This window comes from Mycobacterium sp. GA-2829 (assembly GCF_001499965.1).
Lineage (GTDB): Bacteria > Actinomycetota > Actinomycetes > Mycobacteriales > Mycobacteriaceae > Mycobacterium.
Map to the genome: position 1 here is coordinate 114,943 of NZ_LQIT01000012.1, position 114,447 is coordinate 229,389.

Genomic DNA, 114,447 nt, shown 5'->3' on the forward strand with positions numbered 1-114,447 from the left:
TTGGCCAGTTCCGTCGAGCTGGCCGTGACCTGCGCGATGTTCTGCGACAGCCCCATCTTGACGCGGGCCTGCACGAGCTCCTGGGTGTTGCTGAACGGCAACGCCTGGATCGCCTCGCATTCGTGCTGAGTCTCCTGCGCCATGGTGTTCACCATCGTCTTGGTCCGGACGACGGCGACCTCCATCTCGCGCAATTTGGCCGCGATCGCGGCGGCGTGGGCGGCGTTCGCCTCGTGCCCGCCGATGATCGTGCTGGCCTCACCCGCCGCGGCGAGTGCGCCGCCGCCCTCCCAGGCGTCGGAGAGCTTCATCAACTGGCCCTGCTGTTGCGGGACGACGGACCCGCTGAGTTTCGCCGCCAGCTGCTCATAGGACGCGGCGGCGGCGGCCAGGGTCTCCTCGTCGACGTTCGGCCACCCGGGACCCGTCACGGTCTGTCCACCGTACGGGCTGGTGTCGGGCATGATCCCCACGAGCACGGACCCCCTGTTCTCCGCGGTCACGACATTCGTCAGCAAACTTTACCGCGTAGCTGGAAGGTGTACCGGCGGGAATTTCAGCCGAGGATCAACCCCGAGGTCGGAACGCCCGTGCCCGCGGTGACGAGCACGTGTTCGACGCCGTCGACCTGGTTTACCGACGTCCCACGCAGCTGGCGCACCCCCTCGGCGATGCCGTTCATCCCGTGGATGTAGGCCTCCCCCAGCTGACCGCCGTGGGTGTTGATCGGCAGCTTCCCGCCGACCTCGATGGCACCACCGGCGATGAAGTCCTTCGCCTCACCCCGGCCGCAGAAGCCCAACTCCTCGAGCTGGATCAGCGTGTACGGCGTGAAGTGGTCGTAGAGCACCGCGGTCTGGATGTCGGCGGGCGACAGGCCGCTCTGCGCCCACAGCTGGCGGCCCACCAGACCCATCTCGGGCAGGCCGAGCTCCTCGCGGTAGTACGAGTACATCGTGAACTGGTCGGCGCCGGCGGCCTGCGCGGCCGCCTCGATGATCGCCGGCCGGTGCTTGAGATCCTTGGCCCGCTCGGGTGTGGTCACCACGATCGCGACGCCGCCGTCGGTCTCCTGGCAGCAGTCGAGCAGCCGCAGCGGTTCGGCGATCCACCGCGAGTTCTGGTGGTCCTCGATCGTGATGGGCTTCCCGTAGAAATGCGCCTTGGGGTTGTTCGCGGCGTGTTTGCGATCGGCCACCGAGACGACGCCGAAATCAGCACTGGTGGCGCCGAATTCGTGCATGTAGCGCTGGGCGATCATCGCGACCGACGCCGCCGGCGTGCTCAACCCGTGCGGATAGGACCAGCTGTACTCGACCCCACGCGAATCGGCGTTGACGGTCAGGCCGGTCATGACCTGGCCGAACCGGTGTTCGGAACGTTCGTTGAAGGCACGGTAGGCCACCACGACCTCAGCCACACCGGTCGCCACGGCCAGCGCCGCCTGCTGCACGGTGGCGGCCGCCGCGCCGCCGCCGTAGCCGATCTGGCTGAAGAACTTCAGGTCACCGATTCCGGTGGACCGCGCGACCGCGGTCTCCAGGTTCGAGTCCATCGTGAACGTCACCAGGCCGTCCACGTCCGACGGCGCCAGCCCGGCGTCGTCGAGCGCATCCAGCACCGCCTCGGCCGCCAGCCGCAATTCACTGCGGCCGGAGTTCTTGGAGAAGTCGGTGGCGCCGATACCGGCGATCGCGGCTTTCCCGGAGAGCATCAGTGGTCCCCCAAAGAGAGTGTCGCCGTGGCGATGACGTGGTTGCCGAGACTGTTGGCGCCCACCACCTTCACGGTGGCCACCCCGTCCTCGACAGCGGTGACCTCACCGGTGAACGTGATCGTGTCGTACGCGTACCACGGCACGCCCAGGCGCAACCCGATCGATTTGATGCGCGCCGTCGGGCCAGCCCAGTCGGTGAGATAGCGCTGCACCAGACCGGTGTCGGTCAGGATGTTGACGAAGATGTCCTTGGATCCCTTGGCCTGCGCCTTGTCCCGATCGTGGTGCACGTCCTGGTAGTCGCGGGTGGCGATGGCTGTGGACACGATGAACGTCGGGTCGCCGTGGATCTTGAGTTCGGGCAGGGTATGACCCACCTCCAGGGCCGGAGCCGCCCCGGCGGCGACATTGGACTCAGGCGCGCTCATCGGGCCGGCTCCCAGGCGTAGAGCGTCCACGCGGGACTGATCTCACTGTCGGGGAAGTCGATATACGTTGCGCGCACGGGCAATCCGATCTGCACTTCGCTGGGGTCGATGCCGCGCAGCTCGCCGAGCATGCGGACGCCTTCCTCCAGCTCGACGAGGGCGATCACGAACGGCAGGCTGCGACCGGGCACCTTCGGTGCGTGGTGGACGACGTAGCTGTAGACCGTGCCGTTCCCAGAGGCCACGACGTAGTCGATCGGAGCGTCTTTGTCCTGCCATACCGCGGGCACCGGCGGATGCTGCAGGCTGCCGTCGGGGCGGCGCTGGATGCGCAGCTCGTGGGCGTTGACGCCGTCCCAGAAGAACTGCGTGTCCTTTGACGACGCCGGCCGCATCAACTTGTCCGGGTCCAGGTCTTCCGGCACCGCCGGTTTGTCCCCGGCGCGCGGCTTGAACTTCATGATGCGCCAATTCATCTCGGCGACAGCCTCGTCGCCGTCGGCACCGTTGGCCACCGTCCACGTGATGAGCTGGTTGATGAAGTAGCCCTCGCCGAGCGCGGTCTGCTTGGGTCCCACGACGTCGGTGATCTCGGCGTGGATGGTGACCTCTTCGCCGGGCTGCAGGTACCGGTGATAGGTCTGCTCGCAGTTGGTCGCGACCACCCCGACGTAGCCGGCGTCGTCGAAGAGCTTCATCATCTTCGACAGCGGGTCGTCGTCCGAGCGGCCTGCTCCGAGCCCGCCCATCGTCCACACCTGGATCATCGCCGGCGGGGCGACGATGCCGGGATGGCCGGCGGCCTTGGCCGCCTCCTCGTCGACGTAGATCGGGTTCTTGTCCCCGATCGCGTCCACCCAGTGGTGAATCATGGCCTGATTCACCGGATCCCGGCCGGCGCGCGGTTCGCTCTTGCCGTCTGCCTTGGTCTTCTCGATGTCGGGCTGCAGGTCTGCGCTCACCTGGGAACCCTCGGCACCTTGAGGCCGGACGCGGCGATCATCTCCCGCATCACCTCGTTGACCCCACCACCGAACGTGATGACGAGGTTGCGCTTGGTCTGGCTGTCCAGCCACCGCAGCAGTTCGGCGGTGTCGGGCTCGGCGGGGTTGCCGTAGGCGCCGACGATCTCCTCGGCGAGCCGGCCGATGCGCTGAATTCGTTCTGTGGAGAACACTTTCGTGGCGGCGGCGTCAGCGACCGCGATGGTCTCCCCCGCCGCGGCGACCTGCCAGTTGAGCAGTTCGTTGATCCGCCACACCGCCCGGATCTCCCCCAGAGCGCGCCGCACATTGTCGTTCTCCAACGGGGTTACGCCGTCGGCGCCCGGCTTCGACGCCCACGCGTGCACGCGGTCGTAGATGCCGGCGACCTTGCCGGCCGGGCCGAGCATGACGCGCTCGTGGTTGAGCTGGGTGGTGATCAGCTTCCAGCCCGCGTTCTCCTCACCGACGAGCATGTCGGCGGGGACGCGGACGTCGTTGTAGTAGCTCGCGTTGGTGTGGTGCGCGCCGTCGGACAGAATGATAGGCGTCCACGAGTACCCCGGATCCTTGGTGTCGACGATCAGGATCGAGATGCCCTTGTGCTTGGCCGCTTCCGGATCGGTCCGCACTGCCAGCCAGATGTAGTCGGCGTCGTGGGCACCGGTGGTCCAGATCTTCTGGCCGTTGACGATCCACTCGTCGCCGTGCCGCACCGCCGAGGTCCGCAGCGACGCCAGGTCGGTGCCCGCCTCCGGTTCCGAGTAACCGATCGCGAAGTGCACCTCCCCGGCGAGGATCGCGGGCAGGAACTTCTTCTTCTGCTCTTCGGTGCCGTACACCTGCAGGGTCGGGCCCACCGTCTGCAGTGTCACCGCGGGCAACGGGACGTCGGCGCGGGCGGCCTCGTTGACGAAGATCGACTGCTCGACTGGACCGAAGCCCAGCCCGCCGAACTCCTTGGGCCAGCCGACACCGAGCTTGCCGTCCGAACCCATCCGCTTGATCACCGCGCGGTAGGCCTCGTTGTGCCGGTCGGTCTCCATCGCGTCACGCTCTTCGGGTGAGATGAGCGTCGAGAAGTACTGTCGCAGTTCGGCTTGCAGTTGCCGCTGCTCGGGCGTCAGGTCAATCAACACGTCAGACTCCCACCAGATCCAGGCGATGAGACGGCCCACCCAGCAACCGGGACAGGTCCTTAATCGTCGAGTAGTAGCGGTTCATCGGGTAGGTGATGTCCATACCCATACCGCCGTGCAGGTGATGGCAGGTCTGCATGACCGGCGGCGCCTGCGAGGTCAGCCAGTAACCCAGCACCTCGAGGTCCTCATCGGCATCCTTGCCCTCGGCGAGCCGCCACACCACCGATGTGGCCGCCAAATCCAGTGTCCGCGAGGCGATATAGACCTCGGCGAGCTGCGCCGCGACTGTCTGGAACGTCGACAGCGGCCGCCCGAACTGATGGCGGTTGGCGACGTAGTCCGCGGTCAGCCGCAGCGCGCCGGCCACCAGACCGGCCGCGAACGCGCCGGTGGCCGCCAGCGCCAACTCGTTGACCCGGTGGGCGGTCGCGCCGGCCAGCACGTCGACGTCCTCGACCGCGACGTCGGAGAACGTCACGGCGTACTCGTCGCCGCCGTTGGACGTCGGCGTCTCGGTCACCTGCACGCCGTCGGCCGTCGCGGAGACCACCACGACGCCGGAGTCCGCAGTGACCAGGATCCACTCCGCCGCTGCGGCATACGGGACGCCGACCTTCGTGCCGTTGAGCCGGCCACCGGACAGCGTGGTCGCGGGGCGGTCCGGCAGCGCCGCCCCCGGCTCGTTGAGCGCGGCCGTCAGGATCGCGCCCTTGGCCACACCCGCGAGGTAACGGTCCTGCTGCTCGTCGGACGCCAGGTCGAGCAGCGGGACGAGACCGAGGCCGAGGGTCGCGAGCGCCGGGCTGATGGTGCCGTGCCTGCCGATCTCGGTCAGCGCCGTGGCGAGTTCGGCCAGCCCGACCCCGTCACCGCCGAGACGCTCCGGTACGCCCAGCGCGGTCACACCACCGGAAACCAGCGCGTCCCAACTGTTGTCACGCTCGAGCACCGACGTCACCACATCGGCGACAGCCTGCTGCCCCTCGTCCGGACTGAAATCCACCCGAATCCTCCTTGATTCCAGCGAGATCCTAGTGAGCGACGGGGCATTTGCCCGTGTAATCGACCTGCCAGTGCTTGATGCCGTTGAGCCAGCCGGACTTCAGCCGCTCCGGCTCACCGATCGGCTTGAGGTCGGGCATGTTGTCGGCGACGGCGTTGAAGATCAGGTTGATCGTCATCTTGGCCAGGTTGGCGCCGATGCAGTAGTGCGCCCCGGTGCCGCCGAACCCGACGTGCGGGTTGGGGTTACGCATGATGTCGAACTGGTGCGGGTTCTCGAAGACCTCGTCGTCGAAGTTGGCCGAGCGGTAGGACATCACCACCCGCTGCCCCTTCTTGATCTGCACGCCGTTCAGTTCGGTGTCCTCGAGCGCGGTGCGCTGGAACGCCGACACCGGCGTCGCCCAGCGGACGATCTCGTCGGCGGCGGTCTCCGGCCGTTCCTTCTTGTAGAGCTCCCACTGTTCGGGGTTGTTCGAGAACGCGATCATGCCGTGGGTGATCGAGTTGCGGGTGGTCTCGTTCCCCGCCACCGCCAGCATGATCACGAAGAATCCGAACTCGTCGTCGGAGAGCTTCTCGCCGTCGATGTCGGCCTCGATCAGCTTGGTGACGATGTCGTCAGTCGGGTTCTTGGCCCGCTCCTCGGCCATCTTCATCGCGTAGCTGATGAGCTCGAACGACGACATGGCCGGATCGATGTCAGCGTATTCGGGATCCTCACCGGCGGTCATCTCGTTGGACCAGCGGAAGATCTTGTCGCGGTCGTCCTGCGGCACGCCGAGCAGTTCGGCGATGGCCTGCAGGGGCAGTTCGGCCGAGACCTGTTCGACGAAGTCGCCGGTGCCCTGGGCGGCGGCGGTCTCGGCGATCTTCTGGGCGCGGGACCGCAGTTCGTCTTCGAGCCGTCCGACGGCACGGGGCGTGAAACCGCGCGAGATGATCTTGCGCAGACGCGTGTGCTGCGGTGCGTCCATGTTCAGCAGCACGGCCTTCTGCAGGTCGATCGCATCGCGCGTCATGTCCTGCGGCCACACCGGGATGGCGCCGTCCGGGGAGCTGCCGAAGACGTCGTTGCGCTTCGACACCTCTTTGACGTCGGCGTGTTTGGTGACCAGCCAATAGCCTTTGTCACCGAAACCGCCGGTTCCGCCCGGCACGTCCACCCAGTGGATAGGCTCGGACTTGCGCAGCTCGGCCAGTTCGGCCACCGGCAGGCGCTCGAGGTTCAGAGACGCGTCGAGGAAGTCGAAGTCAGGGGCGACAGGGCACGAATTAGGGCCTGGCATAGGAAAGCACTCCTCAATTGGAACGTGTTCTAGTGTCAGTAAAACATGCCTCCACCGCAGATGAAAGGCACGGTGGCATCGCTGCTTGTCAGACGAATGAAACGTGTTCTAGCCTGACGCAATGGGCAACCCTGTCATCGTCGAAGCCACCCGCAGTCCGATCGGAAAGCGCAACGGATGGCTGTCCGGTCTCCACGCCACCGAGCTGTTGGGGGCCGTCCAGAAGGCGCTCGTCGACAGAGCCGGCGTGGACGCGAACGAGGTCGAACAGATCATCGGCGGCTGCGTCACCCAGTACGGCGAGCAGTCCAACAACATCACCCGCGTGGCGTGGCTGACGGCCGGACTGCCCGACCACGTCGGCGCCACCACCGTCGACTGCCAGTGCGGCAGCGGTCAGCAGGCCAACCACCTGATCGCCGGGCTCATCGCCGCGGGCGCCATCGACATGGGTATCGCCTGCGGCGTCGAGGCGATGAGCCGCGTCGGCCTCGGCGCCAACGCCGGGCCCGACCGGTCGAAGATCCGCGCGGAGTCGTGGGACATCGACATGCCCAACCAGTTCGAGGCCGCCGAGCGCATCGCCAAGCGCCGCGGCATCACCCGCGAGGACATCGACCAGTTCGGGTTCGCCTCGCAGGCCAAGGCCAAGCAGGCGTGGGCCGAGAACCGCTTCGAACGGGAGATCTCGCCGATCGATGCCCCGGTGCTCGACGAGAACAAGCAGCCGACCGCCGACCGCGCGCCGGTCTCCAAGGACCAGGGCCTGCGCGACACCACGCTCGAGGGGCTGTCGCAGCTCAAACCGGTGATGGAGGGCGGTATCCACACCGCGGGGACGTCGTCGCAGATCTCCGACGGGGCCGCGGCAGTGCTGTGGATGGATGAAGATGTGGCCAAGGCCCACGGACTGAAGCCGCGGGCGCGCATCGTCAGCCAGGCGCTGGTCGGGGCGGAGCCGTACTACCACCTCGACGGGCCCGTGCAGTCCACGGCCAAGGTGCTGGAGAAGGCCGGGATGAAGATCGGCGACATCGACCTCGTCGAGATCAACGAGGCGTTCGCCTCGGTCGTGCTGTCCTGGGCGCGCGTGCACGAGCCCGATATGGACCGGGTCAACGTCAACGGCGGCGCGATCGCCCTGGGCCACCCGGTCGGCAGCACCGGCAGCCGGTTGATCACCACCGCCCTGCACGAGCTCGAGCGGACCGACAAGTCGACCGCGCTGATCACGATGTGCGCGGGTGGCGCCCTGTCGACGGGGACGATCATCGAGCGGATCTGAGGTGGCCATCCGGGACGAGGACCGCATCGCAGCCGCGCAGGCGTACATCTCCGCGCTCGCCACGCACCGCGCCGACGCGGTGCCGTTCGCACCGGGCTGTACCCGTGTCGAGGTCGGCGTGAAGACCGGTTTCTCCGGAGATCATCTGCGCCGCAGCCTGAATCGCGGCCTGCAGTACCGCGTCATCAAGGCCGTCTCGACTCCGGAGTTCACCGTCGACGGGGACACTGTGCGCGCCCGGTTCGAATTGTCCACGAAGCCGACCGTGGCCGGCCGCCGTGTCGGCGCCCGCGTCGACGAGACCTTCCTGATCCCGGCCGACGATCCGTCCGGCCGGGCACAGATCCACCACATCAAGGCCGACATCCGCCCGTTCCTCACCCGGTGAAGGTGCACACATGGTCCAGACTCCACGCCCGCTGACCCCCAAGCAGGTCGAGAACCTCAACTCGAACGCCGTCGGGGTCGGTATCAAATGGATGTCGAAACTCAACACGCTCGCCTACAAGGCCACCGGCGGCCGGGTCGGCTACAACTGGCGCGTCGGTGCGAACCGGTTCTCCGCACCGCCCCCGATCGGGATCCTGACGACGATCGGCCGGAAGACCGGACAGCCGAGGGAATCTCCGCTGCTGTTCCTCCGCGAGGGCGACCGCATCGTGCTGGTGGCATCGCAAGGCGGGCGTGCCACGAATCCGATGTGGTACCTGAACCTGAAGGCCAACCCGCTGGTGACGTTCCAGATCAAGACCGAGAAGCTGCGACTGGTCGCTCGCGAGGCGACCGACGCCGAGCGCGACGAGTACTGGCCCAAACTCGACGCGATGTACCCGGATTACGTGAACTACCGGTCCTACACCGACCGCAAGATCCCGATCCTGATCTGCGACCCCGCCTGAGCGCTCAGGCGCCGTAGACGGGCACCGGCGGCCGTGCCTTCGCGAGCAGATCCTTGACCACCGGACCCAGTTCGGCCGGATCCCACCGGGCGCCCTTGTCCACCTGCGGTCCGTGCGCCCAGCCCTCGGCCACCCGGATCTTGCCACCCTCGACCTCGAACACCTTGCCGGTGACGTCACGGGATTCGACGCTGCCCAGCCAGACCACCAGCGGCGAGACATTCTCCGGGGCCATCGCGTCGAAATCCTGCCCCTGGGTGGACATCATCTCGGCGAACACCGTCTCGGTCATCCGGGTGCGGGCCGACGGCGCGATCGCATTCACGGTGACGCCGTAGCGGCCCATCTCGGCGGCGGCCACCAGCGTCATCGCGGCGATGCCGGCCTTGGCCGCACTGTAATTCGCCTGGCCGACGCTGCCCTGCAGGCCGGCGCCGGAACTGGTGTTGACGATGCGGGCGTCGACGGTGTTGCCCGCCTTGGACTGTGCGCGCCAGTACGCGGCCGCGTGCTTCATCGTGGCGAAGTGGCCCTTGAGGTGGACGGCGATGACCGCGTCGAACTCCTCTTCGCTGGTGTTGGCGAACATCCGATCGCGCACGATGCCCGCGTTGTTGACCAGAACGTCGAGGCCGCCGAAGGAGTCGACGGCGGTCTGGATCAGCCCCTCGGCCTGCGCCCAGTCGGCGACGTTGGCGCCACTGGTGACGGCTTCGCCACCGGCGGCGGTGATCTCGTCGACCACGCTCTGCGCGGCGCTGCCGCCACCGGCAGGTGAGCCGTCCAGACCCACGCCGATGTCGTTGACCACCACGCGCGCGCCTTCAGCGGCGAACGCCAGTGCGTGGGCGCGGCCGATGCCGCCACCCGCGCCCGTCACGATGACCACACGGCCGTCGAGCAGTCCCATATGTGTTGTCTCCTCTTATCTCTTGATGTCGGCGGTGGTGGTCGACAGATAGTGCGGGGGTTCGCCACCGCCGTGCACCTCCAGCGACGCGCCACTGATGTAGGAGGCGGCGTCGGAAGCGAGAAATGCTGTGGCCCAGCCGATGTCGGCGGGTTTGGCGAGCCGGCCCAACGGGACGTTGCGGGAGATCGCGGCGATCGAGTCGGCGTCGCCGTAGAAGAGTTCGGACTGTTCGGTCTCGACCATGCCGACGACGACGGCGTTGACCCGCACCTTGGGCGCCCACTCGACGGCGAGCGTGGTGGTCAGGTTCTCCATACCGGCCTTGGCCGCACCGTATGCCGCGGTGCCCGGGGTGGGCCGCCTGCCGCTGACACTGCTGATGTTGACGATCGATCCGCCCGAATCCTGTTGCTGCATGACGGCATTGGCGTGCGTGGACACCGAGAGCGCGCCGAGGAGGTTCAACTCGACGATCTTGCGCGTGAACTTCGCCGACGCCTCGGCCGCGAGCACGTACGGCGAACCGCCGGCGTTGTTGACCACCACGTCGAGGCGGCCGTGCGCAGCGACGATGCCGTCGACGAGCGCCTTGACCGAATCGTCGTCGCGGATGTCGCAGGAATGAAACTCATACGGGCTGCCCTCGACCGGCCGCCGTGCACACGTCACCACGGTGGCGCCCTGAGCTGCGAAGACGTCGCTGATTCCGGCGCCGACACCGCGCACACCGCCGGTCACCAGCACCACGCGCCCGTCGAGTCCGAGTTTGATTCCAGCGGCGTCGGTCACTGTGCTAGCGTACCAAGCAAGTGCTTGCTTAGGTAGTCACCCCCAGGAGCCAGGAATGCCGATCACGTCCAAGACCGTGGAACCGGGCATCGTCTCGGTCACCGTCGACTACCCACCCGTCAACGCGATCCCGTCGCGCGGCTGGTTCGAACTCGGCGACGCGATCACCGCCGCGGGCCGCGACCGCAGCACCCACGTGGTGATCCTGCGGGCCGAGGGCCGCGGCTTCAACGCCGGCGTCGACATCAAGGAGATGCAGAACACCGAGGGCTTCACCGCGCTCATCGACGCCAATCGCGGCTGCTTCCACGCCTTCCGCGCGGTCTACGAGTGCGAAGTCCCCGTGGTCGCCGCGGTCAACGGCTTCTGCGTGGGCGGCGGCATCGGCCTGGTCGGCAACGCCGACGTCATCGTCGCCTCCGACGACGCCAAATTCGGCCTGCCCGAGGTGGAAAGGGGTGCGCTCGGCGCGGCCACGCACCTGTCGCGGCTGGTGCCCCAGCACATGATGCGGCGGCTGTTCTTCACCGCGGCCACGGTCAGCGCCGACACCCTGCACCACTTCGGATCAGTGCACGAGGTGGTGCCGCGCGCCGAACTCGACGAGTCCGCACTGCGGGTGGCCCGCGACATCGCCGCCAAGGACACCCGGGTGATCCGTGCCGCCAAGGAGGCTCTCAACCTGATCGACGTCCAGCACGTCAACTCGAGTTACCGCATGGAACAGGGCTTCACGTTCGAGCTGAACCTCGCGGGTGTGTCGGATGAGCACCGGGACGCGTTCGCCGGGACATCGAAGGGTGACCAGAAATGAGCGACAAGACAACGAGTCTCGACGAGGCCGTCGCGTCGATCGAGAGCGGGATGACGATCGGTCTCGGCGGGTGGGGTTCGCGCCGCAAACCGATGGCGTTCATCAGGGCGCTGCTGCGCACCGATGTCACCGACCTGACCGTGGTCACCTACGGCGGACCGGACCTCGGCCTGCTGTGCTCGGCGAACAAGGTCAAGCGGGTGTACTACGGATTCGTCTCGCTGGACTCGCCGCCGTTCTACGACCCGTGGTTCGCCAAGGCGCGCACCAGCGGTGCGATCGAGGCCCGCGAGATGGACGAGGGCATGCTCCGGTGCGGTCTGCAGGCCGCCGCGCAACGGTTGCCGTTCCTGCCGACCCGCGCCGGCCTCGGCAGCGACGTCCGCCGGTTCTGGGGCGACGAGCTCAAGACCGTGACGTCGCCGTATCCGACCGACGGCGGCCACGAGGAACTGATCGCGATGCCCGCGCTGAACCTCGACGTCGCACTGGTGCACCTCAATCTCGGTGACGCGCAGGGCAATGCGGCCTACACCGGTATCGACCCCTACTTCGACGACCTGTTCCTGATGTCGGCGCAGCAGCGGCTGCTCAGCGTCGAAAAGGTGGTCTCCACCGAGGAACTCGTCAAATCCGTTCCGCCGCAGGCGCTGCTGATCAACCGGATGATGGTCGACGCCGTGGTCGAGGCGCCGGGTGGTGCGCACTTCACCACCGCCGAACCGGATTACCGCCGCGACGAGAAGTTCCAGCGGCATTACGCAGAGGCCGCGGGTTCGGAGGAGTCGTGGGCCGAGTTCGTCGCCACCTACCTGTCCGGCAGCGAGGACGACTACCAGGCCGCCGTGCGCAAGTTCAAGGAGCAGAACGCATGACCGAACCGACCCGTGCCGAGGTATGCGCCGTCGCCTGCGCCGAACTGTTCCGCGACGCCGGCGAGATCATGGTCAGCCCGATGGCGAACATGGTGTCGGTGGGTGCGCGCCTGGCCCGGCTGACCTTCTCCCCCGACATCCTGCTGACCGACGGCGAAGCCCGGCTGCTGGCCGACACCCCCGCACTCGGCGCGACCGGCGCGATCGAGGGCTGGATGCCGTTCGGACGCGTCTTCGAGACGCTCTCCTGGGGTAGGCGCCATGTCGTGATGGGCGCCAACCAGATCGACCGGTACGGCAACCAGAACCTCTCGGCGTTCGGCCCGATCCAGCACCCGAAACGGCAGATGTTCGGGGTGCGCGGCGCCCCGGGCAACACGATCAACCACGCGACCAGCTATTGGGTCGGCGGGCACAGCAAGCGCGTGTTCGGCGAATCCGTCGACATCGTCTCCGGGATCGGCTGGGACAAGGTCGACGCCGACAACCCCGCCTACCGGTTCGTCAACGTGTTCCGCGTCGTGAGCAACCTCGGCGTCTTCGACTTCAACGGCCCCGACCACCAGATGCGCGCGGTGTCACTGCATCCGGGTGTCGAGGGCGCCGAGGTCGCCGAGAACACCTCGTTCGAGGTGCACGGGCTGGACTCCGCCGAGCAGACCCGGCTGCCGTCCGACGAGGAACTGCGGCTCATCCGCGAGGTCATCGATCCGAAGTCCCTGCGGGACAAAGAGATACGAGCATGACGTCGCGCCTGCGCACCGCGCTGACGGAACTGGTCGGCATCGAACATCCCGTGGTGCAGACCGGGATGGGCTGGGTGGCCGGGGCGCGGCTGGTGTCGGCGACCTCCAATGCGGGCGGGCTGGGCATCCTGGCGTCGGCCACCATGACGCTCGAGGAACTGCGGACCGCGGTGGCCAAGGTCAAGGCCGCCACCGACAAACCGTTCGGCATCAACATCCGCGCCGACGCCGGCGACGCCGATGAACGGGTCGACCTGCTCATCCGCGAGGGCGTCAAGGTCGCGTCGTTCGCGCTGGCACCCAAACCCGATCTCATCGCCAGACTCAAGGATGCGGGCGTCGTCGTCATCCCGTCGGTCGGCCTGGCCAAACACGCCAAGAAGGTCGCCGGCTGGGGTGCGGACGCGGTGATCGTCCAGGGCGGTGAGGGCGGCGGGCACACCGGCCCGATCGCGACGACACTGCTGTTGCCGTCGGTGCTCGACGCGGTGGCCGACACCGGGATGCCGGTGATCGCCGCGGGCGGCTTCTTCGACGGGCGCGGGCTCGCGGCGGCCCTGTCGTACGGCGCCGCGGGCGTCGCCATGGGCACCCGGTTCCTGCTGACCTCGGATTCGACCGTGCCCGACGCGGTCAAACAGCGCTACCTGCAGGCCGCCCTCGACGGCACCGTCGTCTCGACCCGCGTCGACGGTATGCCGCACCGTGTGCTGCGGACCGGCCTGGTCGAGAAGCTCGAGAGCGGTTCACCGGTCCGAGGTTTCGCCGCGGCCGTCGGGAACGCCCAGAAGTTCAAGAAGATGTCCGGGATGACCTGGCGTTCGATGGTCAAGGACGGGTTGGCGATGCGGCACGGCAAAGACCTGACGTGGTCCCAGGTGCTGATGGCGGCCAACACCCCGATGCTGTTGAAGGCCGGCCTGGTCGAGGGCAACACCGATGCCGGTGTGCTGGCGTCGGGTCAGGTCGCCGGCATCCTCGACGATCTGCCGTCATGCGCGGAACTGGTCCCGTCGATCGTGGCGGACGCCGTCACCCATCTCAGGGCGGCAGCGGCACAGGTCACCTGACCGGGAGTGAAGTACATAGCTGAATTCCTCCTTGATTAAGCTATCGTCTTCATATGGCGGTAGTTAAGCCGGGGACTTCAGTGGTTGCGACGGTGATCGGTGACGTGGTCGCCTCCCGGCGCGCGCCCGACCGGCGCGCCCTGCACCGTGTTCTCGGCGATGCGCTGACCGCCGGCGGATTCGCGTTCACGGTCGGCGACGAATTCCAGGGCACCCACCCGCACGTCGGCGCCGCGATCGACGCCGCGCTGGCCGTGCGCCTCGCCGTCGCACCCGAGATCGACATCCGCTTCGGCATCGGCTGGGGAGCCGTCGACGTCCTCGACGCCGACACCGGGATCCAGGACGGTCCCGGCTGGTGGGCCGCGCGGGAGGCCATCGAGTGGACCGCATCCGCCCAGCGCCAGCCGGGTCTGGCCGCGGTGCGCACGTCGTTCCGCCGGGCCGCAGACATCCCCGGTCCCGATGTCGACGCCGTCAACGCCGCCCTGTTGTGTCGGGACCACCTGCTTGGATCGCTGGATGACCGATCCCTGCGAATCCTGAAGGGCCTGTTGAACCAGCACACGAAGAAAGACATCGCGGTTGCCGAGCAGATCAGCGCCTCGGCGGTGTCCCAGCGCGCGGGCCGCGACGGTCTCGACGTGCTCGTGTTGACGTCGACCTACCTGCGGGGTGTCCGATGAGCGCGCTGGCCGTGCTGCTCATCGCAGTCGGCGTGGCCGACGTGTGCCGGCGAATCGCGCAGCGCCCGTGGCTGCCGGTCGCCGTCGTGATCGCCACCGTGGTCGGGTGTGCGCTGCTGGCCGGGCTGTGGCACCGCGGGGACCTCCCGCTGCTGGTGATCGCGCTCGTCGCCGGAGTCGCCTGGGAAGTGCTCGGCGCCCGGGCCGAACGCACCGGGGACAGGCCGTGGGCGCCGCTGTTCGCGCTGGCCGGCGCCGCGCTCGCGCTGTCCATGCTGTCCGGGTGGGCGTCGACGGTCGGTGGACTGGTCGGCCGATGGGTGGAGTGGACGCAACTACCCGCCGTCGGCGCGGTCAGCCCCGACCGGCTGCTGATGGTCGTCGCCGTCGTGCTGCTGCAGTTGGTCACCGGTAACCAGTTGGTGCGGCTGGTGCTGGCCTCGGTCGGGGCGGTCAAACCCGCCGGGCAGCCGCAACCGTCCGACCGGCTCAAGGGCGGTCGGCTCCCGGCCCGATGGAGCGGTTGCTGATCCTCGGGCTCGGACTGGCCGGACAGCTGGCGGCCGCCACCGCGGTCGTCGCCGCCAAGAGCATCATCCGGTTCCCGGAGATCAACGCGCAGAAGGCGAATGGCAACGGCGACTTGGGGATCGGCATCGACGAGGTGACCGAGTACTTCCTGGTCGGCAGCTTCGCCAGCTGGATCATCGCGCTCGGCGGGCTGGCCTTGGCGCAATAACGGCAATCGGCCTCGTCCGCTGCGCGTCCGTTCTTACACTCCCGGCATGAAGACCAATGCGGCGATTCTGTGGGAGTTCGGCGGCGACTGGAGCATCGAGGAGATCGACCTCGACCCGCCCGGAGACGGTGAGGTCCTGGTGTCGTGGGAGGCCACCGGTCTGTGCCATTCCGACGAGCACGTCCGCACCGGCGACCTGCCCGCCCCGCTCCCGCTGATCGGCGGTCACGAGGGTGCGGGCATCGTGCGGGAGGTCGGCCCCGGCGTCGTCGGTCTGGCACCCGGCGACCACGTCGTCGCGTCGTTCCTACCCGCGTGCGGTCGGTGCCGGTTCTGCTCGACGGGCCACCAGAACCTCTGCGACCTCGGCGCGATGATCATGACCGGCACGCAACTCGACGGCAGTTACCGTCGCCGCGTCCGCGGACAGGACGTCGGCGTCATGTCACTCGTCGGCACGTTCTCCCAGTACGGGACCGTGCCCGAGGCGTCCGTCGTCAAGATCGACGACGACCTCCCGCTGTCGCGGGCATGTCTGCTCGGCTGCGGTGTCACCACCGGATGGGGTTCGGCCGTCAACACCGCCGACGTGCAGCCCGGCGACACCGTCGTCGTGATCGGTCTCGGCGGTATCGGCAGCGGTGCGGTGCAGGGTGCGCGGCTGGCCGGTGCGGAGAAGATCGTCGTCGTCGACATCGTGGAGTCCAAGCGGGACATGGCTTTCCGGTTCGGCGCCACGCACTTCGCGACCTCGCTGGCCGAGGCCACCGCGCTGGTCGGCGAGATCACCCGCGGCGTCATGGCGGATTCGGCGATCCTGACCGTCGGCCTGCTGGAGGGGTCGATGATCGAGGATGCGCTCAACATCATTCGCAAGGGCGGGTCGGTGGTGGCCACCGCGATCGCGTCGATGACCGACACCACCGCCACCCTCGGCCTGATGATGTTCACGCTGTTCCAGAAGCGGCTGCTCGGCAGTCTCTACGGTGAGGCCAATCCGCGCGCCGACATCCCCCGGCTGCTGTCGCTCTACCGCGAGGGCAAGCTACTGCTCGATGAGACCGTCACCCACGAATACAAACTCGCCGAGGTGAACGAGGGCTACGCGGATATGCGGGCGGGCCGCAACATCCGCGGCGTCATCCTGCACGACCACTGACCGAAGGCCGCGCGAGCAGACACAGATTCGCGTTGAATCAGGCGAATTCGATGCGAATCTGTGTCTGCTCGGCGAAACGTCAGAGGCGTTCGATGATCGTGACGTTGGCGGTGCCGCCACCCTCGCACATCGTCTGCAGACCGTAGCGCCCACCGGTGCGCTCGAGCTCGTTGAGCATCGTGGCGAACAGCTTGGCGCCGGTCGCTCCGAGCGGATGCCCGAGCGCGATCGCCCCACCGTTGGGGTTGACCTTCTCCGGATCGGCCTTGGTCTCCTTGAGCCACGCGATCACCACGGGCGCGAACGCCTCGTTGATCTCCACGACGTCGATGTCGTCGATCGACAGCCCGGTCTTGTCGAGTGCGTACCGGGTCGCGGGGATCGGGCCGGTCAGCATGAACACCGGGTCGGCGCCGCGGGCGCTGATGTGGTGGATGCGGGCGCGCGGCTTGAGGCCGTGGGTCTTGACGGCGTCCTCGGAGGCCAACAGCACCGCACTCGAACCGTCCGAGATCTGGCTCGCCACAGCGGCGGTCAGCCGGCCACCGTCGGACAGCGGCTTGAGCGAGGCGAGCTTCTCGAGCGTCGACTCGCGCGGACCCTCGTCCACGCCGAAGTCGCCGACGGGGATGATCTCGTTGTCGAAGTGGCCGCCGCGGATCGCGCCGAACGCCCGCTGGTGGCTGGTGTAGGCGAACCGCTCCATCTCCTCGCGGGAGATGTCCCACTTCTCGGCGATCATCTCCGCACCACGGAACTGGGAGATCTCCTGGTCGCCGTAGCGGTGGCGCCAGTTCTCCGATTCGCCGGTCGGCGAGGTGAACCCGAACTCCTTGCCGACCACCATCGCCGAGGCGATCGGGATCTGGCTCATGTTCTGCATCCCGCCGGCCAGGATGATGTCCGCGGTGCCCGACATGATCGCCTGCGCGCCGAAAGAGATCGCCTGCTGGCTGGAACCGCACTGCCGGTCGACGGTGACCCCGGGCACCTCTTCGGGGTAGCCGGCGGCCAGCCACGCATTGCGGCCGATGTTGCCCGCCTGCCCGCCGAGCGCGTCGACACAGCCGACGATCACGTCGTCGACGGCGCCGGGATCAACGTCGACGCGGTCGAAGATCCCACGGAAGGCGTGCACACCCAGATCGATGGGGTGCACGTGGGCGAGCGACCCGCCGCGCTTGCCGACCGGGGTGCGCACAGCGTCGATGACATACGCCTCAGGCATTATTCGTCTCCTTCGAGAGGCCGGCGGTGATTCCGCCGAGGACTATGGAAAGGTATTGGCGGCCAACCTCTTCGGCCGTCAGGGGTCCACCTGGCTGATACCAGCGGACCGAGACCCAGGTGGTGTCTCGGATGAAGCGGTAGATCAGGTCGACGTCGATGTCGGGTCGGAAGTACCCCTCGGCGATGCCCTGGCTGAGCACCTCGATCCACATCTGGCGTTGTTCACGGTTGCGGTCCTCGACGTAGGAGAAGCGCGGCTGCGACGACAGTCGTTTGGCCTCATCCTGATAGATGACGACCTGCGCGTGCCGCGTCGCGATCGCCTCGAACGACGCCATGAACAGACCCTTGAGCCGTTCGAGCGGATTCGGTTCGGTCGCGACGATCTGGTGGTACCGCTCGAAGAGCCAGTCGAGGAACCCGCGCAGGAGCTCGTCGATCATCTCCTCCTTGGAGGAGAAGTGGTGATACAGGCTGCCGGAGAGGATGCCCGCCGAATCGGCGATGTCGCGCACCGTGGTGGCCCGCAGCCCGCGCTCGGCGAACATCGTCGCGGCGAGCTCGAGGAGTTCGTCGCGACGGGTCGGCGGCTGGCCGGCTGCGGGGCTGCTCATGGGTGCTGGCTCGAAACGGAGATGACCTCTCCGGTCAGGTAGCTGGAGTAGTCGCTGGCGAGGAACGCGATGGTGGCCGCGACCTCCCACGGTTCGGCGGCACGGCCGAAGGCCTCGCCCTGGGAGAGCTGGTCCAGCAGCTCGGAGCTGCTGGTCTTCTCGAGGAACTTGTGCCGGGCGATGCTCGGCGAGACCGCGTTGATCCGCACGCCGTACTCGACGGCCTCGATCGCACTGCACCGGGTCAACGCCATGACGCCGGCCTTGGCGGCCGCGTAATGCGACTGGGAATGCTGTGCGCGCCAACCCAATACGCTGGCATTGTTGACGATCACGCCGCCGTGCGGCGCGTCGCGGAAGTAGCGCAGTGCGGCCCGCGTCGCACGCATCACCGAGGTCAGCGTCACGTTGAGGACGCGGTCCCATTCGTCGTCGGTCATGTCGATGACCGGCGTCTGCCCGCCGAGGCCGGCGTTGTTGACCAGCACATCGAGCCGGCCGGCCTTCTCGACGGTTTGGGTGATCAGCGCGTCGACGGCCTCGGTGGAGGTGACATCGCAGACCACCGCGTCGACCTTGCCCAGACCCAGCGCGCCCAGCTCGTCGCGGGTCTCGCCCAGCCGGCGCTCGTGGTAGTCGGAGATCACCACGTCGGCGCCTTCGAGCAGCGCCCGCCGCGCGGTCGTGGACCCGATCCCGGTACCGGCTGCGGCCGTCACCAGCACGACCTTGCCGGTCAGCAGACCGTGGCCCTCGATCTCCTTCGGCGCTTCCCTGAGGTTCACTTGCCTTTGACCTCTCGAGGTAGGCCGAGCACCCGCTCGGCGATGATGTTGCGCTGCACCTCGTTCGACCCGCCGTAGATCGTGTCCGCGCGGGAGAACAGGTACAACCGCTGCCATTCGTCGAAGTCACCCTCGGTCAACGTCAACCCGGCCATACCGGCGACGTCCATGGCGATCTCGCCGAGTTCGCGATGCCAGTTGGCCCACAACAACTTCGACACGTTGTCTTGGCCCGGCTGCTCGACGTCCATCGTCGCGAGCGCATATGACCGCATCGTCCGCAGCCCGGCCCACGAGCGGGTGAGCCGTTCGCGGATCAACGGATCGTCGGCGGCGCCGGTCTTCTTCGCCAGCTCCGCGACACCGGACAGTTCGCGGGCGTACTCGATCTGCTGGCCGAGCGTAGAGACACCGCGTTCGAAGGTCAGCGTGCCCATCGCGACGCGCCAGCCGTCCCCGGGCTCCCCCACGACCAGCGACGCATCGGTGCGGGCGTCGTCGAAGAAGACCTCGTTGAACTCCGAGTCACCGGTGAGCTGGATGATCGGCCGGATCTCGACGCCGGGCTGGTCCAACCGCACCAGCAGATAGGAGAGCCCAGCGTGCCGCTTGGAGCCCTTCTCGGTGCGGGCGACGACGAAGCACCACTGCGCCCAGTGCGCCAGCGAGGTCCAGACCTTCTGGCCGTTGATAAGCCACTCGTCGCCGTCGAGCACCGCGGTGGTCGCGACGTTCGCGAGGTCGCTGCCCGCACCGGGTTCGGAATAGCCCTGGCACCACAACTCGGTGACGTCGACGATCTTCGGCAGGAACCGCTGCTGCTGTTCGGGGGTGCCGTACGCGATCAGCGTGGGACCCAGCAGCTCCTCACCGAAGTGGTTGACCTTCGCCGGGGCGTTGGCGATCGCGTACTCCTCGTAGAACGCGACGCGGTGGGCGACCGACAGACCACGTCCGCCGTGTTCGACCGGCCAGCCCAGACACGTCAGACCCGCCGCGGCGAGATGGCGGTTCCACGCCAGCCGCTCCTCGAACGCCTCGTGCTCACGGCCGGGCCCGCCCAACCCCTTGAGCGCGGCGTATTCGCCGACGAGATTGTCGGCGAGCCACTGCCGGACCTCGGCCCGGAACTCCTGGACCTCTATCACCCCTGTAGGCTAACCTACCAAGCACTTGCTTTGTTGCCCGGTCGACGATGACCGCCGTGGAGCCTGCGGAACGGCGGTAGGAGGAGCCGGGCCAATGAATCCAGAGGGAGCATCGATGACGACCGCCCCGAGGACGATCCCGGCCGTTCTCGACCGAACCGCCGAGCAGTACGGCGACCACGAGGCGGTCGTGACCGACGACCGGCGCCTCACCTACACGCAGTTGCGCGAGGAAGTCCGACGCGCCGCCGCGGCCATGATCGATCTCGGTATCGGCGCGGGTGACCGGGTCGCGATCTGGTCGCCGAACACCTGGCACTGGGTCGTCGCCGCACTGGCCACCACCTACGCCGGCGGTGTCGTCGTCCCGCTCAACACGCGCTACACCGCCAGCGAGGCGACCGACATCCTCGCCCGGACCGCGGCGCCACTGCTGATCACCGCCGGGAAGTTTCTCGGCGCGGACCGGGCCGGCGACCTCGACCGGTCGGCGCTAGCCGCGTTGCGCGAGATCGTGCGCATCCCGATCGATGCAGGGGACGGCACGTGGGACGAATTCGTCGCGCGTGGAACAGATCTGGAGGCGGCCGACGCACGCGCGGCGGCCGTGCAACCCGACGACGTGTCCGACATCCTGTTCACCTCGGGCACCACCGGCCGCAGCAAGGGTGTGCTGTGCGCCCACCGCCAGTCCCTGGACGCCCCCGCGGCGTGGGCGGAATGCGGGCAGCTCACCAGTGCCGACCGCTACCTGTGCATCAACCCGTTCTTCCACAACTTCGGGTACAAGGCAGGCATCCTGACGTGCCTGCAGACCGGTGCGACCCTGATCCCCCAGCTCACCTTCGACGCCGAGAAGGCCATGGCCGCGGTCGCCGAACAGCGGATCACCGTGCTGCCCGGACCGCCGACGATCTACCAGACCCTCCTCGACCATCCGAAACGCGCCGACTACGACCTGGGCTCGTTGCGCTTCGCGGTCACCGGCGCCGCCGTCGTCCCCGTCGTGCTGATCGAGCGCATGCAGTCCGAACTCGACATCGACATCGTGCTGACCGCCTACGGGCTGACCGAGGCCAGCGGCTTCGGGACGATGTGCCGCGCCGATGACGACGCGGTCACCGTCGCGACCACCTGTGGACGGCCGATCGCCGATTTCGAACTGCGCCTTGGTGATTCGGGTGAGGTGCTGCTGCGCGGACCGAACGTGATGCTCGGGTACCTCGACGATCCGGAGGCCACCGCGGCCACGATCGACCCCGACGGGTGGCTGCACACCGGCGACGTCGGCACCGTCGACGAACGCGGCAACCTGACGATCACCGACCGGCTCAAGGACATGTACATCTGCGGCGGATTCAACGTCTACCCCGCCGAGATCGAGCAGGTGTTGGCCCGCCTCGACGGCGTCGCCGAATCGGCGGTGATCGGGGTGCCCGACGAACGCCTCGGCGAGGTCGGGAAGGCCTTCGTCGTCGCCAAACCGGGCGCGCAGCTCGACGAGCAGACCGTGATCGCCTATGCGCGTGAGCATCTCGCGAACTTCAAGACTCCGCGTTCGGTGGAGTTCCTCGACGTGTTGCCCCGCAATCCGGGCGGCAAGGTCGTCAAACCGCTCCTGAGGAAGAGAGCCTGAATGGACCTGACGTTCGACGACGCGAGCGAGGACTTCCGTGCCGAGGTGCGCGAATTCCTGGCCGCGCACCGCGACGACTTCCCGACGAAGTCCTACGACTGCGCCGAGGGTTTCGAACAGCACCGGCGGTGGGACAAGGTGCTGTTCGACGCCGGCCTCTCGGTGATCGCGTGGCCCGAGCGCTACGGCGGCAGGGACGCGACGCTGCTGCAGTGGATCGTGTTCGAGGAGGAGTACTTCCGCGCGGGCGCGCCGGGACGGGCCAGCGCCAACGGCACCTCCATGCTGGCGCCGACCCTGTTCGCCCACGGCACCGAGGAGCAGCTCGACCGTGTGCTGCCGAAGATGGCCAGCGGTGAGGAGATCTGGGCGCAAGCCTGGTCGGAGCCCGAGTCGGGCAGTGATCTGGCGTCGCTGCGCTCGACGGCCACCCGCACCGACGGCGGCTGGCTGCTCAACGGGCAGAAGATCTGGAGTTCGCGGGCGGTCTTCGGGGACCGGGCGTTCGGGCTGTTCCGGTCGGATCCGGAAGCGCAGCGGCACAAGGGTTTGACGTACGTCATGTTCGATCTGAAGGCCGACGGCGTGACGGTCCGCCCCATCGCCCAGCTCGGTGGTGACACCGGATTCGGGGAGATCTTCCTCGACGACGTGTTCGTCGCCGACGCCGACGTGATCGGTGAGGTCAACGACGGCTGGCGCGCGGCGATGAGCACGTCGAGCAACGAGCGCGGGATGTCGCTGCGCAGCCCGGCACGGTTCCTCGCCCCGGCCGAACGGCTTGTGGCCGAATGGAAGAAGGACCGCAGCCCGGCCTACGCCGAGCGGGTCGCCGATGCCTGGATCAAGGCGCAGGCCTACCGGCTGCACACGTTCGGCACGGTCACCCGGGTGGCCGCCGGCGGTGAACTCGGCGCGGAATCGTCGGTGACGAAGGTGTTCTGGTCCGACCTCGACGTCGCGCTGCACCAGACCGCACTCGACCTGCGCGGTGCGGACAGCGAGCTCGTCGACTCCTGGACCGACGGTCTGCTGTTCGCGCTCGGGGGCCCGATCTACGCGGGCACCAACGAGATCCAGCGCAACATCATCGCCGAGCGGCTGTTGGGCCTGCCTCGCGAGCCGAAGGGGCAGGCGAAGTGAACTTCGAACTCGACGAACAGCAGCGGGATTTCGCGGCCAGCATCGACGCCGCGCTGACCGCCGCCGACGTACCCGCCGCGGTGCGGGCGTGGGCGGACGGCGATCAGGCACCGGGCCGCAAGGTGTGGGCCACGCTGGCCGATCTCGGGGTGACTGCGCTGATGGTGGCCGAGGAACACGACGGTATCGACGCCACCCCGGTCGATCTCGTGGTGGCCGCCGAACGGCTGGGCCGGTGGTGTGTGCCGGGGCCGACGGTGGAATCGGTTGCGGTGGCGCCGGTTCTGCTGCGCGGCGACGAACGCAGCGCCGCCCTCGCCGCAGGCGAGCTCGTCGTGACCGTCGCGCTGCCTCCGCATGTGCCGCGCGCCGTGGACGCCGACACCGCGGGTCTGGTGCTGCTGGCGCAGGACGGGACGGTCAGCGAAGCGTCGGCGACGACCCCGCACGAATCGGTCGACCCCAGCCGAAAGCTGTTCGAGGTGACCGCATCCGGCGCAGGCCGCGACGCCGACGTGGACCGCGCCTTCGAATTCGGCGTGCTGGCCGCGGCGGCGCAACTGGTCGGGGCCGCCCAGGCGATGCTCGACCAGTCCGTCGACTACGCCAAACAGCGCCAGCAGTTCGGTCGCACGATCGGCAGCTACCAGGCGATCAAACACAAACTGGCCGATGTGCACATCGCGATCGAGTTGGCGCGCCCGCTGGTGTACGGCGCCGCCTTGTCGCTCGGCGACCGCTCCCCCGACACAGCCCGCGATGTGAGCGCGGCTAAGGTCGCCGCTTCCGATGCCGCGCTGCTAGCCGCGCGGTCGGCGTTGCAGACGCACGGGGCGATCGGTTTCACCCACGAACACGACCTGTCGCTGTGGCTGCTGCGCGTGCAGGCGCTGCGCTCGGCGTGGGGCGATCCCACCTGGCACCGCGGACGGGTTCTGGAGGCCTTCTGATGAGCGAAGAACGCGAACTGCTGCGCGAAACCGTTGCCGCACTGGTCGAGAAGCACGCCTCGCCCGCGGCGGTGCGGGAGGCGATGACCTCCGAACGCGGCTACGACGAATCGCTGTGGCGGCTGCTGTGTGAACAGGTCGGCGCGGCCGCGCTGGTGGTGCCCGAGGAACTCGGCGGCGCCGGTGGTGAACTGGGCGACGCCGCGGTGGTGCTGGCCGAACTGGCCCGCAACCTCGTGCCGACCCCGCTGCTCGGCACGACTCTCGCCGAGTTGGCGCTGCTGGCGGCCGACGAACCCGATGGCGAAACCCTCGAAGGGCTGGCCGAGGGCGCCCGGATCGGCGCGGTGGCCTTCGACCCCGGCTACGTCGTCAACGGCGACATCGCCGACGTGGTGATCGGAGCGGCCGACGGCCGGCTGACGCGCTGGACGTCGTTCGAGGCGCACACACTCGACGCAATGGATCTGACCCGGCGGCTCGCGCGGGTCGACGCCGGCGAGACCAGCGACATCGGGGCCGACCCCGGGCTGGCGGACTCCGCGGCGCTGCTGGTGGCCGCCGAACAGATCGGCGCCGCCACCCGCTGCCTCGAACTCACCGTCGAGTACACCAAGGACCGCGTGCAGTTCGGCCGGCCGATCGGCAGCTTCCAGGCGCTCAAGCACCGCATGGCCGACCTCTACGTGAAGGTGCAGTCCGCCAAGGCCGTCGTCGACGAAGCGCTCGCCGACCCCTCGCCGACCGGGGCGGCACTGGCCCGGTTCTCGGCCAGCGAGGCGTTCACCGCCGTCGCCGCGGAGGCGGTGCAGATGCACGGCGGGATCGCGATCACCTGGGAGCACGACATCCAGCTGTACTTCAAGCGGGCGCACGGCAGCGCACAACTCCTCGGGCCTCCCCGCGAACACCTCCGCAGGCTCGAAGCTCAAGTGCTCTGAGCCGCTTTCGCGTTGATTCTGCGGTGACGGCGGAAAAGTACGAGTGAGATGCTGCGTGGGCGCAAAGTCAACGTCAAGGACAGGTGCCGCTAGCCTCGAAACCGTGAGCGGAGCGCACGCGAAGACCCCAGAGCACCGGGAGGTGGCGCTGCGCGCTGGCATTCCGCCGTTCTACGTGATGGACGTGTGGCTGGCGGCCGCCGAGCGTCAGCGCAGCCACGGCGATCTGGTGAACCTCTCCGCGGGCCAGCCGAGCGCCGGCGCGCCGACGGCCGTCCGGGAAGCCGCCGTCGCCGCCCTGCACGACAACCAGCTGGGCTACACCGTCGCGCTCGGGATCCCCGAACTGCGCGCGGCCATCGCCGCGCGGTACGCCGACCAGTTCGGGCTGACGGTCGGGGTCGACGACGTGGTGCTCACCACCGGATCGTCCGGCGGGTTCCTGCTCGCCTTCCTCGCGTGCTTCGACCCCGGCGACCGCGTGGCGATCGCCAGCCCCGGCTACCCCTGCTACCGCAACATCCTCACCGCACTCGGCTGCGAGGTCGTCGAGATCCCCTGCGGTGCGGACACCCGGTTCCAGCCGACCGTCGGGATGCTCGCCGAACTGGATCCGCCCGTGCAGGGGGTGATCGTGGCGAGCCCGGCCAACCCGACCGGGACGGTGATCCCGCCCGAGGAACTGGCCGCGATCGCCACATGGTGCGACGACACCGGCGTCCGGTTGATCAGCGACGAGGTCTATCACGGCCTCGTCTACGAGGGCGCCCCGGCGACCAGCTGCGCATGGCAGACATCGCGAAACGCCGTGGTGGTCAACAGCTTCTCGAAGTACTTCGCGATGACGGGCTGGCGGCTGGGCTGGCTGCTGGTGCCCGAGCCGCTACTCCGTGCCGTGGACAGACTGACCGGCAACTTCACCATCTGCCCGCCCGCGCTGCCCCAGCACGCCGCGATCGCCGCGTTCACGCCCGAGTCGATCGCCGAGGCCGACGGACTGCTCGCCCACTACGCCGACAACCGCCGCCTACTGCTCGACGGGCTGCGCCGTCTCGGCATCGACCGCCTCGCCCCCACCGACGGCGCGTTCTACGTCTACGCCGACGTCTCCCACCTGACCGACGACTCGTTGTCGTTCTGCGAGCGGCTGCTCGCCGACACCGGTGTGGCCATCGCGCCGGGTATCGACTTCGACACCGTGCACGGCGACCGGTTCGTGCGGCTGTCCTTCGCCGGCCCGACCTCCGACATCACCGAGGCACTGACCCGGATCGGGGCCTGGCTGGACTGAACTTGTCGGTGGCGCAAGGTAGCGTCAGCGATATGTTCGAAACTCTGTTCGATATCGATCCCGATGCGGGTGAGGGCGAACTACGTGCGCAGGTCGAACGACTCGAGCGGGTGAAGTCGGCGGCGGCCGCGGCGCAGGCGCGTGCAACGGCGGTGTGGGCCTCGAAACGGGAGGCAGCCGAGGCGGCCGCCGGGGTGCCGAAGAAGAAGCGGGGCCGCGGTCTCACGACGGAGATCGCCCTGGCCCGCCGGGACGCGCCGGTGTGCGGTAACACCCATCTCGGGATGGCCCGGGCACTGGTCGAGGAGATGCCGCACACGCTCACCGCGTTGGCGTGCGGAGCCCTGTCGGAGTACCGCGCCACGCTGATCGTCAAGCAGTCAGCCTGCCTGTCGGTGGAACACCGCCGCGAACTCGATGCGGAGATGTGCGCCGACGTCTCTCGGCTCGACGGTTGGGGCAACAACCGGATCGACGCCGAGGCCAAGAGAATCACTACGCGCCTCGACGCGGCCGCGGTCGTCGCGAGGTCGGCCAAGGCCGCCGCGGATCGCTGCGTGACAATCCGCCCGGCGCCGGACACCATGGCGTACGTCACCGCCCTGCTCCCCGTAGCGCAGGGAGTGGCGGTCTATGCCGCCTTGAAGCGCGAGGCCGACACCACCTTCGACGACCGCTCGCGCGGCCAGGTCATGGCTGACACGTTGGTCGAACGGGTGACTGGGCGGCCGGCCGCAAAGCCGGTGCCGGTGTCGTTGAACCTCGCGCTGGCCGATACCACTTTGGTCGGTGACGACGACGAGCCCGGCTGGTGCGAGGGATACGGGCCGGTGCCGGCCGCCGTGGTGCGCGCACTGGTCAGTGACGCGGTCGCCGACGACGCGGCCAAGGCGACGTTGCGGCGCCTGTACCGCCATCCCGCCAGTGGTCAGCTGGTCGCGATGGAGTCGAAAGCTCGCGCTTTCCCCAAGGGGCTGGCGGCGTTCATCGACATCCGCGACCGCACCTGTCGAACGCCCTACTGCAACGCGCCGATTCGTCATCACGATCACGCACGGCCACACCGCGATCACGGGCCGACCAGCGCCATCAACGGCCTCGGTGAATGCGAAGCCTGCAACTACGCCAAGGAGGCCCCGGGCTGGGTGGTGACCGCCGAAGTGGTCGACGGTGAACATCGGGCCGAATTCCGGACCCCGACGGGCGCGACCTACTGGTCGACCGCACCGCCGCTCCCGGGTCCGCCGATTCTCACGCGCAGCGTGATGGAGGACGGGCTCAGCATCGACATCGTCAGGTTCGACGCTGCGTGACGTACCAGTCCAGCAGCGTCGGATCGTCGACGGCGGTGGGTTCCACCACGCGCGCCGGGTCACCGCCCTGGAGCAGCTTCTTGATCGGCACCTCGAGCTTCTTGCCGGTGCGGGTGTGCGGGATGCCCGGTGCGAGCACGATCTCGTCGGGCACGTGACGTGGCGACACCTCGGTCCGGATCGTCTGGCAGATCCGGTCTCTGAGCTCGTCGGTCAGTTCGGCGCCATCGGCCAGCGTGACGAACAGCGGCATCCAGTAGCCGCCGTCGGGTTGTTCGGCGCCGATGACCAGAGCCTCGGCGACCTCCGGCATCCGTTCGACGGCCTGGTAGATGTCCGCGCTGCCCATGCGGATACCGTGCCGGTTCAGCGTCGAATCCGACCGCCCGTGCACGATGACGCTGCCGTGGTCGGTGATCGTGATCCAGTCGCCGTGCCGCCACACCCCGGGATAGGTCTCGAAATAGGCGTCGCGATAACGGCTTCCGTCGGGGTCGTTCCAGAACTTGACCGGCATCGACGGCAGCGGCTTGGTGATGACCAGTTCGCCGACCTCGCCGTGCACGGGGTCACCGGAGGTGTCCCACGCCTCGACGGCCGCGCCGAGGTAGGGCGCCGACAACTCACCGGGCCACACCGGCACGGTCCGGACGCCACCGATGAACGCCGACACCACGTCGGTGCCGCCGCTGATCGAGGCGACCTGCACACCGACGTTGTCGCGCAACCACAGTGCCGACGCCGGCGGCAGCGACGATCCGGTGATGCCGACAGTGCGCAGGGCGGACAGGTCGTGGTCCTTGCGCGGGACGGCGCCGGCCTTCTCGCAGGCCAGCACGTAACCAGGGCTGGTGCCGAGGACCGTCGCCCCCACATCGGCCGCGATCGCCCACAGGGTGTCGGCGGCGGGATAGGTCGGGCTGCCGTCGTAGCAGACGATCGTCGCGCCGACCAGCAGACCGGCCACCTGGAAGTTCCACATCATCCAGCTCGGACTGGTGAACCAGAAGAAGGTGTCGTCGGGGCCGATGTCGGCTTGCAGCGCAACGGCTTTGAGGTGTTCGACCACCACACCGCCGTGGCCGTGCACGATGCCCTTGGGCAGCCCCGTCGTGCCCGAGGAGTACAGCACCCACAGGGGGTGGTCGAAGTCGACGGCGACCGGTTCCAGCCGTCCACCGTCGGCGGTGGCCGTCGCCCAGTCCAGCCAGTCCGAACCGGGGACGTCCGCGCCGATCCGGGACACCAGCACCGCACCGCGCACCGTGGGCAACCCGGCCCGCAGCGCGGCGACGTCGGCGGTCTTGTCGTGGGTCTTCCCGCCGAAGCGGTACCCGTCGGCGGCGATGAGCACCACCGGCTCCAACTGGCCGAGCCGGTCGAGTGCGGCCTTGGCGGTGTAGTCCTGGCCGCAGGCACTCCAGATCGCGCCGAGGCTGACCGTGGCGAGGAACGCGATGACGGCTTCGGGCACATTGGGCAGGTAGCCGACGACCCGGTCGCCGGACCCGACCCCGAGCGAGCGCAGGGTGTTCGCCAATCCCGCTGCCCGCGAGAGCATCTCGTCCCACGCCATCTCGGTGACGGCACCGCCCTCGGCGACGTACAGGATCGCGGGCCGGTCGCTGCGGGCGTGCCGGACCACCTGGTCGACGTAGTTCAGGCGCGTGCCCGGGAACCAGCGCGCACCGGGCATTGCCTCCTCGGCGAGCACCTCGGCAGGCGCGTCGCCGAGTTCGAAGTACTCCCAGAGCGCACCCCAGAAGCCGGCCAGGTCGTCGACCGACCACTGCCACAGCGCGTGATAGTCGGGCATCTCGATGCCGGTGCGCTGCTGCACGAACCGCGCGAAGTCAGTCACCCGGGCACCGGCGACGTCGGCCTCGGTGGGCACCCACTGCGGTTCGGTCACCGCGCGCTCCATCCGCCGTCCATCGTGTACGACGCCCCGGTCACCATCCCGGACTGCGGCGAGGCCAGCCAGCCCACGAGCGAACCCACCTCGGCCGGTTCGACGAGTCGTTTGACCGCGCTCTCCTTGAGCAGGATCTGAGTCACCACGTCATCTTCACCGATGCCGTGGACCTTGGCCTGATCGGCTATCTGTTTGGTCACCAACGGCGTGCGCACGTAGCCGGGATTGACGCAGTTGCTGGTGACCTGATGAGGTCCGCCTTCCAGCGCGGTCACCTTCGACAGCCCCTCGAGCGCGTGCTTGGCGGTGACGTACCCGACCTTGTACTCCGACGCGCGCAGCCCGTGCACCGACGAGATGTTGATGACGCGGCCGAACTCCTGCGCGTACATGTGCGGCAGGGCAGCGCGGACCAACAGGAACGGCGCCTCGACCATCAGCGTCATGAGCATCCGAAAGTTCTCGGGCGCGAAGTCGACGATCGGGTCGATGCGCTGGACACCGGCGTTGTTGACCAGGATGTCGGTGTCCAGGGTCAGGTCCTCGAGCGCCGCCACATCCAGCAGGTCCACCACCCAGGCGGTGCCGCCGATCTCGTCGGCCAGGGCCTTGGCGGCAGCCTCGTCGCGGTCGGCCACGGTGACGGTGGCGCCGCGGGCGGCGAGTTCACGCGCACACGCCTCACCGATCCCGCTGGCGCCGCCCGTCACCAGCGCGGTACGTCCGGCCAGATCGGTCATGCGCCACCGGTTTTCGCGGCCCTGGCTAGGTCCTCCCGGTCGGCGATGTCGAGGTCGGCGAGGTCGATGCCTTTGGTCTCACGAGTGAAGAAGACCGCGACCAACGTGATCGCACACGCGACGGCCAGATAGAGGGCGATCGGCACCGACGAGCCGTAGATGTCGAGCAGCTTCACCGCGATGAGCGGTGCCAGCGATCCGGCCACGATCGAGGTGACCTGATAGCCCAGCGACACACCGGAATACCGCATCCGCGTGGGGAACATCTCCGCCATGATCGCCGGCTGCGGGGCGTACATCAGCGCATGGATCACCAGACCGATACTCACCGCGGCCGTCACGACGACATAGCTGCCGCTGTTCATCATCGGGAACGCGAAGAAACCCCACGTCGCGCCGAGGACCGCACCGACCATGTACACCGGCCTGCGGCCGAAGCGGTCGGACAACCACCCCACGATCGGCACGACCGCGAAGTGGATCAGGTGCGCCACCAGCAGATACCAGAGGATGTCGCTGGTGTCGGCGCCGACCTGGACCTTCAGGTACGTGATCGAGAACGTGACCACCAGGTAGTACATGATGTTCTCGCCGAACCGCAGACCCATCGCGGTGAAGACGCCGCGCGGGTAGCGCTTGAGCACCTCGACGACGCCGTAGGAGGTGGCCTTGGCGCGCTCGACCTCCTGCTGGGCGGCGACGAAGATCGGGGCGTCGGTGACCTTGGTGCGGATGTAGTACCCGATCAGCACCACCACGGCCGACAGCCAGAACGCCACGCGCCAGCCCCACGACAGGAACGACGTCTCGGGCAGCGTGGTCGTCAGGACGAGCAGCACAATCGTCGCGAGCAGGTTGCCGACGGGCACACCGGCCTGCGGCCAACTGGCCCAGAAGCCGCGCTCCCGGTTGGGACTGTGCTCGGCGACCAACAGCACCGCACCACCCCACTCGCCGCCGACGGCGAAGCCCTGGATGAACCGCAGCGCCACCAGCAGCGCCGGCGCCCAGTATCCGATCTGCCCGTAGGTCGGCAGACAGCCCATCAGGAAGGTGGCGGCGCCGACGAGCACCAGGCTGAACTGCAGCAGCTTCTTACGGCCGTACTTGTCGCCGAAATGCCCGAAGACGACGCCACCGAGCGGGCGGGCGACGAAGCCGACCGCGTACGTCGCGAAGGCCAGGAAGATCGCGTTGAGCTCGCTGGTCGTCTCGGAGAAGAAGATCTTGTTGAACACCAGCGTGGCGGCGGTGCCGTAGAGGAAGAACTCGTACCACTCGACGACGGTGCCCGCCATCGAGGCGACGACGACCCGCTTGAGTCCGGTCGAGATGCTGCCCGGCGGGCTGGTGTCGGGCTGGCTGGGAACTTGTGCGCTCATCGCGGGCTCCATTCATGACGACGGACATAACGGCCGCCTCGATGTGACTGGCCACACATGACCGTGAGTATTCATGCACGGAGGCCGCCCGGCAATGGTCAACTTCGCAGCCCCGATCTGCAAAACTGCAGACGTGACCGCCATGTCGCCCCGCCGGCCGAGCGCCGACGATCTGCTCGTGCTGCTCGCGGTCGGCCGCACCGGCCGCTACACCACCGCAGCTGAGGAGTTGGGGCTCAACCACACCACGATCTCGCGGCGCATCGCCGCCCTCGAACAGTCCGTCGGAGGCAGGCTGGTGGCGCGGGTGGCCGGTGGCTGGGAGCTGACCGACCTCGGCCGCGAGGCGCTCGCGGCGGCGGAGGCCGTCGAATCGGCCGTGCGGTCACTGACCGTCGACCCGGCCGGGCGGCGGGCGCTCGAGGGCGTCGTGCGGATCTCCGCCACCGACGGCTTCAGCGCCTACATCGTCGCGCCCGCGGCGGCGAAGGTGCAGCGAGACCATCCCGGCGTCGCAGTCGAGATCGTCGCGACCACCCGCCGGGCGTCGCAACAACGGTCCGGGCTCGACATCGAGGTGGTGGTGGGCGAACCGCAGGTGCACCGCGCCGAGGCGATCCGGCTGGGCGACTACTGCCTCGGGCTGTACGGGGCCCGGGACTATCTCGCCCGGCACGGCACGCCCGCCGACGTGCGCGAGCTGACCCGGTATCCGCTCGTCTACTTCATCGACTCGATGCTGCAGGTGGACGACCTCGACTCGGCCACGGCGTTCGCGCCGGCGACGATGCGGGAGTCGGTGACGTCGACCAACGTGTTCGTCCATGTCGAGGCGACGCGCGCCGCAGCCGGGCTGGGACTGCTGCCGTGTTTCATGGCCGACCGGCACGACGATCTGGTGCGCGTGCTGCCGCGCGCGGTGTCGGTGCGGTTGACGTACTGGTTGGTGACGCGGGCGGAGACGTTGCGCAGGCCCGAGGTCGCCGCGGTCGTGGAGGCGATCCGAGACCGGGTGGAGGATCAGCGCGAGGTGTTGCTCGGGACGCCGTGACGGTTATTTCTTGAAGGCGTCCTTCACCTTCTCGCCGGCGTCCTTCAGGCTGGACTTCGACTGGTCGGCCTTGCCCTCGTTGACCGTGCTGTCGTCGCCGGTGGCCTTACCCACCGCCTCCTTGGCCTTCCCGCCGAGATCCTCGATCTTGTTGCTGGCCTTGTCGGTACCGCTCACGATGTCTTCTCCTTCAATCGGGGTCTACTTCGCATACCCCGGTGGCTGCGACACCGAAACTGCCGATCGCCTGTCAGTCGGTACGCAGATGCGGGTCGAGCATGTCCCACCAGGCCCGCGACATCCGGTCGAACTCGCCCTCACAGGAATCAGCCCGATCCTCGGGCACCAGACCCTCGTCGACGATGAACGCGTTGCCCAGCGGATCGGCGCCGTAGATCCAGCACTGGAAGTTGTACATGCGGGCGAGGTCGTATTCGTGCACATCCCAGAACGGGAAGTCCTCGGCCGCGCCGCCGTCCTGTTCGCTGTTGGCCTCGAACATGCGGGCGTACGCCACCGCGGCCCGGACGTCGTCCCGGTCGATCGTGCCGTTGTCGTCGGGTTCGAGGAGCAGCACCGCGGCCAGCTGATCGGCGACATCCTCCTCGCGTCCGGTGAACGGCAGGTCGTACAGGTCCAGCGTCGCGTGCCCGAGCTCGTGGTAGAACGTCGCCCGCTCCGCACCGAGCGTGGCGGCCAACGGATCCGGGTCACCGGCCTGCCCGAACGTGGTCATGCCGGCATCGGCGTCCTCGTAACAGATCGTCACCGACCGCTCACTGGACGTCCAGAACGCGTTGGCCTCATCGCACTGCGCCCCGATCAGTCGGACATCCTCCGGCAGCACGAGCGATTCGTTGACATCGTCGGCCAGCGCTTCGAGGAGTTCGTTGTCGCGCAGGATCTCGCGGCCGTGGACCGCCTCCGGCGACGTCGCGTCCTCGTAGACCACTGTCATCTGGCCCGCCGGTTCGGCCGCAGGGGTCGACTCTTCGGTCGGCGCGGTCTCGTCGGCACACGCCGAGCAGAACAACAGCGCGGAGACGGCGGTGGACAGCCGGAGCACGGTCGCGGTTTGCACGACCGTCAATATGTCACGAACTACAGCCAGGTGTCCGGTGTTGTGGCGGTGAGGAAGGCCTCGAGATCGTCACGCCAGTGCGCGGGCGAGTTCTTGTCGGGTTCGATGCCGGTGTACTCACCCCGGTAGAACAGCAGCGGCCGCGGTTTCTTCTTCGGCACGTCCGACAGCGAATGCACGGCCCCGAACACCACGAGGTGATCACCGCCGTCGTGCACCGAGTGCACGGTGCAGTCAATGTGCGCCAGCGTCCCGTCGATGACCGGCGACCCCAGCTTCGACGGCGTCCAGTCGATCTCGGCGAACTTGTCCGGCTCCCGGGAACCGAACCGCGCCGAGACGTCTTTCTGGTTCTCGTGCAACACATTCACGCAGAACCGACCGCTGGACTCGATCGCCTTCCAGGACCGCGACACCTTGGTCGGGCAGAACAGCACCAGCGGGGGTTCGAGTGACAGAGCGGCGAACGACTGACAGGCGAACCCGACCGGCGTGTCCTCGTGCACGGTGGTGATCACCGTGATGCCGGTGCAGAACTGGCCGAGCACATTACGGAACGTACGCGGGTCGATCGTCGATTCAGCCACCGGTGCCTTTCGGTTACTTGAAGCCGACGCTGAAGTCGTGGCCCCACAGGCTCACCGCGGTGCTCTCCCGCGCGATCCAGTTCTCGTCCTCGACTTCGAGCCCCTCGCAACCGAATTCGACGTCGAACCCGCCGGGGGTCTTCATGTAGAAGGACAGCATCTTGTCGTTGACGTGCCGGCCCAGGGTCGCCGACATCGGCACCTTGCGCCGCAAGGCCCGGTCCAGGCACAACCCGACGTCGTCGGCGTTCTCGACCTCGACCATGAGATGCACGATGCCGCTGGGGGTCTCCCCCGGCATGAACGCCAGGCTGTGGTGGCGCGGGTTGCAGCCGAGGAACCGCAACCACGCCGGCGCACCGTCGGCGGGCCGCCCGACGAGCTGCGGGGGCAGCCGCATCGAGTCCCGCAGGTGGAATCCGAGGACGTCGCGGTAGAAGTGCAGCGTCTCGGTGTCGTCACGGGTGGTGAGCACCACGTGTCCGAGACCCTGTTCCTCGGTGACGAACTTGTGGCCGTACGGGCTGACCACCCGGCGGTGTTCGAGCGCGACACCGTGGAACACCTCGAGGGTGTTGCCCGACGGATCATCGAAGGTGATCATCCCGTCGACGCGGCGGTCGGCCAGTTCGGCGGCGGTGGCCTCCTTGTAGGGCACACCCTGCACGTCGAGGCGGTTGCGGATCTCCTGCAGCCCTTCGGCGTTGGCGGTCTCCCAGCCAGACTGCATGAGGCGGTCCCGCTCACCCGGCACGATCACCAGGCGGGCGGGGAACTCATCCATCCGCAGGTACAGGGCGCCCTGGGTGGGGCCCTTACCCTCGACCATGCCGAGTACCTTGAGCCCGTACTCGCGCCATGCGGCGACGTCAGTGGACTCGATGCGCAGATAGCCCAGCGACCGGATGCTCATCGTGTGCCTCCGAGGAAGTCAATGGTCAGTTTGTTGAATTCGTCGAACTTCTCGAGCTGCGCCCAGTGTCCGCACTGGCCGAAGACGTGCAACTGCACGCGTGGAATCTGCTTGAGCGCCACCAGCGCACCGTCGAGCGGGTTCACCCGGTCCTCGCGGCCCCAGATGAGCAGCACGCGCTGGCGCAGCTTGTATACCTCGCGCCACATCATGCCGAGTTCGAAGTCGGGCCCCGCGAACGACTTCCCCATCGCCTTGGCGGCGGCCAGCGACTCGGGCTGGCTGGCGATCGCGAACCGCTCCTCGACGAGCTCCGGGGTCACCAGCTTCTGGTCGAAGACCATGATTCGCAGGAACTTCTCCATGTTCTCGCGCGTGGGTTCGGCGGTGAACTTGCCGAGCAGCTTCACACCCTCGGTGGGATCCGGTGCGAACAGGTTGACACTCAACCCGCCGGGGCCCATCAGCACCAGCCGGCCCGCACGGCCGGGATTGTCGAGCGCGAACCGCACCGCGGTCCCGCCGCCGAGCGAATTACCGACCAGATCCGCGCGTTCGATGCCGAGATGGTCGAGCAGCGCCACCAGCGCGTTGGCGCTGTAGCGGTTGTACTGCTCGTGTTCGGTGTGCTTGTCGGAGTGGCCGTAGCCGGGCTGATCCAGTGCGATGACGCGGAAGTGCTGCGCCAGCACCGCAATGTTCTTCGAGAAGTTCGACCAGCTCGAGGCACCTGGGCCACCGCCGTGCAGCAGCACCACGGTCTTGTCGTGGCTGACGCCGGCCTCGTGGTAGTGCAGCCGCATATCCCGTTCGCCGGCGCGCACGTCGGCATAGCGGCTGGTCGCCTCGAAGGTGACCTCGACCTGCGTCTCGACCTGTGCGATGTAGGAGGTCATACCTAGACCATCGTGTCCTGGGGTGGGAGCCCGAAGGCGTCGTTGCCGAAGATCAGGTAGGCCCGCTCCGGCTCGTTGGCCGCGTGCACCCGGCCGGCGTGCGCGTCGCGCCAGAACCGTTGCACGGGTTGGTCGATGCCGAGCGCCGTTGCGCCGGACGCCTCGAAGAGCAGGTCGATCGAGGCGATCGCGCGGGCGGTGGCGCGCACCTGGTCGCGGCGGGCCCGGGCGCGCAGCTCGAACGGGATCTCCTTGCCCGCGGCCAGCAGTTCGTACTCCTCGCCGACGTTACCGATCAGCTGACGCCAGCCGGCGTCGATGTCGCTGGCGGCCTCGGCGATGCGGATCTTGGCGAACGGGTCGTCCTTGGACTTCTCACCGGCGAACGCCGCGCGCACCCGCTTGCCCTGGTGTTCGACGTGGGCCTCGTAGGCGCCGTAGGCCATGCCCATGATCGGCGCGCTGATGGTCGTCGGATGCATTGTGCCCCAGGGCATCTTGTACACCGGGGCGGTGTTGTTCTCGAATCCGCCCGCGGTGCCGTCGTTCATCGCCTTGTAGGACAGGAACCGGTGCCGCGGTACGAAGACGTCCTCGACGACGACGGTGTTGCTGCCGGTTCCCTTGAGCCCGACAACATTCCACACATCGTCGATGCGGTACTCGCTGCGCGGGATCAGGAAGCTGCCGAAGTCGACGGGCTTGCCGTCCTTGATCACCGGACCGCCCAGGAACGCCCACGTGGCGTGGTCGCAGCCCGAGGACCACTGCCAGGCGCCGCTGACCCGGTAGCCGCCGTCGACGACGGTGCCGGCACCCATCGGCGCGTACGAGGACGACACCCGCACGGTCGGGTCCTCCCCCCACACCTCGTCCTGGGCCTTCTGGTCGAACAGGGCGAGGTGCCAGTTGTGCACACCGATGATGGAGGCCACCCAGCCGGTCGACCCGCACGCGCTGCCGAGGCGGCGCACGGCCTCGTAGAACAGCGTCGGATCGCACTGCATACCGCCCCACTGCGCGGGCTGCAGCAGCTTGAAGAAGCCGATCTGATCGAGGTCCTTCACCGTCTCGTCGGGCAGGCGGCGCAGTTCTTCGGCCTCCTGTGCACGCTGACGCAGAGTCGGCAGCAGGTCGTCGATACCGCTGAGGACCGCCTGCGCGTCGCGCTGTTCAATGGACGTCACTGCTCGCCTCCAAGATGCGGGACTGAAACGGGGCTGTTGAAAGATTAGAACACGTTACGATTTGTGTCGAGCAGCCCGACGCTGCAGCGGCTGGACCTGCGAAGGTGCATTTCTGTAACCTGTTCTAGTTCTGCCAGCCCGGACCGGACAGAAAGGTGCGCGTCGTGACGGACGAGCCACTCGGTGCCCACGTGCTCGAACTGGAGGTGGCCGACGTCGTCGACGAGACCGCCGACGCGCGGTCACTGGTCTTCAAGGCCGGCGCCGACGTGCCTGCCGAACGGCTGCGCTACTCGCCCGGCCAGTTCCTCACCCTGCGGGTGCCCAGCGACCGGACCGGTTCGGTGGCGCGGTGCTACTCGCTGTGCAGTTCGCCGTTCACCGACGATCCGCTGACCGTCACCGTGAAGCGCACCGTCGACGGGTACGCGTCGAACTGGCTGTGCGACAACGCGCACCCGGGCATGAAGCTGCATGTGCTGGCGCCCTCGGGCACGTTCGTGCCGACCTCGCTCGACACCGACTTCCTGCTGCTCGCCGCCGGCAGCGGCATCACCCCGATGCTGGCCATCCTCAAGTCGGCGCTCGTCGAGGGCAGCGGCAAGGTGGTGCTGGTCTACGCCAACCGCGACGAGGCCAACGTCATCTTCGCCTCGACGCTGCGGGACCTGGCCGCCAAGTACCCCGACCGGCTGACCGTCGTGCACTGGCTGGAGTCGGTCCAGGGTCTGCCCACCGCATCCGCGCTGGCCGGGCTGACCACGCCTTACACCGGCCACGATGCCTACATCTGCGGCCCCGGACCGTTCATGGCCGCCGCACAAGAGGCGCTGACCAGCGCGGGCACCGCCGCGGAGAAGATCCACATCGAGGTGTTCAAATCGCTGGAGTCGGACCCCTTCGCCGCGGTCGTCATCGAAGAGGACGACAGCGACGAGGGGCCGGCCACCGCGGTGGTCACCCTCGACGGTGAGACCCACGAGGTGCGTTGGCCACGCAACGCCAAACTGCTCGATGTGCTGCTCGACAAGGGCCTCGATGCGCCGTTCTCCTGCCGGGAGGGCCACTGCGGCGCCTGCGCGGTGCTCAAGAAGAGCGGTGAGGTCGAGATGGACATCAACGACGTCCTCGAGCAGTCCGACCTCGACGAGGGCCTGATCCTGGGATGCCAGGCCGTGCCGCGCTCGGATTCGGTCGAAGTCACCTACGACGAATAGCGAAGGGCTAACTTCAACACGATGAACCGGCTCGCAGCGGCAAGTGCGGCGGCACTGCTGACGGCACTGCTCACCCAGCCCGCGACGGCGGCGGCCGCGGCCAACTCGGCGATGAGCTCCATCCCCGTCGATCCGGCCACCAGCATCGAGATGCACGTCAACGCGAACTGCGTGGGCGACAGATGCACCTTCGACACGACCGCGAACCTGTTGACGCCTGGCGGCCCGACCGGCTTCCCCGGCGACGCCTGGTCGCGGCAGACGATCACGCTGCGGAGCAACGACCGCAACGTCTGGCAGGAGGCGTCCTACAGCGCCCCGGCCGGGATGCCGCGAGAAGTCAAGGGCGCCAACCACGGCAACGTGCTGTCGAAGATGTACAAGTCGCTGCGCGACGTCGAGATCTCGGTGACCTCGTTCGGCGGCGGCCCCATCGAGCGCTACCGCGTCGACGGCGACTCCATGCCGACCGAGTGGACCACCGGACGGCCCGCCACCCGTGCGGTGTTCATCGTGTGCAGCCACATCCAGGTGGTCTACGCCCGCGTGAACCTGACCACCCCGGATGCCTGCGCGCAGACCACCTTCGGCTGAGCTACCGGGGCAGCCCCAGCAGCCGCTCCCCGGCCAGGGTGAGCAGGATCTGCTCGGTGCCGCCCGCGATCGTCAGGCATCGGGTGTTGAGGAAGTCGTGCACCTGCTGGTTGGTCACCGCCCCCGCGCCGTCGGACAGGTCCATCCGGAACTCCGCGAGTCCCTGCCGGTAGCGCACACCGATCAGCTTGCGGGCGCTGGACTCCGCGCCCGGATCCTGTCCGCCGACGGCCTTCTGCGCGATCCGCTGGTCCAGCAGTGAGCCCACCTGGGCGGTGAGGATCAGCTGGCCCAGGCGGTCCTGCTCGGCGGCGTCGAGGCCGCGTTCGGCCACCGTGCGCAGCAGTTCCTCCATCGGGTTGCCGAGCGCGGTGCCGCCCGCCATCGCGACCCGCTCGTTGGCGAGCGTGGTGCGGGCCAGCCGCCAACCGTCGTTCACCTGTCCGACCACCATCTCGTCGGGGACGAAGACGTCGTCGAAGAACACCTCGTTGAACAACTCGTCACCGGTGATCTCGCGCAGCGGACGGATCACGATGCCCGGGCTCTTCATGTCGATGAGGAAGTAGGTGATGCCCTTGTGCTTCGGGGCGTCCGGATCGGTACGCGCCAGGCAGATCCCCCACTGCGCCTTGTGCGCGGCCGACGTCCACACCTTCTGTCCGGTCAGACGCCAACCACCATCGGCGCGTACGGCTTTCGTGCGCAGCGCCGCGAGATCCGAACCCGCGCCGGGTTCGCTGAACAGCTGACACCAGAACAGCTCACCGCGCAGGGTGGCGGGCACGAAGCGCTCGATCTGTTCGGGGCTGCCGTGTTCGAGGATCGTCGGCGCCGCCCACCAACCGATCACCAGATCGGGGCGAGCCACCTCGGCGGCGGCCAGCTCCTGATCGATCAGCAACTGCTCGGCCGCCGACGCCGCCCGGCCGAACGGTTTCGGCCAGTGCGGGGCGAGCAGCCCCGCCTCCGCGAGCGCGGGCTGCCGCTGATCGGCGGGCAGCTCCGCGACATCGGCCACGGCCGAACGGATCTCGGGCCGCAGATCCTCCACGGCGTCGAGGTCGATGCGCAAGTCGCGGCGCACCCCCTGCTGGGTGAGCTCGGCGATGCGGCGCAGCCACCGCGGCCGGCCGCCCAACGCCTGCGAAGTGCCGTATGCGCGGCGCAGATACAAGTGCGCATCGTGCTCCCAGGTGATGCCGATCCCGCCGAGCACCTGGATGCAGTCCTTGGCGTTGGCCTTCGCGGCGTCGATACCCGCGGCCGCGGCGACCGCGGCGGCGATGCTGAGCTGACGGGCGTCGCCCTCGGTGACGGCGCGCGCCGCGTCGGCCGCGGCCACCGAGATCTGTTCGGCGCGCAGCAGCATCTCGGCGCACATGTGCTTGATGGCCTGGAAGCTGCCGATCGGCTTGCCGAACTGCTCACGCACCTTGGCGTATTCGGTCGCCGTGACAAGCTGCCAGCGGGCCAGCCCGGCGGCCTCGGCCGCGAGCAGCGTCGCGGTCAAATCCGCCAGCCGCTCGGCGGTGACGTCGAGCCGCACCACCGGCGCGCCGTCGAGGACGACGCGGGCCAGCGGGCGGGAGAAGTCGGTGGGGGTCAGCGGTTCGACCGTCACTCCGTCGGCGGTGGCGTCGACGAGCACCACCGCGTCGTCGGCGGGCAGCAGCAGCACGCCCCTCGGATCGGCGCCGAGCACATGGGGCGCCACCCCGGATGCGGTGTCGCCGTCGAGCGTCAGCTCCGCGGAAAGGGTGAGGCCCGCAGTGCGCTCGCCGGACGCCAGCGCCTCGAGCAGTGCCTCGTCGGTGACGACCAGCGTGGCGACCGCCGTCGTCGCGACCGGTCCGGGCACCATGGCGGCGGCCGCCTCGTCGACGATCGCGCAGAGGTCCTCGACGGTGCCGCCGGCGCCGCCCTGCTCCTCGGGGATCGCGACACCGAAGATGCCGAGTTCGGCGAACCCGGCGTACGCCCGGCGCCAGGCGTCGACGTCGCCCTGCTCGACCTCGCGCGCGGCCTCCGACGCCCGCGACGCCGCGGCCCAGTCACGCACCATCTCCCGGGCAGCAAACTGCTCGTCGGTACCGGGGCCGGACCCCGACAGCACTGACTGGGTCATTTCCGGACTCCTCGCCTTGGGTGAGAAGGCCATACTCCTCACTAGAACGTGTTCTAATGGTGACAGTGTTCGACCGTCAAGTCGACCCGCATCGCAGCAGACCACGTCGGTGTGCCACCACTGCTGAGGTGAGAAAACGGAGACCGACATGCGTATCGTTTCGGGGGGATACGCAAGATGAAGGAGCGTCGCACGGCATGTCTGGGGCTTCGATGCCAGCACACAGTTCGGGATCTCGACCGCGTGAGGTGATGAACGTGGCGGTGCTCTCCGAGTCCGAACTCGGATCCGAGGCGCAGCGGGAGCGGCGCAAGCGGATCCTCGACGCGACCCTCGCGATCGCCTCCAAGGGCGGATACGAGGCCGTGCAGATGCGCGCGGTGGCCGAACGCGCCGATGTCGCCGTCGGCACCTTGTACCGCTACTTCCCGTCCAAGGTGCACCTGCTGGTGTCGGCGCTGGGCCGTGAGTTCGAGCGGATCGACGCCAAGACCGACCGCGCCGCACTGTCGGGCGGCACACCGTATCAGCGGCTCAACTTCATGGTCGGCAAGCTCAACCGGGCGATGCAGCGCAATCCGCTGCTGACCGAGGCCATGACGCGGGCATTCGTGTTCGCCGACGCCTCGGCCGCCGGTGAGGTCGATCACGTCGGCAAGTTGATGGACTCGATGTTCGCGCGCGCCATGAGCGACGGCGAACCGACCGAGGATCAGTACCACATCGCGCGCGTCATCTCCGACGTCTGGCTGTCGAACCTGTTGGCCTGGCTGACCCGCCGCGCCTCGGCGACCGACGTGAGCAAACGGCTCGATCTCGCGGTGCGGCTACTCATCGGCGACGGCGACCGCCCTAAGATCTGACGGGTGCCCGACGGCTTACCGACCGACCTCCGCGAGGCGCTCGACCGCGCCGCGCGGCTGCCCCGCCTGCTGATCGCCTGCGACTACGACGGCACACTGGCGCCGATCGTGTCCAATCCCGCCGACGCGCGGCCGTTACCCACCGCGTCGGCCGCCGTCGAAGAGCTCGCCACCCTGCCCGGCGTCACGGTCGCGCTGATCTCCGGCCGCGCGCTGGGCGTGCTCAAGGAACTGTCCGGGGTGTCCGACCGGGTCCACCTCGTCGGCAGCCACGGCGCGGAGTTCGACACCGGGTTCCTGTCCCCCGTCGATGCCCGCGCCAAGGACCTGCTGACCGAGATCAAACGGACCCTCGACGCCATCGCCGGCGAATATCCCGGTGTGACAACCGAACTCAAACCGGCGAGCGTGGCGCTGCACGTGCGCAACGCCGCCGCCGACGACGGTGCCGCCGCGCTGCGCCGGGCGGACGAGGCGGCCGCCTTGTGGGATGCGCAGATCACCGACGGCAAGGCGGTCAAGGAGTTCGCGGTGATCCACACCGACAAGGGCCAGGCCGTCGACATCCTGCGCGAGGAGCACGACGCGTCGGCGGCGGTGTTCCTCGGCGACGACGTCACCGACGAGAAGGCGTTCCGGCGGATGCGCGACGGCGACATCGGCGTGAAGGTCGGCCCCGGCGACACCGCCGCGGCCTACCGAATTGCCGATCCGCAGCAGGTGGCCGAGGCGCTGGAGTACCTCCTCGCCGCCCGGCGGTAAGGATGTCGCGGACCGCCCGCGCTGTACGGGCCGCGACCGCCGCCGGTCGCGAACTCGGACTGCACGTCGACGACCCTCGGGTGCTCCACGACGTCTTCTCCGTCATCGTCCATCTGGCGCCCGCCCCGGTGGTGGTTCGGGTGCCGACGGTGCTGCCGCCCTCGCTGCGGTCAGTGCCCCAGCGGCAGACCGCGCAGCAGCGCGCGGAGCTGGCGGTCCCGGGCTGGTTGGCCGACCGGGGGCTGCCGGTGGTGGCACCCAGTCCGCTGATCCCGCGGAAACCCGTTGTCCGCGAGGGGTTCTCGATGACGTTCTGGGAATTCGTCGATGCGGTCGATGACGCCGAGCCGGACTGGGCGCGGCGGTGCGCGTCGACGGCGCGGCTGCACGCCGCGCTACGTGAGTACGACGGCGGCCGGCTGGAATTCTTCACCCAATTCCAGAACTACATCCCCGACGCGCTGACCGAGTTGGAAGGCCACCCCGACCTGCTGCCTCCCGCCGATGTGGTTCGCGCGCAACGGGAATGGCAACAGCTGGCGCCCGTGCTCACGTCCAGGGCGGAATTCGAGGCGCGGTTCCCGGGGGTGGCGGTCCAGCCGATCCACGGCGACGCGCCCTACTACAACGTGATCGCCACCGCCGACGGGGAACGCTGGTCGGATTTCGAGCTCGTCACACTCGGCGTCGCGGAGTCCGACCTCGCCCTCGTCGGCCCCGAGGGCCGCGCCGCCTACGACGCGACCGCCGCCGAGCTCGGTCTGCGCACCCTCGACGACCGGGTGCTCGAAATCACCGAATCGGCGGCCATGCTCGCCGCGGTCGCCGCACTGGCGATGGCGCCGCAACTGCCGATGCTCGTGGACGCGCTGGCTCCGACGATCGCGCAGTGGCGGGCCCGCTGAGCTACGCCGGCGCCCCAGCGGTACGCCCACGCAACATCTGGGTGTCGAGGATGTCGACGACCGGCAGACCGTCGCGCGGCGGCTGGTGCAGCAGGCGGCCCGCGCGGCGGCCCTTCTCCACGCTGGGCTGCACCACCGTGGTCAACCCGCGACCCACCGCCGCGGGGATGCCGTCGAAGCCGGTGACCGTCATCTGCCCCGGCACGTAGATACCCCGCGACCGCAGGTGGTCCATCGCCGAGAGCGCGAGCACATCGGCGGTGCACATCAGCGCGGTCAGGCGCGGGTTGGTGGCCAGCGCGACCTCTGCGGCGGCACCGCCGGAGGTGGGTCCGTGCTCGTAGCTCTCGACCACCGTGACCGCACGCCGGTCGAGTCCTGCCGCTTCGACCGCGTCGAACACGCCGCCGATGCGCTCGCGCTGCACGTGGAAGTGCGGTGACTGCAGGCGTTCCGGGTCGGCGACCGCCGGGCGCGGATATCCGGAGGGCTTCTCCAGGCCGAGCCGCATCGTGAGCAGCCCGATCTCGCGGTGTCCCAGGCCCAGGATGTATTCGGCCAGGCCGCGCATCGCACCGCGGTCGTCGATGCCCACCCGCGACGTACCGGGCACGTCCTTGGGCTGGTCGACCACCACGACGGGCAGATGACGCTGCTGCACCACCGGCAGGTACGGATCGTCGTCGCTGGCTGAGTAGATGACGAAACCGTCGACCCCGGCGGCAAGCACGGCCGCCGAACCGTCGGCCACGCTGCGATTCGGCCCGATCGCCACCAGGAGCAGCCCCTGCCCCACCTCTTCGCACGATTCGGCAAGTCCGGCAACGAAATCCAGGGCGGCCGGATCGCTGAACGAGTAGTGGAGCGGTTCGGTGATCATCAACCCGACGGCACCGGCGCGGCGGGTCCGCAACGACCGCGCCACCGGATCGGGTCCCGGGTAGCCGAGTCGCTTGGCGGCGGTGAAGATCCGCTCACGCAGTTCGGCCGACAACTGGTCGGGCCGGTTGTACGCATTCGAGATGGTGGTGCGGCTGACCTTCAGCTCCGCGGCGAGCGAAGCCAGGGTCGCGTGACGGCGCGGCTCCGGACTGCTCGACATGCTCCGTCACGTTAGCCGATACCGCGGCGCTCAGGTCACCAGCACACGGTCGGTCGACGACCGCAGTCCGCGTTCGACGCCCCACACCACCGCCCACACCCCGCAGGCGATCGTGACGATGATGAAACTCGGTGGGGCGTTGAACATCGCCGACAGCGCCAGGCCCAGCCACACGGCGGCCAGGTTGATCGCCGTCGACAGGGCGATCGCCCGCGCCGGCCGTGCCGTCAGCATGATCGCCGCCGCGGCAGGCGTCACCACCAACGCGAACAACAGCAGCGTGCCCACCGCCTGCACGGCCATCGTCACCGCGAGCCCGAGCAGCACCATGAACGCCACCGAGAGTCCCCGCACGGGAACGCCCTTCGCGTTCGCCACCTGCGCATTGACCGATGTGAACAGCAGCGGGCGATAGATCGCGCCGATGCTGACCGCGAGCACGCCGAGCAGCACCGTGAACGAGACGATCTGCTCGTCGGTGATCGCCAGCAGATTGCCGAACAGCACGTTGGTCATCGTGCTGGAACTGCGCGTCGCCAGGGAGTTGAACAGCAGCCCGAGGCCCGTCGCCATCGCCAGCACCGTGCCCGTGGCCACCTCCCGATCGGCGGCGCGTCGGCCCAGCGCCCCGATCACCAGTGCGCCGCCGACGCAGAACACCCCGAGGCCCAACGCGACCGGCAGCCCCAACAGCACCGCACCGGTGGCGCCGGGCAGGCCGATGTGCGCCAGGGCGTGCGCGGCGAACGAGGTGTTCCGCACGACGACGAAATACCCGATCAGCCCCGCCGCGAGCGCGACGATGGTGCCGCCGGTCAACGCGTTGCGCATGAACGACGACGTCAGGATCTGCCACCAGTTGTCCTGGTAGGCCAACGCGAGCACCGAGGTGGTCACCGCATCCTCCGCACGTAGAGATCGCCCTGCGGGGTGTGCACCACTTCGACCGCGGCGCCGTACAGGTGGGTGAGCAGTTTCTCGTCGACCACCCCGTCGAGCGTGTCGTAGTGCGGATGCCCGTCGAGCAGGTAGATCGCCCCGGTGAGGATGGGCAGCAGCGGGTTCAGGTCGTGGGCGACGACCAGCACGGTGACACCGAACTCGGTGTTGACCCGTTTCACGAGCGCGACGAGTTCCTGCTGGCTGCGCATGTCGAGGGCGGCGAGCGGTTCGTCGAGGATGAGCATCCTGGGCCGGCCGACCAGCGCCTCGGCGAACGCGACGCGCTGCCGCTGACCACCCGACAGCTGCGACAGCCGACGGTCGGCGAACGCGGTCGCGTCGACGGCGGTCAACACCCGCTCGACCCGCTCGCGCTCCTCCTTCGACGCGCGGCCCAACCCCCACCGGTGCCCGGTGAGTCCCAGCATGACCGCATCCCGCGCGCGGACGGCCTCACCGGCGTTCGCGCCGTAATCCTGTGGCACGTAACCGATCTGGGCATTGAGCGCACCCGGGGGACTGCCGAACACCTCGACGTTGCCGGTCGATGGCGGCAGCAGCCCCAGCACCACCTGCAGCAGGGTCGTCTTCCCCGCCCCGTTGCTGCCGATGACCGCGACCACGCCGCCCGCGGGTACCTCGAAATCGGCCTGCGACCAGATTGTCTGGCGACCCCGCGCGACACTGGCGTCACTGAACCTCAGGGCCGGTTCAGTTGCTGACACCGAGCGCCTCGGCCAGCTTCGACAGTTGGTCGACCTGCCAGGCCTCGAACGAGGCGGCGCCGGGCGGCACGGACTCGCTCACCTGGACGACCGGGACCCCGCCCCGCTCGGCGGCGGCCCGGATCTGTTGTGGCACAGACCCTTCGGTCTGCACGTTGTAGATCAGCACGTCGACGCCGCGTTCGTCGAGCAGGCGCAGGAACGCGTCGAGGTCGGCGGGCGACGGTTCGCTCTCATTGGCGGCGGCCACCCGGAAACCCTGCGGGGTGCGGTCGGTCAGCCCGATCGCGGCGGCCATCTCGTCGAACACGTTCTCCGTGGCCGCGTACGTCTTGCCGGCGGCGGTGGCGCGCAGCGATCCGACGATCTGGTGGTACGGCGCGAGCGCGTCGCCGAATTCGGCGTGCCGTTCGGCGAAGTAGTCGGCGGCGTCGGGCGACAGGTCGCTCAACTGCTCGGTGACGGTGTCGGCGACCGCCGTCACCGCGGCGGGGTTGTACCAGACGTGCGGGTTGGCGGCGTCGGCGTTCACGGCCCCGCTGCCGACCGCGACGGCGTCGATCACCGGCGCGTCGGGCGCGGAGCTCTCGGCCAGTTTGGTCGCCCACTCGTCGTAGTGACCGCCGTTGACGACGATCAGCTGAGCCCCTTCGAACAGCGCGGCGTCCCTGGGCGCGGGTTCGAAGTCGTGCGGGTCGACCGCCGAGCTCGCGACCACCGTCGACACCTCGGCGCACTGGCCCGCGAGCTGGGAGACGATGCCGCCCCACTGATCGACGCTGACCACCACCGACAGCGGATCCGCCGGGCAGTCCCCGCCGGCCTGCGCGTTCCGGGACTGCTCGTCTCCGCCCGAGCACGCCACCGCGGCGAAGGACAACACGGCCGCGAAGCCCGCGGCGAGTAGCGATCGGGGAGTCGAATTCACGCGTTAATGATAACGGTTTGCATTTCCAGAAGCGATTCGAGCTAGTCGCCGGTCGCCACCGGCCGCGCCGGATCGGCACTCCACTCCGACCACGATCCCGGGAACAGCCTGGTCGACAGGCCCGCCGCGCGCCTGGCGGCCACCACGACCGCGGCGGTGACCCCCGAACCGCAGTACGCGCCGACCTCGCCGTCGATCGGTTCGACGTCGGTGCGGATCGTGCCGTCATCGTCGAGCAGGCCGGTGCTCGGCGCGTTCCTCGCGCCGGGGATGTGACCGGCCACCGGATCGACCGGTTCCACCTCGCCCCGGAACCGTTCGGGCGCCCTGGCGTCGAGGAGCACACCCCCGAAGGCGGCCACTTCGTCGGCCGTCAGGGTCGGCAGCGCACCGCGGTACAGGTCCTCGTGCGCGACCGTGACGTCACCGGGCGGCGGGGTCACCGGACCCGTCTCCAGTGCACCGCCCGCGGCGACCCACGCCGCCAGGCCGCCGTCCAGGATCCGGACCCCTTCGATCCCCGCGGCGGTCAGCACCCACCACGCGCGCGCCGAGCCGGCGCGGTTCCAGTCGTCGTAGACGACGGTGGGCACACCGTCGCGCATCCCCCACCGTCGCGCGGCCGCCTGCAGTGCCGCGCCCGGCGGCAGCGGGTGTCTGCCGCGGCCGCACACGGTGTGGTCGGACAACTCGTCCTCGAGGGGGACGTACACCGCACCGGGTACGTGACCGTCGGCGTGGGCGTCGCGCCCGTCGGGTCGGCCCAACTGCCAGCGGACGTCGAGCACGGTGACGGGCTGGCCGGAAGCGAGGTGTGCGGCCAACTCGGCCGCGGTGATCAGAACGTCGGCGCGTGTCACGACCCGATGGTCGCATCCCTACCCTGAGCGGTGTGACCGACCACGCGTTCCCCGACGCCGAACGCCGCGCCGTGTACCGCGCCATCGCCGAACGCCGCGACATGCGCCGCTTCGTCCCCGGGGAGAAGGTGCCCGACGACGTGCTCGCGCGTCTGCTGGCGGCCGCCCACGCCGCCCCCAACGTCGGGCTGATGCAGCCCTGGCGGTTCATCCGCATCACCGCACCCGAACTCCGGCGCGACATCCACGCCCTGGTCGACGAGGAACGCCACCGCACCGCCGCCGCGCTCGGTCCGCGGGGTGAGGAGTTCCTCGCGCTGAAGGTCGAGGGTGTGCTCGACTGCGCCGAACTGCTCGTGGTGGCGCTGCGCGACGGACGCGAACAGCACGTGTTCGGCCGCCGGACCCTGCCGCACATGGATCTCGCGTCGGTGTCGTGCGCGATCCAGAACATGTGGCTGGCCGCGCGCACCGAAGGCCTCGGCATGGGCTGGGTGTCGATCTTCGACCCGCGCAGGCTCGCCGACCTCCTCGGCATGCCCGACGGCGCCGAACCCGTCGCCGTGCTGTGCCTCGGGCCGGTCCCCGAGTTCCCGGACCGCCCGGTCCTCGAACTCGACCGGTGGGCGCTGGGCCGCCCGCTCGCCGAGTTCGTCGCCGAGAACCGCTGGCAGTGACGGTGCTCAGTGTTCGTGGCCGATCGGGCCGCTCAACTCGTTCGGCGCCTGTTCGAGTGTCGCGGAGGCGGTGACGGCGCCGCCCTGCAGATCGACGAGGTGAATCCGCTTGGTCGCCGGATCCGTGACGTAGACCGCGTCCCCGCGGGTGAACACCGTGGGCGCGGAATCCTGCCAGTCATCGGGCTCGGCCCACGGCTGCGTCACCTGAACGGCTTTGCGCATGTCTCCGGTCGCCGCGTCGAACACGTAGAGCTTCCCGTCCGTGCCCATGATCAACGCCTCGGCCTGCGGGCCCCGGCCCAGCGATCGGAACCAGTAACTCACCGACGGCGGCATCTGCACGAGTGTGAGCTGATCGGTCCTCGTGTCGATCAGCGAGAACTGTTGCGGGCGCTCCAGTTCGGCGTCCGGATCGACCTTCATGTCACCGAGTACCACCGGTGAGTCCGCATGGCCGCGGGTGTTGCCGATGCGCCCGTACGGCGTCGGACTCGGGATCTTGGTGAACTGTCCGTTCGCGTACTCCAGCACGCCGTCCTCACACCCGAGGATGACCACTTCTTCCGCGGCGACCGACTCGCCGTGGATGCCGGGACACTCCTCGCTGCGCGCGATCTCCCGATCACCCTGCAGGGCAACGGCGCCCGTGCGGTTCTCCGGGTCGCCGATGCTATGCACCAGTGTGCCGTCGGACAGGATCACCGCCACCCCGTGGTGGGCCTGAGGTGTCTTGAACGTCTCGGTCTCCGGCAGCCCGCCTTTCTCGAAACCGTGCGGGTCGAATGCGGTGATCTCACCCGATCCGTCGGCGAACAGCACGGTGTGTTCGCCGTGGTTGACGACGTGGCCGGCGTCTGCGGCGGGAAACGTGTCGTTGGTGAGTTGCCCACCGGCCGCGTCGAGGATGCGGAACCCTTCGTCGGTGGTGACCAGGACGTGTGATTCGTCGCCGGCGGGGTTGACCCGCAGAAACCCGTCGAGCGGGATGTCCCGTCTGACTTCCAGCGTTCTGCCGTCCAGCACGTAGAGCCCGCCGTCATATGTCGCCACCAAGGGTTCGTCGACGGCTTCGGCGTGGGTCTCCGGCGCGGGAGAACCGCCGCCCGAGCACGCCGTCAATGCCGCCACTGTGGCGGTCGCCGCGCCGATGCGGTACATCCACCGCTGATCTGTCATATCGCTCCCTTCCGAGCATTCACGGGTGGCCGGCGTTCAGCGCAGGCCGTTGACGATGGCGTCGGTGTCGGCGCGCATCATGTCGAGGTACGTGGCGCCGGGGGTGCCGGGCGCGCTGAGGGATTCGGTGTAGAGGGCGACGATCCGCACCTGTACCCCGGCCTGTTCGGCCAGCACCCGCGCCAGCCGCTCGGGTTGCGACGAATCGACGAACACCGCGGGCGCCCCGGCGGATCGGATGGCGGACACCAGCGATTGCAGATCCGACGAACTCGGTGCGGCTAGTGTCGTCCCGCTCGGCACGATTGCGCCGACGACCTCGAACTGAAACCGGTCGGCGAGGTAGCCCAGTACATGGTGATTGGTGACGAGCTTGCGACGCTCGGGCCGAATCCCGCTGAAGTGGCGCGACATCCAGGCATCGAGTGTGCGCAGCTCCTCGCGGTAACGTTCGGCGTTACGGGCCACGGCCGCGGTGTCGATGCGGTCGACCTCGCGGTTGACGGTCTCCTCCACGGCGTCGACCGCAGCGATCATGCGCCGCGGATCCATCCAGAAGTGCGGATCCGGCGTGCCCACGCTCTCCCCTTGCCGATAGCGGAGCGGATCGACGCGGTCGCCGACCGCCAACGTCGGCACCCCGTCGTCGGCGGCGGCCAGCACGTGGCGGGCGACGCCCTCCTCGAGGCCGAGGCCGTTGGAGACGATCAGGCTCGCGGCGGACAACGCGGCCGCGTCCCGTGCGGAGAGCGCGAACGAGTGCGGGTCCGCATTCGGTTGCATCAGCACCCGCACTGTTGCGGCGTCACCGACCACGTTGCGTACGACGTCGCCGATGATGTTGGTGGTGACGATGATCTCGCCGCTGGATCTCGTTGCGCCACAGGCGGTCAGCGCGGAGGCGACGAGTACCAAGAGCCAAGCCAGGCAGCGGCGGGTCACCGGCCGGCCTCCACCATCAGGCCCGGCGCCACCAGGGTGTGCAGGGTGCGGGCGACGCGCAGCCCGTCGGCGTAGTCGACCTCGTAGATCTCCCGGGCGGCGGCGTTGTTCACATACGCTCGGTCGGAGTCGATCTCGATGACCGGTGCCGGGCCGTCGGCACTGACGCCGTCGAGCAACGGGATGCGCGCGACCTCGGCGCGGGTGGTGACGTCCACGGCGGCCAGGGTGCCGTCGCGGTACAGGACCAGCACCGTGCCGTCACCGGCGGTGTTGGTCGCGACCGCGTCGGGCGCCGGGACGAGCACCCAGGTTCGCTGCCTGCTGTCGAGCACCCACACATATCCGGCGGCGAGGCCGGCGAAGACGTCGGCGCGGTCGCGGTGCGTCACGACGTCAGGCCGCTGCGCGGGCGCGTCGAGCGGGTACGGCACCAGCGTCGCGGTCGGATCGCCATCGCTGCCCGTCACGCGCAACGCCCCTGTCTCGCAACCGAACACCGCCGCGCGCCGCGACGCCATCGCCCAGGTGGGGTCCGGGCAGCGGGCTTCGACGTCGATCGTCTCGCCGTCGGCGGTGGCGCGCACCCGGCCCGCGGGGTCCACCGTGACGAGGCGGCCGCCCAGAGGCGCCGCCGCGGCGACATCGCCGTCGATTTCGGCTGCCTCCACCGCGCGTTTCCCGAGGCGTTCGCGATCGAGTACCGCGACCGCCCCGCCGGTGGCCTCGACCGCCACGGCCGAGTTGTTCGCGGCGACCGAGGCCGCGGGCACCTCGAGAGTTCCTGCGATGGCCGGGTCGGCGGCGAAGTAGTGGTAGTGGTCGCCGTGGTCGAACGTCCATGCCCCGGCGTCCACGATCGTGGTGCGCTCACCCGTCTGCAGGTATGCGAACCGGCCGTCGCCGGCGATCGATGCGACCGGGCCGAATTCGCCGATCGCCGTTTCAGTTTCGTCGACGGCGTCGTATACCGCGGTCGCTCCCGACGCCGGGTCGACGAGCACCAGGCGGGTGAGCGGTCCGTCGAGTTCGTGCGCTCCCTCGACCACCACCTCGTCGACGCCGGCTTCGGCGGGCTGTTCGGTCGGCACGATCGGACCGGCGGCGCACCCCGCCACCAGCCACGCCGACGCCGCGGTAGCGGCCATCGGCTTCCATGCCCCGACGAACCGCTTGGCTGCCGTCGCTGCGAAGAACACGAGCACCGCGACACCCGCGATCGTCGCGCCGCCAGCGGTACCGGCGTGCCAGGAGATCAACAGCCCGAGATACACAGCGGCAGATCCGATCGTGGCGGCCAGCACCATCACCCGTGGAATGGAGCGCGCCCATAACAGGGCCGTCGCCGGCGGAGCGATGAGCAGCCCTAGCACCAACAGCGTGCCGACGACGTGGAACGACGCCACCATCGCGATGGCCACCAGCACCGTGAGCGCGGGTAGCGCGAGGTCCGGACGTAGACGCAACGTGATGGCCTTGCGCGGATCGAAACTGACCGCCACGAACGCGCGGTGACCGACCAGGACAGCCACGAGCGTCACCGCCAACGCCACACCCAGCGTGACCAGATCCACGGCGCGGACGGCAAGCACGTCGCCGAACAGAAAACCGGTGAGGTCGACGGCGAAGCCCTGCGAGCGCGAGGCGATCACGACTCCGAGGGCGAGCATGCCGACCAGCAGCAGCCCGATACTCGTGTCGGACGACAGTCTCGACGAACGGCTCACCGCGGCCACCCCGACCGCCATCGCCACGGCCGCGACGAAGCCGCCCACGAGGACGTTCGCTCCCAACAGGGCCGCCACGGCGACCCCGGGCAGCATGCCGTGCGCCATCGCGTCGCCGAGAAAGACGCTGCCGCGCAACACCACCCAACAGCCGACGGGAGCACACAGGCAGGCGGCGAGGACGCCGGCCCCCAGTGCCCGCACGACGACGTCGGCCTCGAACGGTGCGATCAGCCAGTAGGTCATGCCGTAGAGTTTTAACAGTAATGAAAACCATTTTCAACAGAGCGTCACGATTGACGCCGCCCGACAACGCCGTCGCCCTGCGCGGAATCGGCTTCCGCTATCCGGGCACCGAGGTGTTCAGGGACCTCGATGTGTCGATCGAGCGGAGTGCGCTGACCGTGGCCACCGGATCCAACGGCTCGGGGAAGTCCACCCTGCTCGGTCTGCTGGCCGGGGTGCTGCGCCCGACCCGCGGTGAAGTCCACGTGGACACCACGGACGTCGCGCTCGCCGTCCAGCGCAGTCACGTCACCGATACGTTCCCGATCACCGCCCGCGAGGCGGTGATGATGGGCCGATGGCGGCGACTGGGCCTGTTGCGCCGGCCGACGACCGCCGATCACGATGTGGTCGACCGATGGCTCGACGAGTTGGCGCTGGGCACGCTGAGACACCGCCGCCTGGGCGAACTGTCCGGAGGGCAGCGCCAGCGTGTACTGCTGGCGCAGGCCTTCGCCCAGGAGGCGCCGCTGTTACTGCTCGACGAGCCGACCACCGGACTCGACGCCGCGACCTGCGCCGCGGTGATCGAGCATCTACGCAGCTTCGCTTCGGTCGGGACGACCGTGGTGGTCGCCACCCATGACGGCGCGGTGATCGATGCGGCCGATCACAGACTCGACCTGAACGCGTTCATCCCCCACTAGGGTGGACACCGTGTCCGAACCCGCCGTGGACCTCAACGCCGACCTGGGCGAGGGGTTCGGGGTGTGGACGCTCGGCGACGACGACGCGATGCTCGAGATCGTCACCTCGGCCAACGTGGCCTGCGGCTTCCACGCCGGGGACCCGGCAAGCCTGGCCCGGGTGTGCCGGGCGGCGGCCGAACGCGGTGTGCGCATCGGTGCGCAGGTCAGCTACCGCGACCTCGCCGGTTTCGGACGACGGTTCATCGACGCCACCCCCGAGGACCTGACCGCCGACGTGATGTACCAGATCGGTGCGCTCTCGGCGCTGGCCGCCGCCGCGGGCACGGCCGTCAGCTACGTCAAACCCCATGGCGCGCTCTACAACACGATCGTCACCCACCGCGAACAGGCGGACGCGGTGGCCGCCGCCGTACACGCGGTCGACCCGCGGCTGCCGGTGCTCGGGCTCGCGGGTTCGGCGTTCTTCGACGAGGCCGCGCGGCTCGGATTGCGGACCGTGCCGGAGGCGTTCGCCGACCGGGCCTACCGACCCGACGGGCAGCTCGTCTCCCGCCGCGAACCGGGTGCGGTGCTGCACGACGTCGACGAGATCGCCGACCGCGTGATCTCGATGGTGACCGCGGGGCGGGTCACCGCCGTCGACGGGTCGACGATCGACATCTCGGTGAAATCGGTTTGCGTGCATGGGGATTCGCCGGGCGCGGTGCGGATCGCGACCGCCGTGCGGGAACGGTTGACCGCCGAGGGCGTCACGCTCGCGCCATTCACCTAGAGTGAACCCCATGCGCCTGCGCCCGGGACGACCCGATCTGCAGGCCTACGCGGCCCGTTTCGACACCCCCGCCGCCACCCCGCAGTCCCCGCTGACGGTCACCTGGGCCGGGGTCACCACGCTGCTCGTCGACGACGGGTCCTCGGCTCTGATGACCGACGGTTTCTTCTCCCGCCCCGGCCTGGCGAAGGTTGGCCTCGGCCGCATCGCCCCGTCCGCGCCCAGGGTCGACGGGTGCCTGGCGCGGTTGCGCGTCGAGAAGCTCGACGCGGTGCTGCCCGTCCACACCCACTACGACCACGCGCTCGACACCGCACTGGTCGCCGAACGCACCGGAGCGGCGCTGATCGGCGGAGCCTCGGCGGCACAGCTGGCCCGCGGCCACGGCCTGCCCGAAACCCTCATCCGCACAGTAGGATCCGGCGACACCGTCGACGTCGGCGGCTACCAGGTCACCCTCATCGAATCCGGACACTGCCCACCGGACCGCTTTCCCGGCGCCATCACACGGCCCGTCACCCCACCGGCGAAGACGTCGGCCTACCGGTGCGGTGAGGCCTGGTCGGTGCTGGTCCGACACCGCGCGACCGGGCGCACGCTGCTGATCGTCGGCAGCGCCGGATTCGTCCCCGACGCGCTGCGCGGCAGCTCCGCCGACGTCGCCTACCTCGGCGTCGGACAGCTCGGCAGACAACCGGAGCGCTATCTGCACGACTACTGGGATCAGACCGTCCGCACCGTCGGCGCCCGGCGGGTGGTGCTGATCCATTGGGACGACTTCTTCCGACCGCTGCACCGTCCGCTGCGCGCACTGCCGTACGCGGCCGACGATCTCGACGTCTCGATGCGGGTGCTGTCCCGCCTGGCCGACCGCGACGGCGTGCCGCTGCATCTGCCGCTGCTGTGGCAGCGCGCGGACCCCTGGGCCTGACGGGGGCCGGGTTTGTTCCTCGCTGTGCTGATGCTCGCCGCCGTCCTGGCGTTCGCGCTGGCGCGTCCGCGCGGCTGGCCGGAGGCGGTGGCCGCGGTGCCGGCCGCCGGACTGCTCATCACGACCGGGGTGATCTCCCTCGGCGAGGCCGCCGCCGAGGTGGCGCGTCTGGCGCCCGTCGTCGGATTCCTCGCCGCCATCCTGGTGCTCGCGCACCTGTGCGACGACGCCGGACTGTTCCACGCGGCGGGGGTGTGGATGGCCCGCAGCGGTGCGGGCGACCCACACCGCCTGCTCGGTGTGGTGTTCGTGATCGCCACCGGCACCACCGCGATCCTCAGCCTCGACGCGACCGTCGTCCTGCTCACCCCGGTCGTGCTCGCGACGTGCCGCACGCTGTACATCCCCGCCGCCCCGCACGCCTACGCCACCGCACACCTATCCAACAGCGCGTCGCTGCTGCTGCCGGTGTCGAACCTGACCAACCTGTTGGCGTTCACCGCCGCCGGGCTGTCGTTCACCCACTTCGCCGCGCTCATGTTGCTGCCGTGGCTGGCCGCGGTCGCCGTCGAGTACGGCGCACTGCGCATGCTGTTCGCCCGCGACCTGGCGGTGCCGCCGCGGAGCGCCGCTCCGGTGCCGGACGTCGAGATGCCGAAGTTCGTACTCGCCGTCCTCGCACTCACCCTGGCGGGCTTCGCGGTGTGCTCGATGCTCGACATCGCACCCGCCTGGGCCGCGCTGGTCGGTGCGGTGGTGCTCGCCGTGCGCGGGCTGACACGGGGCCGCAGCACCGTGCGCAGTATCGCCGCGGCGGTCGACGTCCCGTTCCTGACGTTCGTGCTGTGCCTGGGGGTCGTGGTCGAGGCGGTGACGACGCACGGCCTTGAATCGGCGATGCAGTCGGTGCTACCCGACGGCGACGGCTTCGTCGCACTGCTCGGCATCGCGGTGGTGGCCGCCGTGCTGTCGAATCTGGTCAACAACCTGCCCGCGGTGCTGGTGCTGCTGCCGCTGGTGGAGGTCGCGGGCCCGGCGGCCGTGCTGGCGGTGCTGATCGGCGTCAACGTCGGACCCAACCTCACCTACGTCGGGTCGCTGGCGAACCTGTTGTGGCGCAACGTCGTTCACCGTGCCGACGTGCCCACCGGCGTGCTCCGGTTCAGCGCGGTGGGACTGGCGACCGTACCGCTCACGCTGGTGGCCGCGGTGGCAGGCCTGTGGGTGGGGCTGCGGCTGATCGGGGTCTGACGCTCCCGGTCGCGTGTTTCGGCGGAAGAAAGGGGTCAGCGTCGGCGCTGGCGGGCGATCTCGGCGAGCACCACACCGGCGGCGACCGAGGCATTCAACGATTCGGTGGGTCCGGCCATCGGGATCGACACCACCGCATCGCAGTGTTCGCGCACCAGCCGGGACAACCCCTTGCCCTCGGACCCGACCACCAGCACCGTCGGACCGGATCCGTCGAGTTCGTCGAGCGTGGTGTCCCCGCCCGCGTCGAGGCCGACCACCTGCAGCCCACCGTCGGCCCAGCTCTTGAGCGTGCGGTTGAGGTTGGTGGCCCGCGCGACCGGAAGGCGCGCCGCCGCACCGGCACTCGTGCGCCACGCCACCGCGGTGACCGACGCCGAGCGACGCTGAGGGATCAGCACCCCGTGGCCGCCGAACGCCGCCGCCGACCGGACGATCGCGCCGAGGTTGCGCGGGTCGGAGATGTTGTCGAGCGCGACGAGCAGCGCGGGCGCGCCGTCGGCCTTGGCCATGGCGAGCAGATCGTCGGGATGGGCGTAGTCGTACGGCGGCACCTGCAGCCCGAGGCCCTGGTGCAGCGCGTTGTTACTCATCCGGTCCAGGTCAGACCGCGGCACCTCGAGGATCGGGATGCCGTTGTCGGCGGCGATCTGCACGGCCTCGGTCACCCGTTCGTCGGCCTCGGTGCCCATCGCGACGTACAGCGCGCTGGCCGGGACGTCGGCGCGCAGACACTCCACGACGGGGTTGCGGCCGAGGACGAGTTCGGTCTCGTCGGTCTTGCGCACCGGGCGGCGCTGCTGCTGCTTGGCGGCCTTCGCGGCGCGTTTCGCCGCGGGGTGATTCGGCCGCTGATGCGCCGGTGGCGTCGCGCCGCGGCCCTCGAGCCCGCGGCGCCGCACGCCGCCCGAACCGACGGTCGGGCCCTTCTTGGTCCCCGCTTTGCGCACCGCGCCACGACGTTTCGAGTTACCCGCCATGTCTAGACATCCTTGCTGTCGCCGTCGAGCAGCGACCACTGCGGACCGTCGGCGGTGTCGGTCACTTCGATGCCGGCTTCCTTGAGCCGGTCGCGGATCTGGTCGGCCGTCGCCCAGTCCCGGCGGGCCCGCGCCTCGGCGCGCCCCTCGAGCGCCCACCGGACCAGCACGTCGACCGCGGCCAGCGCCGCCGACGTCTCGTCGCGCGATTCCCAGCGCTCGTCGAGCGGATCGCAGCCGAGGATACCCATCATGGCGCGAATCGAGCGGGCCTGCGTCATCGCTGTCTCGTGGTCACCGGAGTCCAGCGCCCGGTTCCCCACGGCGCGGGCGGCGTGGATCTCGGCCAGCGCAATCGGGACCGCCAGGTCGTCGTCGAGGGCGGCAGCGAACTTCTCCGTCCACTCCCCCGGGACCACGGTGCCCACCCGGGTGCGCACGCGGTGCAGGAACTCCTCGACGCCGGTGTAGGCCTTCACGGCGTCCTGCAGTGCGGTCTCGGAGAACTCGAGCATCGACCGGTAATGCGCGCTGCCCAGGTAGTAGCGCAGTTCGGCGGCCCGAACCCGTTGCAGCACAGCGGGAATGGACAAGACGTTGCCGAGCGACTTGCTCATCTTCTCGCCGCCCATGGTCACCCAGCCGTTGTGCAACCAGAAGTTGGCGAAACCGTCGCCCGCGGCCTCGGCCTGGGCGATCTCGTTCTCGTGGTGCGGGAACACCAGATCCATCCCGCCGGCGTGGATGTCGAACTCCGCACCGAGGTACGCCTCGCACATGGCGACGCATTCGGTGTGCCAGCCGGGGCGGCCTCGGCCCCACGGGGTCGGCCAGGACGGTTCGCCCGGTTTGGCGCCCTTCCACAGCGTGAAGTCGCGTTGGTCGCGCTTCCCGGTCGCCACCCCTTCGCCCTGGTGGACGTCGTCGATGCGGTGTCCGGAGAGCTTGCCGTAGTCGGGCAGCGTCGAGACGTCGAAGTACACGTCCCCGTCTCCGGCGTAGGCGTGTCCGCGCTCGATCAGCCGCTCGATCAACTCGACCATCTGGGTGATGTGCCCGGTCGCGCGCGGTTCGGCCGACGGCGGCAGCACGCCCAGCGCGTCGTAGGCGGCGGAGAAGGCGCGCTCGTAGGTCGCGGCCCACTCCCACCACGGCCTGCCCGCGTCGGCGGCCTTGTTGAGGATCTTGTCGTCGATGTCGGTGACGTTGCGGATGAACGCGACGTCGAACCCCTTGGCGGTCAGCCAGCGGCGCAGCACGTCGAACGCGACGCCGCTGCGGACGTGGCCGATGTGCGGCAGGCCCTGCACGGTGGCGCCGCAGAGGTAGATGGACACATGGCCGGCGCGCAACGGCGCGAACTCACGCACGGCACCCGTCATGGTGTCGTAGAGCCGCAGACCCGTCGGCGATGTCGCCGGCCGGTCGGCATCAGCGCGATCGGTCACGACGTGCCAGCTTACCGGCCGATATGCCGTTATCCCTCATCGACCACGAGAGCGGTGGCGATCGCGGCCAGCCCCTCGCCCCGGCCGGTCAGCCCGAGCCCGTCGGTCGTCGTCGCCGAGACCGACACCGGCGCGCCGATCAGCTCGGACAGCAATGCCTGCGCCTCGGCCCGCCGCGGCCCCACCTTGGGCCGGTTACCGATCACCTGAACGGCCGCATTGCCGACTAGCAGACCGGCTTCGGTGAGCAGGCCGCGGACGTGGCGCAGCATGTCGGCGCCGCTGACGCCCGCCCACTCGGGCCGTCCGGTGCCGAAGACCTCGCCGAGGTCGCCGAGCCCGGCCGCGGACAGCAGCGCATCGCAGAGCGCGTGGGCGGCGACGTCCCCGTCGGAGTGGCCGGCGCAGCCGTCGGCGCCGTCGAAGTGCAGGCCGAGCAGCCAGCACGGCCTGCCTGCCTCGATCGGGTGGACGTCGGTGCCCAGCCCGATCCGCGGCAGTCCCATCAGGCCGCACCGGCCAGGATGGCCTCGGCCAGTACCAGGTCCAGCGGCGTGGTGATCTTGAAGGCGAGTGGGTCGCCGTCGACGACCTGCACCTGACCGCCGAACTGTTCGACCATCGACGCGTCGTCGGTGAAACCGCCCGTGCCTGCGCGTTCGTACGCGCGGCGCAACACGTCGGCGTGGAACCCCTGCGGGGTCTGCACGGCGCGCAGCCCGGAGCGTTCGGGGGTGCCGAGCACCGCGCCGTTGGCGTCGACGGCCTTGATGGTGTCCGCGACGGGCAGCGCGGGTACGACGGCGCTGTGGCCCTCTTCGAGGGCGCGCACCACCCGGACCACCAGCGACGGCGGGGTGAGGGCGCGTGCGGCGTCGTGGACCAGCACGAAATCGGCGTCACCGATGGCGGTGAGCGCGAGACTCACGGATTCGGTGCGGTCGGCACCGCCCGCGACGATGACCGCCTCACCGCCGAAGACCAGCTTGGCCTCGTCGGTACGGGCGGGTGGGACGGCCACCACGATGCTGTCCACGACGCCGGACTCCCTGAGTCCTGCGATCGCGCGTTCGAGCATCGGGCGGCCGGCCAGATTCACGAAGGCCTTCGGCGCTCCGGCCGCGAGCCGTTGACCGGATCCCGCGGCCGAAACTACGGCCACTGTGGTCATGCGGCGTCAGGACGCGGCGGCAAGAGCCTCGTCGAGGATGATCGTCGCCTTCTCGTCTTCGACGTTCTCGGCGAGCGCGAGCTCGCCCACCAGGATCTGCCGGGCCTTGGCCAGCATCCGCTTCTCGCCCGCCGACAGCCCGCGCTCCTGGTCGCGACGCCACAGGTCACGAACGACCTCGGCGACCTTGTTCACATCACCCGAGGCCAGCTTCTCCAGGTTCGCCTTGTACCGGCGGGACCAGTTGGTCGGCTCCTCGGTGTGGGGGGCGCGCAGCACCTGGAAGACCTTGTCGAGGCCCTCCTGTCCGACCACGTCGCGAACACCGACATACTCCGCATTGTCAGCGGGTACTCGAACAGTGAGATCGCCCTGGGCGACCTTGAGGACGAGGTACTCCTTCTGCTCGCCCTTGATGGTTCGGGTTTCGATCGCTTCGATCAACGCAGCACCGTGGTGTGGATAAACAACGGTGTCTCCGACCTTGAAAATCATCAGTTTCGAGCCCCTTTCACGTGTCCATCCTAACACGGCGCCCGGACACCTGCGGAACAACTGTGCAGGTCAGGGGCACTGCGGATGAAGATCAGGGGTTGACACGGTCTTGATTTCGTGCAACGGGCTAACAAATGGAAACGCCGTTGCCGGGCTGAACCGGGCTGCGGTCCGCCCTCGGTTGAGCGTGGCGCACAACACCGTTCGGGCGTCCGGGCAGCCCGCCGTGGTCACTGCGGGCGACCACCTACTACTCTGCATAGTCGAACTGTGATCGACAGCTGGGCGACCCCTCTGCAGGAGGCTTGAGTGAACCGCATCCATCCGCGCGCTTCCGCCGTCACCGCCGGGTTGGCGGCCGCCGGGCTGGCACTCGGCCTCACCGCCTGCGGCGCCGGGCAGATCTCGCAGACCGCGACCCAGGCCGCGGCCGTCAACGGCGTCAACGCCGGCGTCGGCGACGTCGCGCTGCGCAACGTCCACCTGCGCGCCCCCCAGACCTCGGACTACGTCCGCCCCGGCACCGACGTCGAGCTGCTGTTCGTGGCGGCCAACCAGTCGCCCGACCAGCCCGACAAGCTGGTGTCGATCCGCTCCGACGTGGGCTCGGTCCCGGTACGCGGCGACGCGACGGTGCCGCCGAGCGGGGTCCTGGTCGCCGGTGAGCCCGACGGTCAGACCGCCGCGCTGGAGTCCGCCGAACCGGCCGAAGCGCTCAAGACCAACGTCAAGCTGACCAAGCCGATCACCAACGGGCTGACCTATCCGTTCACGTTCACCTTCGAACGCAGCGGTGAGGTCACCGTGCAGGTGCCGATCTCGGCGGGTGAGGAACCGCGCCGCGACGACTCCGGCGGCGGGCACTCCGGCGGTCACTGACCGCGACGCGCGCCGGGCGCGTTCTGTCGGCGACGACCGATAACGTCGTCCTGTGGCCAAGGCACGTACTCAATACCGCTGTTCGGAGTGCCGGCATCTGACCGCCAAATGGGTCGGCCGCTGCCCGGACTGCGGCACCTGGGGCACCGTGGAAGAGGTCGCGACGGTGGCCTCGATCACGGGTTCGCCCGTCCGGCACGCCGTCGCCCCCAACTCCCCCGCGGTGCCGATCAGCAGCATCGACCCCGGCCGCACCCGGCACGACGCAACCGGTATCAGCGAACTCGACCGGGTGCTCGGCGGCGGGCTGGTCCCCGGTTCGGTCACGCTGCTCGCCGGTGATCCGGGCGTCGGAAAGTCCACGCTGCTGCTCGAGGTCGCCCACCGCTGGGCGGTGTCCGGGCGCCGGGCGCTCTACCTGACCGGGGAGGAGTCCGCGGGGCAGGTGCGGTTGCGCGCCGAACGCACCGGCTGCACCCACGACGAGCTCTACCTCGCCGCCGAATCGGATCTGCCCACCGCGCTCGGCCACATCGACGCCGTGGCGCCCACCCTCGTCGTCGTCGACTCGGTGCAGACGATGTCCTCCGGGGAGACCGACGGTGTCCCCGGAGGCGTCACCCAGGTGCGCGCCGTCACCACCGCGCTGACGCAGTACGCCAAGGGCGCGGCCGGTCCGGGCGGCATCGCGATGGTGCTGGTCGGCCACGTCACCAAGGACGGCGCGATCGCCGGGCCGCGCTCACTGGAACACCTCGTCGACGTGGTCCTGCACTTCGAGGGCGACCGCGCCACCACGCTGCGGATGGTCCGCGGGGTGAAGAACCGGTTCGGCGCCGCCGACGAGGTCGGCTGTTTCCAGTTGCACGACAACGGCATCGAGTGTGTGGCCGATCCGTCGGGCCTGTTCCGCGATCAGCGCGACACCCCGGTCCCGGGGACGGCAGTGACGGTCACGCTCGACGGGAAGCGCCCGCTCATCGGTGAGGTGCAGGCACTCGTCGTACCGCCCACCGGACCGCATCCACGCCGCGCGGTCAGCGGGATCGACTCCGCCCGCGCCGCGATGATCGCCGCGGTGCTCGACAAGCACGCCCGCCTCGCGGTGGGCCCGTGCGACATCTACCTGTCGACGGTCGGCGGGATGCGGCTGACCGATCCGTCGTCCGACCTCGCCGTCGCGATGGCGATGGCCTCGGCCCGCACCAACCGGGCCATGCCCGCGCATTCGGTGGTCATCGGCGAGCTCGGGCTCGCGGGCGATCTGCGGAGGGTGACCGGTATGGACCGCAGGCTCGCCGAGGCCGCCCGGCTCGGGTTCACCACCGCCGTCGTACCGCCCGGCACGTTGTCGGTGCCCGCCGGTCTGAAGCTGCTGCCTGCGCAGAACATCAGCTCGGCGTTGCGGGCGCTGGACCGCATCGCCGACAATGGCGGCCGATGATCCAGGAGGAACAATGGCCGTGAAGACCGCCAGGACGGGCGGCAACGTCGTCCAGTTGGCCCGTCCGACGCTGCGGGAGACACTCGGCCGGCTCGCACCGGGGACGCCGTTGCGCGACGGCCTGGAGCGCATCCTGCGCGGCCGCACCGGCGCGCTCATCGTGCTCGGCTACGACGACAGCGTCGAGGCGATCTGCGACGGCGGGTTCGAACTCGACGTGCGCTACGCACCCACCCGGCTGCGGGAGTTGTCGAAGATGGACGGCGCGGTGGTGCTCTCCAGCGACGGCACCCGCATCCTGCGGGCCAACGTCCAGCTGGTGCCCGATCCGTCGATCCCGACCGACGAATCCGGCACCCGGCACCGCTCCGCCGAACGCACCGCCATCCAGACCGGCTATCCGGTGATCTCGGTCAGCCACTCGATGAGCATCGTCACCGTGTACGTGGCGGGCGAACGGCACGTCGTGCCCGACACCCCGACCATCCTGTCGCGGGCCAACCAGACCATCGCCACCCTGGAGCGCTACAAGTCGCGCCTCGACGAGGTCAGCAGGCAGCTGTCGACCGCGGAGATCGAGGACTTCGTGACCCTGCGCGACGTGATGACCGTCGTACAGCGGCTGGAGATGGTGCGCCGGATCAGCCTCGAGATCGACGCCGACGTGGTCGAACTCGGCACCGACGGCCGCCAGCTGAAACTGCAGCTCGAGGAACTGGTCGGCGACAACGACAACGCGCGCGAGCTGATCGTGCGCGACTACCACGCCAACCCGGACCCGCCGACGCCCGCGCAGGTCAGCGCGACGCTGGAGGAGCTCGATTCGCTGTCGGACAACGAACTGCTCGACTTCACCACGCTGGCAAGGGTCTTCGGCTATCCGTCCACGCTCGAGGCGCAGGATTCCGCGATGAGCTCGCGCGGCTACCGGGCGATGGCGGGCATCCCCCGCCTGCAGTTCGCCCATGTGGACCTGCTGGTGCGCAACTTCGGCTCACTGCAGGGGCTGCTCGCCGCCAGCGCCGACGATCTGCAGTCGGTGGACGGCATCGGTTCGATGTGGGCCCGCCACATCAGGGAAGGGCTCTCGCTGCTCGCCGAGTCGACGATCGCCGACCGGCTGGGCTGACGCTCGCTCAGCCGTTGCCCGCGGGCGCACCCGGTGCGGGCGCCTGACCCGGCGGTGTCGACGGGGCGAGGATGAACGGCACCGGCGCGGATCGCAGGTTGCCCAACTGCACGATGAGGTTGTAGGTCCCGGCCCCGATCGGCTGACGCGGCAGCGGGCACTGCGGGGCGGAACCCATACCCGTCCATGTCACCTCGGTGGTGACCTGCTCACCCGGTGCGAACGTCTTGACCAGCGTCTCGTTCGACGGTGCGCAGTCGAGGTTCGACCACAGGCGGGTGTTGTCCAGCGAGTAGACGTACGCGGCGAGGACCGCGGCGCCGACGTCGCGCTTGCACGCGACGAGGCCGATGTTGGTGACGACCATCGTGAACTTCGGCTGATCGCCGACGACGTACTCGGGCTGGCTGGTGATGCCCTTGACCGCGAGCGTGGAGTCCGGGCAGTCGTCGCCCTCCTGGAGCACCGGCGGCGGGGCGACGGCAGCGGTGGGCGTCGGGGCCGGCGGCGGCGCCTGCTGCGGCGGCGGCACGATCGGGGTCTTCTCCCCCGGCGCCTCACCCGGAAGCGGGGGCGGCGCGGCCTTTTCCGCATTGGCGGCGGACTGCTGCTGGTCGGCGTTCTTCGTCTCCGCGCCGGAACCGCCCGACACCACCATCACCACCACCGCGGCGACGATCCCGATGATGACCACCGCGACGCCCAGCGCCAGCGCCCGACGGCGCCAATAGATCTGCGTCGGTAGCGGGCCTTGCGGTTCCAGATCCAGCACACGATTACGGTAAGGCCCGGTCAGGCGCAATCGTCCGAGGTGACCCGGCGTGTCGTGCGATGAGCGCTCGCGCAAAGAGCCGACGGACCTGTCAGGCCTCGCCGATGTCGCCCAGGTGCTCGCGCAGTTGGGCCCGGCCGTCGGCCAGGTGGTAGGTGACACCGGCGATCGCGACCTTGCCCGCATCGATGCGGGAGGCGATCGCGCTGGACCGGTCGCGCAGCTGTTTGGCGGTCTCGTTGACGTGCCGTTCCTCGAACTCGTCGACCCGGCTCAGCCCGTCGCGGCGTCCGACCAGAATCGACGGGGTGACGCGTTCGACGATGTCGCGCACGTAACCGCCGGGCACCACACCGTCGTCGAGTGCGGTCAGCGTCGCCTTCACCGCACCACAGCTGTCGTGACCCAACACCACGATCAGCGGCACCTCCAGCACCGTCACCGCGAACTCGATCGAGCCGAGCACCGCGGAGTCGATGACATGGCCCGCGGTACGCACCACGAACATATCGCCGAGGCCCTGGTCGAAGATGATCTCGGCGGCCACCCGGCTGTCACCGCAGCCGAACACCACCGCGGTGGGTCGCTGTCCCTCGGCGAGACTGGCGCGATAATCGACACTCTGACTGGGATGTTGGGGGCGGCCCGCGACGAAGCGCTCGTTACCCTCCTTGAGTGCCTTCCACGCGGTCACCGGGCTGGTATGCGGCATGGCGCTTATTGTGCATGAGGGGTTGACGAATGATTCATCCACCCGACTTGCTGGCGTGGTACGACCGCGAACAACGGGATCTGCCGTGGCGCCGTCCCGGGGTGACGCCGTGGCAGATCCTGGTCAGTGAATTCATGTTGCAGCAGACACCGGTGGCGCGCGTCGAACCGATCTGGCTCAGCTGGATCGAGCGATGGCCCACACCGTCGGCGACCGCGGCCGCCAGTGCCGCCGACGTGCTGCGCGCATGGGGCAAGCTCGGCTATCCGCGCCGCGCCAAGCGGCTGCACGAATGCGCGACCGTGATCGCGACCGAACACGGTGACGAGGTCCCCGACGACGTCGAGGTGTTGCTGACACTGCCCGGAATCGGCGCATACACCGCACGGGCGGTGGCCTGCTTCGCCTACGGGCAACGGGTTCCGGTGGTCGACACCAACGTCCGGCGGGTCGTCGCGCGTGCCGTGCACGGCCGGGCCGACAGCCCGGCCAGCACACGGGATCTCGCCGACGTCGCCGCCCTGCTCCCCGACGGGCCCGAGGCGCCGCGGTTCTCGGTCGCGGTGATGGAACTGGGTGCGACGGTGTGCACGGCGCGCGCCCCGCGGTGCGGCATCTGCCCGTTGCAGACGTGCACATGGCGTTCACTCGGCCATCCCGCGGCGCCCGCACCGGTCAGGAAACCGCAGCGCTACGCCGGTACCGACCGGCAGGTCCGTGGCCGGTTGCTCGACGTGCTGCGCGGCAGCGCGACTCCGGTGTCGCGGGCCCAACTCGACGTCGTCTGGCTGACCGACACCGCACAACGCGACCGCGCATTGGATTCGCTGCTGGTCGACGGTCTGGTCGAGCAGACCGCCGACGGACGATTTGCCCTTGCGGGCGAAGGTCTGTGAATACGCGGGCGTACCAGCATGGCCGCTCACCCTGCGCACCATAAGCGGGATAACGTTAGCGGATGACGCGGAGTCTGGATCAGGTCGTCACCGCGGCGGCCGCGGAGTTGATGGCGGCCACCGCCACCAACGTGACCGAGAGCTGCACCCGTGTCCTGGCCGACGTGGTGTCCCACCTCGGCGTGGATTTCAGCTTCCTGCGGCACAACGACCACACGATCAAGGCGACCAAACTCGTCGCCGAATGGCCGCTGCGCGACTACATCCCGGATCCGGACCCCATCGGGGTGATCTACTTCGCCGAGGCCGACCCGGTGTTCCGGCAGGCCGAGTACCTCAAGACACCACTGATCCTGCGCCCGGAACCGGACAACGACGACTACCAGCGCCGGATCGAGGAGGGCACCGGGGTGCCATCGGTGTCCATGGCATGCGTACCGCTGCTGTCCGGCGAGATCACCTCGGGCATCCTCGGCTTCATCAAGATCGGCGACCGCGAGTGGACCGTCGAGGAGCAGAACGCGCTGCAGGCGATCGCGACGCTGTTCGCGCAGCTGCAGGCCCGTATCGCGGCCGAGGAACAGCTGCAGTACCTCGCCGAACACGACGACCTCTCCGGACTGCTCAACCGGCGGGCGCTGATGGCCCACCTCGACCAGCGCCTCGCCGAGGGCCAGCCGGGTCCGGTTTCGGTGCTGTTTCTCGATCTCGACCGGCTCAAGACGGTCAACGACTACCTCGGGCACAGCGCCGGCGACCAGTTCATCAAGATGTTCGCCGACCGGTTGCGTGCGGGCACCGAGCGGCCCGCGGTGATCGCCCGTGTCGGCGGTGACGAGTTCGTCGTGGTCCCCGACGAGGCGATGGACGTCGCGACCGTCGAGGCCTTCGCACGCAGACTGCAGATCTGGCTGCAGCGCCGGGTGGTGATCGACGGTGAGATGCTCGCGCGCACAGTCAGTATCGGCGTGGCCGTCGGCACACCCGGTGACGACACCACATCGGATCTGCTGCGCCGCGCCGACCAGGCCGCGCTCTCGGCGAAGAGCGCAGGCGGTAGCAAGACCGCGGTGTTCACCGCCGAGATGGCATCCCAGCACGCCATCCGCAACGACATCGAGTTGCACCTCGAGGGCGTGATCGACGAGGCCAGCAGCGCTCTGGTCCTGCACTACCTGCCCGAGATCGACATGCGCACCGGCAAGGTGCTCGGCACCGAGGCGCTGGTGCGGTGGCGCCATCCCACCCGCGGCCTGCTGCTGCCCGACTCGTTCATCGGGGTGGCCGAATCCATCAACCTCGCAGGCAAACTCGGTCGCCTGGTGATGCGTTCGGCGTGCGCCGACTTCGCCCGCTGGCGCTCGCGGCGCACCGCCACCGACGCGATACTGCGCATCAATGTCTCACCCGTGCAACTGGTTTCCGACGGTTTCGCGGCGACCGTCGCGGGCACGCTCGACGAGTTCGGGCTCGACGGTTCCGCGGTGTGCCTGGAGATCACCGAGAGCGTGGTGGTCCAGGACATCGAGGCCACCCGCCACACGCTGGCCGCGCTCAAACAGGTCGGGGTGCGCATCGCGATCGACGACTTCGGCACGGGCTACAGCGTTCTCACGCATCTGAAGTCGCTGCCGGTGGACACCGTGAAGATCGACCGCGGCTTCGTGCGCGATCTCGGCGAGAACCCCGGCGACCTGGCGATCGTGCGGGCCATCCTGGCGCTGGCCGACGCGTTCGAACTCGAGGTGGTCGCCGAGGGCGTCGAGACCGTGGCGGCGGCCCGGACCCTGCTCGAACTGGGCTGTCCGCGCGCGCAGGGCTTCATGCTGTCCCGCCCCGTCGACGGTGCGGCGATGGAGGCGCTGTTCCGCGCGGGGCACATTCCGGTCGACGCGCTGCACGACAACGCCCCCGCCGGTCCGCTGTCCACTTAGCGCAATGGCTCGACAGGGCCTACCGCGTGCAGTAAGAAGAACTCGTTCGTCAGCCTCACGAAGGAGTCGACAAGTGGCAGTGGCGCCGTTCAACCACATCACCGCGACGTACTCGTCTGCGCACGCGCTGATGTACGAGGCGGTCGTCGCGCCGTCGGTGTACCGCTCGCGCGCCATCATCGACGAGAAGTTCCTCAACCTCCTGCCGCAGAACGCGCACATCCTCGACGTCGGCTCGGGTGGGGGTCTGTTCACCCAGTACCTGGCCGATCAGCGCCCGGACCTGACGATCATCGGGATCGACCTGGCCGAACCCCAGCTCAAACGGTCGCGTAAGCGCCTGCGCGACTACAGCGACCGGGTCACCTTCCAGCACGGCGACGCCACCAACCTCGCCTTCGCCGACCGCACGTTCGACGGCGTCATCAGCTACGGCTCGGTCAAACACTGGACGTCACGCGAGACCGGGATGGCCGAGTGCGTCCGTGTGCTCAAACCGGGCGGCCCACTGCTGGTCACCGACGCCGATCGCAGCGCGACGTTCGAGGATTCGTCGAACTTCATCAAGCACTACAAGTTCCCGCGCATCTTCGACGGTCCCAACCTCGCGGTGTTCCGCACGTGGATCGCCGGCCGGTCGATCGACCTCGACGACGCCCGCGCGCTGGCCGAGGGTGTGGCCGACCTCGTCGACGTGGAGGTGGGCCGCATCCCCGATTCGCCGCTGGTGATGATCGCCGGACGCCGCACGCCCGAGTGAGCGGCGCTCAGGCGCTCTGCTCGGCCTCGCTGACCCCGCAGCAGAACCGCCTGCGGTAGTCGGTGGGGGTCACTCCGATGATCCGGCGGAAGTGGTGCCGCAGCAGCGTGGCCGTGCCGAACCCGGACCGCTCGGCGATGCGGTCGACGTCCAGATCGCTCTCCTCGAGCATCCGGCGGGCGTAGAGCACCCGCTGATCGGTCACCCACTGCATCGGGGTGGTGCCGGTCTCCTCGACGAAGCGGCGGGCGAAGGTCCGCGCCGACATGTTCGCGCGGCGCGCCAGCGTGCTCACCGTGTGCGGCTTCTCGAGGTTGGCGAGTATCCAATCCAGATGCGGCGCAAAGCGTTCCGAGCCCCTGACCGGAATCGGCTGTTCGATGTACTGACGCTGCCCGCCGTCGCGCTGCGGGGGCACGACCATGCGGCGGGCGATCCGGTTGGTCACCTCGCTGCCGAGTTCGCGCCGCACCAGGTGCAGGCAGGCGTCGATACCGGCGGCGGTGCCCGCGCTGGTGATCAGATTCCCGTCGTCGACGAACAGCACGTTGCGGTCGACGCGGGCGGTGGGATACGTCTTCGCGAGCAGGTCGGCGTACATCCAGTGCGTCGTACAGGGCCGCCCGTCGAGCAACCCCGCCGCGCCGACGACGAAGGCACCCGAGCAGACCGTGAGGATGATCGAGCCGCGGTCGGCGGCCTCGCGCAGCACCTCGAGCGCCTCGGGCGGGTAGCCCTTCTTCCCCGACGCGATCGCGGGTACGGCCACCAGATCCGCGCCGAGCAGGTCGTCGAAGCCGTGCGCCGGGGTCAGGTGGGCGCCGATCGTGGTGCGCACCGATTCACCGGCCACCGGTCCGCACACCTTGAAGTCGAAGTTCGGCACGCCGTCGGCGGAGCGGTCGATGCCGAACACCTCGCAGATGACCCCGAACTCGAAAACCGCTAGACCGTCGAGGACCAGGGTCGATACGCTTTTCAACGCCATGGCAGCATATTAGCGCAAGAAGGCAGTGCTGCCACTGTTGGCGGAATGTGTCCGATCGGAAGATAACTGCCATGAGTACTGCACTGATCACCCTCGCCGTGTCGAGTCCCTTTGTCCTGGCCGCGATCCTGGCCTGGATCGCGCACCGCACCGGGGTGCTGCGCTGGGATCTCGACCAGTTCCGCGTGTGGGCGCCCATGGCGGGCCGCTTCGACGGTCAGCGCGACCTCGATCGCGACGCCCACCGGATCCAGCACGACATCGACGCGATCCGCACCCGCTTCGAGGAGCACCCGGTGTGGCCGGGCTCAGGTGCGGTCGGCGAGCGTCGTTAGAAAGCCCTCGACCGCGCCGCGGTAGACCTCCGGCTGTTCGTCGTGGATCAGATGGCCGGCGTCGGGAACCTGTAGATACGTTGTCCGGCAACCGGTTTCGGCCATCCGCAGCATCTGCCCCTGCGGGGTGACCGAGTTGCCCGCCTCCAGCAGCAGCGTCGGGACCCGCACCTGCTCCCACTGCCCCCAGTAGTCGCGCAGACCCCACTCGGCGGCGATGTCGATCCAGTGGCGGCGGCGGCCGTGCAGCCGCCAGCCGGTCGGTGTGCGGTCGAACGCCTCGAGGAAGTAGCGCCCGGCCACCGGCCCGAACTCGGCGAGCACCTGCTCCTCGGTCTCGAACTCGACCGGCAGCGCGTGCAGCCACGGCTCCCACGGCCCGGTGGTGCGGCCGCGGAAATCCGGCGCCATGTCCTCCACCACCAGCGCGCTCACCAACTCCGGCCGCTGCGCGGCCAGACACCAGGAGTGCAGCCCACCCATCGAATGCCCGATCAGCGTCGCGGGCCTGCCCAGGGCCGCCACGGCGGCGCCGAGTTCGGCGACGAAGTGTTCGGTGCTGATCGGATGCGCCTCCACCACATCCCGGCCGCGGTGCCAGGGCGCGTCGTAGGTGAACACCGCGCCCAGAGCCGCGAGCCACGGCAGTTGGCGGCCCCACGTGCTGCCGCGGCCCATCAGTCCGTGCACCAGCACCAGCGGGGCGCCGTCACCGCCCCTGGCGGTCAACAGTGGGGAGTCCATCTGCTCATCTTGCCCAGCCCAACCGGTAACCTGACCCCATGTCCAGCCAGACCCCTGTGGTGAAGATCAACGCAATCGAGGTCCCGCCGAACGCCGGACCGGAGCTGGAGAAGCGGTTCGCCCACCGCGCGCACGCCGTGGACAACCAGCCCGGCTTCCTCGGCTTCCAGCTGCTACGCCCCATCAAGGGCGAGAACCGCTACTTCGTCGTCACCCAGTGGGAGACCGAGGAGGCGTTCCAGGCGTGGGCGACCGGTCCGGCCATCGAGGCGCACAAGGGGCAGGCCGCCAACCCGGTCGCCACCGGCGCCTCGCTGCTGGAGTTCGAGGTCGTGCTCGACGTTGCAGGGCCCGGCGACAAGGGCTGACGCGACGCGGCCGGTTCGCCGGGTGGCCACCCTGCTGACCGCTGCCGCGCTCGTCGTCTCATCAGCAGCCGGATGCGGTCACACCTCGACCGCCCCGGCCGACGCCGCCTACGGCGCGCACATCGGCACCAGTACGCCGCAGGGACTGCGCGCCAAGCAGACCATGGACATGGTCAACTCCGACTGGCCGATCGGCGACGTCAACGTCCGCACGATGGCCGTCGAGGATCAGGTCGACCACATCATCGATGCGATGGGCAACCTGTGGTGGGACCGCCCGATCACGGTCACCGGCGTGGACATCCGTGCGGGTACCGCGACGTTGCACACGCGCACCCCCTACGGCGCCGCGCAGGACGTCGAACTGCGCACCAACGACGAAGGGCTGGTCGACCGGTTCGACGTCACGCTGCTCCCGCCGGTGATCGAGAAGTGGGCCGACATCGACGCGGTGCTCGGCAACTCGGGCGCGCGCTACTCCTACCAGGTGTCACGGGTGACCGACGGCGGCTCCTGCCAGCAGGTGGCGGGCACCAACACCGAGACCTCGCTACCGCTGGCGTCGATCTTCAAGCTCTACGTGCTGCTCGCGGTCGCGGACGCGGTCAAGACCGGCAAGGCCGGCTGGGACGACCAGCTGACGATCACCGAACGGGTCAAAGCCCTTGGCGCCGCGGGCCTCGAGGAGATGCCGCCCGGGTCGACCGTGTCGGTCCGGGAAGCCGCCCAGCAGATGATCTCCGCGAGCGACAACGCCGCCACCGACCTGCTGATCGCCCACCTCGGCCCCGGCGCCGTCGAGCGGGCGCTGGTGGCAGGCGGACACCACGATCCGGCGAGCATGACGCCGTTCCCGACCATGCACGAGATGTTCTCGGTCGGCTGGGGTCAGCCGGACCTGCGCGAGCAGTTCAAACAGGCCGACCACCAGGGCCGGATCGCGCTGCTGAAGCAGACCGACGCACGCCCGTACGAACCCGATCCGACCCGCACCCACACCCCCGCCTCGGACTACGGCGCCGAGTGGTACGGCAGCGCCGCCGATATCTGCCGCGTGCACGCCGCGCTGCAGGCCTCCGCCACCGGCGCCGCCGCACCCGTGCGGGACATCCTGTCGGCGGTGCCGGGTGTGGAGCTGGACCGCGGGAAGTGGCCCTACATCGGCGCCAAGGGCGGCAACCTGCCGGGCGATCTGACGTTCTCCTGGTACGCCGTCGACCACACCGGTCAGCCGTGGGTGGTGAGCTTCCAACTCAACTGGCCCGAGTACCGCAGCCGCACCGCGGCGGCCTGGTTGCTGTCGATCGTGCACCAGACCTTCGCGATGGTGCCCGTCGCCGATTAGTGGGTGGACCCCTGGTGCGTCGACCGAAGCGTCCAGGCGTGCCCACGGAAGTGCAGCACGGTCCGGCTGGCCGGGGCCACGTCGATGCGCCAGAACGACCGCGCGGGAGCGTCGAGCGCGACCAGGATCGCCGCGCGGACCACGGCCGGGTGGGTGACCGCGACGATCCTGCCGCGGCGGTCGGACAGCGTGTCCATCCAGCGGCGCACCCGCTCGATCACCGCGACCACGGACTCCCCGCCGTGCGGCGCCTGGGTCGGGTCGGTGAGCCAGATCGCCAGATCCGCGGGCTGCACCCCGCCCAACACGTCACCGCGCCACCGGCCGCAGTCCAGATCGGCCAGGAGTGGGTCGACGACAGCCTGCAGGCCCAGCAGATCGGCCGTCTGCCTGGTGCGCTTCTCCGGGCCGCAGTAGGCGGCGTCGGTGGGGCCGAGTTCGACGCTGGCGTCGACCTGGCGGTGTCCCTGCGCGTTGAGCGGTTCGTCGGTGGGGAATCGTCCGGCCGACACGGCGTCGGTCATCGCGTGCGACACCAGCGTCAGCCGGACGACCTCACTCACGTCCGCAGGGCTTCGCGGCGACCCTCGAGCAACCGGGATGCCAGCGGCGCGAACACCAGCGCGATCGTCGCCCACATGACGACCTGCGTCCCCAGCGAGTACAGCCGGAAGTCGTAGAGGACGTCGGCGGGGAAGCCCTCGTAGACGATCGTGCCCGCGTCGTCGACGAGCGGGCCGGGTGTCTCGGCGATGGTCGGCAGCACCAGCATCAGCACCGCCATCGCCAGCACGTAGGCGCCCGCGCCGGCCAGCGTGGCATTCCAGGTGCCCAACCGGTCGCGCAGCCTCCGACCGAGGTAAACCGCGCCGACGAACAGCGCCGCCGACAGGACGACCAGCAGCAGGTAGAGCAGGGTGCGCTGCCGCAGGGTCTCGTCGAGGCTCAGGGCCGGTGGGCTGGCCGGGTACTTCAGCGACGGCACCACGTACAGGCTCAGCAGCATGCCGCCCGCGATGTACAGCGACAGCAGCCGCGCCGACACATTGCCCACGCGGCCGTAGGCGACCGCGAAGACGATCGCGAACAGCGCGCCCATGGCCACGCTGAACGCGAGCATGCCGAAGCCGAGGCCGACGTTGGCCTGTACGGCGCGGGAGAACCCGCCGCCGTCCTCGTGGCTGTGGCTGTGACCGCCCGCGGCGTGGGCGATCGCCTCACGCGCGGCGCCGATGCCCTCCTCGTAACCGATGGCCTTCTCGACGGCCGGTTCGACGAAGATGCGCGCGAACACGAACGCCACGACGGCACCGCAGACGCCGGCCAACAGGCCGCGTCCGATGATGTGTTTCTCCATGTTGACTTGTCTTCTCCCCGCCGCGCGTCAGTGGCAGGGGAAGCCGAGGAGATGGCGTGCGTCGTGGATGAACTCGTGCACGGCGGTGTTGTCGCCGAAGACCGACGTCGCGCCCTGATCGAAGCCGAGGAAGTAGAGCACCAGCAGCGCGAGGAATGCGGTGGCGGACAGCCACACCGCGGCACGCGTGGCCGACAGGTCGATGGCCGGTACCCGGGTCTTCTGAGCTTGCGGTGACGTCATTGGGGGGTCCTTTCCGGGATTGCGCGTCCCGAGTGGGGTGAAGCAGGCGTCGGGTCTGACTCTCACAGTGGCGCGACCGTTCTGGATTCTCACCAGATTCCTTCGCCTGCCGATTACATCGCACATCCTAAGCACGGCGCGCGGGAATCGCGCCCCCACCCTGGCCGGGGAACGCGAACGGGCGGCCACCGTGAGGTGACCGCCCGTTCGCGATTCGGCGTTACTCGGCTGCGCTCGGCGCACCGGCGGCGCCGGCCTGCGCCAGATCCGGCACCGCGGGCTGCGACGGCTTCGGTCCACCGCTGAAGGTGAACTTGGCGTCCTCGCCCTGACCTTCGCCGTCCCAGTTCTCCACGTCGACCGTGATGTGCTGGCCGGGGCCGATCTCCTCGAAGAGGATCTTCTCCGACAGCTGATCCTCGATCTCGCGCTGGATGGTGCGACGCAGCGGTCGCGCACCGAGCACGGGATCGAAGCCACGCTTGGCCAGCAGCGCCTTCGCCTTCGGCGTCAGCTCCATCGTCATGTCCTTGGCCCGCAGCTGGTTGCCGACCCGGCCGATCATCAGGTCGACCATCTTGATGATCTCGTCCTGCGTGAGCTGGTGGAACACGATGATGTCGTCGATGCGGTTGAGGAACTCCGGGCGGAAGTGCTTCTTCAGCTCGTCGTTGACCTTCTGCTTCATCCGCTCGTAGTTGTTCTCCCCGCCGCCCTGGCTGAAGCCCAGGCCGACGGCCTTGCTGATGTCGCTCGTACCGAGGTTCGAGGTGAAGATCAGCACGGTGTTCTTGAAGTCGACCGTGCGGCCCTGACCGTCGGTGAGGCGGCCGTCCTCGAGGACCTGCAGGAGGCTGTTGTAGATCTCCTGGTGGGCCTTCTCGATCTCGTCGAACAGCACGACGCTGAACGGCTTGCGGCGCACCTTCTCGGTGAGCTGGCCGCCCTCTTCGTAGCCGACGTACCCCGGAGGGGCACCGAACAGCCGCGACGCGGTGAAGCGGTCGTGGAACTCACCCATGTCGATCTGGATGAGCGCGTCGTCGTCGCCGAACAGGAAGTTGGCCAGCGCCTTGGACAGCTCGGTCTTACCGACACCGGACGGGCCGGCGAAGATGAACGAACCCGACGGGCGCTTGGGGTCCTTCAGACCGGCGCGGGTGCGGCGGATCGCCTTCGAGACGGCCTTGACGGCGTCCTCCTGGCCGATGATCCGCTTGTGCAGCTCGTCCTCCATGCGCAGCAGCCGAGTCGTCTCCTCCTCGGTCAGCTTGAACACGGGGATACCGGTCCAGTTGCCCAGCACCTCGGCGATCTGCTCGTCGTCGACCTCGGCCACGACGTCGAGATCACCTGAACGCCACTGCTTCTCGCGCTCGGCGCGCTGCGCGACCAGCTGCTTCTCCTTGTCGCGCAGATTGGCGGCCTTCTCGAAGTCCTGCGCGTCGATCGCGGACTCCTTCTCCCGGCGGGCGTCGGCGATCTTCTCGTCGAATTCGCGCAGGTCTGGCGGAGCGGTCATCCGGCGGATCCGCATCCGGGCGCCGGCCTCGTCGATCAGGTCGATGGCCTTGTCCGGCAGGAACCGGTCGTTGATGTAGCGGTCGGCCAGCGTCGCGGCGGCCACCATCGCGCTGTCGGTGATCGAGACCCGGTGGTGCGCCTCGTACCGGTCGCGCAGACCCTTGAGGATCTCGATGGTGTGCTCGACGGTCGGCTCGCCCACCTGCACCGGCTGGAAGCGGCGCTCCAGGGCGGCGTCCTTCTCGATGTACTTGCGGTACTCGTCGAGGGTGGTCGCGCCGATGGTCTGCAGCTCACCGCGGGCCAGCTTCGGCTTGAGGATGCTCGCGGCGTCGATCGCGCCCTCGGCGGCACCCGCGCCGACGAGCGTGTGCAGCTCGTCGATGAACAGGATGATGTCGCCGCGGGTGTTGATCTCCTTGAGCACCTTCTTGAGGCGTTCCTCGAAGTCACCGCGGTAGCGGCTGCCCGCGACCAGCGAACCCAGGTCGAGGGTGTAGAGCTGCTTGTCCTTCAGTGTCTCCGGCACCTCACCGTGCACGATCGCCTGCGCGAGGCCCTCGACGACGGCGGTCTTGCCGACGCCGGGCTCGCCGATCAGCACCGGGTTGTTCTTGGTGCGGCGGCTCAGCACCTGCATGACCCGCTCGATTTCCTTCTCGCGGCCGATGACCGGATCGAGCTTGCCCTCCATCGCGGCCGCGGTCAGGTTGCGGCCGAACTGGTCGAGGACCAGCGAGGTCGAGGGGTTGCCGGACTCGCCGCCGCGGCCACCGGTGCCGGCTTCCGCGGACTCCTTGCCCTGGTAGCCGCTCAGCAGCTGGATGACCTGCTGGCGCACCCGCGTCAGCTCGGCGCCGAGCTTCACGAGGACCTGGGCGGCGACACCCTCACCTTCGCGGATCAGGCCGAGCAGGATGTGCTCGGTGCCGATGTAGTTGTGGCCGAGCTGCAGCGCCTCGCGCAGGGACAGCTCGAGCACCTTCTTGGCGCGCGGGGTGAAGGGGATGTGGCCCGACGGCGCCTGCTGGCCCTGGCCGATGATCTCCTCGACCTGGCTGCGCACACCTTCCAGGGAGATGCCGAGCGACTCGAGCGACTTGGCCGCTACACCCTCGCCCTCGTGAATGAGTCCCAGCAGGATGTGCTCGGTGCCGATGTAATTGTGGTTGAGCATCCGGGCTTCTTCCTGAGCCAGGACGACAACCCGACGCGCACGGTCGGTGAATCTTTCGAACATCCGTGGTTACCTGCTCTCCATCGCATAGGTGGCGTACGCGGTCCTGAGCACTTCACCGAACTGCGGTACACCTGCCGTCCACTCTATCGGGCGGCTGCAGCGAGCGTCGTGGTTGGCGGTCCGTACCGCCCTGCTCTGCGCTGCTGACCATCCCAACGCCGCAGCTGGGCGATTCGTTTCCGGCCGAGGCCGCCGATCGGTTCGCCACCAGCGAAAGTCTCACCCACCTGCGATGGAGACACGAACGGGCAACGCGCGAACGCGTTGCCCGGGTACCAGCCGGTGAAGCCTAGGTGGCGGCGTGGAAAGCGTCGATGACGTCGGCGGGGATGCGGCCGCGCGTCGAGACGTTGTGGCCGTTGCGCCTGGCCCATTCCCGGATGGCCGCGCTCTGTTCGCGATCGATCACGCCGCGGCCCTTGGTCGGACCCGTGGCCCGGCCCCGCCGGCGACCGCCGACACGCCGTCCGGCGTCGACCCACTGCTTGAGGTCTTCGCGTAGTTTCTTGGCGTTCTTGCTGGACAGGTCGATCTCGTAGCTGACTCCGTCGAGACCGAATTCAACCGTTTCGTCGGCGGTACCCTCACCGTCGAAATCATCGACCAACGTGACGGTGACTTTTTTCGCCATCAGTTCACACGGACCCTTCTACCTGCGCTTGGTGGATAGTTTCGGCTACCGAATCTCGGCTTCCAATGTGCCATATGAACCTACACCATTCAACAACGCGCCAATCACAGAAGTTCAGTTGCCGTGACGCCGAACAATCGGGAAGAGAATTGTCTCTCTAATTGACAGGCCGGTCAGGGCCATCAACAACCGGTCAATGCCCATTCCGGTCCCCGTGGTCGGCGGCATCCCGTACTCCAAAGCCGTCAGGAAATCGTCGTCGAGAACCATTGCCTCGTCGTCCCCGGCGGCCGCGGCGCGCGCTTGTGCCTCGAATCGCTCCCGTTGGATTATCGGATCGATCAGTTCGGAATAGCCGGTCGCCAACTCGAACTTGCGGACATAGAGATCCCACTTCTCGGTCACCCCGGGAATGCTGCGGTGCGAGCGGGTCAGCGGCGTCGTCTCCACCGGGAAGTCACGAACGAAGGTCGGCGCCCACAGGCCCTCACCCACGGTGTGTTCCCAAAGTTCTTCGACCAATTTCCCGTGGCCGTAGCCGCGGTCCCGCGGCAATTCCAGGCCGAGCCGGTCGGCGATGCGCCAGAGTTCGTCGGCGGGCGTCTCCGGGGTGATCTCCTCGCCCAACGCCGCCGACAGCGAGGGATACATTTCCACCGTGTCCCACTCGCCGTCGAGGTCATAGACGGTGCCATCCGCCAATGGCACCTGGCGGGTGCCGATCGCCTCGTCGGCGACTTCCTGAATTACTTCGCGCGTCGTGACCGCGGAATCGTTGTAGTCGCCGTAAGCCTGATATGTCTCCAGCATCGCGAATTCCGGTGAATGTGTGGAATCGATACCTTCGTTACGGAAGTTGCGATTGAGCTCGAAGACCCTCTCGAATCCGCCCACCAACGCGCGCTTGAGGAACAGCTCCGGGGCGATACGCAGATACAGGTCCACGTCGAGGGCATTCGAGTGCGTGACGAACGGGCGCGCCGCGGCACCGCCGGCCAGCGTCTGCAGCATCGGGGTCTCGATCTCGAGGAAGCCGCGCCGTTCCAGCGCATTGCGCAACGCCCGCACCACGGCCACCCGCTGACGCGCGATGGTGCGCGCCTCCGGTCGGACGATCAGGTCGACGTAGCGCTGCCGCACCCGCGCCTCCTCGCTCATCTCCTTGTGCGCGACCGGCAGCGGGCGCAGCGCCTTGGAGATGATTTGCCAGAAATCGGCGAGCACAGAGAGCTCCCCGCGGCGCGAACTGATGACCTGTCCGCGCACGAAAACGATGTCACCCAGGTCGATGTCGGCTTTCCACTTGTCCAGCGAATCCTGCCCCACCTCCGCCAGGCTGATCATCGCCTGTAACTGGGTGCCGTCCCCCTCCTGGAGGGTGGCGAAACAGAGCTTGCCGGAGTTGCGCGCGAACACCACCCGGCCCGCGATGCCGACGATGTCGCCGGTCTGGGTGTCGACCGGCAGGTCGGGGTAGGCGGCCCGGATCTCGGCGAGGGTGTGGGTGCGGTCCACGGCGACCGGGTAGGGGTCGCGGCCCTCGGCCAGCAGACGCTCCCGCTTGGCCTGACGAATACGGAACTGTTCGGGAATGTCAGGGTCGTTGTCGGGCGCGTTTACTGGGGCATTCACGGGATGCCAGCCTATCGCGGTATCGATGGCCGCCCGCACGCCGTGACCACGCGCGTACCGCCGACGCCTTTAATGAACCAATGCGCACCCCGATCGACCACGACGCCGTCGCCGCACTGGCCGACCAGCCACTCGACTGGCGCTACAAGGGGTTGCCCGCGCAATGGTCGGATAGGACGCCCGCACAGATCTGTGCCGGCTCCCCGGAATTGTTCGGGGCGGGGGTGCTCGGACCGGTGTGCGTGCTGCGGGCCTCGGCGCTGACGCACAACCTGATCACGATGGCCCGGTGGTGCCGTCGCCGCGGCGTGGACCTGGCCCCCCACGCGAAGACGCACATGGCGCCGCAGCTGCTGGCCCGCCAGTTCGACGCGGGGGCGGTGGCGGCGACCGCGGCCACGGTCGGTCAGGTGCGGGTGCTGCGCGCGTTCGGCGTGCGCGAGGTACTGCTGGCCAACGAGGTCGTCGACCCGGCGGGATTGGGGTGGCTGGCCCGCGAGATGGCGGCCGATCCGGACTTCCGGGTGGTGTGCTGGGTGGATTCGGTGCACGGCGTCGAATTGATGTCGGCGGCGCTGGCCGGGGCGCAGCGACCCCTCGACGTCTGCGTCGAGATCGGCTTCGCCGGCGGACGCACCGGCTGCCGCACCACCGCCGTGGCCGATGCGGTGGCGCGTGCCGCCGTCGCGTCGCCGCGGCTGCGTCTGGTCGGTGTCGCGGGGTACGAGGCGGCCCGCGGGCATGAGGTGAGCGCCGACGCGTTGGCCGAGGTGACCGGATACCTGGCGACGGTGCGCGCCGCCGTCGAACGGTGGGCCGGACTGTTCGAGACCGACGAGGTGCTGGTCACCGCGGGTGGGAGCACGTACTTCGACCGGGTGGCCGACGTGCTGACCGGTGGGTGGCCGGGTGGGCTGACGGTGCGGACCGTGCTGCGCAGCGGGTGCTACCTCACCCATGACGACGGGCTCTACGCGCGCACGTCGCCGCTGGGCCGCGGCGAGTCAGGTGGCCTCACCCCGGCGATGAGCGTGTGGGCGCAGGTCCTATCGCGTCCGGAGGACGGTCTGGCCCTGGTCGGGATGGGCCGCCGCGACGTCTCCTTCGATCAGGGACTGCCCGTGCCGAAGGCCTTGCGCGACAGTCAGATCGAGCGGCTCAACGATCAGCACGCCTACCTGCGCGTCGGCGCCGACGAGGTCGCGGTCGGCGACTGGCTGGAGTTCGGGGTGTCGCACCCGTGTACGACCTTCGACAAGTGGCAGCTGATCCCGGTGCTCGACGACGACAACCGCGTCGTCGACCTGATCCGCACGTTCTTCTAGCGACGGCGCTGGTTCTCGCGGTTGCGTTCGTACACCAGCCGCAGACCGTCGAGGGTCAGGTGCGGGTCGTAGTGCTCGACGGTGTGCACGTCCGGCAGCACCAGCGGCGCGGTGTGGCCGGTGGCGACCACGGCGACGTCGTTACCGGAGAACCCGTCGACGTCCTCGCGGATGCGCGTCACCAGACCGTCGACCAGACCGGCGAATCCGAACAGCGCACCGGACTGCATGCACTCGACGGTGTTTTTGCCGATCACCGAACGCGGCCGCGTCAGCTCCACCCGGCGCAGCGCCGCCGATCTGGCCGCCGCGGCGTCCGACGACACCTGCACCCCCGGCGCGATCGCCCCGCCGAGGAACTCGCCCTTGGCCGAGACGACGTCGACACAGATCGAGGAGCCGAAGTCGACGACGATCGCGGCGCTGCCGAACCGGTGGTAGGCGGCCAGGCAATTGACGATCCGGTCCGCCCCGACCTCCTTCGGATTGTCGACGAGCAGCGGGATACCGGTCCGCACACCGGGTTCGATCAGCACGTGCGGCACCTTCGGCCAGTACTGCTCGAGCATCAGCCGGACCTCGTGCAGCACCGACGGCACCGTCGACAGGCCGGCCGCGCCGGTGAGGCGTTCGGAGTCGTCGCCGATGAGACCGTCGATGGTCAGGGCGAGTTCGTCCGCGGTGGCTTCGGCCTCGGTGCGGATCCGGAACTGCTGCACCACTTTCGCGTGGTCCCCGGATCCGGAGATCAGCCCGACGGTGGTATGGGTGTTGCGGACGTCGATGGTGAGCAGCACTGCGTTACCGCGGCGCCGTCGAGAACGTGCGGAACATCAATTCCTCCAAGGCAATTGGTGGTCTGGCGATCCGACGCGCGGATGGCCGTCGATACCGCCGGACGCGCCGATGTCGACGGCGATGTTGTCCAGCAGCCTGGTTCGCCCGAGCCGGGCGGCCACCAGCAGCCGGGCCGGGCCCTCGTGCGGCGCAGGCCCCAGCATCGGATCGCGAACCTGCAGATAGTCGACGTCGATGGTGGGGACCTCGTCGAGCACCGCGCGTGCGGCGTCCAGGGTGGCGGCCGCTCCGTTGGACGCGGCGTACATCCCGGCCAGCAGCGCGGCCGACAGTGCGCCCGCGTGTTCGCGTTCGACCTCGTCGAGGTAGCGGTTGCGCGAGGACAGCGCAAGGCCGTCGGCCTCCCGGACCGTGGGCACCCCGACGATCTGGGTGTCGAAGTTCAGGTCGGTGGCCATCTGCCGGATCAGCACCAGCTGCTGGTAGTCCTTCTCGCCGAAGAACGCGCGGTCGGGCCGCACGATCTGCAGGAGCTTGCACACCACCGTCAGAACGCCGGCGAAATGGCCTGGGCGCGAAGCACCTTCGAGGTCATCACCCAGCGGTCCCGGATGCACGGCGGTCCGGGTGCCGTTGGGGTACATGTCGGTGACGGTCGGGGTGAACGCGATCTCGACGCCTTCACCGCGCAGCGCGGCGAGGTCGTCGTCGAGGGTCCGCGGATACGCGTCGAGGTCCTCCCCCGCCCCGAACTGCAGCGGGTTGACGAAGATCGACACCACGGCGGCGGCACCCTGCACCCGTTTGGCCTGCCTGATCAGCGACAGATGGCCCTCGTGCAGCGCCCCCATCGTCGGGACGAGCATGACCCGCCGCCCGGTGGCGCGCAGCGCGCGGGTGACGTCGGCGACGTCGCGGGGTGCGGTGTAGACGTTGAGCTCACCCTTGGTGAACTGCGCCGGGCGCCGGATGGTCATCGCTGCACCGCCAGCGCCGCGAGCACGTCGTCGGAGGCGTGCGCCCGCTGGGCGGTGCGCAGCGAGTTCGTCCGGTACGCCTCGGCCAGTTCGGGATTCACTTCGGCGAGCGCGCGCAGATGCGTGCTGACCGCCGGTGCGTCGCCGCGCGCCACCGGACCGGTCAGCGCGGCCTGACCGCGCTGCAGCGCGTTCTCGAGCGACGCCCGCGCCAACGGCGCGACCACCCGCTCGGCGATCCCACCCGGTGCGTCCCCGACGGTTTCCTGACCCAAGAGTTCCTGCCCCCACAGTGCGGACCGCAATGCCTCGACCGCGTCGAGGATGACGGTGGTGACGTGATTACCCGCGTGCGCCAGCGCCGCGTGATACAGCGGACGCGCATCCTCCCTGACCCGGAACGGCTCACCGCCGATCTCGAGCACCAGCGACTGCGCGATCGCGTACCCGACGTCGTCGGCGGCGGTGACGCCGAAGCACGCATCCGACAGCCGGGCGATGTCCTCGTCGGCGCCGGTGAACGTCATGGCCGGGTGGATGGCCAGCGGGACGCAGCCCGCCTCGGCCAGCGGCGCGAGGATGCCGACGCCGTTGGCGCCGGAGGTGTGGGCGACGATCGCGCCCTGGGGCACCGCCCCGGTGGCCGCCAGGCCGGAGACCACGGCGGCGAGTTCGGCGTCGGGTACGGCCAACAGCAGCAGTTCGGCGCGGGCGGCCACGTCGTGGACCGGGAGGACGGCGCTGTCGGGCAGTCGGTGTTCGGCGCGCTGCCGCGACGCCTTGGAGATCGCGTTACAGGCGACGACGACGTGCCCCGCGCGTTCGAGTGCGACACCCAGCGCGGTGCCGACGCGGCCGGCGGAGATGATGCCGACCGACAGCCGGGCCGGGCGCAGTCCGTCGGGCTGCTCCATTGCAGGCGACCTCGCAAGTCTCGAGTTCAACGTTTCCGTTCCGGTCCCCGATGGGGTACCGGACGGTCGCTAGAAGGTTAACTCACCGGGTTCGGGTCACGGTTCGCGGCGGCGACGGCCGCCCCCGCCGGTGGGATGGGCCTCCAGCCGGGCGAGCAGTTCGGCGACGGACTGGCCGCCGGTGTCCTCGAGGCTGCGGCGGCGCCGCGCCCTGACCTCCTCGGCGGTCTCCTGCGGGCCCTGCATCGGAGCCTCCGGGGTCTCCGGGGCGGCGGTCTCGTCGGCCGGTGCGTAATGCCGTCCGCGCCGCGGCTCCTCGGCCGACTCGGCCGGCTCCTCCGCGCGGCGCCGCCCGACGTACTCGGTCGCCGGTTCCTCGGCCACCGGCGCCACCCAGTGACTGCCGGGTGCGCCCGGCGGGATCCACTGCCCCTCGGCGGGCACCGGCTGCCAGCCGCCCGGTTCGGGTCGAGGCTCGGGCTCGGGCTGTGGTTCCGGCTCTGGTTGTGGTTCCGGTACGGGCTCGGGCGGTGGCGCGGGCCGCTCCCACGCTTCCGCTTCGTGCAGCGGGGTGATGCGGGGGTCGGTGTCCGGTTCGTCTTCGTGCTCGTGTTCGGGCTGCGGCGGCGGGTTCCAGGCCGCCTGCGCGGCGGGTTCCGGTTCCTCGGCGCGACGGCGTCTGCGGCGCGGCTCCGGCTCGTGCGGTTCGGGTTCCGACGGCCTGCGGTGCGCCCCGCCGAACACCGGCTCCGGCTCCGGTACCGAATCCGGTTCCGGCGGTTGCGGTTCGGCGGGCACGTCGATGATCGGGCTTTCCTCGGTGCGGGATTCGCTCTCGTCGACGTCGGCGTCGCGCAGCATCTCGTCGAGCCTGCTGCTGCTCACCCGTCCGGTGGTCTCCGAATCCGGCGCCCAGTCACTGTATGCGCGCACGGTGGTGCGTTCGTTCTCGATCGCAGGCCGGTGCGCCAGGTCGGTGTCGAACAGGATCTCGAGGTTGGTGCGCAGGGCGGCGAGTTCGGCGCGCAGCGCGGCCACCTCGTCGGCCGCCTGGGCCTGCAGCTCGTTGGCGATCTCGCGGCGCAGCTGGGACTCGACGGTCAGCTCGTACTCGCGGCGCGCGGAGATCTCCCGATCCAGCTGCAGGTCGTAGACGAGTTTGAGATCGCGGGCCTTGGCCTGGTCGTGATCGCTTTGCCGACGGTAGATCACCGAGACGAATGCGGCGGCCACCGCGGCCCACAACGCCAGGATGACAGCCAGTTTCAGCAATTCGACGCGGTTGGTGAACACCAGCGCAGAACTTGCCACGATGGCCAGCACCAGCAAGACTGTCAGCAGCATCCAGCCCGGTCTGCGGTTGCCGCGCCGGGCGCGCGGTCCGCGGGGCAGGACAGTCATGGGCCGACTGTACCCGCGAGAGGTCGCCAAGCGTGTCGACCCACGCGGCGATTCGAGCGACGGGTCAGTCCGAGGGGTCGTCGGGGTCTTCCGGCGGCTCGGGCGGCGACATGCAGCAATGCTGCAGCCACAGACCCGCGATCACGAGCGCCAGTGCGCTGATCGCCGCGACCGCCACTCCGGGGGTGTCCTCACCGGCTGCGCGCAGGGCGCCGCGCTGCGGCAGGATCTGCAGCAGCACTCCCGTCCACCAGCCCAGGACCGGCGCCCCCACCCAGGCCGAGGCCTTGGCGATCACCACCGAACGGGCCACCGCGAGCGGATGCAGCCGACCGGGACCGTCGCCGATCTCCCCGTCGCGAATCTTGTTGCGTACGTTGACACCCCACACCGCCACCGCGGCGGCCACGCCGAGCAGCGACAGTCCGGTCCACACCGTGATCGGCGGGAACAGCCGGGGATAGGCCATCAGCGCGGCGAGGAATCCGACGACGCCCGCGAGGAGCGCCGCGGCCGCCAGGTCGCGTTTGCGGGTCGGGCCCATCAGTCGGCCGCGATCTCCGTACGCAGCACCAGGTCGGTGAGCCGCACACCGGCGCGTTCGACCGGTTCGAGGTCCTCCAGCCACAGCGAGATCGGCCGGGTGATGTCCCCGACGGTCAGCGATGCGTCCGGATCGACCGCCAGCCACGGCACCAGCACGAACGCCCGCAGGTGCGCGTAGGGGTGTGGCAGCGTGAGCTCGGCTGTGCCCGAACGCACTTCGGTGTCGCCGTCATGGCAGGTGACGATGTCGACGTCGAGGGTGCGCGGCCCCCACCGCTGCCCGCGCACGCGGTCGGCGGCCTGCTCGAGTTCCTGACCGCAGCGCAGCCAACCGTGGCAGTCGAGGGTCGGGTCGTCGGCGATCACCACCGCATTGAGGAACGCGCCCTGTTCGACGCCGCCCCACGCCTCGGTCTCGTACACCGGCGACACCGCGCGCACAGCGTCGCCCAGCGCGTCGACCACCGACTGCAACCGGGTCAGGCGGTCGCCCACATTCGATCCGACGGACAGCACGACTCTGGTCATCTGCGCTCCTCCCGGGTCCTTCGGGCCACCACCGCGACGTCGGCGAAGGTCAGCGGTATCGGCGCTTCGGGTTTGTGGACGACGACCTCGACCGCGTCGATGCGGTCGTCGGTCATCACGTCGTCGGCGATCTCGGCGGCCACGGTCTCGATGAGGTCTCGGGGCGGACCCGCGACGATGTCGGCCGCGCGCTGCGCCAGACCGCCGTAGTCGACGGTGTCGGCGAGGTCGTCACTCGCGGCGGCCGCGCGCAGATCCAGCCACAGCGTCACGTCCACCACGAAGTCCTGCCCGTCGCGGCGTTCGTGCTCGAACACCCCGTGGTTGCCGCGCACGGTCAACCCCCGCAGTTCGATCCGGTCAGACACCCGCACCCCTCCACGCCTGCAGCACCTTCAGGGCGTCCACGGTGGCACGCACGTCGTGCACCCGCACACCCCACACCCCGTGCATCGCGGCCAGCAGCGACACCGCCGCGGTCGCGGTCTCGCGGCCGTCGGGCGGGCGGACCGCGCCGTAGGCGTCGGAGAGCAGCGCACCGAGGAACCGTTTACGGGACGCCCCCACCAGCACCGGGACGTCGGTGGCCACCAGTTCGGGCAGCGCGTTGAGCAGCGCCCAGTTGTGCTGGCCGGTCTTGGCGAACCCCAGTCCCGGGTCGATGATCAAATTCCTGGGCTCCACCCCGGCTGCGACCGCGGCGTCCACGCTGGCGAGCAGTTCGGCGCGGACGTCGGCGACCACGTCACCGTAGACGGGCACCTGGTGGGGCCGCTCGGCGCCGACCGACCGCCAGTGCATGAGGATCCAGGGCACGCCTGCGTCGGCGACCACCCGCGCCATATCGGGGTCGGCGCGACCGCCGGAGACGTCGTTGACGATCGCGGCGCCGTGGTCGAGGGCGGCCTCGGCGACCCGGGCGTGCATGGTGTCGATGCTGACCGTGATGCCCGCGGCGGCGAGCGCCTCGACCACCGGAACGATGCGGGCGGTCTCGACCTGCGGGTCGACCCTGGTGGCGCCGGGACGGGTCGACTCCCCGCCGACGTCGATGATCGCGGCGCCCTCGGCCGACAGCGCCATCCCGTGGGCGACCGCGCGGCCGGCGTCGAGGAACTGGCCCCCGTCGGAGAACGAGTCGTCGGTGACGTTGACGACTCCCATCACCTGCACCCCGGTGACGCTCACTTGCGCAAGATCAGGTCCAGCGCCTCGGCCCGCGAAGCCTTGTCGGTCTTGAACTGTCCGCGGACCGCAGACGTGGTGGTCGTGGCGCCTGGTTTGCGGATGCCCCGCATGGCCATGCACAGGTGCTCGGCCTCCATCACCACGATCACCCCGCGCGGGTCGAGCTTCCGCATGAGCGCGTCGGCGACCTGGGCGGTCAACCGCTCCTGCACCTGCGGCCGCTTGGCGTAGAGGTCCACCACCCGCGCCAGCTTCGACAGCCCGGTCACCCGGCCGTCGACCCCGGGGATGTACCCCACGTGGGCGACGCCGTGGAACGCCACCAGGTGGTGTTCGCACGTGGAGTACATCGGGATGTCCTTGACCAGCACCATCTCGTCGTGTTGTTCGTCGAAGGTGGTGTTGAGGACGTCGTCGGGGTCGGTGTATAGGCCCGCGAACATCTCCCGGTAGGCCCGCGCCACCCGCGCCGGGGTATCGACCAGCCCGTGCCGGTCCGGATCCTCCCCGACCGCGATCAGCAGTTCGCGCACCGCTGCCTCGGCGCGCGGTTGGTCGAAATCAGCGATCTTGACCGTGGCCGAATTGTTCGACCGCGTCATCGAGGCCTCCTTGTGAAGTTGTCAGTTCTGCGCAGGCGGATTGGGACGGTCACCGTCGCGGCCGCGTTCCTGCTGCGGCCCGCGCTGCTGACCACCCTGCGGTCCGTGACCGGGCTGCGGATAGTGCTGGTAGGGCGGATACGGCTGCTGCTGACGCGGCGGCTCACCCCAGCCGGGGTTCGGCCCAGGCGGCGGATACCAGTAGCCACCCTGCTGACCCGACGGCTGCTGCGGCGGCGGCCAGCCCGGCGCGTGCCAGCCGGCGGGGGCGCCGTAGTCGGGCTGGGTCGACCCGTTGGGGGCACCGTTCGGCGATCCGTTGGACCCGTTCGACCCGTTCTTGCGGGCGGCCTCCTCGGCGGCCTTGCTGGCCGCGGCGATGGCCGCCTTGAAGGCGGGCTCGGGCTGCGGTTTGGGCCATTCCTCACCGCGTTCGATGGCCAGCTCACCCGGCGTCTTGATCGGCGGCTTGTCCGACGGCACCCGGCCGCCGAAGTCGTCGAACATGGTCAGCCGCGGCCGCTTCTTGACCTCGCCGAAGATCGCCTCGAGTTCGACGCGGTGCAGCGTCTCCTTCTCCAGCAGCTCCCCGGCGAGCGTGTCGAGCACGTCGCGGTACTCGGTGAGGATCTCCCACGCCTCGGTGTGGGCGGCCTCGATGAGCTTGCGGACCTCGTCGTCGATGATCTGGGCGACCTCGTGGCTGTAGTCCGACGAGGTGCCCATGGTGCGGCCGAGGAACGGATCGCCGTGCTCGGTGCCGTACCGCACGGCGCCGAGCTTGCTGCTCATGCCGTACTCGGTGACCATCGCGCGGGCGATCTTGGTGGCCTGCTGGATGTCGGACACCGCGCCGGTGGTGGGCTCGCGGAACACGAGCTCCTCGGCGGCACGGCCACCCATCGCGAACACCAGCCGCGAGATCATCTCCGAGCGGGTCATCAGACCCTTGTCGTCCTCGGGGACGGCGACGGCGTGGCCGCCGGTGCGGCCGCGCGCCAGGATCGTCACCTTGTAGATCGGCTCGATGTCGGGCATCGCCCAGGCGGCCAGGGTGTGGCCGCCCTCGTGGTAGGCGGTGATCTTCTTCTCGTGCTCGCTGATGATGCGGCTCTTGCGGCGGGGCCCGCCGACGACGCGGTCGACGGCCTCCTCGAGCGCGAGCCCGGTGATGACGGTGCCGTTCTCGCGAGCGGTGAGCAGCGCGGCCTCGTTGATGACGTTGGCCAAGTCGGCGCCGGACATGCCGACGGTGCGCTTGGCCAGCCCCTCGAGGTCGGCGTCACCGGCCATCGGCTTGCCCTGCGAGTGCACCTTGAGCACGGCGCGCCGGCCCGCGAGATCGGGGCTGGTGACCGGGATCTGGCGGTCGAACCGGCCCGGCCGCAGCAGGGCGGGGTCGAGGATGTCGGGGCGGTTGGTCGCCGCGATCAGGATGACGCCCTGGCGGTCGCCGAAACCGTCCATCTCGACGAGCAACTGGTTGAGCGTCTGCTCGCGTTCGTCGTGACCGCCGCCGAGGCCGGCGCCGCGCTGGCGGCCGACCGCGTCGATCTCGTCGACGAAGATGATGCAGGGGCTGTTCTGCTTGGCCTGTTCGAACAGGTCACGCACCCGGGAGGCACCGACACCGACGAACATCTCGACGAAGTCCGAACCGGAGATCGTGAAGAACGGCACCCCGGCCTCACCGGCGACGGCGCGGGCGAGGAGCGTCTTACCGGTACCGGGCGGGCCGTAGAGCAGCACACCCCTGGGGATCTTCGCGCCGAGCGCCTGGTAGCGGCTCGGGTTCTGCAGGAAGTCCTTGATCTCGTAGAGCTCCTCGACCGCCTCGTCCACGCCCGCGACATCGGCGAACGTGGTCTTGGGCATGTCCTTGGAGAGCTGCTTGGCCTTCGATTTACCGAAGCCGAAGCCCATCCGGCCGCCGGTCTGCATCCGGGAGAAGAAGACGAACAGCGCGACCAGCAGCAGCAGCGGCAACATGTAGATCAGCAGCGATCCCAGCACGCTGCCCTGGTTGACGACGGTGTTGATCTTCGCGTTCTTGTCCTGCAGCGACTCGAAGAGCTGGACCGCGTAGCCGGTCGGGTACTTCGTGAGGATCTTGTCGCTGTCCTCGGTGTCGCCGTTGCCGCTCTTGAGTTCCAGCCGCAGTTGCTGTTCGCGGTCGTCGATCTGGGCGCTCTTGACGTTGTCGCCGTTGATCTGCGCGATCGCCACGGAGGTGTCGACGGGCTTGTATCCGCGGGTGTCGTCGCTGAAATAAAAGAACGACCAGCCCAGCAACAACACGACCGCGATCACGATCAGCGTGCGGATCACATTTTTACGGTTCATCTTCTCCTAGGCCGGCGCAGGTGGCTGCCGGCCGTGTCCTTCCGATACGTGCAGCTGGGATCAGTTCAGGCTACCGCTAGACCAACGTGCGGTTGTTCCCGACGGCTTGCCGGAGGGAACCATGGATGAAGTCCGACGGCTTGCCGGAGGGAACCATGGATGAAGTCCGACGGCTCGGGCGCCGAGTCCTTCCCACGCGCGGCAGATGTGGACACGCCCGTGTCCAAACCGCTTCACGGCCGACGACGCGTGTGCTTGGGTGAGACGGTGATCACATCGACAGAACGGTTCGTCGAGACCAACGGCGTGCGGTTGCGGATCGTCGAGGCCGGTGACCGCGGCGCGCCCGTGGTGGTCCTCGCCCACGGCTTTCCCGAACTCGCCTACTCCTGGCGGCACCAGATCCCGGCGCTCGCGGCGGCCGGCTACCACGTCATCGCCCCCGATCAGCGCGGCTACGGCGAGTCGAGCCGACCCGAGGCCATCACCGACTACGACATCGTCGCGCTGACCGGAGACCTCGCCGGCCTGCTCGACGACGTCGGCGCGCAGCGGGCCGTGGTGGTGGGCCACGACTGGGGCTCCCCCGTCGTCACCAACTTCGCGCTGCTGCACCCCGACCGGGTGGCGGGCATGGTGAACCTCAGCGTCCCGCCGGTGCCGCGGGCATCGGACCCGCCGACCCGAATCTGGCGCAAGACCTTCGGCGACCACTTCTTCTACATCCTCTACTTCCAAGAACCGGGCGTCGCCGATGCGCACCTCGGCCAGGACCCACGGCAGTCGCTGCAACGCATGCTGGCGCTCGAGGGGTTCAGCGCCCCGGCCCCCGACCTCGCCGACAATCCGCTGCCCCCGCTGCCGGAGTGGATCAGCCAGGAGGAGTTCGACCACTACGCCGACGTGTTCACCCGGACCGGGTTCACCGGCGGCCTGAACTGGTACCGCAACTTCGACCGTAACTGGGAGCTGACCGAGACGACCCCGGCCGCGACCGTCACCGTGCCGACGTTGTTCATCGCGGGCAGCGCCGACCCGGTGCTCAGCTTCACCCCGCGCCACCGCGTCACCGATCTGATCACCGGCGAATACCGCGAGGTGCTGCTCGACGGCGCAGGCCACTGGCTACAGCAGGAGCGGCCCGAGGAGGTCAACGCCCTGCTCCTCGACCACCTCTCCGGATTGGATCTGACATGAAACCGCTGAACTTCGGGGTGTTCATCACCCCGTTCCACCCTGTCGGCCAATCCCCTACTGTCGCACTGGAATACGACCTCGAGCGGGTGGTGCGGCTGGACCGCCTCGGCTACGACGAGGCGTGGTTCGGCGAACATCATTCGGGCGGTTACGAACTCATCGCCTGCCCCGAGGTGTTCATCGCCACCGCCGCCGAGCGCACCAGGAACATCCGCCTGGGCACCGCGGTGGTGTCGCTGCCCTACCACCACCCGCTCATGGTCGCCGACCGCTGGGTGCTGCTCGACCACCTCACCCGCGGCCGGGTCATGTTCGGCACCGGTCCGGGCGCGCTGCCGTCGGACGCCTACATGATGGGCATCGACCCGGTCGATCAGCGTCCGATGATGCAGGAGTCGCTGGAGGCGATCCTCGCGCTGTTCCGCGCCGAACCCGACGAACGCATCACCCGTGAGACCGACTGGTTCACCCTGCGCGACGCCCAACTGCACATCCGGCCCTACACCTGGCCGTACCCGGAGATCTCCACCGCGGCGATGATCTCCCCGTCCGGCCCGCGCCTGGCCGGGGCGCTGGGCACGTCGCTGCTGTCGCTGTCGATGTCGGTGCCCGGCGGGTTCGCCGCGCTGGAGTCGACGTGGCAGATCGTCACCGACCAGGCCGCGAAATCCGGCCGCCCGGAACCGGATCGGGACGATTGGCGGGTGCTGGCCATCATGCATCTGGCCAACACCCGCGACCAGGCCATCGACGACTGCACCTACGGACTGCAGGATTTCGCCAACTACTTCGGCGCGGCCGGGTTCGTCCCGCTGTCCAACAGCGTCGAAGGCGAACGCTCACCGCGCGAGTTCGTCGCCGAGTACGCCGCGCAGGGTGGCTGCTGTATCGGAACCCCCGACGATGCGATCGCCTACATCGACGGGTTGCTCGAGAAGTCCGGTGGGTTCGGGACGCTGCTGCTGCTCGGACACGACTGGGCCTCTCCCGAGGCGACGTACCACTCCTACGACCTGTTCGCCCGAAAGGTCATGCCGCACTTCAAGGGTCAGCTCACCGCGCCGCGCGCCTCGCACGACTGGGCCAAGGGTATGCGGGACCAACTGCTCGGCCGTGCCGGCGACGCGATCGTCAAGGCCATCACCGAGCACACCGACGAGCAGAAGCAGGAGCCGCACTGATGCGCGCCTCGGTGCTGCGCGACGGCCGGATGGTGCTGCGCGACGATGTGCCCGAACCGGTTCCCGGCCCCGGGCAGGTACTGGTGGCGGTGAAGGCGTGCGGAATCTGCGGATCCGATCTGCACTTCGCCAAGCATGGCGCCGACGCGCTGGCCGCAGGCGCGCAGATGGAGGGTATGCCGAATCTGGGTGACAGCGTCGACCTGTCCGCCGATGTGTTCATGGGCCACGAGATCGCCGCCGAGGTGGTCGAATCCGGACCGGACACCGACGCACCCAAGCCCGGCACCGTGGTGACGTCGATCCCGGTGCTGCTCTCGGCGACCGGCGTCGCGCCGATCGTGTACTCCAACAGCGTGATCGGGGGCTACGCCGAACGCATGCTGCTGTCGGCGCCGCTGCTGATGCCGGTGCCCGACGGGACGGATCCCCGGCACGCCGCGCTGACCGAACCGATGGCGGTGGGTCTGCACGCGGTGAACAAGTCCGCGATCACCCCCGGTGAGACCGCGCTGGTGATCGGGTGCGGCCCGATCGGGATGGCGATCATCGCCGCGCTGCGGCTGCGCGGTGTGGAACACGTTGTCGCGTCGGACTTCTCGCCCGTACGTCGCAGGTTGGCGCAGACCATGGGCGCCCATGAGACCGTCGACCCCGCGCAGCGGTCCCCGTTCGAGGCCGCCACCCCGGCGGTGGTGTTCGAGGCGGTCGGCGCCCCGGGCGTCCTCAACGACGTCATGCGCCGCGCCCCCGCGCGCACCCGCATCGTGGTGGCCGGGGTGTGCATGGAATCCGACACCGTGGTGCCGTTCTACGGCGCCCCGAAGGAATTGAGCATCCAGTTCGTGTTCGCCTACGACCCCGCGGAGTTCGCGGAGACGCTGCGCGCCATCGCCGAGGGATCCATCGACGTGGCGCCGCTGGTCACCGGCGAGGTCGGACTCGACGGCATCGGCGACGCGTTCACCGCGCTGTCGCGGCCCGACGAGCAATGCAAGATCTTGGTCACTCCCTGACGTAGGGTGCCTGGCATGCCGATCTCTGCGCGCGCGAAGACCCGGTTGATCACCTTCGTCGCAGCGGGTGCGGCGGTGCTGGGGCTGGCCGGATGCGACGCCACCTCGGGGCCCGCCGGGGGCGCGCCCGCGGATGCCCGCCAGGTCACCGTCGTCGGATCCGGTGAGGTGCAGGGCGCCCCGGACACACTGACCGCCAGCGTCGCGATGGAGGCGATCGCTCCCGACGTCACCGGGGCGATGAACCAGTCGGGGCAGCGCCAGCAGGCGGTCATCGACGCACTGGTCGACGCGGGCATCGCCCGCGAGGACATCAACACCACCCAGGTCAGCCTGCAGCCACAGTTCGGCAACGACGGCAACAACATCGTCGGCTACCGGGCCAGCAACGCGATCGACGTGAAGATCCGCGACCTCAGCGCGGCATCGCAGGCGCTGGCGCTGATCGTCAGCACCGGCGGCGACGCCACCCGGATCAACTCGGTCAACTATTCGATCGAGGACGATTCGCAGTTGATCCGCGACGCGCGGGCGCGGGCGTTCGCCGACGCCAAGACCCGCGCCGAGCAGTACGCCCAACTGTCAGAGCTCGACCTCGGCAAGGTCATCTCGATCTCGGAGTCACCGGGTGGCGCCCCGCCGCCCACCCCGATGCCGCGCGGTGAGGCGGCGATGGCGGTGCCGCTGGAGCCGGGCAGGCAGACCGTGGGTTTCAGCGTGACCGTGGTGTGGGAGCTGGACTGATCGCCGCCGCCCCGCTCACTCGCCGCTGTAGACCCTGGGCTCCAGCGTGCCGATGTAGGGCAGATCCCGGTAGCGCTCGGCGTAGTCCAGGCCGTACCCGACGACGAACTCGTTGGGGATGTCGAATCCGACGTATTCCACGTCGAGTTCGGCGCGCACCGCATCGGGTTTACGCAGCAGGGTGCAGACCCGCAGCGAGCGCGGGTTCCGCGTCGCCAGGTTGCGCAGCAGCCACGACAGCGTCAACCCGGAGTCGATGATGTCCTCGACGATCAGCACGTCGCGGTCGTTGATGTCGCGGTCGAGGTCCTTGAGGATGCGCACCACACCCGACGACGAGGTCGACGAGCCGTAGGAGCTGACCGCCATGAACTCGAGCTGGGTCGGCAGCGGGATGGACCGGGCCAGATCGGTGACGAACATGACCGCACCCTTGAGCACCGTCACGAGCAGCAGATCCTCACCGCTCTCGCCGATCGCCGCACCGTAGGTCTCGGCGATCTGCGCCGCCAATTCGGCGGTGCGGGTCTGTATCTGTTCCTCCGAGAGCAGTACCGATTTGATGTCGCCCTCGTACAGCTCAGATGAATGCTCAGGCACGTTCACAGGGTGCCATGCCGCCCGGCCGGGAACCAACGCGGCTGTTCTACACCGGCTCGCGGTGCAGGGTGAGCCACCCGTCGCGGCGTCCGGCGATCAGTCGCTCGCGCACCGCATCGGAGCCGACCGCCACGCCGCCCTGCCCGCGCCACGCGCTCACCAGCGCGTCCACCCCGCGGATCTGGGTGTCGGTCAGCCCGCGCGCCCCGCCGGCGAGCAGCCACAGCCGGATGGCCCGGCGCCGGATCGCGGCGGGCTGCTGCGCCAGCCGCTTGGCGTCCACCCCGGCGTCGGTGGTGACCTCGGTCAGGGCGCGCTCGGCCTGGGCGTCGAGCGTGTCGTTGTCGTCCTGCAGCGCGGCCGCGGTGCGGGCCAGCGCCCTGGCCACTCCCCCGGCGAGCACATCCTCGAGAAGCGGCAGCACCTCGGCGCGCAGCCGGCTGCGGACGTAGCGGGGGTCGGCGTTGTGCGGGTCCACCCACGGCCGCAGCCCGAGTTCCTCGCACGCCGCGGCGGTCTGCGCGCGACGCACCCCCAGCAGCGGCCGGTACCACGGCGGGTCACAGACCCGCATCCCCGCGATCGACCGCGGCCCCGAACCCCGGCCGAGTCCGAGCAGCACCGTCTCGGCCTGGTCGTCGAGGGTGTGGCCGAGCAGCACCGGTGCGTCCCCGCACGCGTTGCGCAGCGCGTCGTACCGGGCGGTGCGCGCGGCGGCCTCCGGACCGCCCGCGGTGCCGACCGCGACGTGCAGCACCCGCGCGTCGACGCAGCCGAGCGCAAGCGCATGCGCGCGGGCGTCCTCGGCGACGGCGGCCGACCCGTCCTGCAGCCCGTGGTCGACGATCAGCGCGGTGGTCGGCAGCAGCCGGGCGGCGACCGCGGTCAACGCCAGCGAGTCGGCGCCTCCGGACAGCGCCACACACCAGCGCGGCGTGCCCGCCAGGTGCCGGCGCGCGAACCGGGCCACCTCGGCGCGCACCGCGGCTACAGCACGCGGTCGATCCATCGCTGCGGCTCGTCGACTTCTTCTGGTAGCGGCAGGGTTTCGGGTCCGGACCAGACGGTGTTGAAGCGCTCCATCCCGACCGTCGCCACGACATGGTCGACGAACGCCTTACCGCGGGTGTACTGGCTCATCTTGGCGTCGACGCCGAGCAGGGCCCGCAGGACGCGCTGCACCGGCGGTTGCTTGCGCTGGCGCCGCTGGTTGAAGCGTCCGCGGATGGTCGCGACCGTCGGCACGACGGCCGGCCCGACGGCGTCCATCACGTGGTCGGCGTGGCCCTCGAGCAGGGTGCCGAGCACCAGCAGCTGGTCGAGCGCGCGGCGCTGCGGTTCGGCCTGCACCGCGCGCATCAGCCCGATCACGCCGGTCGAGTTCGGTTCGGTGTGCGCGTTGCGGTTGCGCACGTAGTCGGCGAGCCGCGCGACCACCTCGGTGACGTCGTCGCTCGCATCCTTGGTGAGCACCGCCAGCGCCGAGGACATGTGGTCGGCCAGCCACGGGTTGGCGCGGAACTGCACGCGGTGGGTGACCTCGTGCAGGCACACCCACAGCCGGAAGTCGGTGGGCGAGACCCGCAGTTGCCGTTCGACCGCGATGACGTTGGGCCACACCAGCAGCAGCTCCCCGCCGCCGTCGGCGAACGGGTCGTACTGGCCGAGGATGCCCGAGGAGACGAAGGCCAGCACCGCACCGGTCTGGGCGCCGGTGACACGGCCGGTGATGAAGCCACTGGGTTTGTCGGTGCCGCCGGTCATCGTGCGCATCGAGTGGGCGGCCGCGCGGATCCAGCCGGGCCGGTCGACGATGCGGGCCTCGGTGACGGCGTTGCCCTCGTTGAGCCCGGTGACCTCGCGCACCGGCAGTTCGGCCTCCCGCGCCGAGGACGCGAGCTGGTCGATGACCTGGTCGCGGGTGTAGTCGGTGGCGGGTGGGCCGGGCCGGGTCAGTTTGGCGCCGACGGCCGCGGCGAACCGCCAGTCCACCGCGCGGCCGACGGTCAGGTCGTTCGATCTGCTCACGAGCCACATCCACAGGCGCGCAGGGTGGCGGCCAAGGCGTCGAGCGCCGTCCGCCCGGTCGGTCCGGCGTTGTTCGACAACAGCGCGAAGGTCAGCACCCGTCCGCGGGCGTCGGTGACGATGCCTGCCAGCGCGTTGGTGCCGGTCAGCGATCCGGTCTTGGCGCGCAACCACCCTGCGGCGTCGCGGCCCGCGGCGGTGTCGAGGTAGCGGTTGGACAGGGTGCCGCTGCCGCCGGCGATGGGCAGCAGGTCGACCAACGGACGCAGTTCGGGATGGTCGTCGCCGGTGGCGGCGGTGACCACCTCGTCGAGGGTCAGCGCGGTCAACCGGTCGTCGATCGAGAGGCCGCTGGAGTCGAACAGCCGGGCACCGGTGGTGTCGATCCCGGCCTTGCGGAGTTCACCCAGCACGGCCTGCGTGGCACCGTCGAAGCTCTGCGGGCGGCCGAGCTGGTCGGCCACCTCTCTGCCGATCGCCTCGGCCATCACGTTGTCGGAGAGGTTCATCATCACCCGCAACCGTTCCATGAGCGGCGGTGACTGCACGGCCGCGATCTGCTTGCCGCCGCGGTACGGGCCGTCGAGCACCGTGACGTTCGCGGGGTCGATGCGCAGTGCGGCGGCCAGCGCCCGCCCGGCGTCCAGGGCCGGGGTGGGCGAGCGTCGGGACTCCTCGCTGACGGGTTGGGTGCGGCCGCCGTCGAGCATGACCGGGACCATCGGGGCGATGTCGCCGCCGGGGATGTCGAGCGGATCCCAACCCACCGCCATCTCCGGACCCGTGTAGGCGCTGGTGTCGACGGCCACGGCGGTGGGTTCGATACCGCTGCGCCGTACCTGATCGGCGAGATCGCCGATGCGGGCGGCGTCGCGGTACCAGGTGTCGGTGCCCTTGGGCGCCGCGGACAGGGTCGGGTCGCCGCCGCCCTTGAGCACCACCAGCCCGGGGTCGCGTTTCTGGTCGCCCGCCACGACCGTGGTGGTCAGCCGGGCCTCGCGGTCGAGGGTCAGCAGTGCGGCGGCGGCGGTGAGCACCTTGTTCGTCGACGCCGGTTGCATCGGGACCTCAGCGCGCTGATCCCACAGCCGTTCCCCGGTGATGGCGTCGGTGACGCGGCCGGCGAGGTCGCCCAGGTTCGGGTCGGCCAGCGCGGGGGCCAGCGCGGCGGCGAGGCCGGCGTTGGTGGGCGCGGGCACCGAGTCCTCGACCGGTACGACGGCAGGGTCGGCGGTCGCGGGGGCGGGAACCGGTTTGGCGGCCTGCGCATCGGTGTTGCGGCCGGTGGTCAGCACCGCGGCGACCGCGACGACGACCGCGACCAGCACCAGGACCGCGAGGCTGACCAGCACATGGGTCGAACGCCGCCACCGGGTGGGCCGCATAACACTCCTGCTGTCGAAATGAGGTGACCGAACCACCCCGCCAACAGCAGGGTATCGCTCGTTTAGGGTGGACCCGCGTCGTCGGCACCCGGCGACCCCGATGCGTACACAGATGAAGGAGCCGACTGCGGTGGAGTTCGAGGTCGTCATCGAGATCCCCAAGGGGTCACGCAACAAGTACGAGGTGGACCACGAGAGCGGGCGGGTCAAGCTCGACCGTTACCTCTACACGTCGATGGCCTACCCGACCGACTACGGCTTCATCGAAGACACCCTGGGTGAGGACGGCGATCCACTCGACGCGCTGGTGCTGCTACCGGAGTCGGTGTTCCCCGGCTGCATCGTCGATGCCCGCCCGGTGGCGATGTTCCAGATGACCGACGAGGCAGGCGGCGACGACAAGGTGTTGTGCGTGCCGGCCGGCGACAAGCGCTGGGACCACATCCAGGACCTCGCCGATGTGCCGGAACAGATCCTCGAAGAGGTCAAGCACTTCTTCGTGCACTACAAGGACCTCGAGCCGAACAAGTTCGTCAAGGCCGCCGACTGGACCGGCCGGGAAGCGGCCGAGGCCGAGGTGCAGCGGTCGATCGAACGGTTCAAGTCTTCCGGTCACTGACCCGGAACTCGCTGCGTCAGCAAAGACCGCGGCACAAATTATCGCGCCCGTAACACGGCGTAACGCGGTTGTGGCTTGACGCTTCGATCATTGCCCCATGCTGATGCACCAGGGCATTGGCCTCGCGGCCTTCAACGCCATGCCGATCCGCCGGGCGGTCCACGCGGTGTACGAATGCTGCTACAGCGTCCCACTGGCCGCCGACCTCGCGCGCGCACGCCCCTACGCGAACCACGACGCGCTGTTCCGGCAGGCCGACGAACTGCTCTTCGATCTGTCCGAACAGTCCATCGACTCGATCCTGCAGGCCTATCCGTGTGTGGGCCGTCGGCCGGGCAGTGAGAAGTCGGCCGCCGAACAGTGCGCGGTGTTCTCCGAGCGGCCCGAGGTGATGGAGCAACTGAGCGCGGCCACCCGCGATTACCTGGACCATTTCGGGTTCGGCTTCGTCATGTACATCAACGGCTACGGCGCCGAGCAGGTGCTGACAACCCTTCTCGACCGCCTGCACAACGACGCCGAGACCGAGCGCAAACTGGTGCGCAACGAGCTCGCCCGGATCAATCGGGTCCGGCTCGAGCGGATGCTCGGGCCCGAAGGCGGTTACCACAACTGGTGATCGCCTCGCCTACGCTTCGCAGGTGAGCATCCCGCATTCACACTTCCTGTCGCTGCCGGATCTGGCGTCGCGCGCGGCCGGCGGCGCCGTCGTATGGGCCAATGACGAGCTGTTCGCCGAGAAGGAGAATCTGATCGTCCCGGCCGCCGCCGAACACCGGCCGGCGACGTTCGGCCACAAGGGTCAGATCTACGACGGCTGGGAGACGCGGCGGGGCCGCGGCGCCGGCCGGGAGTCACCGGACGCGGCGATCGTGCGACTGGGCGTGCCCGGCGTGGTGCGCGGCGTGGTGGTCGACACCGCATGGTTCACCGGCAACTACCCGCCCGAGGTGTCGGTGGAGGCGGCGTATGTGCCCGGTCATCCGTCGGTGGCCGAACTGCTCGACCGGCACTGGACGACGATCGTCGAGCGCAGCCCCGTCGACGGCGACACCCGCAACCCGTTCGAGGTGGCGTCCGGGCGGCGATGGTCCCACGTTCGGCTGTCCATCTATCCCGACGGCGGCGTGGCACGACTGCGGGTGCACGGCGAGGGATTGCTCGACCCCCAATTCGCGGAGCTGCCACTCGATCTGGCCGCGCTCGAGAACGGCGGCCGAATCGCGGGTTGTTCCAACATGTTCTACAGTTCGCCGAACAATCTGCTGCTCCCCGGCACCGCCCGCACCATGGGCGACGGATGGGAGACGTCGCGGCGGCGTGACGACGGCAACGACTGGGTGCAGGTGCAGTTGGCCGCCCACGGGGTGTTGAGCTTCGCCGAACTCGACACCTCGTACTTCATCGGCAACGCCCCCGGCGCCGCACGGCTGCGTGGCCGTGACGGCGACGGGGAGTGGTTCGACCTCCTGGAACACGTTGTGTTGCAACCGGATACGCGGCACCGATTCGTCATCGACACGCAGCGGCCGGTGACCGAGGCGCGGCTCGACGTCTTCCCCGACGGCGGGATGGCGCGGCTGCGGTTGTTCGGCAGGCTCACCGACGACGGTCTGCGCGCGGTTGCCGAGAAGTGGAGCCTGTCGGGCTGACATGTTCATCGTCATCCTGCTCGCCATCCTCGCGCTCATCCACCTCTACCTGTGGAAGCGGCTGGTCAAGGACACCACCGCCCCAGGGCGCACCCGGGCGATCCTCACCGCCGCACTACTCGCTCTGCTGGCCCTGCTGTGCGCGGCGCTGATCCTGCCGCGGGCGATCGGCCCGCAACAGTCCTCCTGGGTCGCCTGGCCGGGGTACCTGTGGTTCGGCGTGGCCGCCTACCTGCTGCTCACGCTGCTGGCGCTCGAACCCGTGCGGCTGGCGCTGCGCGGCTGGGTGCGGCGCCAGCCGGACGAACCGGCCGCCCCGCCTGCGGCGGCCGCGGTCAACCGGCGGGTGTTCCTCGCCCGCGCCAGCGCGACGGCGGCGGGTGCGGCGTCGGTGGGGCTGGTCGGATTCGGGGCGGCCACCGCGCTCGGCCCGCCGCAGGTGCTGACCGTCCCGGTCCGGTTGCGCCGACTCGACCCCGCGTTCACCGGCTTCCGGGTCGCCGTGGTGTCGGACATCCACCTCGGCCCGCTCGCCGGATGGGCCCACACCGAACGCATCGTGCGGATGATCAACGAGACAGAACCGGACCTGGTCGCGATCGTCGGCGATCTGGTCGACGGAACGGTCGCCGAACTCGGCTCCGCCGCAGCACCGTTGCGCGACATCGCCGCCCCTGAGGGGGCGTTCTTCGTCACCGGCAACCACGAGTACTTCACCGATGACCCCACCGAGTGGCTGTGGGAACTCGAACGCCTCGGGGTCAACCCGCTGCGCAACGAACACACCGCGATCCGTCGCGGGGGTGCGGCCTTCGACCTCGCAGGCGTCAACGACCTCGCCGGGGAACGGCATTCGGACGGGCCCGACTTCGACCGCGCGCTCAACGGCCGCGGCGGCGACAGGCCGACGGTGCTGTTGGCCCACCAACCGGTCCAGGTGGCCGAGGCCGCCGCGCGCGGGGTGGATCTGCAAGTGTCCGGGCACACCCACGGCGGGCAGATGTGGCCGTTCCACTACGCCGTCCGCTCCGCCCAGCCCGCGCTGGCCGGACTGTCCACCGTGGAAAGCACCCAGCTGTATGTCACCCGAGGCGCCGGCTTCTGGGGGCCACCGGTGCGCATCGGGGCGCCGCCGGACATCACCGTGCTGTCGTTGAGCCCCGAATCATGATGTCCGACAACGCAGGAGGTCGCATGCCGGAGGCAGCCGAACTTGCGGTGGTGGCCCGCGACCTCGCGGTGTCCGGCCCGCAGGGGCCGGTCTACGGACCCGTCGACCTCGACGTCCACGCCGGCGGGGTGACGGTGCTGGTCGCCGCGGCGGGCACCGGGCGCACCGCACTGCTGATGACGCTGGCGGGCCGGATGCGCCAGGACCGCGGCACCCTGTCCGTCTTCGGCGCCACCGAACCACGCAAGATCTTCGCGACGGCCGCGATCGCGGGGGTCGACGAACTCGACACTCTCGCCGACGCGGTGACCGTACGCGACGCCGTGACCGAGCAGATGCGGTGGAACGCACCGTGGTACCGGAGAATCCGCCCGGCCGACACCGCCGACCTGCAGCGCATCTGCGCACCGGTGTTCGGTGAGCTGCCGCTGCCGCCGCTGGGCTCCACCGTCGAGGAGCTCAGCGAACTCGACCGGCTGCTGCTGCGAATCGCGCTGGCCGACACCGCGCGACCGCCGCTGCTGATCGTCGGCGGCCTCGACCTGCTGACCAGCGACCGCAACCGCGAACTGCTGCTGCAGCGGCTGATCGACCTGGGCGGTACGCGGACCGTCATCACCGCGACCGTCAACGGCGTCACCGCCGAGGCGGTGCGCGCGCAGATCATCCTCGACGAGGAAGGCGTATGAGCATGGCCGGACTGGCCGCATTCTCTCTGGGCACCGACGTCAAGCGGTATTTCCGCGGCACGCTGCCCCGCATCGCGCTGGTGACGATCGTGCTGATGCCGCTGCTGTACGGCGCGATGTACCTGTGGGCGTTCTGGAATCCGTTCGGTGAAGTGAACAAGCTGCCGGTGGCGCTGGTCAACGCCGACCGCGGCGCAGAAGCCTCGGGCCGCCACCTCAACGCGGGCGATCAGGTGGCCGGCGCGCTGCTGGCGTCCGGGCAACTCGACCTGCACCCGACCTCGGCCGAGGACGCCGCCAAGGGTGTCGAGGACGGCCGGTACTACTTCAGCATCACGATTCCGGCGGACTTCAGCGCCGCCGTCGCCTCCCCCGGCGGCGACCAACCGCGAAAAGCACAGCTGCAGTTCACCTACAACAACACCAACAACTACCTGTCCTCGATCATCGGCCAGAACGCCGCGCGCGAGGTGGCCAACCAGGTCGACGCCGCGATCGGCCAGCAGACCGTCGGTCAGGTGCTCGACGGGGTCGTCGATGCCGGTGCGGGTCTGCGGCGGGCGGCCGACGGTGCCGACCAGTTGCGTGACGGCCTGGTGGCTGCCGACGACGGTGCTCACCGGCTGGCATCGGGATCGGCTGAGCTGCAACGGGGTCTGGTGACCGCACGCGACGGGTCCGCGACGCTGGCGGCCGGGGCCGCCGAACTGTCCGACGGCATCGACACCGCGACCGATCCGCTGCTGACGGTGCTGGACCGTGTCGGTGAGCTCGAGCTGGACCCCGACGAGATCGGCGCGCTGGCAGCGGATGTGAGCGGCCTGGTGCGTTCGGCCAGCGACCGCATCGCCTCGCTGCACATCGATCAGGCGCAGGCCGCTGTCGTCGTCGACCAGGTGGTGGGGCTGTTGCGCGCCAACCCGGACCCGACGGTGCGCGCGCTCGGTGACACCCTGGCGGGTACCCAGCGGCTGCTGCGGGCGCAGAACGCCGACCCGACCACCGACCAGGGCCTGATCAGCCTGCGCGACAAGGCCACACAGCTGGAGGCCGAACTCGGTGACCCGAACAGCTCGCTGCGGGTGTTCCTGACCCGGGCGCTCACCGGCGGATTGCGCGGCGACGTCGAACGCCTGCGCGATGGCGCGGCCCAATTGAGCAGTGGCGCAAGCCGAATCAACGGCGGTCTGGTCGCGCTGGCCGACGGTGGCAGTCAGCTGTCCCAGGGTGCGGCCACGCTGGCCGACGGCACCACGCGGTTGCGCGACGGCAGTGAACAGCTGGCCACCGGTCTGCGTGACGGTGCGGCGCAGGTGCCGCAGTGGACGAACAAGCAGCGCACCGAGGTGGCGCAGACGCTGGCCCAGCCGGTCGCCATCGACCAGGTGACCGAGCACCCGGCGCCGACCTTCGGTACGGGTTTCGCCCCGTTCTTCCTCCCGCTGGCGTTGTTCATCGGCGCGCTGATCATCTGGATGTTGTTGACGCCGTTGCAGTCCCGGCCCATCGTGAACGGCCTCGGCGCGCTGCGCGTGGTGCTGGCCTCGTACTGGCCGGGCCTGCTCATCGCGTTCTGCCAGGTGGTCGTGATGTACGTGGTGGTGCATTTCGGGGTGGGGTTGAAGGCCGCCCACGCCCTCGGCACCGTCGCGTTCCTCATGCTCGTCGCGGGGACGTTCCTCGCGATGATCCAGGCGTTCAACGCGACGCTCGGGGTCGCGGTGGGCCGCGTGGTCACGCTGGCGTTCCTGATGTTCCAGCTGGTCTCCGCGGGCGGTATCTATCCGGTGGAGACGACACCGAAACCGTTCCAGGTGTTGCACGTGGTGGATCCGATGACCTACGCGGTCAACGGTCTACGACAGTTGACGGTCGGCGGGGTCGACGAACGGCTGTGGGTGGCCGTGCTGGTGCTGTCGGGCATCCTCGCGGCCTCGCTGGCCGCGAGTTCCTGGGCGGCGCGACGCAACCGGCAGTACACGCTGGACCGGCTCAAACCGCCGATCGAGGTGTGAGCGCTAGCTGGCCTTCGGCTGACCCCGCAGCGCCAGGCGGGCCAGCACGTCGCGGCCCAGCGCCCGCACATCCTGCCGCGGCCCCGCCGCGAGCAGGGTGACGCCGTCGGCGACGTCGGCCGACTCGATGTCGGCGATCAGCCCGGCCAACCCGTCGAGGGTGCCCGCGTAACGGACGGTGCCGTCGCCGGCGGCATCCGACAGGAAAGCCGCGCGCGCCGATCGGAAGTCGGGCCCCACTGCGACCGTGACATCGAGGATCACCGCGACGTCGTCCTCGGCCCTGGCGCGGATCCTGGCCCGGGCCCGGCGAGCCTGTTGCAGGTCGGGTGCGCTGAGCCGGACCGCATGCCGGTCACCGTCGGTCAGCTCGTCCCACTCGCCATCACGATTCGCCACGAATAGCCGCACGTAAGTCACGCTATGCCGGGGCGGGTGCGGTGTCGACCGTTGCGATCAGTGCGAGTCGAACGACCGCTTGTCGTCGTCCTCGCTGGCGGCCGTCGACTCGGTGCCGCGACCACGGGTCTTCATCAGGCTCAGCACCGTCGTGACGGCGAGCGTGACGATGATGACGCCCAGGCTCAGCAGCGTCGGGATCTCCGGCACCGACACGTGCTCACCGCCGTTGATGAACGGCAGTTCGTTTTCGTGCAGGGCGTGCAGGAACAGCTTCACGCCGATGAACAGCAGGATGAACGCCAGGCCCTGCGACAGGTACACCAGCCGCTTGAGCAGGCCACCGAGCAGGAAGAACAGCTGCCGCAGCCCCATCAGCGCGAACACGTTGGCGGTGAACACCAGATACGGTTCCTGCGTCAGGCCGAAGATCGCCGGGATCGAGTCCAGCGCGAAGATCAGGTCGGTGGTCCCCAGCGCGACGATCACGAGGAACATCGGCGTCATCAGTCGCTTGCCGTCCTGCTTGATCCACAGCTTCAGGCCGTCCCACTTGTCGGTCAGCGTGAGATGGTTGCGCGCGAACTTGACCACCGCGTTGTCGCCGTCGTCGTCGTGTTCGGAGTCGCGGGCCAGGTTCCACGCGGTGTACACGAGGAACAGTCCGAAGATGTAGAAGACCCACGAGAACTGGTTGATCGCGACCGCGCCCAACGCGATGAAGATGCCGCGGAAGATCAGGGCCAGGATGATGCCGACCATCAGCGCTTCCTGCTGGTACTTCTTCGGCACGTTGAAGCTGGCCATGATGATGATGAAGATGAACAGGTTGTCCACCGACAGGCTGTACTCGGTCAGCCAGCCTGCGAAGAACTCCAGGCCGTAGTCACCGCCGTGGAAGATCCACACCCAGACGCCGAACGCCACCGCCAGTGACACGTAGACCGACAGCGCGATCGAGCACTCCTTCATCGAGGGCTCGTGCGGGCGCCTGGCGATCGCCACCACGTCGAACAGCAGCACGGCCACTGTGACGGCGATGGTGATGCCCCACTCCAGGGCGGAAACGTTCACGCGATATACCTCCGGTCGTCGAACACGCCGGAGGTCTCTTCCGCCGACACACGACGTGTCGGCCCGCAGCACCGGTCGACCGTTGACGGACGACGTAGTGACGACACCGCGGCGAAGGAATACTCCCCTCCGGAGCCGATTGTGCCCGGCCATCCTCGACCGGGCCAATCGGGGTCCGATTTGGCCAATCCTCGGCTGGATACCCGCCTTGATCCAATTGTCACCACCCGGGCCGCGCCGTGGGGCTCTGACGGCCACACCGCTTAGTACTTTGGGATCGTGACAGCAGCGGTTCCCGGCGCCGGCCTCCCCCATCAGTACCTGCAGTCCACCTTCGCCGCGGCGCCACGCACCCTCGTCGACATCCTGTACGACACCGCCGCCCGGTTCCCCGATGCGCCCGCCCTCGACGACGGCGCCGTCCAACTCACCTACGCCGAACTGGTCGCCGACATCGAGGACAGCGTCGAGTGGCTGGCCGCCCGCGGGATCGGCCGCGGCGATCGCATCGGCATCCGGATGCCGTCGGGCAGCTACGCGCTGTACGTCGCGATCCTGTCGGTCCTGGCCGCGGGCGCCGCGTACGTACCCGTCGACGCCGACGATCCCGACGAACGCGCCCACCTCGTGTTCACCGAGGCCAACGTCGTCGCCGTCATCACCGAACGCGGTCTGGTGCGCGGGCCCGGTTCGTCGCGCGGATGGCGCGCGGTCGCCCCGCTCAGCCGCGACGACGCATGGATCATCTTCACCTCCGGCTCCACCGGCGTCCCGAAGGGCGTCGCGGTCACCCATCGCAGTGCCGCCGCGTTCGTCGACGCCGAGGCCAAACTGTTTCTCGCCGACAACCCGCTGGGCCCCGGCGACCGGGTGCTCGCCGGGTTGTCGGTGGCGTTCGACGCGTCCTGCGAGGAGATGTGGCTGGCGTGGCGGCACGGCGCCTGCCTGGTCCCGGCACCGCGGTCGCTGGTGCGCAGCGGGATGGATCTGGGCCCGTGGCTGGTGTCGCGGGACATCACGGTCGTCTCGACGGTGCCGACGCTGGCCGCGCTGTGGCCGGCCGAGGCGCTCGAGGCGGTGCGGCTGCTGATCTTCGGCGGCGAGGCCTGCCCGCCGGAACTCGCCGAGCGCCTCGCGGTCGACGGGCGCGAGGTGTGGAACACCTACGGCCCGACCGAGGCCACCGTGGTGGCGTGCGCGGCCCGGCTGGACGGGCGCGGCCCGGTCAGCATCGGGTTGCCGCTGCCCGGCTGGGATCTGGCGGTGGTCGACAAGGACGGGCTCCCGGTCGCCGACGGCGAGGTCGGCGAATTGGTCATCGGCGGGGTCGGGCTGGCCCGCTACCTCGATCCGGAGAAGGATGCCGAGAAGTACGCCCCCATGCCGACGCTGGGCTGGGACCGCGCCTACCGCAGCGGCGACCTGGTGCGGTTGGCCCCGGAGGGGCTGTACTTCATCGGCCGCGCCGACGACCAGGTCAAGGTCGGTGGCCGGCGCATCGAGCTGGGAGAGGTGGACTCGGCGCTGGTGCACCTGCCCGGGGTGAGCGGCGGCGCCGCCGCGGTCCGCCGCACTGCCAGCGGCACCCCGCTGTTGGTCGGCTACATCGCGAGCGCCGACCCCGCGTTCGACCTCAACGCCGCACGCGCGGCACTGACCGAGGCGCTGCCCGCGGCGCTGGTGCCGCGGCTGGTGCTGGTCGACGCGCTGCCCACCCGCACGTCGGGCAAGGTCGACCGTGACGCGCTGCCCTGGCCGGTCGCGGGCGCCGAGGAGGAGGCGCCCGCGCTGAGCGGGACGATGGGCTGGCTGGCGGAGCTGTGGCGTGACGTGCTGGCCGCCCCGGTCGACGGACCCGAGGCGGACTTCTTCGCCTGCGGCGGCGGCAGCCTGTCGGCGGCGCAACTGGTGGTGGCGCTGCGGCGGCGGTATCCGATGGTCACGGTCGCCGACCTGTACGACCATCCGCGGCTGGGTTCCCTGGCCGGCTACCTCGACGAACTGGATCCGCCGTCGGAGGTGATCCCCCGCGAGGTGGCGCCGACGCCGCGGTGGACGCAGGCCGCGCAGCTGGCGTTGTCACTGCCGTTGGCGACGCTGACCGCACTGCAGTGGGTGGTGTGGCTCGCGCTGCTCAACAACGTCGCCGCCGAGTTCTCGCTGCTCTCATGGGCGGTCCCGCTGAACTGGTGGGTGGTGCTGGCCGGGTTCATGCTGTTCGTGTCGCCGGTCGGCCGGATGGGCATCGCGGTGCTGTTCGCGCGCATGCTGCTGGGCAACCTGCAACCGGGCACCTACCGGCGGGGCGGGGCCGTTCACCTGCGGGTGTGGCTAGCCGAGCGGCTCGCCGCGGCCAGCGGCGCGGAGAACCTCGCCGGCGCGCCGTGGATGGTGTATTACGCACGCGCGCTTGGCAATTCGGTGGGCCGCGAGGTCGACCTGCACTCGCTGCCGCCGGTCACCGGCATGCTCAAGATCGGGCACCGCTGCTCGGTGGAACCCGAGGTGGACCTCGCCGGCCACTGGATCGACGGCGATCAGTTCCACGTCGGGCACATCACGATCGGCAACGACGCGACGATCGGCGCGCGCAGCACCCTGCTACCAGGTGCGGTGGTGGGCAAGAACGCCGACATCGCACCCGGCTCAGCGGTGCTGGGCAAGGTCAAGAACGGTCAGTACTGGACCGGATCCCCCGCGGCGAAATCCGGGAAGGCGCGCCATCCGTGGCCGGCTCAGCGGCCGCAGCGCGCACCGCTGTGGGTCGCGGCCTACGGGTTGACCTCGCTGCTGCTCGGGGGCATGCCGCTGGTGGCGTTGGCGGCCGGGCTGGCCGTGATCGGCTGGGGCGTCCGCAACACCACGTCGGTGCTCGACGCGGTGCTGCCCGCGCTGCTGTGGACGCCGGTCGCCACGATCGTCGCGGTGGTCGTCTACGCGGCGCTGACCGTGGCGGGGGTGCGGTTGCTGTCGCTGGGCCTCGCAGAGGGCTACCACCCGGTGCGCAGCCGGATCGGATGGCAGGTGTGGGCCACCGAACGCCTGCTCGACGCCGCCCGCACCTACCTGTTCCCGCTGTACGCGAGCCTGCTGACGCCGGGGTGGCTGCGGGTGCTCGGCGCGACCGTCGGCAGCGGCACCGAGATCTCGACGGCGCTGTTCACCCCGAAGTTCACCGTCGTCGAGGACGGCGCATTCCTCGCCGACGACACCATGGTCGCGTCCTACGAACTCGGCGGCGGCTGGATCCACGTCGCCAAGGCCACCATCGGCAGGCGGGCCTTCCTCGGCAACTCGGGGATCACCCAGCCCGGCCGCAAGGTCCCCGACGACGGTCTGGTCGCGGTCCTGTCGGCCACGCCGCGCAAGGCCAAGGCCGGATCGTCGTGGCTGGGCAGCCCGCCGGTTCGGTTGCGCCGCAACCCCACTGCCGCCGACGTGTTGCGCACCTTCCAGCCCACGCCGCGGTTGAAGGCAATGCGCGGCGCCGTGGAGACATGCCGGCTCATCCCGGTGATCGTGACGTTCGCGATCGGCGTCGGGGTGCTGCTGGGGTTGCAGGCGTTGATCGTCGAGCTGGGCTACCTGTGGACGGCGCTGCTCGGCGGGGTGGTCCTGCTGGTGGCCGGCGCCGTCGCGGGCACGGTCGCGGTGATCGCCAAACGTCTGGTCATCGGGCGCATCGCGGCGATCGAACATCCGCTGTGGTCGTCGTTCGTGTGGCGCAACGAGGTGTCGGACACGTTCGTCGAGACCGTCGCCGCACCGTGGTTCGCCCGCGCCGCGAGCGGCACCCCGGTGATGAACCTCTGGCTGCGCGGCCTCGGCGCCACGATCGGCCGCGGCGTGTGGTGCGAGACGTACTGGTTGCCGGAGGCGGATCTGGTGACACTCGGTGCGGGCGCGACGGTCAACCGCGGCTGCGTCGTCCAGACCCACCTGTTCCACGACCGCATCATGCGGATGGACACCGTCGTCCTCGAGGACGGCGCCACCCTCGGCCCGCACTGCGTGGCGCTGCCCGCCGCCCGGGTGGGTGCGGGTGCGACGGTGGGGCCGGGTTCGCTGGTGATGCGCGGTGACGAGGTGCCCGCCTCGACCCGCTGGCAGGGCAACCCGATCGCGCCGTGGAACCCGTTGCGCAAGAAGCGCGGTGACGCGTCGGCGAAGAAGAGGAAAGCCGCACGCGCCACCGAGGGCTCCGCCGCGTGACCCGGGCCAAGAAGGCCAAGGGCGGCCCCGCCGTGATCGACCCCTACCTGCCCGAGACCGGCAACTTCGGCTACCGGGTGTCGCGCTACGAACTCGACCTCGAGTACAAGGTCGCGATCAACCGGCTGACGGGTTCGGCGTCGATCACCGCCGTCACCCTGGCCGCGCTGCGCACGTTCACCCTCGACCTGGCCGACACCTTGCGGGTGACGAAGGTGTCGGTCAACGGCCGCAGACCCGCGCGATACTCCGCCTCACACAACAAGTTACGCATCGAGTTGTCCTCCGCGCTGCCCGCGGGCGTGGCACTGGTCGTCGACGTCCGCTACGGCGGCACCCCCGAGCCCATCGAAACGCTGTGGGGTGACGTCGGATTCGAGGAGCTGACCAACGGAGCGCTGGTCGCCGGGCAACCCAACGGCGCGTCGTCGTGGTTCCCGTGCGACGACCACCCCGCCGCCAAGGCCAGCTACCGCATCCAGATCAGCACCGACAGCCCCTACCGCGCGATCGCCAACGGCGAGTTGGTGTCCCGCCGCGCGCGGGCGGGCCACACGGTGTGGACCTACGAACAGGCCGAACCGACCTCGACGTACCTGATCACGCTGCAGATCGGCATGTACGACATGCACAAGCTGGCCAAGACACCGGTGCCCATCCAGGCCGCGCTGCCCGCCCGGTTACGGCAGAACTTCGACCACGACTTCGGCCGCCAACCGCAGATGATGAAGCTGTTCGTCAAACTGTTCGGCCCCTATCCGCTCGCCAGCGGCTACACCGTCGTCGTCACCGACGACGACCTCGAGATCCCCCTCGAGGCGCAGGGCATCTCGATCTTCGGCGCCAATCACTGCAACGGCACCCGGCGCGCCGAACGGTTGATCGCCCACGAACTCGCACACCAGTGGTTCGGCAACTCGGTGACCGTGCGGCGCTGGCGCGACATCTGGCTGCACGAGGGTTTCGCCTGCTACGCGGAGTGGCTGTGGTCGGAGAACTCCGGCGGCCGCAGCGCCGACGAGTGGGCGAAGCACTATCACTCGCGCCTGGCCGATCAGCCGCAGGACCTCGTCCTCGCCGATCCCGGTCCGAAGGACATGTTCGACGACCGCGTGTACAAGCGGGGCGCGCTGACCCTGCACGTACTGCGCACCCGCATCGGCGACGAGAAGTTCTTCGCACTGCTGCAGGAGTGGACCGCGCGCCACCGGCACAGCACCGCGTTCACCGACGACTTCACCGGCCTGGCCGCCAACTACGCCGACGAGTCGCTGCGCCCGCTGTGGGACGCGTGGCTCTACGCCGAGGATCTGCCGGAGCTGTGACCGACGCGGCGCCGTCGACCGGCCCCGTCACGCGAAGCAGCGTGGCACGGGTCGGTGTGGCGACCGCGGTGACCGCGCTGTGCGGGTACGCGGTGCTCTACCTGGCCGCCCGCGACCTGGAACCGGCCGGCTTCTCGGTGTTCGGGGTGTTCTGGGGGGCGTTCGGTCTGGTCAGCGGCGCGGCGTTCGGGCTGCTGCAGGAGGCCACCCGCGAGGTCCGGGACGCCCGCGCCGAGAAGTCGCCGGAGGGTCCGCACACCCATCCCACGCGGGTCGGGGCGATGGTCGCCGTCGTCGCGGCCGTGCTGATCGCGGCCACCGCGCCGCTGTGGTCGAGCCGGGTGTTCGTCGAGCAGCAGTGGTTGTCGGTGGCGCTGCTCAGCGCCGGCCTGGCCGGGTTCTGCGTGCACGCGACGCTGCTGGGCATGCTGGCCGGGGTCGACCTGTGGTCCCAGTACGGGGCGCTGATGGTGGCCGACGCGGTGACGCGGGTCCTGGTGGCGCTCGCCGCGTTCGCGGTCGGCTGGGGACTCGGCGGCTACCTGTGGGCGACGGTCGGCGGTGCGCTGGCGTGGCTGCTGCTGCTCGTCTGCTCCCCCGCCACCCGCGCGGCTGCCCGGCTGCGCACGCCCGGCAGCACCACGACGTTCCTACGCGGGGCCGCGCACTCGATCGCCGCCGCCGGCGCCAGCGCCGTGCTGGTGATGGGTTTCCCGGTGCTGCTGCAGGCCACCTCCGAGGATCTGGGCGCCGCGGGCGGTGTGGTGATCCTGGCCGTGACGCTGACCCGGGCGCCGCTGCTGGTGCCGTTGACCGCCATGCAGGGCAACCTGATCGCCCACTTCGTCGATCAGCGCACCGCGCGGGTGCGCGCGCTGCTCGCGCCCGCCGCGCTGGTCGTCGGGCTCGGCGCGGTCGGGGTCGCCGCCGCGGGGCTGGTGGGACCGTGGCTGCTGCGGGCCGGGTTCGGCGAGCAGTACCGCGCCGACGGGGCGCTGCTGGCGTGGTTGACCGCGGCGGCGGTGGCGATCGCGCTGCTGACGCTGACCGGGGCGGCGACCGTCGCGGCGGCCATGCACCGCACCTATGCGACCGGGTGGGTCAGCGCGACGGCGGCCGCCGTGCTGCTGTTGCTGCTGCCGCTGGACCTGGAGACCAGGACGGTGGTCGCGTTGCTGTGCGGCCCGCTGGTCGGGATCACCGTGCATCTGATCGCGCTATCCTGGCCGGGTTTGCGGTAGGAGGCGACATGACCTGGCTGGTGACGGGCGGGGCCGGTTACATCGGCTCGCACGTGGTGCGCGCGCTGCTCGACGCAGAGATGCCCGTGGTGGTCATCGACGACCTGTCGACCGGCTTCGAGGAGTTCGTGCCCGACGGAGTGCCGTTCGTGCGGGGCACTCTGCTCGACGAGGCCCTGGTGCTCGACACGCTGCGCGACCACAGGGTCACCGGGGTCATCCACATCGCCGGCTACAAGTACGCCGGGGTGTCGGTGTCGCGGCCGCTGCACACCTACGAGCAGAACGTCACGGCGATGGTCGCGCTGCTGCGCGCGATGGGCGACGCCGGCGTCGACAAGGTGGTGTTCTCCTCGAGCGCGGCGACGTTCGGCACCCCCGACGTCGACCTCGTCGACGAGCAGACCGCCACGCGGCCCGAGTCTCCGTACGGGGAGACCAAGCTGATCGGCGAATGGCTGCTGCGCGACGTCGCCCGCGCGACCGGGCTGCGGCACACCAGCCTGCGGTACTTCAACGTGGTGGGGTCGGGATCGGAGACGCTGTACGACGCCAGCCCGCACAACCTGTTCCCGTTGGTGTTCGAGATGCTGCACGACGGCCGCGTCCCCCGCATCAACGGCGACGACTACCCCACCCCCGACGGCACCTGCGTGCGCGACTACATCCACGTCACCGATCTGGCCCTGGCGCACGTCGCCGCGGCGCGGCGGCTGGCCGACGGGCAACCCGTCGAACCGGTGTACAACCTGGGCAGCGGCGACGGTACGTCCGTGCGGGAGATCATGACCGCGATCCGGGAGGTCACCGGTATCGAGTTCGAGCCGGAGATCATGCCGCGCCGTCCCGGTGACCCGGCCCGCATCGTCGCCTCAGGCGAGCTGGCCCGGCGCGACCTGGATTGGCAGATGCGGCATTCCGTGCAGGACATGGTCGCCTCGGCGTGGCGGGCCAGCCTGGTGGCGCGGGCGGCGGCGCCGGGTGCGGAGTGGGCCGGCTGAACCGGGTCAGCGCCGCCGCCGTCGGGCTGATCGCGGTGCACCTGGCCGTGCGCGCGGTGCTGGCGTTCGGCGGCTACTTCTACTGGGACGACCTGATCCTCATCGGTCGGGCCGGGACGCAGGGGCTGCTGTCGCCGTCGTTCCTGTTCGACGACCACGACGGCCACGTGATGCCCGCGGCGTTCCTGGTGTCGGGCGCGATCACCCGGGCCGCGCCGTGGTCGTGGGCGCTGCCCGCGCTGAGTCTGGTGGTGTTGCAGCTGTTGGCGTCGCTGGCGTTGTTGCGGGCGCTGCACGTCATCCTGGGGTGGCGTCCGGTGTTGTTGCTGCCGTTGACGTTTGCGATGTTCACCCCGTTGGCGGTGCCGGGCTTCGCGTGGTGGGCCGCAGCATTGAACTCGCTGCCGATGCTGGCGGCGCTGGCATGGGTGTGCGCCGACGCGATCCTGTTGGTGCGCACCGGGAGACAG

113 protein-coding genes, 1 pseudogene and 1 riboswitch (2 of these 115 cut by a window edge) are annotated in these 114,447 nt (G+C 69.4%); of the genes and pseudogenes, 52 read left to right on the forward strand and 62 right to left on the reverse strand.

The genetic code is table 11. The annotated features are described in order from the left end of the window. The 7 genes from AU194_RS08980 to AU194_RS09010 all read right to left on the reverse strand — a co-directional run. Positions 1-473, reverse strand: the start of a protein-coding gene (locus AU194_RS08980; RefSeq protein WP_059089062.1) for a hypothetical protein. Its footprint begins 676 nt before the window's first position; the window shows 473 of its 1,149 coding nt (coding positions 1-473); its start codon is at positions 471-473; the stop codon falls past the left edge of the window. Between the two features lie 83 nt (positions 474-556). Next, positions 557-1,714, reverse strand: a complete 1,158-nt coding sequence (locus AU194_RS08985; RefSeq protein ID WP_059088875.1) for a lipid-transfer protein — start codon at positions 1,712-1,714, stop codon at positions 557-559. Next, positions 1,714-2,145 carry a MaoC family dehydratase gene (locus AU194_RS08990; protein WP_059089063.1) on the reverse strand — a complete coding sequence of 144 codons (432 nt, stop codon included), beginning with the start codon at positions 2,143-2,145 and terminating at the stop codon, positions 1,714-1,716. Before AU194_RS08990 ends, AU194_RS08985 begins: the two co-directional genes overlap by 1 nt. After that, positions 2,142-3,107 (reverse strand): bifunctional MaoC family dehydratase N-terminal/OB-fold nucleic acid binding domain-containing protein, encoded by a 966-nt coding sequence (locus tag AU194_RS08995; protein WP_059088876.1) that lies wholly within the window; start codon positions 3,105-3,107, stop codon positions 2,142-2,144. Before AU194_RS08995 ends, AU194_RS08990 begins: the two co-directional genes overlap by 4 nt. Beyond that, a complete protein-coding gene (gene fadE29 / locus AU194_RS09000; RefSeq protein WP_059089064.1) occupies positions 3,104-4,267 on the reverse strand; it encodes an acyl-CoA dehydrogenase FadE29 in 1,164 nt (387 codons plus the stop codon). The genes AU194_RS08995 and fadE29 overlap by 4 nt, the downstream gene beginning before the upstream one ends. A 1-nt stretch (position 4,268) precedes the next feature. Further along, positions 4,269-5,273 (reverse strand): acyl-CoA dehydrogenase family protein, encoded by a 1,005-nt coding sequence (locus AU194_RS09005; RefSeq protein ID WP_059088877.1) that lies wholly within the window; start codon positions 5,271-5,273, stop codon positions 4,269-4,271. A gap of 28 nt (positions 5,274-5,301) precedes the next feature. Then, on the reverse strand, positions 5,302-6,561 hold the full coding sequence (locus tag AU194_RS09010) for a cytochrome P450 (protein ID WP_059088878.1): 1,260 nt from the start codon (positions 6,559-6,561) through the stop codon (positions 5,302-5,304). A 121-nt stretch (positions 6,562-6,682) separates the two neighbouring features. Here AU194_RS09010 and AU194_RS09015 point away from each other — a divergent pair, with 121 nt between their 5' ends. The 3 genes from AU194_RS09015 to AU194_RS09025 are packed head-to-tail and all read left to right on the forward strand — an operon-like array spanning position 6,683 to position 8,745. Beyond that, entirely contained in the window at positions 6,683-7,846 is a 1,164-nt protein-coding gene (locus AU194_RS09015; RefSeq protein ID WP_059088879.1) for a steroid 3-ketoacyl-CoA thiolase, read from the forward strand. Between the two features lies 1 nt (position 7,847). Beyond that, positions 7,848-8,234 (forward strand): hypothetical protein, encoded by a 387-nt coding sequence (locus AU194_RS09020; RefSeq protein WP_059088880.1) that lies wholly within the window; start codon positions 7,848-7,850, stop codon positions 8,232-8,234. Positions 8,235-8,244: 10 nt separating this feature from the next. Beyond that, entirely contained in the window at positions 8,245-8,745 is a 501-nt protein-coding gene (locus AU194_RS09025; RefSeq protein WP_059088881.1) for a nitroreductase family deazaflavin-dependent oxidoreductase, read from the forward strand. 4 nt (positions 8,746-8,749) lie between these two features. On the opposite strand, the gene AU194_RS09030 is transcribed toward AU194_RS09025, so the two are convergent. Together AU194_RS09030 and AU194_RS09035 are read right to left on the reverse strand one after the other, a co-directional pair. Then, positions 8,750-9,655 (reverse strand): SDR family oxidoreductase, encoded by a 906-nt coding sequence (locus AU194_RS09030; RefSeq protein ID WP_059088882.1) that lies wholly within the window; start codon positions 9,653-9,655, stop codon positions 8,750-8,752. 15 nt (positions 9,656-9,670) lie between these two features. Then, positions 9,671-10,447 (reverse strand): SDR family oxidoreductase, encoded by a 777-nt coding sequence (locus AU194_RS09035; RefSeq protein WP_059088883.1) that lies wholly within the window; start codon positions 10,445-10,447, stop codon positions 9,671-9,673. A 55-nt stretch (positions 10,448-10,502) separates the two neighbouring features. Here AU194_RS09035 and echA20 point away from each other — a divergent pair, with 55 nt between their 5' ends. The 7 genes and pseudogenes from echA20 to AU194_RS09070 all read left to right on the forward strand — a co-directional run bounded on the left by echA20 (position 10,503) and on the right by AU194_RS09070 (position 16,536). Next, entirely contained in the window at positions 10,503-11,261 is a 759-nt protein-coding gene (echA20, locus tag AU194_RS09040) for a (7aS)-7a-methyl-1,5-dioxo-2,3,5,6,7,7a-hexahydro-1H-indene-carboxyl-CoA hydrolase (protein WP_059088884.1), read from the forward strand. Next, positions 11,258-12,136: a cholesterol ring-cleaving hydrolase subunit IpdA gene (gene ipdA, locus AU194_RS09045; protein ID WP_059088885.1), complete on the forward strand. Its 879-nt coding sequence runs from the start codon at positions 11,258-11,260 to the stop codon at positions 12,134-12,136. The genes echA20 and ipdA overlap by 4 nt, the downstream gene beginning before the upstream one ends. Further along, positions 12,133-12,882 (forward strand): cholesterol ring-cleaving hydrolase subunit IpdB, encoded by a 750-nt coding sequence (gene ipdB, locus AU194_RS09050; RefSeq protein WP_059088886.1) that lies wholly within the window; start codon positions 12,133-12,135, stop codon positions 12,880-12,882. The genes ipdA and ipdB overlap by 4 nt, the downstream gene beginning before the upstream one ends. Continuing rightward, entirely contained in the window at positions 12,879-13,952 is a 1,074-nt protein-coding gene (gene ipdC / locus AU194_RS09055; protein ID WP_059088887.1) for a (3aS,4S,5R,7aS)-5-hydroxy-7a-methyl-1-oxo-octahydro-1H-indene-4-carboxyl-CoA dehydrogenase, read from the forward strand. Before ipdB ends, ipdC begins: the two co-directional genes overlap by 4 nt. Positions 13,953-14,005: 53 nt before the next feature. Continuing rightward, on the forward strand, positions 14,006-14,638 hold the full coding sequence (locus AU194_RS09060; protein WP_059088888.1) for a SatD family protein: 633 nt from the start codon (positions 14,006-14,008) through the stop codon (positions 14,636-14,638). After that, a pseudogene (locus tag AU194_RS09065) lies at positions 14,635-15,377 on the forward strand (hypothetical protein). The gene AU194_RS09060 and the pseudogene AU194_RS09065 overlap by 4 nt, the downstream one beginning before the upstream one ends. A gap of 46 nt (positions 15,378-15,423) precedes the next feature. Next, positions 15,424-16,536: an NDMA-dependent alcohol dehydrogenase gene (locus AU194_RS09070; RefSeq protein WP_059088889.1), complete on the forward strand. Its 1,113-nt coding sequence runs from the start codon at positions 15,424-15,426 to the stop codon at positions 16,534-16,536. Between the two features lie 79 nt (positions 16,537-16,615). On the opposite strand, the gene fadA6 is transcribed toward AU194_RS09070, so the two are convergent. The 4 genes from fadA6 to ipdE1 are packed head-to-tail and all read right to left on the reverse strand — an operon-like array spanning position 16,616 to position 20,313. Continuing rightward, positions 16,616-17,764: a steroid 3-ketoacyl-CoA thiolase FadA6 gene (fadA6, locus tag AU194_RS09075; protein WP_059088890.1), complete on the reverse strand. Its 1,149-nt coding sequence runs from the start codon at positions 17,762-17,764 to the stop codon at positions 16,616-16,618. Next, positions 17,757-18,380: a TetR family transcriptional regulator KstR2 gene (kstR2, locus tag AU194_RS09080; protein ID WP_059088891.1), complete on the reverse strand. Its 624-nt coding sequence runs from the start codon at positions 18,378-18,380 to the stop codon at positions 17,757-17,759. Before kstR2 ends, fadA6 begins: the two co-directional genes overlap by 8 nt. Continuing rightward, a complete protein-coding gene (gene ipdF / locus AU194_RS09085) occupies positions 18,377-19,165 on the reverse strand; it encodes a (5R,7aS)-5-hydroxy-7a-methyl-1-oxo-2,3,5,6,7,7a-hexahydro-1H-indene-carboxyl-CoA reductase (RefSeq protein ID WP_059088892.1) in 789 nt (262 codons plus the stop codon). Before ipdF ends, kstR2 begins: the two co-directional genes overlap by 4 nt. Then, a complete protein-coding gene (ipdE1, locus tag AU194_RS09090) occupies positions 19,162-20,313 on the reverse strand; it encodes an acyl-CoA dehydrogenase IpdE1 (RefSeq protein ID WP_059088893.1) in 1,152 nt (383 codons plus the stop codon). Before ipdE1 ends, ipdF begins: the two co-directional genes overlap by 4 nt. A 115-nt stretch (positions 20,314-20,428) precedes the next feature. Between ipdE1 and fadD3 the strand changes: the two genes are divergently transcribed. The 6 genes from fadD3 (at position 20,429) to AU194_RS09120 (ending at position 27,587) form a co-directional block, all read left to right on the forward strand. Continuing rightward, entirely contained in the window at positions 20,429-21,949 is a 1,521-nt protein-coding gene (fadD3, locus tag AU194_RS09095; protein WP_059088894.1) for a 3-((3aS,4S,7aS)-7a-methyl-1,5-dioxo-octahydro-1H-inden-4-yl)propanoate--CoA ligase FadD3, read from the forward strand. Further along, positions 21,950-23,092, forward strand: coding sequence for an acyl-CoA dehydrogenase family protein (locus AU194_RS09100; RefSeq protein ID WP_059088895.1), 1,143 nt, complete (start codon positions 21,950-21,952; stop codon positions 23,090-23,092). It abuts the gene before it with no gap. Beyond that, positions 23,089-24,042 carry an acyl-CoA dehydrogenase family protein gene (locus tag AU194_RS09105; protein ID WP_059088896.1) on the forward strand — a complete coding sequence of 318 codons (954 nt, stop codon included), beginning with the start codon at positions 23,089-23,091 and terminating at the stop codon, positions 24,040-24,042. Before AU194_RS09100 ends, AU194_RS09105 begins: the two co-directional genes overlap by 4 nt. Then, positions 24,042-24,983 carry an acyl-CoA dehydrogenase family protein gene (locus AU194_RS09110; RefSeq protein ID WP_059088897.1) on the forward strand — a complete coding sequence of 314 codons (942 nt, stop codon included), beginning with the start codon at positions 24,042-24,044 and terminating at the stop codon, positions 24,981-24,983. Before AU194_RS09105 ends, AU194_RS09110 begins: the two co-directional genes overlap by 1 nt. 178 nt (positions 24,984-25,161) lie before the next feature. After that, the gene (locus AU194_RS09115) at positions 25,162-26,274 is read left to right on the forward strand and encodes a pyridoxal phosphate-dependent aminotransferase (protein WP_197417574.1); all 1,113 of its coding nucleotides are present in this window, start codon (positions 25,162-25,164) and stop codon (positions 26,272-26,274) included. A gap of 32 nt (positions 26,275-26,306) precedes the next feature. After that, positions 26,307-27,587: a DUF222 domain-containing protein gene (locus AU194_RS09120; RefSeq protein ID WP_059088899.1), complete on the forward strand. Its 1,281-nt coding sequence runs from the start codon at positions 26,307-26,309 to the stop codon at positions 27,585-27,587. On the opposite strand, the gene AU194_RS09125 is transcribed toward AU194_RS09120, so the two are convergent. From AU194_RS09125 to AU194_RS09135, 3 genes are read right to left on the reverse strand one after another with little or no spacing between them, the layout of a single operon-like run. Continuing rightward, entirely contained in the window at positions 27,568-29,511 is a 1,944-nt protein-coding gene (locus AU194_RS09125) for an acetoacetate--CoA ligase (protein ID WP_197417561.1), read from the reverse strand. The two genes, AU194_RS09120 and AU194_RS09125, sit on opposite strands and share 20 nt — an antisense overlap. Beyond that, positions 29,496-30,242, reverse strand: a complete 747-nt coding sequence (locus tag AU194_RS09130) for a 3-hydroxybutyrate dehydrogenase (RefSeq protein ID WP_059088900.1) — start codon at positions 30,240-30,242, stop codon at positions 29,496-29,498. Before AU194_RS09130 ends, AU194_RS09125 begins: the two co-directional genes overlap by 16 nt. Then, positions 30,239-31,624, reverse strand: coding sequence for an MFS transporter (locus AU194_RS09135; RefSeq protein ID WP_059089066.1), 1,386 nt, complete (start codon positions 31,622-31,624; stop codon positions 30,239-30,241). The genes AU194_RS09130 and AU194_RS09135 overlap by 4 nt, the downstream gene beginning before the upstream one ends. Positions 31,625-31,718: 94 nt before the next feature. Between AU194_RS09135 and AU194_RS09140 the strand changes: the two genes are divergently transcribed. Continuing rightward, on the forward strand, positions 31,719-32,675 hold the full coding sequence (locus AU194_RS09140) for a LysR family transcriptional regulator (protein WP_059088901.1): 957 nt from the start codon (positions 31,719-31,721) through the stop codon (positions 32,673-32,675). A 3-nt stretch (positions 32,676-32,678) separates the two neighbouring features. Here the strand turns inward: AU194_RS09140 and AU194_RS09145 are convergent, their stop codons facing one another. The 6 genes from AU194_RS09145 to hsaA all read right to left on the reverse strand — a co-directional run bounded on the left by AU194_RS09145 (position 32,679) and on the right by hsaA (position 37,339). After that, positions 32,679-32,852: a CsbD family protein gene (locus AU194_RS09145; protein ID WP_059088902.1), complete on the reverse strand. Its 174-nt coding sequence runs from the start codon at positions 32,850-32,852 to the stop codon at positions 32,679-32,681. Between the two features lie 73 nt (positions 32,853-32,925). Further along, positions 32,926-33,633: a DUF4344 domain-containing metallopeptidase gene (locus AU194_RS09150; RefSeq protein WP_059089067.1), complete on the reverse strand. Its 708-nt coding sequence runs from the start codon at positions 33,631-33,633 to the stop codon at positions 32,926-32,928. Between the two features lie 143 nt (positions 33,634-33,776). After that, a complete protein-coding gene (gene hsaB, locus AU194_RS09155; RefSeq protein WP_059088903.1) occupies positions 33,777-34,343 on the reverse strand; it encodes a 3-hydroxy-9,10-secoandrosta-1,3,5(10)-triene-9,17-dione monooxygenase reductase subunit in 567 nt (188 codons plus the stop codon). 13 nt (positions 34,344-34,356) lie between these two features. Further along, positions 34,357-35,256, reverse strand: a complete 900-nt coding sequence (gene hsaC / locus AU194_RS09160; RefSeq protein ID WP_059088904.1) for an iron-dependent extradiol dioxygenase HsaC — start codon at positions 35,254-35,256, stop codon at positions 34,357-34,359. After that, positions 35,253-36,152 (reverse strand): 4,5:9,10-diseco-3-hydroxy-5,9,17-trioxoandrosta-1(10),2-diene-4-oate hydrolase, encoded by a 900-nt coding sequence (gene hsaD / locus AU194_RS09165; protein WP_059088905.1) that lies wholly within the window; start codon positions 36,150-36,152, stop codon positions 35,253-35,255. The genes hsaC and hsaD overlap by 4 nt, the downstream gene beginning before the upstream one ends. Before the next feature lie 2 nt (positions 36,153-36,154). Further along, the gene (gene hsaA / locus AU194_RS09170) at positions 36,155-37,339 is read right to left on the reverse strand and encodes a 3-hydroxy-9,10-secoandrosta-1,3,5(10)-triene-9,17-dione monooxygenase oxygenase subunit (protein WP_059088906.1); all 1,185 of its coding nucleotides are present in this window, start codon (positions 37,337-37,339) and stop codon (positions 36,155-36,157) included. Between the two features lie 164 nt (positions 37,340-37,503). Between hsaA and AU194_RS09175 the strand changes: the two genes are divergently transcribed. Together AU194_RS09175 and AU194_RS09180 are read left to right on the forward strand one after the other, a co-directional pair. After that, positions 37,504-38,556, forward strand: a complete 1,053-nt coding sequence (locus AU194_RS09175; RefSeq protein ID WP_059088907.1) for a ferredoxin--NADP reductase — start codon at positions 37,504-37,506, stop codon at positions 38,554-38,556. Positions 38,557-38,577: 21 nt separating this feature from the next. After that, positions 38,578-39,150, forward strand: a complete 573-nt coding sequence (locus tag AU194_RS09180) for a hypothetical protein (protein WP_059088908.1) — start codon at positions 38,578-38,580, stop codon at positions 39,148-39,150. A gap of 1 nt (position 39,151) precedes the next feature. Here the strand turns inward: AU194_RS09180 and AU194_RS09185 are convergent, their stop codons facing one another. Further along, a complete protein-coding gene (locus AU194_RS09185) occupies positions 39,152-41,278 on the reverse strand; it encodes an acyl-CoA dehydrogenase (protein ID WP_059088909.1) in 2,127 nt (708 codons plus the stop codon). A gap of 257 nt (positions 41,279-41,535) precedes the next feature. On the opposite strand from AU194_RS09185, the gene kstR reads away from it, so the two are divergent. From kstR to AU194_RS09200, 3 genes are read left to right on the forward strand one after another with little or no spacing between them, the layout of a single operon-like run. Beyond that, a complete protein-coding gene (gene kstR / locus AU194_RS09190; protein WP_197417562.1) occupies positions 41,536-42,141 on the forward strand; it encodes a cholesterol catabolism transcriptional regulator KstR in 606 nt (201 codons plus the stop codon). 3 nt (positions 42,142-42,144) lie between these two features. Beyond that, a complete protein-coding gene (gene otsB / locus AU194_RS09195) occupies positions 42,145-42,903 on the forward strand; it encodes a trehalose-phosphatase (RefSeq protein WP_059088911.1) in 759 nt (252 codons plus the stop codon). Between the two features lie 2 nt (positions 42,904-42,905). Then, the gene (locus tag AU194_RS09200) at positions 42,906-43,808 is read left to right on the forward strand and encodes an aminoglycoside phosphotransferase (RefSeq protein ID WP_059088912.1); all 903 of its coding nucleotides are present in this window, start codon (positions 42,906-42,908) and stop codon (positions 43,806-43,808) included. Position 43,809: 1 nt separating this feature from the next. On the opposite strand, the gene AU194_RS09205 is transcribed toward AU194_RS09200, so the two are convergent. From AU194_RS09205 to AU194_RS09225, 5 genes are read right to left on the reverse strand one after another with little or no spacing between them, the layout of a single operon-like run. After that, positions 43,810-44,910, reverse strand: coding sequence for a LacI family DNA-binding transcriptional regulator (locus AU194_RS09205; RefSeq protein ID WP_059088913.1), 1,101 nt, complete (start codon positions 44,908-44,910; stop codon positions 43,810-43,812). Positions 44,911-44,940: 30 nt separating this feature from the next. Further along, entirely contained in the window at positions 44,941-45,807 is an 867-nt protein-coding gene (locus tag AU194_RS09210) for a metal ABC transporter permease (RefSeq protein WP_059088914.1), read from the reverse strand. Continuing rightward, positions 45,804-46,577 (reverse strand): metal ABC transporter ATP-binding protein, encoded by a 774-nt coding sequence (locus AU194_RS09215; RefSeq protein WP_059088915.1) that lies wholly within the window; start codon positions 46,575-46,577, stop codon positions 45,804-45,806. Before AU194_RS09215 ends, AU194_RS09210 begins: the two co-directional genes overlap by 4 nt. Next, positions 46,564-47,505 (reverse strand): metal ABC transporter solute-binding protein, Zn/Mn family, encoded by a 942-nt coding sequence (locus AU194_RS09220; protein WP_369804062.1) that lies wholly within the window; start codon positions 47,503-47,505, stop codon positions 46,564-46,566. The genes AU194_RS09215 and AU194_RS09220 overlap by 14 nt, the downstream gene beginning before the upstream one ends. Positions 47,506-47,546: 41 nt before the next feature. Beyond that, entirely contained in the window at positions 47,547-48,365 is an 819-nt protein-coding gene (locus AU194_RS09225; RefSeq protein WP_059088916.1) for a sulfurtransferase, read from the reverse strand. Positions 48,366-48,397: 32 nt separating this feature from the next. Here AU194_RS09225 and bluB point away from each other — a divergent pair, with 32 nt between their 5' ends. Further along, positions 48,398-49,042 (forward strand): 5,6-dimethylbenzimidazole synthase, encoded by a 645-nt coding sequence (gene bluB / locus AU194_RS09230; protein WP_197417563.1) that lies wholly within the window; start codon positions 48,398-48,400, stop codon positions 49,040-49,042. A 6-nt stretch (positions 49,043-49,048) separates the two neighbouring features. Here the strand turns inward: bluB and aztD are convergent, their stop codons facing one another. The 3 genes from aztD to aztB are packed head-to-tail and all read right to left on the reverse strand — an operon-like array spanning position 49,049 to position 53,136. Continuing rightward, positions 49,049-50,221, reverse strand: a complete 1,173-nt coding sequence (aztD, locus tag AU194_RS32180; protein ID WP_059088917.1) for a zinc metallochaperone AztD — start codon at positions 50,219-50,221, stop codon at positions 49,049-49,051. 36 nt (positions 50,222-50,257) lie between these two features. Beyond that, positions 50,258-51,163, reverse strand: a complete 906-nt coding sequence (gene aztC / locus AU194_RS09240; protein WP_059088918.1) for a zinc ABC transporter substrate-binding protein AztC — start codon at positions 51,161-51,163, stop codon at positions 50,258-50,260. Next, complete coding sequence (aztB, locus tag AU194_RS09245; protein WP_059088919.1) at positions 51,160-53,136, reverse strand: zinc ABC transporter permease AztB; 1,977 nt, start codon at positions 53,134-53,136, stop codon at positions 51,160-51,162. Before aztB ends, aztC begins: the two co-directional genes overlap by 4 nt. A 50-nt stretch (positions 53,137-53,186) precedes the next feature. Between aztB and aztA the strand changes: the two genes are divergently transcribed. From aztA to AU194_RS09265, 4 genes are read left to right on the forward strand one after another with little or no spacing between them, the layout of a single operon-like run. Next, complete coding sequence (aztA, locus tag AU194_RS09250) at positions 53,187-53,822, forward strand: zinc ABC transporter ATP-binding protein AztA (protein WP_231743243.1); 636 nt, start codon at positions 53,187-53,189, stop codon at positions 53,820-53,822. Between the two features lie 10 nt (positions 53,823-53,832). Continuing rightward, entirely contained in the window at positions 53,833-54,597 is a 765-nt protein-coding gene (locus tag AU194_RS09255) for a LamB/YcsF family protein (protein ID WP_059089070.1), read from the forward strand. A gap of 10 nt (positions 54,598-54,607) precedes the next feature. Beyond that, complete coding sequence (locus tag AU194_RS09260) at positions 54,608-55,528, forward strand: MBL fold metallo-hydrolase (RefSeq protein ID WP_059089071.1); 921 nt, start codon at positions 54,608-54,610, stop codon at positions 55,526-55,528. 30 nt (positions 55,529-55,558) lie between these two features. Then, positions 55,559-56,779 (forward strand): SLC13 family permease, encoded by a 1,221-nt coding sequence (locus tag AU194_RS09265; protein WP_197417564.1) that lies wholly within the window; start codon positions 55,559-55,561, stop codon positions 56,777-56,779. A gap of 35 nt (positions 56,780-56,814) precedes the next feature. On the opposite strand, the gene rlmB is transcribed toward AU194_RS09265, so the two are convergent. The 5 genes from rlmB to carD are packed head-to-tail and all read right to left on the reverse strand — an operon-like array spanning position 56,815 to position 60,873. Beyond that, positions 56,815-57,759, reverse strand: a complete 945-nt coding sequence (gene rlmB / locus AU194_RS09270; RefSeq protein WP_059088922.1) for a 23S rRNA (guanosine(2251)-2'-O)-methyltransferase RlmB — start codon at positions 57,757-57,759, stop codon at positions 56,815-56,817. A 2-nt stretch (positions 57,760-57,761) separates the two neighbouring features. After that, on the reverse strand, positions 57,762-59,207 hold the full coding sequence (gene cysS / locus AU194_RS09275; RefSeq protein WP_082698551.1) for a cysteine--tRNA ligase: 1,446 nt from the start codon (positions 59,205-59,207) through the stop codon (positions 57,762-57,764). 29 nt (positions 59,208-59,236) lie between these two features. Further along, positions 59,237-59,716, reverse strand: a complete 480-nt coding sequence (gene ispF, locus AU194_RS09280) for a 2-C-methyl-D-erythritol 2,4-cyclodiphosphate synthase (RefSeq protein ID WP_197417577.1) — start codon at positions 59,714-59,716, stop codon at positions 59,237-59,239. Continuing rightward, on the reverse strand, positions 59,713-60,378 hold the full coding sequence (gene ispD / locus AU194_RS09285) for a 2-C-methyl-D-erythritol 4-phosphate cytidylyltransferase (protein ID WP_059088924.1): 666 nt from the start codon (positions 60,376-60,378) through the stop codon (positions 59,713-59,715). Before ispD ends, ispF begins: the two co-directional genes overlap by 4 nt. Before the next feature lie 6 nt (positions 60,379-60,384). Beyond that, on the reverse strand, positions 60,385-60,873 hold the full coding sequence (gene carD / locus AU194_RS09290) for an RNA polymerase-binding transcription factor CarD (protein WP_011562117.1): 489 nt from the start codon (positions 60,871-60,873) through the stop codon (positions 60,385-60,387). Positions 60,874-61,182: 309 nt separating this feature from the next. Between carD and AU194_RS09295 the strand changes: the two genes are divergently transcribed. Genes AU194_RS09295 through disA form a run of 3 tightly spaced genes read left to right on the forward strand, consistent with a single transcriptional unit; the run spans position 61,183 to position 64,325 of the window. Next, on the forward strand, positions 61,183-61,752 hold the full coding sequence (locus AU194_RS09295) for a hypothetical protein (protein WP_059088925.1): 570 nt from the start codon (positions 61,183-61,185) through the stop codon (positions 61,750-61,752). Between the two features lie 52 nt (positions 61,753-61,804). After that, positions 61,805-63,196, forward strand: a complete 1,392-nt coding sequence (radA, locus tag AU194_RS09300) for a DNA repair protein RadA (protein WP_059088926.1) — start codon at positions 61,805-61,807, stop codon at positions 63,194-63,196. Positions 63,197-63,209: 13 nt separating this feature from the next. Continuing rightward, positions 63,210-64,325 (forward strand): DNA integrity scanning diadenylate cyclase DisA, encoded by a 1,116-nt coding sequence (disA, locus tag AU194_RS09305; RefSeq protein WP_059088927.1) that lies wholly within the window; start codon positions 63,210-63,212, stop codon positions 64,323-64,325. 7 nt (positions 64,326-64,332) lie between these two features. On the opposite strand, the gene AU194_RS09310 is transcribed toward disA, so the two are convergent. Both AU194_RS09310 and AU194_RS09315 read right to left on the reverse strand, forming a co-directional pair. Further along, positions 64,333-65,097, reverse strand: a complete 765-nt coding sequence (locus AU194_RS09310; RefSeq protein WP_059088928.1) for a hypothetical protein — start codon at positions 65,095-65,097, stop codon at positions 64,333-64,335. Positions 65,098-65,188: 91 nt separating this feature from the next. Next, complete coding sequence (locus tag AU194_RS09315; RefSeq protein WP_059088929.1) at positions 65,189-65,809, reverse strand: carbonic anhydrase; 621 nt, start codon at positions 65,807-65,809, stop codon at positions 65,189-65,191. A gap of 29 nt (positions 65,810-65,838) precedes the next feature. Here AU194_RS09315 and AU194_RS09320 point away from each other — a divergent pair, with 29 nt between their 5' ends. From AU194_RS09320 to AU194_RS09330, 3 genes are all read left to right on the forward strand, one after another. Beyond that, entirely contained in the window at positions 65,839-66,705 is an 867-nt protein-coding gene (locus AU194_RS09320; RefSeq protein WP_059088930.1) for an A/G-specific adenine glycosylase, read from the forward strand. Positions 66,706-66,767: 62 nt separating this feature from the next. Beyond that, entirely contained in the window at positions 66,768-68,639 is a 1,872-nt protein-coding gene (locus AU194_RS09325) for a bifunctional diguanylate cyclase/phosphodiesterase (RefSeq protein ID WP_059088931.1), read from the forward strand. 73 nt (positions 68,640-68,712) lie between these two features. Continuing rightward, a complete protein-coding gene (locus AU194_RS09330) occupies positions 68,713-69,399 on the forward strand; it encodes a class I SAM-dependent methyltransferase (RefSeq protein ID WP_059088932.1) in 687 nt (228 codons plus the stop codon). A 7-nt stretch (positions 69,400-69,406) separates the two neighbouring features. Here the strand turns inward: AU194_RS09330 and AU194_RS09335 are convergent, their stop codons facing one another. Beyond that, positions 69,407-70,387: a helix-turn-helix domain-containing protein gene (locus tag AU194_RS09335; RefSeq protein ID WP_059088933.1), complete on the reverse strand. Its 981-nt coding sequence runs from the start codon at positions 70,385-70,387 to the stop codon at positions 69,407-69,409. Between the two features lie 71 nt (positions 70,388-70,458). Here AU194_RS09335 and AU194_RS09340 point away from each other — a divergent pair, with 71 nt between their 5' ends. Next, on the forward strand, positions 70,459-70,722 hold the full coding sequence (locus tag AU194_RS09340; protein WP_059088934.1) for a hypothetical protein: 264 nt from the start codon (positions 70,459-70,461) through the stop codon (positions 70,720-70,722). On the opposite strand, the gene AU194_RS09345 is transcribed toward AU194_RS09340, so the two are convergent. Then, entirely contained in the window at positions 70,696-71,466 is a 771-nt protein-coding gene (locus AU194_RS09345) for an alpha/beta fold hydrolase (protein WP_059088935.1), read from the reverse strand. The genes AU194_RS09340 and AU194_RS09345 overlap by 27 nt on opposite strands. 38 nt (positions 71,467-71,504) lie before the next feature. Here AU194_RS09345 and mhuD point away from each other — a divergent pair, with 38 nt between their 5' ends. Together mhuD and AU194_RS09355 are read left to right on the forward strand one after the other, a co-directional pair. Further along, positions 71,505-71,834 carry a mycobilin-forming heme oxygenase MhuD gene (gene mhuD / locus AU194_RS09350; protein ID WP_059088936.1) on the forward strand — a complete coding sequence of 110 codons (330 nt, stop codon included), beginning with the start codon at positions 71,505-71,507 and terminating at the stop codon, positions 71,832-71,834. After that, positions 71,809-73,179, forward strand: a complete 1,371-nt coding sequence (locus tag AU194_RS09355; RefSeq protein ID WP_059088937.1) for a serine hydrolase — start codon at positions 71,809-71,811, stop codon at positions 73,177-73,179. The genes mhuD and AU194_RS09355 overlap by 26 nt, the downstream gene beginning before the upstream one ends. Here the strand turns inward: AU194_RS09355 and AU194_RS09360 are convergent. The 6 genes from AU194_RS09360 to lysS all read right to left on the reverse strand — a co-directional run bounded on the left by AU194_RS09360 (position 73,176) and on the right by lysS (position 79,806). Continuing rightward, the gene (locus tag AU194_RS09360; protein WP_059088938.1) at positions 73,176-73,742 is read right to left on the reverse strand and encodes a histidine phosphatase family protein; all 567 of its coding nucleotides are present in this window, start codon (positions 73,740-73,742) and stop codon (positions 73,176-73,178) included. The two genes, AU194_RS09355 and AU194_RS09360, sit on opposite strands and share 4 nt — an antisense overlap. Continuing rightward, positions 73,739-74,536: a CbtA family protein gene (locus AU194_RS09365; RefSeq protein WP_059088939.1), complete on the reverse strand. Its 798-nt coding sequence runs from the start codon at positions 74,534-74,536 to the stop codon at positions 73,739-73,741. The genes AU194_RS09360 and AU194_RS09365 overlap by 4 nt, the downstream gene beginning before the upstream one ends. 27 nt (positions 74,537-74,563) lie before the next feature. Beyond that, positions 74,564-74,779, reverse strand: a complete 216-nt coding sequence (locus AU194_RS09370) for a CbtB domain-containing protein (RefSeq protein WP_059088940.1) — start codon at positions 74,777-74,779, stop codon at positions 74,564-74,566. Continuing rightward, positions 74,754-74,880, reverse strand: a riboswitch (cobalamin riboswitch). (Overlaps the previous gene by 26 nt.) 119 nt (positions 74,881-74,999) lie before the next feature. Next, entirely contained in the window at positions 75,000-77,543 is a 2,544-nt protein-coding gene (gene clpC1, locus AU194_RS09375; protein WP_059088941.1) for an ATP-dependent protease ATP-binding subunit ClpC, read from the reverse strand. A gap of 289 nt (positions 77,544-77,832) precedes the next feature. Continuing rightward, positions 77,833-78,174 carry a histone-like nucleoid-structuring protein Lsr2 gene (lsr2, locus tag AU194_RS09380; protein WP_059088942.1) on the reverse strand — a complete coding sequence of 114 codons (342 nt, stop codon included), beginning with the start codon at positions 78,172-78,174 and terminating at the stop codon, positions 77,833-77,835. Between the two features lie 114 nt (positions 78,175-78,288). Beyond that, positions 78,289-79,806, reverse strand: a complete 1,518-nt coding sequence (gene lysS / locus AU194_RS09385) for a lysine--tRNA ligase (protein ID WP_059088943.1) — start codon at positions 79,804-79,806, stop codon at positions 78,289-78,291. An 80-nt stretch (positions 79,807-79,886) separates the two neighbouring features. On the opposite strand from lysS, the gene AU194_RS09390 reads away from it, so the two are divergent. Then, complete coding sequence (locus AU194_RS09390) at positions 79,887-81,131, forward strand: alanine racemase (protein ID WP_059088944.1); 1,245 nt, start codon at positions 79,887-79,889, stop codon at positions 81,129-81,131. Here AU194_RS09390 and AU194_RS09395 read toward each other — a convergent pair. The 10 genes from AU194_RS09395 to ftsH all read right to left on the reverse strand — a co-directional run bounded on the left by AU194_RS09395 (position 81,128) and on the right by ftsH (position 90,428). Then, positions 81,128-81,928, reverse strand: coding sequence for a type III pantothenate kinase (locus tag AU194_RS09395; protein ID WP_059088945.1), 801 nt, complete (start codon positions 81,926-81,928; stop codon positions 81,128-81,130). The genes AU194_RS09390 and AU194_RS09395 overlap by 4 nt on opposite strands. Before the next feature lie 36 nt (positions 81,929-81,964). Further along, complete coding sequence (panC, locus tag AU194_RS09400) at positions 81,965-82,906, reverse strand: pantoate--beta-alanine ligase (RefSeq protein ID WP_059088946.1); 942 nt, start codon at positions 82,904-82,906, stop codon at positions 81,965-81,967. Continuing rightward, positions 82,903-83,820: a Rossmann-like and DUF2520 domain-containing protein gene (locus AU194_RS09405; RefSeq protein ID WP_059088947.1), complete on the reverse strand. Its 918-nt coding sequence runs from the start codon at positions 83,818-83,820 to the stop codon at positions 82,903-82,905. Before AU194_RS09405 ends, panC begins: the two co-directional genes overlap by 4 nt. Positions 83,821-83,916: 96 nt before the next feature. Next, positions 83,917-85,221 (reverse strand): DUF6779 domain-containing protein, encoded by a 1,305-nt coding sequence (locus tag AU194_RS09410; protein ID WP_059088948.1) that lies wholly within the window; start codon positions 85,219-85,221, stop codon positions 83,917-83,919. Positions 85,222-85,285: 64 nt separating this feature from the next. Then, positions 85,286-85,765, reverse strand: coding sequence for a DUF3180 domain-containing protein (locus AU194_RS09415; RefSeq protein WP_059088949.1), 480 nt, complete (start codon positions 85,763-85,765; stop codon positions 85,286-85,288). Then, positions 85,765-86,295, reverse strand: a complete 531-nt coding sequence (gene folK / locus AU194_RS09420) for a 2-amino-4-hydroxy-6-hydroxymethyldihydropteridine diphosphokinase (RefSeq protein WP_059088950.1) — start codon at positions 86,293-86,295, stop codon at positions 85,765-85,767. The genes AU194_RS09415 and folK overlap by 1 nt, the downstream gene beginning before the upstream one ends. Further along, positions 86,292-86,663 carry a dihydroneopterin aldolase gene (gene folB / locus AU194_RS09425; protein WP_059089073.1) on the reverse strand — a complete coding sequence of 124 codons (372 nt, stop codon included), beginning with the start codon at positions 86,661-86,663 and terminating at the stop codon, positions 86,292-86,294. The genes folK and folB overlap by 4 nt, the downstream gene beginning before the upstream one ends. After that, a complete protein-coding gene (folP, locus tag AU194_RS09430) occupies positions 86,656-87,483 on the reverse strand; it encodes a dihydropteroate synthase (protein ID WP_059088951.1) in 828 nt (275 codons plus the stop codon). The genes folB and folP overlap by 8 nt, the downstream gene beginning before the upstream one ends. Beyond that, positions 87,480-88,085, reverse strand: a complete 606-nt coding sequence (folE, locus tag AU194_RS09435) for a GTP cyclohydrolase I FolE (RefSeq protein WP_059088952.1) — start codon at positions 88,083-88,085, stop codon at positions 87,480-87,482. Before folE ends, folP begins: the two co-directional genes overlap by 4 nt. Before the next feature lie 21 nt (positions 88,086-88,106). Continuing rightward, the gene (ftsH, locus tag AU194_RS09440; protein ID WP_059088953.1) at positions 88,107-90,428 is read right to left on the reverse strand and encodes an ATP-dependent zinc metalloprotease FtsH; all 2,322 of its coding nucleotides are present in this window, start codon (positions 90,426-90,428) and stop codon (positions 88,107-88,109) included. A gap of 267 nt (positions 90,429-90,695) precedes the next feature. Between ftsH and AU194_RS09445 the strand changes: the two genes are divergently transcribed. The 4 genes from AU194_RS09445 to AU194_RS09460 are packed head-to-tail and all read left to right on the forward strand — an operon-like array spanning position 90,696 to position 94,566. After that, on the forward strand, positions 90,696-91,625 hold the full coding sequence (locus AU194_RS09445; protein WP_197417565.1) for an alpha/beta fold hydrolase: 930 nt from the start codon (positions 90,696-90,698) through the stop codon (positions 91,623-91,625). Then, entirely contained in the window at positions 91,622-92,806 is a 1,185-nt protein-coding gene (locus tag AU194_RS09450; protein WP_059088954.1) for an LLM class flavin-dependent oxidoreductase, read from the forward strand. Before AU194_RS09445 ends, AU194_RS09450 begins: the two co-directional genes overlap by 4 nt. Beyond that, the gene (locus tag AU194_RS09455; protein ID WP_059088955.1) at positions 92,806-93,822 is read left to right on the forward strand and encodes a zinc-binding dehydrogenase; all 1,017 of its coding nucleotides are present in this window, start codon (positions 92,806-92,808) and stop codon (positions 93,820-93,822) included. Before AU194_RS09450 ends, AU194_RS09455 begins: the two co-directional genes overlap by 1 nt. 15 nt (positions 93,823-93,837) lie before the next feature. Then, positions 93,838-94,566: an SIMPL domain-containing protein gene (locus AU194_RS09460; RefSeq protein WP_059088956.1), complete on the forward strand. Its 729-nt coding sequence runs from the start codon at positions 93,838-93,840 to the stop codon at positions 94,564-94,566. Between the two features lie 15 nt (positions 94,567-94,581). On the opposite strand, the gene hpt is transcribed toward AU194_RS09460, so the two are convergent. From hpt to dacB, 4 genes are read right to left on the reverse strand one after another with little or no spacing between them, the layout of a single operon-like run. Further along, on the reverse strand, positions 94,582-95,202 hold the full coding sequence (gene hpt, locus AU194_RS09465; protein WP_059088957.1) for a hypoxanthine phosphoribosyltransferase: 621 nt from the start codon (positions 95,200-95,202) through the stop codon (positions 94,582-94,584). Between the two features lie 10 nt (positions 95,203-95,212). Then, positions 95,213-96,175, reverse strand: a complete 963-nt coding sequence (gene tilS, locus AU194_RS09470) for a tRNA lysidine(34) synthetase TilS (protein ID WP_059088958.1) — start codon at positions 96,173-96,175, stop codon at positions 95,213-95,215. Continuing rightward, positions 96,154-97,194: a zinc-dependent metalloprotease gene (locus tag AU194_RS09475; protein ID WP_157575962.1), complete on the reverse strand. Its 1,041-nt coding sequence runs from the start codon at positions 97,192-97,194 to the stop codon at positions 96,154-96,156. Before AU194_RS09475 ends, tilS begins: the two co-directional genes overlap by 22 nt. Next, positions 97,191-98,579, reverse strand: coding sequence for a D-alanyl-D-alanine carboxypeptidase/D-alanyl-D-alanine-endopeptidase (gene dacB / locus AU194_RS09480; protein WP_059088960.1), 1,389 nt, complete (start codon positions 98,577-98,579; stop codon positions 97,191-97,193). The genes AU194_RS09475 and dacB overlap by 4 nt, the downstream gene beginning before the upstream one ends. A 130-nt stretch (positions 98,580-98,709) precedes the next feature. On the opposite strand from dacB, the gene AU194_RS09485 reads away from it, so the two are divergent. The 6 genes from AU194_RS09485 to AU194_RS09510 all read left to right on the forward strand — a co-directional run bounded on the left by AU194_RS09485 (position 98,710) and on the right by AU194_RS09510 (position 104,725). Beyond that, positions 98,710-99,198, forward strand: coding sequence for an inorganic diphosphatase (locus tag AU194_RS09485; protein WP_059089075.1), 489 nt, complete (start codon positions 98,710-98,712; stop codon positions 99,196-99,198). Positions 99,199-99,295: 97 nt separating this feature from the next. Next, positions 99,296-99,817: a 2-oxo-4-hydroxy-4-carboxy-5-ureidoimidazoline decarboxylase gene (locus AU194_RS09490; RefSeq protein ID WP_059088961.1), complete on the forward strand. Its 522-nt coding sequence runs from the start codon at positions 99,296-99,298 to the stop codon at positions 99,815-99,817. A gap of 22 nt (positions 99,818-99,839) precedes the next feature. Then, positions 99,840-100,850, forward strand: a complete 1,011-nt coding sequence (gene alc, locus AU194_RS09495) for an allantoicase (RefSeq protein WP_059088962.1) — start codon at positions 99,840-99,842, stop codon at positions 100,848-100,850. Position 100,851: 1 nt separating this feature from the next. After that, positions 100,852-102,021 carry a metallophosphoesterase gene (locus AU194_RS09500; RefSeq protein ID WP_059088963.1) on the forward strand — a complete coding sequence of 390 codons (1,170 nt, stop codon included), beginning with the start codon at positions 100,852-100,854 and terminating at the stop codon, positions 102,019-102,021. Between the two features lie 23 nt (positions 102,022-102,044). Then, complete coding sequence (locus tag AU194_RS09505) at positions 102,045-102,710, forward strand: ATP-binding cassette domain-containing protein (RefSeq protein ID WP_157575963.1); 666 nt, start codon at positions 102,045-102,047, stop codon at positions 102,708-102,710. Then, the gene (locus tag AU194_RS09510) at positions 102,707-104,725 is read left to right on the forward strand and encodes a YhgE/Pip domain-containing protein (RefSeq protein WP_231743247.1); all 2,019 of its coding nucleotides are present in this window, start codon (positions 102,707-102,709) and stop codon (positions 104,723-104,725) included. Before AU194_RS09505 ends, AU194_RS09510 begins: the two co-directional genes overlap by 4 nt. A 3-nt stretch (positions 104,726-104,728) precedes the next feature. Here the strand turns inward: AU194_RS09510 and AU194_RS09515 are convergent, their stop codons facing one another. Together AU194_RS09515 and AU194_RS09520 are read right to left on the reverse strand one after the other, a co-directional pair. Next, positions 104,729-105,145, reverse strand: coding sequence for a hypothetical protein (locus tag AU194_RS09515; protein WP_082698552.1), 417 nt, complete (start codon positions 105,143-105,145; stop codon positions 104,729-104,731). 36 nt (positions 105,146-105,181) lie between these two features. Next, complete coding sequence (locus tag AU194_RS09520; RefSeq protein WP_059088966.1) at positions 105,182-106,198, reverse strand: TerC family protein; 1,017 nt, start codon at positions 106,196-106,198, stop codon at positions 105,182-105,184. Positions 106,199-106,474: 276 nt separating this feature from the next. Between AU194_RS09520 and AU194_RS09525 the strand changes: the two genes are divergently transcribed. The 5 genes in view from AU194_RS09525 to AU194_RS09545 are tightly spaced (at most 8 nt apart) and all read left to right on the forward strand, a layout consistent with a single transcriptional unit that may run on beyond the window. Beyond that, the gene (locus tag AU194_RS09525; RefSeq protein WP_059088967.1) at positions 106,475-110,410 is read left to right on the forward strand and encodes a Pls/PosA family non-ribosomal peptide synthetase; all 3,936 of its coding nucleotides are present in this window, start codon (positions 106,475-106,477) and stop codon (positions 110,408-110,410) included. Continuing rightward, positions 110,407-111,735, forward strand: a complete 1,329-nt coding sequence (locus tag AU194_RS09530) for a M1 family metallopeptidase (protein ID WP_059088968.1) — start codon at positions 110,407-110,409, stop codon at positions 111,733-111,735. The genes AU194_RS09525 and AU194_RS09530 overlap by 4 nt, the downstream gene beginning before the upstream one ends. Further along, positions 111,732-112,976: a hypothetical protein gene (locus AU194_RS09535; protein WP_059088969.1), complete on the forward strand. Its 1,245-nt coding sequence runs from the start codon at positions 111,732-111,734 to the stop codon at positions 112,974-112,976. The genes AU194_RS09530 and AU194_RS09535 overlap by 4 nt, the downstream gene beginning before the upstream one ends. Before the next feature lie 8 nt (positions 112,977-112,984). Further along, the gene (gene galE, locus AU194_RS09540) at positions 112,985-113,977 is read left to right on the forward strand and encodes a UDP-glucose 4-epimerase GalE (RefSeq protein ID WP_059088970.1); all 993 of its coding nucleotides are present in this window, start codon (positions 112,985-112,987) and stop codon (positions 113,975-113,977) included. After that, positions 113,974-114,447, forward strand: partial view of a hypothetical protein gene (locus AU194_RS09545; protein ID WP_059089077.1) — the 5' end (the start) only. Its footprint extends 1,281 nt past the window's final position; 474 of the gene's 1,755 nt are visible here — the first part of the coding sequence; the start codon lies at positions 113,974-113,976; the stop codon falls past the right edge of the window. The genes galE and AU194_RS09545 overlap by 4 nt, the downstream gene beginning before the upstream one ends.

Coding starts and splice junctions, on each gene's coding strand:
- AU194_RS09390 (WP_059088944.1), top strand. CDS start 79,887: ATGCGCACCCCGATCGACCACGACGCCGTCGCCGCACTGGCCGACCAG.
- AU194_RS09060 (WP_059088888.1), top strand. CDS start 14,006: ATGGCGGTAGTTAAGCCGGGGACTTCAGTGGTTGCGACGGTGATCGGT.
- AU194_RS09135 (WP_059089066.1), bottom strand. CDS start 31,624: ATGAGCGCACAAGTTCCCAGCCAGCCCGACACCAGCCCGCCGGGCAGC.
- AU194_RS09370 (WP_059088940.1), bottom strand. CDS start 74,779: ATGACGTCACCGCAAGCTCAGAAGACCCGGGTACCGGCCATCGACCTG.
- AU194_RS09490 (WP_059088961.1), top strand. CDS start 99,296: ATGCTGATGCACCAGGGCATTGGCCTCGCGGCCTTCAACGCCATGCCG.
- AU194_RS09345 (WP_059088935.1), bottom strand. CDS start 71,466: ATGGACTCCCCACTGTTGACCGCCAGGGGCGGTGACGGCGCCCCGCTG.
- AU194_RS09025 (WP_059088881.1), top strand. CDS start 8,245: ATGGTCCAGACTCCACGCCCGCTGACCCCCAAGCAGGTCGAGAACCTC.
- AU194_RS09070 (WP_059088889.1), top strand. CDS start 15,424: ATGAAGACCAATGCGGCGATTCTGTGGGAGTTCGGCGGCGACTGGAGC.
- ipdB (WP_059088886.1), top strand. CDS start 12,133: ATGACCGAACCGACCCGTGCCGAGGTATGCGCCGTCGCCTGCGCCGAA.
- AU194_RS09500 (WP_059088963.1), top strand. CDS start 100,852: ATGTTCATCGTCATCCTGCTCGCCATCCTCGCGCTCATCCACCTCTAC.
- AU194_RS09205 (WP_059088913.1), bottom strand. CDS start 44,910: ATGTCGAGCAGTCCGGAGCCGCGCCGTCACGCGACCCTGGCTTCGCTC.
- dacB (WP_059088960.1), bottom strand. CDS start 98,579: ATGCGGCCCACCCGGTGGCGGCGTTCGACCCATGTGCTGGTCAGCCTC.
- AU194_RS09110 (WP_059088897.1), top strand. CDS start 24,042: ATGAGCGAAGAACGCGAACTGCTGCGCGAAACCGTTGCCGCACTGGTC.
- AU194_RS09260 (WP_059089071.1), top strand. CDS start 54,608: ATGCGCCTGCGCCCGGGACGACCCGATCTGCAGGCCTACGCGGCCCGT.
- AU194_RS09410 (WP_059088948.1), bottom strand. CDS start 85,221: ATGACTGTCCTGCCCCGCGGACCGCGCGCCCGGCGCGGCAACCGCAGA.
- panC (WP_059088946.1), bottom strand. CDS start 82,906: ATGACCATCCGGCGCCCGGCGCAGTTCACCAAGGGTGAGCTCAACGTC.
- AU194_RS09325 (WP_059088931.1), top strand. CDS start 66,768: ATGACGCGGAGTCTGGATCAGGTCGTCACCGCGGCGGCCGCGGAGTTG.
- AU194_RS09460 (WP_059088956.1), top strand. CDS start 93,838: ATGCCGATCTCTGCGCGCGCGAAGACCCGGTTGATCACCTTCGTCGCA.
- AU194_RS09320 (WP_059088930.1), top strand. CDS start 65,839: ATGATTCATCCACCCGACTTGCTGGCGTGGTACGACCGCGAACAACGG.
- AU194_RS09130 (WP_059088900.1), bottom strand. CDS start 30,242: ATGACCGATCTGGCCGGACGTACCGCGCTGGTGACGGGCGGCGCCAGC.
- hsaC (WP_059088904.1), bottom strand. CDS start 35,256: ATGAGCATCCGGTCGCTGGGCTATCTGCGCATCGAGTCCACTGACGTC.
- rlmB (WP_059088922.1), bottom strand. CDS start 57,759: ATGGCGGGTAACTCGAAACGTCGTGGCGCGGTGCGCAAAGCGGGGACC.
- folK (WP_059088950.1), bottom strand. CDS start 86,295: ATGACCAGAGTCGTGCTGTCCGTCGGATCGAATGTGGGCGACCGCCTG.
- AU194_RS09455 (WP_059088955.1), top strand. CDS start 92,806: ATGCGCGCCTCGGTGCTGCGCGACGGCCGGATGGTGCTGCGCGACGAT.
- AU194_RS09140 (WP_059088901.1), top strand. CDS start 31,719: ATGGTCAACTTCGCAGCCCCGATCTGCAAAACTGCAGACGTGACCGCC.
- AU194_RS09335 (WP_059088933.1), bottom strand. CDS start 70,387: ATGGCGTTGAAAAGCGTATCGACCCTGGTCCTCGACGGTCTAGCGGTT.
- AU194_RS09450 (WP_059088954.1), top strand. CDS start 91,622: ATGAAACCGCTGAACTTCGGGGTGTTCATCACCCCGTTCCACCCTGTC.
- aztD (WP_059088917.1), bottom strand. CDS start 50,221: ATGACAGATCAGCGGTGGATGTACCGCATCGGCGCGGCGACCGCCACA.
- carD (WP_011562117.1), bottom strand. CDS start 60,873: ATGATTTTCAAGGTCGGAGACACCGTTGTTTATCCACACCACGGTGCT.
- galE (WP_059088970.1), top strand. CDS start 112,985: ATGACCTGGCTGGTGACGGGCGGGGCCGGTTACATCGGCTCGCACGTG.
- ipdC (WP_059088887.1), top strand. CDS start 12,879: ATGACGTCGCGCCTGCGCACCGCGCTGACGGAACTGGTCGGCATCGAA.
- echA20 (WP_059088884.1), top strand. CDS start 10,503: ATGCCGATCACGTCCAAGACCGTGGAACCGGGCATCGTCTCGGTCACC.
- lsr2 (WP_059088942.1), bottom strand. CDS start 78,174: ATGGCGAAAAAAGTCACCGTCACGTTGGTCGATGATTTCGACGGTGAG.
- AU194_RS09265 (WP_197417564.1), top strand. CDS start 55,559: ATGCTCGCCGCCGTCCTGGCGTTCGCGCTGGCGCGTCCGCGCGGCTGG.
- AU194_RS09315 (WP_059088929.1), bottom strand. CDS start 65,809: ATGCCGCATACCAGCCCGGTGACCGCGTGGAAGGCACTCAAGGAGGGT.
- AU194_RS09405 (WP_059088947.1), bottom strand. CDS start 83,820: ATGGAGCAGCCCGACGGACTGCGCCCGGCCCGGCTGTCGGTCGGCATC.
- mhuD (WP_059088936.1), top strand. CDS start 71,505: ATGTCCAGCCAGACCCCTGTGGTGAAGATCAACGCAATCGAGGTCCCG.
- AU194_RS09125 (WP_197417561.1), bottom strand. CDS start 29,511: ATGGAGCGCGCGGTGACCGAACCGCAGTGGGTGCCCACCGAGGCCGAC.
- AU194_RS09100 (WP_059088895.1), top strand. CDS start 21,950: ATGGACCTGACGTTCGACGACGCGAGCGAGGACTTCCGTGCCGAGGTG.
- disA (WP_059088927.1), top strand. CDS start 63,210: ATGGCCGTGAAGACCGCCAGGACGGGCGGCAACGTCGTCCAGTTGGCC.
- AU194_RS09015 (WP_059088879.1), top strand. CDS start 6,683: ATGGGCAACCCTGTCATCGTCGAAGCCACCCGCAGTCCGATCGGAAAG.
- folE (WP_059088952.1), bottom strand. CDS start 88,085: ATGACGCGGTCGAACAATTCGGCCACGGTCAAGATCGCTGATTTCGAC.
- fadA6 (WP_059088890.1), bottom strand. CDS start 17,764: ATGCCTGAGGCGTATGTCATCGACGCTGTGCGCACCCCGGTCGGCAAG.
- ftsH (WP_059088953.1), bottom strand. CDS start 90,428: ATGAACCGTAAAAATGTGATCCGCACGCTGATCGTGATCGCGGTCGTG.
- AU194_RS08985 (WP_059088875.1), bottom strand. CDS start 1,714: ATGCTCTCCGGGAAAGCCGCGATCGCCGGTATCGGCGCCACCGACTTC.
- AU194_RS08990 (WP_059089063.1), bottom strand. CDS start 2,145: ATGAGCGCGCCTGAGTCCAATGTCGCCGCCGGGGCGGCTCCGGCCCTG.
- AU194_RS09415 (WP_059088949.1), bottom strand. CDS start 85,765: ATGGGCCCGACCCGCAAACGCGACCTGGCGGCCGCGGCGCTCCTCGCG.
- AU194_RS09200 (WP_059088912.1), top strand. CDS start 42,906: ATGTCGCGGACCGCCCGCGCTGTACGGGCCGCGACCGCCGCCGGTCGC.
- aztB (WP_059088919.1), bottom strand. CDS start 53,136: ATGACCTACTGGCTGATCGCACCGTTCGAGGCCGACGTCGTCGTGCGG.
- AU194_RS09010 (WP_059088878.1), bottom strand. CDS start 6,561: ATGCCAGGCCCTAATTCGTGCCCTGTCGCCCCTGACTTCGACTTCCTC.
- ipdA (WP_059088885.1), top strand. CDS start 11,258: ATGAGCGACAAGACAACGAGTCTCGACGAGGCCGTCGCGTCGATCGAG.
- hsaD (WP_059088905.1), bottom strand. CDS start 36,152: ATGACCTCCTACATCGCACAGGTCGAGACGCAGGTCGAGGTCACCTTC.
- AU194_RS09505 (WP_157575963.1), top strand. CDS start 102,045: ATGCCGGAGGCAGCCGAACTTGCGGTGGTGGCCCGCGACCTCGCGGTG.
- AU194_RS09510 (WP_231743247.1), top strand. CDS start 102,707: ATGAGCATGGCCGGACTGGCCGCATTCTCTCTGGGCACCGACGTCAAG.
- AU194_RS09180 (WP_059088908.1), top strand. CDS start 38,578: ATGAACCGGCTCGCAGCGGCAAGTGCGGCGGCACTGCTGACGGCACTG.
- AU194_RS09185 (WP_059088909.1), bottom strand. CDS start 41,278: ATGACCCAGTCAGTGCTGTCGGGGTCCGGCCCCGGTACCGACGAGCAG.
- AU194_RS09115 (WP_197417574.1), top strand. CDS start 25,162: ATGGACGTGTGGCTGGCGGCCGCCGAGCGTCAGCGCAGCCACGGCGAT.
- AU194_RS09150 (WP_059089067.1), bottom strand. CDS start 33,633: ATGACAGTGGTCTACGAGGACGCGACGTCGCCGGAGGCGGTCCACGGC.
- kstR2 (WP_059088891.1), bottom strand. CDS start 18,380: ATGAGCAGCCCCGCAGCCGGCCAGCCGCCGACCCGTCGCGACGAACTC.
- AU194_RS09120 (WP_059088899.1), top strand. CDS start 26,307: ATGTTCGAAACTCTGTTCGATATCGATCCCGATGCGGGTGAGGGCGAA.
- AU194_RS09365 (WP_059088939.1), bottom strand. CDS start 74,536: ATGGAGAAACACATCATCGGACGCGGCCTGTTGGCCGGCGTCTGCGGT.
- fadD3 (WP_059088894.1), top strand. CDS start 20,429: ATGACGACCGCCCCGAGGACGATCCCGGCCGTTCTCGACCGAACCGCC.
- clpC1 (WP_059088941.1), bottom strand. CDS start 77,543: ATGTTCGAAAGATTCACCGACCGTGCGCGTCGGGTTGTCGTCCTGGCT.
- ispD (WP_059088924.1), bottom strand. CDS start 60,378: ATGACCACAGTGGCCGTAGTTTCGGCCGCGGGATCCGGTCAACGGCTC.
- AU194_RS09030 (WP_059088882.1), bottom strand. CDS start 9,655: ATGGGACTGCTCGACGGCCGTGTGGTCATCGTGACGGGCGCGGGTGGC.
- tilS (WP_059088958.1), bottom strand. CDS start 96,175: ATGGATCGACCGCGTGCTGTAGCCGCGGTGCGCGCCGAGGTGGCCCGG.
- AU194_RS09340 (WP_059088934.1), top strand. CDS start 70,459: ATGAGTACTGCACTGATCACCCTCGCCGTGTCGAGTCCCTTTGTCCTG.